The 115,343-nt window shown below is 47.0% G+C and carries 120 protein-coding genes (2 of these 120 cut by a window edge); 117 read left to right on the top strand and 3 right to left on the bottom strand.

Annotated elements, in window-relative coordinates:
- The 7 genes from recG to rnc form a co-directional block, all read left to right on the top strand.
- On the top strand, positions 1 to 1,452 hold the 3' portion of the coding sequence (gene recG, locus Q9R23_RS03275) for an ATP-dependent DNA helicase RecG (RefSeq protein ID WP_214854556.1). 579 nt of this gene lie to the left of the window's left edge; only the last 1,452 of its 2,031 coding nucleotides appear in the window; the start codon falls outside the window, past its left edge; its stop codon occupies positions 1,450 to 1,452.
- Between the two features lie 85 nt (positions 1,453 to 1,537).
- Entirely contained in the window at positions 1,538 to 2,107 is a 570-nt protein-coding gene (gene fapR / locus Q9R23_RS03280; RefSeq protein ID WP_311246398.1) for a transcription factor FapR, read from the top strand.
- Positions 2,104 to 3,099, top strand: coding sequence for a phosphate acyltransferase PlsX (gene plsX, locus Q9R23_RS03285; protein ID WP_035406922.1), 996 nt, complete (start codon positions 2,104 to 2,106; stop codon positions 3,097 to 3,099). The genes fapR and plsX overlap by 4 nt, the downstream gene beginning before the upstream one ends.
- A 16-nt stretch (positions 3,100 to 3,115) precedes the next feature.
- Positions 3,116 to 4,036 carry an ACP S-malonyltransferase gene (gene fabD / locus Q9R23_RS03290; protein WP_311246399.1) on the top strand — a complete coding sequence of 307 codons (921 nt, stop codon included), beginning with the start codon at positions 3,116 to 3,118 and terminating at the stop codon, positions 4,034 to 4,036.
- Positions 4,033 to 4,764 (top strand): 3-oxoacyl-[acyl-carrier-protein] reductase, encoded by a 732-nt coding sequence (gene fabG / locus Q9R23_RS03295; RefSeq protein ID WP_214854549.1) that lies wholly within the window; start codon positions 4,033 to 4,035, stop codon positions 4,762 to 4,764. Before fabD ends, fabG begins: the two co-directional genes overlap by 4 nt.
- Positions 4,765 to 4,834: 70 nt before the next feature.
- Positions 4,835 to 5,074, top strand: coding sequence for an acyl carrier protein (gene acpP, locus Q9R23_RS03300; protein WP_029342095.1), 240 nt, complete (start codon positions 4,835 to 4,837; stop codon positions 5,072 to 5,074).
- Between the two features lie 56 nt (positions 5,075 to 5,130).
- Positions 5,131 to 5,901, top strand: coding sequence for a ribonuclease III (rnc, locus tag Q9R23_RS03305; RefSeq protein ID WP_023468747.1), 771 nt, complete (start codon positions 5,131 to 5,133; stop codon positions 5,899 to 5,901).
- Positions 5,902 to 5,971: 70 nt separating this feature from the next.
- Here the strand turns inward: rnc and Q9R23_RS03310 are convergent, their stop codons facing one another.
- Positions 5,972 to 6,172, bottom strand: coding sequence for a DUF1128 family protein (locus Q9R23_RS03310; protein ID WP_023468746.1), 201 nt, complete (start codon positions 6,170 to 6,172; stop codon positions 5,972 to 5,974).
- Between the two features lie 126 nt (positions 6,173 to 6,298).
- Here Q9R23_RS03310 and smc point away from each other — a divergent pair, with 126 nt between their 5' ends.
- The 85 genes from smc (at position 6,299) to Q9R23_RS03735 (ending at position 92,060) form a co-directional block, all read left to right on the top strand.
- Positions 6,299 to 9,862 carry a chromosome segregation protein SMC gene (gene smc / locus Q9R23_RS03315; protein WP_311246400.1) on the top strand — a complete coding sequence of 1,188 codons (3,564 nt, stop codon included), beginning with the start codon at positions 6,299 to 6,301 and terminating at the stop codon, positions 9,860 to 9,862.
- Positions 9,859 to 10,863 carry a signal recognition particle-docking protein FtsY gene (ftsY, locus tag Q9R23_RS03320; protein ID WP_311246401.1) on the top strand — a complete coding sequence of 335 codons (1,005 nt, stop codon included), beginning with the start codon at positions 9,859 to 9,861 and terminating at the stop codon, positions 10,861 to 10,863. Before smc ends, ftsY begins: the two co-directional genes overlap by 4 nt.
- A gap of 99 nt (positions 10,864 to 10,962) precedes the next feature.
- Complete coding sequence (locus Q9R23_RS03325) at positions 10,963 to 11,283, top strand: putative DNA-binding protein (protein WP_023468743.1); 321 nt, start codon at positions 10,963 to 10,965, stop codon at positions 11,281 to 11,283.
- 12 nt (positions 11,284 to 11,295) lie between these two features.
- Positions 11,296 to 12,645 carry a signal recognition particle protein gene (gene ffh, locus Q9R23_RS03330; RefSeq protein WP_214854544.1) on the top strand — a complete coding sequence of 450 codons (1,350 nt, stop codon included), beginning with the start codon at positions 11,296 to 11,298 and terminating at the stop codon, positions 12,643 to 12,645.
- Between the two features lie 93 nt (positions 12,646 to 12,738).
- The gene (gene rpsP, locus Q9R23_RS03335; protein WP_023468741.1) at positions 12,739 to 13,014 is read left to right on the top strand and encodes a 30S ribosomal protein S16; all 276 of its coding nucleotides are present in this window, start codon (positions 12,739 to 12,741) and stop codon (positions 13,012 to 13,014) included.
- Between the two features lie 62 nt (positions 13,015 to 13,076).
- The gene (gene rimM, locus Q9R23_RS03340; RefSeq protein WP_290759276.1) at positions 13,077 to 13,586 is read left to right on the top strand and encodes a ribosome maturation factor RimM; all 510 of its coding nucleotides are present in this window, start codon (positions 13,077 to 13,079) and stop codon (positions 13,584 to 13,586) included.
- Entirely contained in the window at positions 13,583 to 14,311 is a 729-nt protein-coding gene (gene trmD, locus Q9R23_RS03345) for a tRNA (guanosine(37)-N1)-methyltransferase TrmD (protein ID WP_311246402.1), read from the top strand. The genes rimM and trmD overlap by 4 nt, the downstream gene beginning before the upstream one ends.
- A 112-nt stretch (positions 14,312 to 14,423) precedes the next feature.
- Positions 14,424 to 14,777: a 50S ribosomal protein L19 gene (gene rplS, locus Q9R23_RS03350; protein WP_023468738.1), complete on the top strand. Its 354-nt coding sequence runs from the start codon at positions 14,424 to 14,426 to the stop codon at positions 14,775 to 14,777.
- A 104-nt stretch (positions 14,778 to 14,881) separates the two neighbouring features.
- A complete protein-coding gene (gene lepB / locus Q9R23_RS03355) occupies positions 14,882 to 15,421 on the top strand; it encodes a signal peptidase I (protein WP_311246403.1) in 540 nt (179 codons plus the stop codon).
- Positions 15,422 to 15,567: 146 nt separating this feature from the next.
- Positions 15,568 to 16,431, top strand: coding sequence for a ribosome biogenesis GTPase YlqF (gene ylqF / locus Q9R23_RS03360; RefSeq protein WP_214854541.1), 864 nt, complete (start codon positions 15,568 to 15,570; stop codon positions 16,429 to 16,431).
- Between the two features lie 51 nt (positions 16,432 to 16,482).
- Positions 16,483 to 17,235, top strand: a complete 753-nt coding sequence (locus tag Q9R23_RS03365) for a ribonuclease HII (RefSeq protein WP_290759270.1) — start codon at positions 16,483 to 16,485, stop codon at positions 17,233 to 17,235.
- A gap of 12 nt (positions 17,236 to 17,247) precedes the next feature.
- Positions 17,248 to 18,114: a flagellar hook-length control protein FliK gene (locus Q9R23_RS03370; protein WP_311246404.1), complete on the top strand. Its 867-nt coding sequence runs from the start codon at positions 17,248 to 17,250 to the stop codon at positions 18,112 to 18,114.
- Positions 18,111 to 18,371: an EscU/YscU/HrcU family type III secretion system export apparatus switch protein gene (locus tag Q9R23_RS03375; RefSeq protein WP_311246405.1), complete on the top strand. Its 261-nt coding sequence runs from the start codon at positions 18,111 to 18,113 to the stop codon at positions 18,369 to 18,371. Before Q9R23_RS03370 ends, Q9R23_RS03375 begins: the two co-directional genes overlap by 4 nt.
- Positions 18,372 to 18,458: 87 nt before the next feature.
- Positions 18,459 to 19,619, top strand: a complete 1,161-nt coding sequence (gene sucC, locus Q9R23_RS03380; protein ID WP_023468732.1) for an ADP-forming succinate--CoA ligase subunit beta — start codon at positions 18,459 to 18,461, stop codon at positions 19,617 to 19,619.
- A gap of 13 nt (positions 19,620 to 19,632) precedes the next feature.
- Entirely contained in the window at positions 19,633 to 20,550 is a 918-nt protein-coding gene (gene sucD, locus Q9R23_RS03385; protein WP_035406957.1) for a succinate--CoA ligase subunit alpha, read from the top strand.
- Positions 20,551 to 20,632: 82 nt separating this feature from the next.
- Entirely contained in the window at positions 20,633 to 21,460 is an 828-nt protein-coding gene (gene dprA / locus Q9R23_RS03390; protein WP_311246406.1) for a DNA-processing protein DprA, read from the top strand.
- Positions 21,461 to 21,508: 48 nt separating this feature from the next.
- Positions 21,509 to 23,605, top strand: coding sequence for a type I DNA topoisomerase (gene topA, locus Q9R23_RS03395; protein ID WP_214854532.1), 2,097 nt, complete (start codon positions 21,509 to 21,511; stop codon positions 23,603 to 23,605).
- Positions 23,606 to 23,608: 3 nt separating this feature from the next.
- Positions 23,609 to 24,913 carry an FADH(2)-oxidizing methylenetetrahydrofolate--tRNA-(uracil(54)-C(5))-methyltransferase TrmFO gene (trmFO, locus tag Q9R23_RS03400; protein WP_023468729.1) on the top strand — a complete coding sequence of 435 codons (1,305 nt, stop codon included), beginning with the start codon at positions 23,609 to 23,611 and terminating at the stop codon, positions 24,911 to 24,913.
- 145 nt (positions 24,914 to 25,058) lie between these two features.
- Positions 25,059 to 25,964, top strand: coding sequence for a tyrosine recombinase XerC (locus Q9R23_RS03405; RefSeq protein ID WP_231496840.1), 906 nt, complete (start codon positions 25,059 to 25,061; stop codon positions 25,962 to 25,964).
- A gap of 14 nt (positions 25,965 to 25,978) precedes the next feature.
- Complete coding sequence (gene hslV / locus Q9R23_RS03410; RefSeq protein WP_023468727.1) at positions 25,979 to 26,530, top strand: ATP-dependent protease subunit HslV; 552 nt, start codon at positions 25,979 to 25,981, stop codon at positions 26,528 to 26,530.
- Positions 26,523 to 27,896 (top strand): ATP-dependent protease ATPase subunit HslU, encoded by a 1,374-nt coding sequence (gene hslU / locus Q9R23_RS03415; RefSeq protein ID WP_035406964.1) that lies wholly within the window; start codon positions 26,523 to 26,525, stop codon positions 27,894 to 27,896. The genes hslV and hslU overlap by 8 nt, the downstream gene beginning before the upstream one ends.
- A 16-nt stretch (positions 27,897 to 27,912) precedes the next feature.
- On the top strand, positions 27,913 to 28,692 hold the full coding sequence (gene codY, locus Q9R23_RS03420) for a GTP-sensing pleiotropic transcriptional regulator CodY (protein WP_023468725.1): 780 nt from the start codon (positions 27,913 to 27,915) through the stop codon (positions 28,690 to 28,692).
- Positions 28,693 to 28,943: 251 nt separating this feature from the next.
- Positions 28,944 to 29,306 carry a flagellar basal body rod protein FlgB gene (gene flgB / locus Q9R23_RS03425; protein ID WP_035406967.1) on the top strand — a complete coding sequence of 121 codons (363 nt, stop codon included), beginning with the start codon at positions 28,944 to 28,946 and terminating at the stop codon, positions 29,304 to 29,306.
- A 3-nt stretch (positions 29,307 to 29,309) separates the two neighbouring features.
- A complete protein-coding gene (gene flgC / locus Q9R23_RS03430) occupies positions 29,310 to 29,708 on the top strand; it encodes a flagellar basal body rod protein FlgC (RefSeq protein ID WP_035406970.1) in 399 nt (132 codons plus the stop codon).
- Positions 29,709 to 29,725: 17 nt separating this feature from the next.
- Positions 29,726 to 30,013, top strand: a complete 288-nt coding sequence (fliE, locus tag Q9R23_RS03435) for a flagellar hook-basal body complex protein FliE (RefSeq protein WP_035406973.1) — start codon at positions 29,726 to 29,728, stop codon at positions 30,011 to 30,013.
- Between the two features lie 28 nt (positions 30,014 to 30,041).
- Complete coding sequence (gene fliF, locus Q9R23_RS03440) at positions 30,042 to 31,610, top strand: flagellar basal-body MS-ring/collar protein FliF (protein ID WP_311246407.1); 1,569 nt, start codon at positions 30,042 to 30,044, stop codon at positions 31,608 to 31,610.
- 4 nt (positions 31,611 to 31,614) lie between these two features.
- Positions 31,615 to 32,622, top strand: coding sequence for a flagellar motor switch protein FliG (fliG, locus tag Q9R23_RS03445; RefSeq protein WP_035406978.1), 1,008 nt, complete (start codon positions 31,615 to 31,617; stop codon positions 32,620 to 32,622).
- Complete coding sequence (locus tag Q9R23_RS03450; RefSeq protein WP_311246408.1) at positions 32,606 to 33,331, top strand: FliH/SctL family protein; 726 nt, start codon at positions 32,606 to 32,608, stop codon at positions 33,329 to 33,331. Before fliG ends, Q9R23_RS03450 begins: the two co-directional genes overlap by 17 nt.
- A gap of 10 nt (positions 33,332 to 33,341) precedes the next feature.
- Positions 33,342 to 34,637 carry a flagellar protein export ATPase FliI gene (fliI, locus tag Q9R23_RS03455; protein ID WP_311246552.1) on the top strand — a complete coding sequence of 432 codons (1,296 nt, stop codon included), beginning with the start codon at positions 33,342 to 33,344 and terminating at the stop codon, positions 34,635 to 34,637.
- Between the two features lie 12 nt (positions 34,638 to 34,649).
- Positions 34,650 to 35,084, top strand: coding sequence for a flagellar export protein FliJ (locus tag Q9R23_RS03460; RefSeq protein ID WP_311246409.1), 435 nt, complete (start codon positions 34,650 to 34,652; stop codon positions 35,082 to 35,084).
- A complete protein-coding gene (locus Q9R23_RS03465) occupies positions 35,081 to 35,623 on the top strand; it encodes a magnesium transporter MgtE N-terminal domain-containing protein (protein WP_056062230.1) in 543 nt (180 codons plus the stop codon). Before Q9R23_RS03460 ends, Q9R23_RS03465 begins: the two co-directional genes overlap by 4 nt.
- Positions 35,624 to 35,636: 13 nt before the next feature.
- Positions 35,637 to 36,755: a flagellar hook-length control protein FliK gene (locus Q9R23_RS03470; protein WP_311246410.1), complete on the top strand. Its 1,119-nt coding sequence runs from the start codon at positions 35,637 to 35,639 to the stop codon at positions 36,753 to 36,755.
- Positions 36,748 to 37,218: a flagellar hook capping FlgD N-terminal domain-containing protein gene (locus Q9R23_RS03475; protein WP_214854517.1), complete on the top strand. Its 471-nt coding sequence runs from the start codon at positions 36,748 to 36,750 to the stop codon at positions 37,216 to 37,218. Before Q9R23_RS03470 ends, Q9R23_RS03475 begins: the two co-directional genes overlap by 8 nt.
- Positions 37,218 to 38,072: a flagellar basal body rod protein FlgG gene (gene flgG, locus Q9R23_RS03480; RefSeq protein WP_214854514.1), complete on the top strand. Its 855-nt coding sequence runs from the start codon at positions 37,218 to 37,220 to the stop codon at positions 38,070 to 38,072. The genes Q9R23_RS03475 and flgG overlap by 1 nt, the downstream gene beginning before the upstream one ends.
- Positions 38,069 to 38,302 (top strand): flagellar FlbD family protein, encoded by a 234-nt coding sequence (locus Q9R23_RS03485; protein ID WP_311246411.1) that lies wholly within the window; start codon positions 38,069 to 38,071, stop codon positions 38,300 to 38,302. The genes flgG and Q9R23_RS03485 overlap by 4 nt, the downstream gene beginning before the upstream one ends.
- Positions 38,280 to 38,726: a flagellar basal body-associated FliL family protein gene (locus Q9R23_RS03490; protein WP_311246412.1), complete on the top strand. Its 447-nt coding sequence runs from the start codon at positions 38,280 to 38,282 to the stop codon at positions 38,724 to 38,726. The genes Q9R23_RS03485 and Q9R23_RS03490 overlap by 23 nt, the downstream gene beginning before the upstream one ends.
- Before the next feature lie 9 nt (positions 38,727 to 38,735).
- Complete coding sequence (gene fliM / locus Q9R23_RS03495; RefSeq protein WP_311246413.1) at positions 38,736 to 39,719, top strand: flagellar motor switch protein FliM; 984 nt, start codon at positions 38,736 to 38,738, stop codon at positions 39,717 to 39,719.
- A 1-nt stretch (position 39,720) separates the two neighbouring features.
- Positions 39,721 to 40,842: a flagellar motor switch phosphatase FliY gene (gene fliY, locus Q9R23_RS03500; RefSeq protein ID WP_311246414.1), complete on the top strand. Its 1,122-nt coding sequence runs from the start codon at positions 39,721 to 39,723 to the stop codon at positions 40,840 to 40,842.
- 12 nt (positions 40,843 to 40,854) lie between these two features.
- On the top strand, positions 40,855 to 41,220 hold the full coding sequence (locus tag Q9R23_RS03505) for a response regulator (RefSeq protein WP_035407009.1): 366 nt from the start codon (positions 40,855 to 40,857) through the stop codon (positions 41,218 to 41,220).
- Positions 41,217 to 41,708 carry a flagellar biosynthetic protein FliO gene (locus Q9R23_RS03510; protein ID WP_214854506.1) on the top strand — a complete coding sequence of 164 codons (492 nt, stop codon included), beginning with the start codon at positions 41,217 to 41,219 and terminating at the stop codon, positions 41,706 to 41,708. The genes Q9R23_RS03505 and Q9R23_RS03510 overlap by 4 nt, the downstream gene beginning before the upstream one ends.
- A complete protein-coding gene (gene fliP, locus Q9R23_RS03515; protein ID WP_023468706.1) occupies positions 41,705 to 42,373 on the top strand; it encodes a flagellar type III secretion system pore protein FliP in 669 nt (222 codons plus the stop codon). Before Q9R23_RS03510 ends, fliP begins: the two co-directional genes overlap by 4 nt.
- An 11-nt stretch (positions 42,374 to 42,384) precedes the next feature.
- Positions 42,385 to 42,657 (top strand): flagellar biosynthesis protein FliQ, encoded by a 273-nt coding sequence (gene fliQ, locus Q9R23_RS03520; RefSeq protein ID WP_023468705.1) that lies wholly within the window; start codon positions 42,385 to 42,387, stop codon positions 42,655 to 42,657.
- Positions 42,654 to 43,421 carry a flagellar biosynthetic protein FliR gene (gene fliR, locus Q9R23_RS03525; protein ID WP_311246415.1) on the top strand — a complete coding sequence of 256 codons (768 nt, stop codon included), beginning with the start codon at positions 42,654 to 42,656 and terminating at the stop codon, positions 43,419 to 43,421. The genes fliQ and fliR overlap by 4 nt, the downstream gene beginning before the upstream one ends.
- A 4-nt stretch (positions 43,422 to 43,425) precedes the next feature.
- Positions 43,426 to 44,517, top strand: a complete 1,092-nt coding sequence (flhB, locus tag Q9R23_RS03530) for a flagellar biosynthesis protein FlhB (protein WP_035407021.1) — start codon at positions 43,426 to 43,428, stop codon at positions 44,515 to 44,517.
- Between the two features lie 14 nt (positions 44,518 to 44,531).
- A complete protein-coding gene (flhA, locus tag Q9R23_RS03535) occupies positions 44,532 to 46,556 on the top strand; it encodes a flagellar biosynthesis protein FlhA (protein ID WP_311246416.1) in 2,025 nt (674 codons plus the stop codon).
- A 3-nt stretch (positions 46,557 to 46,559) separates the two neighbouring features.
- Entirely contained in the window at positions 46,560 to 47,603 is a 1,044-nt protein-coding gene (locus tag Q9R23_RS03540) for a flagellar biosynthesis protein FlhF (protein WP_290759221.1), read from the top strand.
- Positions 47,600 to 48,454 (top strand): MinD/ParA family protein, encoded by an 855-nt coding sequence (locus Q9R23_RS03545; protein ID WP_311246417.1) that lies wholly within the window; start codon positions 47,600 to 47,602, stop codon positions 48,452 to 48,454. Before Q9R23_RS03540 ends, Q9R23_RS03545 begins: the two co-directional genes overlap by 4 nt.
- 21 nt (positions 48,455 to 48,475) lie before the next feature.
- Complete coding sequence (locus Q9R23_RS03550; RefSeq protein ID WP_290759215.1) at positions 48,476 to 50,479, top strand: chemotaxis protein CheA; 2,004 nt, start codon at positions 48,476 to 48,478, stop codon at positions 50,477 to 50,479.
- Positions 50,480 to 50,490: 11 nt separating this feature from the next.
- The gene (locus tag Q9R23_RS03555) at positions 50,491 to 50,919 is read left to right on the top strand and encodes a chemotaxis protein CheW (protein WP_035407036.1); all 429 of its coding nucleotides are present in this window, start codon (positions 50,491 to 50,493) and stop codon (positions 50,917 to 50,919) included.
- Entirely contained in the window at positions 50,912 to 51,520 is a 609-nt protein-coding gene (locus tag Q9R23_RS03560) for a chemotaxis protein CheC (protein WP_035407039.1), read from the top strand. Before Q9R23_RS03555 ends, Q9R23_RS03560 begins: the two co-directional genes overlap by 8 nt.
- Positions 51,513 to 51,995, top strand: coding sequence for a chemotaxis protein CheD (locus Q9R23_RS03565; protein WP_035407042.1), 483 nt, complete (start codon positions 51,513 to 51,515; stop codon positions 51,993 to 51,995). Before Q9R23_RS03560 ends, Q9R23_RS03565 begins: the two co-directional genes overlap by 8 nt.
- 13 nt (positions 51,996 to 52,008) lie before the next feature.
- Complete coding sequence (locus Q9R23_RS03570; protein ID WP_035407044.1) at positions 52,009 to 52,782, top strand: FliA/WhiG family RNA polymerase sigma factor; 774 nt, start codon at positions 52,009 to 52,011, stop codon at positions 52,780 to 52,782.
- Positions 52,783 to 52,793: 11 nt separating this feature from the next.
- Complete coding sequence (locus tag Q9R23_RS03575; RefSeq protein WP_214854492.1) at positions 52,794 to 53,222, top strand: hypothetical protein; 429 nt, start codon at positions 52,794 to 52,796, stop codon at positions 53,220 to 53,222.
- Between the two features lie 129 nt (positions 53,223 to 53,351).
- Positions 53,352 to 54,086, top strand: coding sequence for a 30S ribosomal protein S2 (gene rpsB / locus Q9R23_RS03580; RefSeq protein WP_012370721.1), 735 nt, complete (start codon positions 53,352 to 53,354; stop codon positions 54,084 to 54,086).
- 82 nt (positions 54,087 to 54,168) lie between these two features.
- Positions 54,169 to 55,050 carry a translation elongation factor Ts gene (gene tsf, locus Q9R23_RS03585; RefSeq protein WP_023468693.1) on the top strand — a complete coding sequence of 294 codons (882 nt, stop codon included), beginning with the start codon at positions 54,169 to 54,171 and terminating at the stop codon, positions 55,048 to 55,050.
- A 111-nt stretch (positions 55,051 to 55,161) separates the two neighbouring features.
- A complete protein-coding gene (gene pyrH / locus Q9R23_RS03590; RefSeq protein WP_029342047.1) occupies positions 55,162 to 55,881 on the top strand; it encodes a UMP kinase in 720 nt (239 codons plus the stop codon).
- A 1-nt stretch (position 55,882) separates the two neighbouring features.
- Positions 55,883 to 56,440, top strand: a complete 558-nt coding sequence (gene frr / locus Q9R23_RS03595; protein WP_023468691.1) for a ribosome recycling factor — start codon at positions 55,883 to 55,885, stop codon at positions 56,438 to 56,440.
- Positions 56,441 to 56,519: 79 nt separating this feature from the next.
- Entirely contained in the window at positions 56,520 to 57,260 is a 741-nt protein-coding gene (locus Q9R23_RS03600) for an undecaprenyl pyrophosphate synthase (protein WP_311246418.1), read from the top strand.
- Positions 57,261 to 57,279: 19 nt separating this feature from the next.
- Positions 57,280 to 58,080: a phosphatidate cytidylyltransferase gene (locus Q9R23_RS03605; RefSeq protein ID WP_311246419.1), complete on the top strand. Its 801-nt coding sequence runs from the start codon at positions 57,280 to 57,282 to the stop codon at positions 58,078 to 58,080.
- A gap of 14 nt (positions 58,081 to 58,094) precedes the next feature.
- Complete coding sequence (locus Q9R23_RS03610; RefSeq protein ID WP_308101741.1) at positions 58,095 to 59,249, top strand: 1-deoxy-D-xylulose-5-phosphate reductoisomerase; 1,155 nt, start codon at positions 58,095 to 58,097, stop codon at positions 59,247 to 59,249.
- Between the two features lie 14 nt (positions 59,250 to 59,263).
- Positions 59,264 to 60,505, top strand: a complete 1,242-nt coding sequence (gene rseP, locus Q9R23_RS03615) for an RIP metalloprotease RseP (protein ID WP_056062204.1) — start codon at positions 59,264 to 59,266, stop codon at positions 60,503 to 60,505.
- A gap of 34 nt (positions 60,506 to 60,539) precedes the next feature.
- Positions 60,540 to 62,240 carry a proline--tRNA ligase gene (locus tag Q9R23_RS03620; protein WP_035407061.1) on the top strand — a complete coding sequence of 567 codons (1,701 nt, stop codon included), beginning with the start codon at positions 60,540 to 60,542 and terminating at the stop codon, positions 62,238 to 62,240.
- A gap of 147 nt (positions 62,241 to 62,387) precedes the next feature.
- Positions 62,388 to 66,659 (top strand): PolC-type DNA polymerase III, encoded by a 4,272-nt coding sequence (locus Q9R23_RS03625; protein ID WP_311246553.1) that lies wholly within the window; start codon positions 62,388 to 62,390, stop codon positions 66,657 to 66,659.
- Positions 66,660 to 66,788: 129 nt separating this feature from the next.
- Positions 66,789 to 67,256 carry a ribosome maturation factor RimP gene (gene rimP / locus Q9R23_RS03630; protein WP_023468684.1) on the top strand — a complete coding sequence of 156 codons (468 nt, stop codon included), beginning with the start codon at positions 66,789 to 66,791 and terminating at the stop codon, positions 67,254 to 67,256.
- Between the two features lie 17 nt (positions 67,257 to 67,273).
- A complete protein-coding gene (gene nusA, locus Q9R23_RS03635; protein ID WP_023468683.1) occupies positions 67,274 to 68,383 on the top strand; it encodes a transcription termination factor NusA in 1,110 nt (369 codons plus the stop codon).
- Between the two features lie 3 nt (positions 68,384 to 68,386).
- Positions 68,387 to 68,656 carry an RNase P modulator RnpM gene (gene rnpM, locus Q9R23_RS03640; RefSeq protein ID WP_023468682.1) on the top strand — a complete coding sequence of 90 codons (270 nt, stop codon included), beginning with the start codon at positions 68,387 to 68,389 and terminating at the stop codon, positions 68,654 to 68,656.
- Positions 68,649 to 68,951, top strand: coding sequence for a YlxQ family RNA-binding protein (locus Q9R23_RS03645; RefSeq protein WP_023468681.1), 303 nt, complete (start codon positions 68,649 to 68,651; stop codon positions 68,949 to 68,951). The genes rnpM and Q9R23_RS03645 overlap by 8 nt, the downstream gene beginning before the upstream one ends.
- 15 nt (positions 68,952 to 68,966) lie before the next feature.
- Positions 68,967 to 71,138 (top strand): translation initiation factor IF-2, encoded by a 2,172-nt coding sequence (gene infB, locus Q9R23_RS03650; protein WP_290759187.1) that lies wholly within the window; start codon positions 68,967 to 68,969, stop codon positions 71,136 to 71,138.
- A gap of 39 nt (positions 71,139 to 71,177) precedes the next feature.
- Complete coding sequence (gene rbfA, locus Q9R23_RS03655; RefSeq protein WP_023468679.1) at positions 71,178 to 71,519, top strand: 30S ribosome-binding factor RbfA; 342 nt, start codon at positions 71,178 to 71,180, stop codon at positions 71,517 to 71,519.
- 50 nt (positions 71,520 to 71,569) lie between these two features.
- The gene (gene truB, locus Q9R23_RS03660; protein WP_214854482.1) at positions 71,570 to 72,478 is read left to right on the top strand and encodes a tRNA pseudouridine(55) synthase TruB; all 909 of its coding nucleotides are present in this window, start codon (positions 71,570 to 71,572) and stop codon (positions 72,476 to 72,478) included.
- A gap of 16 nt (positions 72,479 to 72,494) precedes the next feature.
- On the top strand, positions 72,495 to 73,424 hold the full coding sequence (locus tag Q9R23_RS03665; RefSeq protein ID WP_214854479.1) for a bifunctional riboflavin kinase/FAD synthetase: 930 nt from the start codon (positions 72,495 to 72,497) through the stop codon (positions 73,422 to 73,424).
- A gap of 123 nt (positions 73,425 to 73,547) precedes the next feature.
- Complete coding sequence (gene rpsO, locus Q9R23_RS03670) at positions 73,548 to 73,817, top strand: 30S ribosomal protein S15 (RefSeq protein WP_023468676.1); 270 nt, start codon at positions 73,548 to 73,550, stop codon at positions 73,815 to 73,817.
- A gap of 138 nt (positions 73,818 to 73,955) precedes the next feature.
- On the top strand, positions 73,956 to 76,175 hold the full coding sequence (pnp, locus tag Q9R23_RS03675) for a polyribonucleotide nucleotidyltransferase (protein WP_214854476.1): 2,220 nt from the start codon (positions 73,956 to 73,958) through the stop codon (positions 76,173 to 76,175).
- Positions 76,176 to 76,249: 74 nt separating this feature from the next.
- On the top strand, positions 76,250 to 77,482 hold the full coding sequence (locus tag Q9R23_RS03680) for a M16 family metallopeptidase (RefSeq protein ID WP_311246420.1): 1,233 nt from the start codon (positions 76,250 to 76,252) through the stop codon (positions 77,480 to 77,482).
- 59 nt (positions 77,483 to 77,541) lie between these two features.
- Complete coding sequence (locus Q9R23_RS03685; protein WP_311246421.1) at positions 77,542 to 79,005, top strand: UDP-N-acetylmuramoyl-L-alanyl-D-glutamate--2,6-diaminopimelate ligase; 1,464 nt, start codon at positions 77,542 to 77,544, stop codon at positions 79,003 to 79,005.
- Entirely contained in the window at positions 79,002 to 80,261 is a 1,260-nt protein-coding gene (locus tag Q9R23_RS03690) for a lipid II:glycine glycyltransferase FemX (RefSeq protein WP_311246422.1), read from the top strand. The genes Q9R23_RS03685 and Q9R23_RS03690 overlap by 4 nt, the downstream gene beginning before the upstream one ends.
- Entirely contained in the window at positions 80,261 to 80,923 is a 663-nt protein-coding gene (locus tag Q9R23_RS03695; RefSeq protein ID WP_311246423.1) for a M15 family metallopeptidase, read from the top strand. Before Q9R23_RS03690 ends, Q9R23_RS03695 begins: the two co-directional genes overlap by 1 nt.
- Positions 80,924 to 81,076: 153 nt before the next feature.
- Complete coding sequence (locus Q9R23_RS03700) at positions 81,077 to 82,741, top strand: ribonuclease J (RefSeq protein ID WP_023468670.1); 1,665 nt, start codon at positions 81,077 to 81,079, stop codon at positions 82,739 to 82,741.
- 68 nt (positions 82,742 to 82,809) lie between these two features.
- On the top strand, positions 82,810 to 84,957 hold the full coding sequence (locus Q9R23_RS03705) for a DNA translocase FtsK (RefSeq protein ID WP_311246424.1): 2,148 nt from the start codon (positions 82,810 to 82,812) through the stop codon (positions 84,955 to 84,957).
- Between the two features lie 322 nt (positions 84,958 to 85,279).
- Entirely contained in the window at positions 85,280 to 86,293 is a 1,014-nt protein-coding gene (locus tag Q9R23_RS03710; RefSeq protein WP_290759169.1) for a BMP family lipoprotein, read from the top strand.
- A 222-nt stretch (positions 86,294 to 86,515) separates the two neighbouring features.
- Positions 86,516 to 87,235 carry a GntR family transcriptional regulator gene (locus tag Q9R23_RS03715; RefSeq protein WP_311246425.1) on the top strand — a complete coding sequence of 240 codons (720 nt, stop codon included), beginning with the start codon at positions 86,516 to 86,518 and terminating at the stop codon, positions 87,233 to 87,235.
- 130 nt (positions 87,236 to 87,365) lie between these two features.
- Entirely contained in the window at positions 87,366 to 88,439 is a 1,074-nt protein-coding gene (locus tag Q9R23_RS03720) for a BMP family lipoprotein (protein ID WP_214854462.1), read from the top strand.
- Positions 88,440 to 88,504: 65 nt separating this feature from the next.
- On the top strand, positions 88,505 to 90,034 hold the full coding sequence (locus Q9R23_RS03725; RefSeq protein WP_035407107.1) for an ABC transporter ATP-binding protein: 1,530 nt from the start codon (positions 88,505 to 88,507) through the stop codon (positions 90,032 to 90,034).
- The gene (locus Q9R23_RS03730) at positions 90,031 to 91,101 is read left to right on the top strand and encodes an ABC transporter permease (protein ID WP_035407110.1); all 1,071 of its coding nucleotides are present in this window, start codon (positions 90,031 to 90,033) and stop codon (positions 91,099 to 91,101) included. Before Q9R23_RS03725 ends, Q9R23_RS03730 begins: the two co-directional genes overlap by 4 nt.
- Positions 91,101 to 92,060 carry an ABC transporter permease gene (locus tag Q9R23_RS03735; protein WP_035407114.1) on the top strand — a complete coding sequence of 320 codons (960 nt, stop codon included), beginning with the start codon at positions 91,101 to 91,103 and terminating at the stop codon, positions 92,058 to 92,060. Before Q9R23_RS03730 ends, Q9R23_RS03735 begins: the two co-directional genes overlap by 1 nt.
- Positions 92,061 to 92,193: 133 nt before the next feature.
- Here Q9R23_RS03735 and Q9R23_RS03740 read toward each other — a convergent pair whose 3' ends face one another.
- Positions 92,194 to 92,442 carry a ferredoxin gene (locus Q9R23_RS03740; protein WP_029342027.1) on the bottom strand — a complete coding sequence of 83 codons (249 nt, stop codon included), beginning with the start codon at positions 92,440 to 92,442 and terminating at the stop codon, positions 92,194 to 92,196.
- A 230-nt stretch (positions 92,443 to 92,672) separates the two neighbouring features.
- Here Q9R23_RS03740 and Q9R23_RS03745 point away from each other — a divergent pair, with 230 nt between their 5' ends.
- The 8 genes from Q9R23_RS03745 to Q9R23_RS03780 all read left to right on the top strand — a co-directional run bounded on the left by Q9R23_RS03745 (position 92,673) and on the right by Q9R23_RS03780 (position 100,575).
- A complete protein-coding gene (locus tag Q9R23_RS03745; protein ID WP_311246426.1) occupies positions 92,673 to 93,695 on the top strand; it encodes a YpbB family protein in 1,023 nt (340 codons plus the stop codon).
- Positions 93,695 to 95,125 (top strand): RecQ family ATP-dependent DNA helicase, encoded by a 1,431-nt coding sequence (locus Q9R23_RS03750; protein ID WP_290759161.1) that lies wholly within the window; start codon positions 93,695 to 93,697, stop codon positions 95,123 to 95,125. The genes Q9R23_RS03745 and Q9R23_RS03750 overlap by 1 nt, the downstream gene beginning before the upstream one ends.
- A gap of 43 nt (positions 95,126 to 95,168) precedes the next feature.
- Positions 95,169 to 95,363, top strand: a complete 195-nt coding sequence (locus Q9R23_RS03755; RefSeq protein WP_035407120.1) for a hypothetical protein — start codon at positions 95,169 to 95,171, stop codon at positions 95,361 to 95,363.
- Positions 95,364 to 95,434: 71 nt separating this feature from the next.
- Complete coding sequence (locus Q9R23_RS03760) at positions 95,435 to 96,319, top strand: MerR family transcriptional regulator (protein WP_035407123.1); 885 nt, start codon at positions 95,435 to 95,437, stop codon at positions 96,317 to 96,319.
- A 57-nt stretch (positions 96,320 to 96,376) separates the two neighbouring features.
- Positions 96,377 to 96,967: an adaptor protein MecA gene (locus Q9R23_RS03765; protein ID WP_214854455.1), complete on the top strand. Its 591-nt coding sequence runs from the start codon at positions 96,377 to 96,379 to the stop codon at positions 96,965 to 96,967.
- Positions 96,968 to 97,110: 143 nt separating this feature from the next.
- Positions 97,111 to 98,043 (top strand): D-alanine--D-alanine ligase, encoded by a 933-nt coding sequence (locus Q9R23_RS03770; RefSeq protein WP_311246427.1) that lies wholly within the window; start codon positions 97,111 to 97,113, stop codon positions 98,041 to 98,043.
- Between the two features lie 146 nt (positions 98,044 to 98,189).
- On the top strand, positions 98,190 to 99,455 hold the full coding sequence (locus Q9R23_RS03775; RefSeq protein ID WP_214854451.1) for a Glu/Leu/Phe/Val family dehydrogenase: 1,266 nt from the start codon (positions 98,190 to 98,192) through the stop codon (positions 99,453 to 99,455).
- 130 nt (positions 99,456 to 99,585) lie between these two features.
- Positions 99,586 to 100,575 (top strand): YpdA family putative bacillithiol disulfide reductase, encoded by a 990-nt coding sequence (locus Q9R23_RS03780; RefSeq protein ID WP_056062188.1) that lies wholly within the window; start codon positions 99,586 to 99,588, stop codon positions 100,573 to 100,575.
- A 51-nt stretch (positions 100,576 to 100,626) separates the two neighbouring features.
- Here the strand turns inward: Q9R23_RS03780 and Q9R23_RS03785 are convergent, their stop codons facing one another.
- On the bottom strand, positions 100,627 to 101,595 hold the full coding sequence (locus Q9R23_RS03785; RefSeq protein WP_311246428.1) for an asparaginase: 969 nt from the start codon (positions 101,593 to 101,595) through the stop codon (positions 100,627 to 100,629).
- Between the two features lie 167 nt (positions 101,596 to 101,762).
- On the opposite strand from Q9R23_RS03785, the gene prsW reads away from it, so the two are divergent.
- The 17 genes from prsW to aroB all read left to right on the top strand — a co-directional run.
- Positions 101,763 to 102,440 (top strand): glutamic-type intramembrane protease PrsW, encoded by a 678-nt coding sequence (gene prsW, locus Q9R23_RS03790; protein WP_035407140.1) that lies wholly within the window; start codon positions 101,763 to 101,765, stop codon positions 102,438 to 102,440.
- A 19-nt stretch (positions 102,441 to 102,459) separates the two neighbouring features.
- Positions 102,460 to 103,116 (top strand): flagellar brake protein, encoded by a 657-nt coding sequence (locus Q9R23_RS03795; RefSeq protein ID WP_035407143.1) that lies wholly within the window; start codon positions 102,460 to 102,462, stop codon positions 103,114 to 103,116.
- Between the two features lie 76 nt (positions 103,117 to 103,192).
- Positions 103,193 to 103,867 (top strand): (d)CMP kinase, encoded by a 675-nt coding sequence (cmk, locus tag Q9R23_RS03800; RefSeq protein WP_290759148.1) that lies wholly within the window; start codon positions 103,193 to 103,195, stop codon positions 103,865 to 103,867.
- Complete coding sequence (locus Q9R23_RS03805; RefSeq protein ID WP_311246429.1) at positions 103,864 to 104,463, top strand: lysophospholipid acyltransferase family protein; 600 nt, start codon at positions 103,864 to 103,866, stop codon at positions 104,461 to 104,463. Before cmk ends, Q9R23_RS03805 begins: the two co-directional genes overlap by 4 nt.
- Before the next feature lie 102 nt (positions 104,464 to 104,565).
- Entirely contained in the window at positions 104,566 to 105,699 is a 1,134-nt protein-coding gene (gene rpsA, locus Q9R23_RS03810) for a 30S ribosomal protein S1 (protein ID WP_056062180.1), read from the top strand.
- Positions 105,700 to 105,822: 123 nt separating this feature from the next.
- Entirely contained in the window at positions 105,823 to 107,133 is a 1,311-nt protein-coding gene (gene der / locus Q9R23_RS03815; RefSeq protein ID WP_029342014.1) for a ribosome biogenesis GTPase Der, read from the top strand.
- A 14-nt stretch (positions 107,134 to 107,147) separates the two neighbouring features.
- Positions 107,148 to 108,173 (top strand): NAD(P)H-dependent glycerol-3-phosphate dehydrogenase, encoded by a 1,026-nt coding sequence (locus Q9R23_RS03820; RefSeq protein WP_035407152.1) that lies wholly within the window; start codon positions 107,148 to 107,150, stop codon positions 108,171 to 108,173.
- Positions 108,174 to 108,191: 18 nt separating this feature from the next.
- Complete coding sequence (locus Q9R23_RS03825) at positions 108,192 to 108,389, top strand: DUF2768 domain-containing protein (protein WP_231496841.1); 198 nt, start codon at positions 108,192 to 108,194, stop codon at positions 108,387 to 108,389.
- Positions 108,386 to 109,120, top strand: coding sequence for a hypothetical protein (locus Q9R23_RS03830; protein WP_035407154.1), 735 nt, complete (start codon positions 108,386 to 108,388; stop codon positions 109,118 to 109,120). The genes Q9R23_RS03825 and Q9R23_RS03830 overlap by 4 nt, the downstream gene beginning before the upstream one ends.
- 85 nt (positions 109,121 to 109,205) lie before the next feature.
- A complete protein-coding gene (locus tag Q9R23_RS03835) occupies positions 109,206 to 109,478 on the top strand; it encodes an HU family DNA-binding protein (protein WP_012370671.1) in 273 nt (90 codons plus the stop codon).
- 140 nt (positions 109,479 to 109,618) lie between these two features.
- Positions 109,619 to 110,197 carry a heptaprenyl diphosphate synthase component 1 gene (locus tag Q9R23_RS03840; RefSeq protein ID WP_290784292.1) on the top strand — a complete coding sequence of 193 codons (579 nt, stop codon included), beginning with the start codon at positions 109,619 to 109,621 and terminating at the stop codon, positions 110,195 to 110,197.
- Between the two features lie 22 nt (positions 110,198 to 110,219).
- On the top strand, positions 110,220 to 110,927 hold the full coding sequence (locus Q9R23_RS03845; RefSeq protein ID WP_035407160.1) for a demethylmenaquinone methyltransferase: 708 nt from the start codon (positions 110,220 to 110,222) through the stop codon (positions 110,925 to 110,927).
- A gap of 1 nt (position 110,928) precedes the next feature.
- On the top strand, positions 110,929 to 111,891 hold the full coding sequence (locus Q9R23_RS03850) for a polyprenyl synthetase family protein (RefSeq protein WP_311246430.1): 963 nt from the start codon (positions 110,929 to 110,931) through the stop codon (positions 111,889 to 111,891).
- A 93-nt stretch (positions 111,892 to 111,984) separates the two neighbouring features.
- The gene (ndk, locus tag Q9R23_RS03855) at positions 111,985 to 112,401 is read left to right on the top strand and encodes a nucleoside-diphosphate kinase (RefSeq protein WP_214854435.1); all 417 of its coding nucleotides are present in this window, start codon (positions 111,985 to 111,987) and stop codon (positions 112,399 to 112,401) included.
- Between the two features lie 192 nt (positions 112,402 to 112,593).
- Positions 112,594 to 113,370 (top strand): CheR family methyltransferase, encoded by a 777-nt coding sequence (locus Q9R23_RS03860; RefSeq protein WP_035407169.1) that lies wholly within the window; start codon positions 112,594 to 112,596, stop codon positions 113,368 to 113,370.
- A gap of 19 nt (positions 113,371 to 113,389) precedes the next feature.
- Positions 113,390 to 114,544, top strand: a complete 1,155-nt coding sequence (gene aroC / locus Q9R23_RS03865; RefSeq protein ID WP_290759139.1) for a chorismate synthase — start codon at positions 113,390 to 113,392, stop codon at positions 114,542 to 114,544.
- Positions 114,541 to 115,343, top strand: the 5' portion of a protein-coding gene (aroB, locus tag Q9R23_RS03870; protein ID WP_311246431.1) for a 3-dehydroquinate synthase. The gene runs 259 nt beyond the window's last position; only the first 803 of its 1,062 coding nucleotides appear in the window; its start codon is at positions 114,541 to 114,543; its stop codon lies beyond the right edge, outside the window. Before aroC ends, aroB begins: the two co-directional genes overlap by 4 nt.

The raw sequence follows: 115,343 nt of genomic DNA on the forward strand, positions 1-115,343 counted from the left end.
CCAACGAATCGACAAGAGTTAACGGCTGCTCGTCGCAGTTATGTCTACGAGGAGTGCCTCTATTTCCAGCTGAAATTACAGGCGTTACGTCTTGGACGACGGAAAGGTCGAGGGATTGCTCTTCCCCTTCATGAAACGGATATTGCCAATTTCATCAAGAGCCTGCCGTTTCCGCTGACAGGTGCACAGCAACGTGTGACAAAAGAGATTCTAGACGACATCGGTCGCGGCGAACGAATGAATCGGTTGCTGCAAGGGGATGTCGGAAGCGGGAAGACCGTCATCGCTGCCATCGCCTTGTTCGCGACGGTTCGTGCCGGAAAACAAGGCGCCTTGATGGTGCCGACCGAAATTTTAGCGGAACAGCATGCAGCGTCGCTCGCCCCATTGCTTGAACCACTTGGGATCCGAGTCGGTCTACTGACGAGTTCCGTTAAAGGGAAAGCGCGTGCACACTTGCTCGAAGCCCTCGCAACAGGAGAGATCGACGTCTTGGTCGGAACACATGCGCTGATTCAAGACACTGTCCAGTTCAAGGCATTGCACCTCGTCATCACCGATGAACAACATCGCTTCGGTGTCGAACAACGGAAGCGTTTGCGCGCGAAAGCTGAACAGGCAGATGTATTATATATGACAGCGACACCGATTCCGCGTACGCTTGCGATATCGGTCTTTGGAGATATGGATGTTTCGATCATCGATGAGATGCCGGCGGGACGAAAGGAAATCGAGACCTACTGGGCGAAACCGCAACAGATGGAACGTGTTTTCGGGTTCGTCGAGAAAGAATTGTCGCAAGGTCGACAAGCCTACGTCATCACGCCATTGATCGAGGAATCCGAATCACTCGAAGTTCAAAATGCGATCGAATTACATGCGACATTGACCGAGCGGTTCAAGCCCTATCATGTCGGTTTGATGCATGGGCGCTTGACTTCTTCAGAAAAAGACGAGGTCATGCAGGCTTTTAAGGAGAATACTGTTCAAATCCTTGTTTCAACGACGGTCGTCGAGGTCGGCGTGAACGTTCCGAACGCGTCGATCATTGTCATTCATGATGCAGAACGCTTTGGTCTTGCGCAGTTACACCAATTAAGAGGGCGCGTCGGTCGAGGCGATGCCCAGTCTTACTGTATTCTAATCGCCGATCCCTCTTCCGATACGGGAAAAGAACGGATCAAGACAATGACGGAGACGAACGATGGCTTCAAGCTAGCGGAAAAGGATTTAAAACTGCGCGGAGCCGGAAATTTCTTCGGTACCGAACAAAGTGGATTACCGAGATTCGTCTTGACCGATCCGGCACTTGATATTCAAGTCATGGAAACGGCGCGGCAAGATGCAGTCCGATTACTGCGATCGGACGCCTTTTGGCAAGCGCCGGAATACGATGTCTTACGTGAATATATCGAACGGCAAGGGCTTCTTGAAGGAGAAAGAATCGAATAATACTTGAAAGTGAACAACAAGGGATATATACTACTGTTAGTACCAGGTAATAATAGTAGTCATCCTTCTTGTGGGAGGAACGTACATGCGGGTACCTAAAAAAGAGAGACAACAAGAATTATTACAGACGATCGAGCAAAATCCGTTCATCACGGATGAAGCGCTGGCGACACGATTCAATGTCAGTATCCAGACGATTCGTCTGGACCGGATGGAATTAAAGATTCCGGAATTACGGGAGCGAATTAAACATGTCGCGACTGAACGGCTGGATGATGTGCGTACGTTGACTGAAAATGAAGTCATTGGTGATATGATTGACCTGAAACTCGATACATCTGCCATCTCGATCCTTGAGGTTTTGCCGGAACATGCGTTTAGTCGAAATGCAATCGCCCGCGGACATATCTTGTTCGCACAGGCAAACTCGCTTGCGATTGCGCTCATCGATGATGAACTCGCGTTAACGACCCGTGCGAACGTTCAGTTCACACGCTCCGTCCACGTCGGAGAACGCGTCGTTGCGAAGGCATTCGTCAGTTCCCATCGCCAAGATGGACGTTCTGACATCACGGTAGAGAGTTATGTCGGTGAAGAATGTGTCTTTATCGGCGAATTCACAGTGTATCGAAGTAGTAAGGAGGAATCGAAATGATTTTAGCAGTTGACGCCATGGGGGGCGACCATGCACCCCGTGCCATCGTAGAAGGGGTCGTTGCCTATCTGGCAGAACGTCCAAACGACAACATCGATATCCGACTAGTCGGAGATGAGTTGAAGTTACGCTCATACACAATCGAGGATCCGCGCGTGACGATCGTCCACGCAGCATCCGTCATCACCGGAGAAGATGAACCGGTACGTGCCATTCGCCGCAAGAAAGATAGCTCACTCGTTGTGGCTGCAAACCTGGTGAAATCAGGAGAAGCAGATGCCTTGATTTCAGCAGGCAACACGGGAGCGCTCATGACTGCCGGATTGTTCGTCATCGGTCGGATCGAAGGAGTTGACCGTCCTGCACTGGCCCCGACTTTCCCGACACGTAATGGGAAGGGTGTCGTCATCTTAGATGTCGGCGCCAACCCGGATGCGAAGGCAGAGCATTTGCTCGATTATGCCATCATGGGGTCTGTCTACGCAGAACAAGTTCGCGGTATCACACGTCCTAAAGTCGGGCTCCTGAATATCGGATCAGAAGCCGGTAAAGGGAATGCATTGACGAAGGAAACGTATCCGCTACTTGAGACAGCACCGATTCATTTCGTTGGGAACGTCGAGGCGAGAGAAGCGATGAGCGGTGACGTCGATGTCATCGTCACGGAAGGTTTTGCTGGCAATACGTTACTTAAGAGTACTGAAGGGGCAGCCAGTATGATCATGGGTGTCATGAAAGAACAATTCATGAGCTCGTGGACATCAAAGCTCGCCGCTCTCGTACTGAAACCAAAGTTGAAAAAAATGAAGCAGTTGCTCGCCTATGAAGAATATGGCGGTGCCGGACTATTCGGTATTGCGGCTCCGGTCATCAAGGCGCATGGATCAAGTAATGCCTATGCATTCAGCAGAGCGCTCGTTCAAGCGGAAAAGATGGTCGAACAAGAAGTCGTTGCCAAAATCGTTCAGGCGAAAGCAACTGAAGCACGTTAAGAAGGAGTGAGACGAGATGGGGAAAACAGTTTGGATGTTTCCGGGACAAGGGTCACAGACGCCTGGAATGGGACAGACGCTCATCACGCAAGACGAGACACGCCAAGCACTCGCTGACCTCGGAACGCGAATTGGTCTGGATCTGACGACGCTGATGACGACAGGGACGAAGGATGAATTGAAAGCGACGGATATCGCTCAACCAGCCATCGTCGCACACAGTGCATTACTCGCACAGCAGTACGCAGCACAAGGACATACACCTGATTTCGTACTCGGACACAGTGTTGGAGAATATAGCGCGCTCGTCGCAGCTTCTGTCATCACACCGTCTGAAGCCGTCTATCTCGTCCGCGAACGCGGAAAACTCATGAATCAAGTCACGGGTGGAACGATGGCAGCAGTCATTGGCATGAATGATGTCGAGGCAGCCCATCACGCGGTTGAATCAATTGCGGCAACGGGAGAAATCGTTCAAATCGCCAACTACAACTGTCCTGGACAATTCGTCATCTCTGGACAAATCGCGGCGGTCGAATCTGCCACAGCGAAGTTAAAAGAGCTCGGAGCAAAACGAGTCTTACCACTTGATGTCTCGGGTGCGTTCCATTCGTCGCTCATGACACCTTTCGCACCACGATTCGAAGATATTCTCGTATCATCACCGTTTAAAGCCGCGAAGACGAAATTCATCTCGAACGTCAACAGTGCATTTCACGATCAACCAGACGAATTGATTCGTTTGCTCGTTCAGCAACTCTATTCGCCGGTCCGGTTCGAATCATGCGTCGAGCGTCTCATCGAAGAGGGTGCGGATACGTTCATCGAGTTCGGTCCGTCATCTCCACTTAGCGGTCTCGTGAAACGAATCAAAAAAGATGCGAAAATCATCAGCATCACGACACTTGAGCAATTGGAAGCGGAGGGAATTCGTTGAGTAAAGTAGCACTCGTCACTGGCGCGTCACGCGGTATCGGAGCGGCCATCGCAAAGCGATTGGCAAAAGATGGTTTCCGTGTCGTCGTCAACTATGCAGGAAGCACGGACAAGGCGGAAGCTGTCGTCCGTGAAATCAAGGAGGCAGGCGGTGAAGCACTCGCGATTCAAGCGAATGTCGCTGAAGCGGATGCTGTCAAACAGATGATCAAACAAACGATTGATGCGTTCGGTCAACTGGATTGTGTCGTCAATAATGCTGGCATCACGCGCGATGGTTTACTGATGCGTATGAAGGAAGCAGACTTTGATGCCGTCGTCGATACGAACCTGAAAGGGGCATTCCTCGTCACACAAGCCGCGACACGTTCATTGTTAAAGACAAGCGGTCGTATCATCAATATCGCATCAGTCGTCGGTATTTCTGGAAATCCAGGGCAAGCGAACTATGTCGCAGCGAAAGCGGGTCTGATCGGGCTGACGAAATCCGTCGCACGTGAACTCGCTAGTAAAGGCGTCACAGTCAATGCCATCTGTCCAGGCTTCATCGAGACGGACATGACGGATGAATTGACAGAAGAACAGCGGAACCTGTCACTCGGGCAAATTCCGTTGAAACGCTTCGGTCAAACCGACGATATCGCTTCACTCGTCAGTTTCATCGCTTCAGATGAAGCACGATACATCACAGGTCAAACTCTAGCCGTCGATGGCGGCATGACGATGTAACAGAACTAACGGAAGTACTTTGCCAAAACGGCAATCATCTTATATACTCAACTCATGGAGGGATTTTAAAATGACAAAAGAACAAATCTTAGTAGACGTACAAGAAGCAATCGCAGAAAAATTAGGTAAAGAACAAAGTGAAATCACACTTGATAAGTCGTTCAAAGACGACCTCGGAGCTGACTCTCTTGAAGTCATGGAACTCGTCATGGACTTAGAAGACAAGTTCGAAATCACGATCGAAGATGAGCAAGCAGAAAACTTGAAGACTGTCGGCGATGTCGTCAACTACATCGAAACACAAGTCTGATCATTGAAGCTGACCCACCGCAATTTGCGGTGGGCTTTAGCTGTTTAGGAGGAACTATGACGAATCAAAAAGGACGTCGTGTCCGAAAAGGACCCTATGTAAAACGACGCAAGGATGCTCGGACGCTCGCTCAGATCGAGCAAAAATTCGAAGCGTTACAAGAGCGTCTGAATATCACTTTTTCTAATGTTGAACTATTGAAACAAGCCTTCACGCACTCTTCGTTCGTCAATGAACAACGCGAGTCGGAAGGGGATAACGAACGCCTAGAATTTTTAGGGGACGCTGTCTTAGAGTTGACGGTGTCACGCTATCTATTCGAACACTACCCGGAACGTTCCGAGGGGGAATTAACGAAATTGCGAGCGGCAATCGTCTGTGAACCGTCACTCGTCCAATTTGCGAATCACTATCAGTTTTCCGATATGATTCTGTTAGGTAAGGGGGAAGAACTGACCGGTGGTCGGAATCGTCCAGCCTTACTTGCGGATGTCTTCGAATCCTTTATTGGCGCCTTGTATCTTGACCAAGGCATCGAAGCAGCCGAACGATTCCTCGCCGAAGCGGTTTTTCCGAAAGTGGCGACGGGCTTCTTCGAAGAACAGACGGATTTCAAGAGTCAATTACAGGAAGCGATTCAACGTGTCGGTTTAGGTGTCATCGAGTATGAAATCATCGAGGAGCGCGGTCCAGCGCATAGTCGGGAATTTATCTCGCGTGTTCAAGTCGCGGATGAGCTCGAAGGGATTGGAACGGGTCGTTCGAAAAAAGAGGCAGAACAACAGGCGGCAAAACAAGCCTTACTTGAATTAAAGAAACAGTTTTAAGCAACAAAAGGCCGACCATCTCTCAAACGCGTGAGAGATGATCGGCCTTTATCGTCTGAGGCTCGCTTGATTAGACGGTCTTGAGGGATTTCAGTTCGTCGACGATCGCGTCGACCTCTGCGAGTGATAACGAGTCTCGCATCATGACGAACTCATAAATCTCTTTTAAGTCCTCATTTTTTGAGCCATCGAACTGTTCTGCTTTAATGACCCCTTTGTTGATGATATTCAATTTATCTAAGATCGCTTCAATCATTTGTTCAATCGTCATCGTGTTATTCGCTCCTCTTCTTCTCGTTTCGCATGATACTACCTTAAAACCTATCATGTTGCTAGCGTTTCGGCTATGGTAAACTGAAAGAAATTCAAAAGAAATTTAAACATACGGGTGATCAAGATGTACTTAAAACGAATTGAAATCAATGGCTTCAAATCATTTGCCAGTCGAACTGAACTAGAATTCCTTCCGGGTGTCACGGCAGTCGTCGGACCAAACGGAAGTGGAAAATCAAATATATCGGATGCTGTCCGTTGGGTACTCGGAGAACAATCTGCGAAGTCACTACGTGGGGCGAAGATGGAAGATGTTATTTTTGCCGGCAGTCTGTCTGAACACCGGAAACAATTTGCCGAAGTGACGCTCGTCTTAGACAACGAGTCGGGAACGGTCGCGTTACCGTATCAGGAGATCAGTGTCACGCGGCGTGTCAGCCGCAATGGCGATAGCGATTATTTTTTAAATAAAAAACCATGTCGCCTGAAGGATGTCCTTGATTTGTTCATGGACACAGGCTTGTCGCGTGACGCCTTTGCGATCATCGGACAAGGGCGAGTTGAACAAGTCATTTCCGGAAAACCGGAAGAACGTCGTGCTGTCATCGAAGAAGCAGCAGGCGTCTTGAAGTATCGTCATCGCAAAAAGCAAGCCGAACGGAAATTAAATGATACGGAAGCGAATCTATCACGTGTCGATGATATTTTATATGAACTTGGTGGACGAATCGAGCCGTTACGTGAACAAGCGGCGCTCGCGAAAGAGTATCTCGTCGCTCGAGAACGGCATGATGTACTGGAACGTGGCATCTTGGCGCATGAAATCACGACGTATCAGACGGAGCTCGAAACACTGGCGCGTGATATCGCACAATGTGAAGAACGTCTTGCATCTCAAAAGACGACTCACGAAGAGACCGTCGTGTCCCGGGAGAAACAAGAAGCGACGCTTGAAGAAGAACGACAACAAGAAAACGCGTTGCAGGAGCAACTTCGACATGTCTCGACGCGACTTGTTGAGATCCAAGGTGCCCTTAACCTAGCAAAAGAACGTGAAAAACACGGTACCGAGACGAAAGAGCGACTCGAACAAGAGGTCGCGATCGTCGAAGAACGCGTCAAGGAACTGGAACTCGAACTAACCGCTTTACAGGAGCGTCAAGCAGAAGTCGATCAGGAAGCAAAACGGATTACGGCTGAGCGAGAACGAGCTGATCAAGCGCTGACACAAACCGATCGTGATTTTGATAAGGAAGCCGAAGCATTACGTTCGGAAGCCTTTGAAGTGGCGAGCCGATTAGCTGCGACGAATAATGCTTATAATCGGGCGAAGCAAGATCTCATGCAGGCAGAAGAACAACAACGTTCTTTTACGGCGGACAGCGGTACGAAACAATCGACCCGTCGTCAACTCGAGGAAGACGTCGCTCGACTAGAAGCGGACGTTGCTTCGATCCGGACAGAATTAGATCAAGCGATTGAGGAAGAGGCAACGGCATTCGCGGCGCGAGACGAACAACAACATGCGTTACGCCAAGTCGAACAGTCCGTTGCGGATTTAGAGCGACGTCGTCATAAGACGGAAGATCGGATTGAATTTCTTGAATCCGTCAAAGCCGACTATAGCGGTTATTTCGGTGCCGTTAAGACGATATTAAAACAACGAGATCAGTACCCAGGTATTCACGGAGCGGTCGCGGAGTTGATTTCGGTCCCGGCGCGATTTGAAGCGGCAATCGAGACGGCGCTTGGTGGGGCGATGCAAAACATCGTCGTTGATACCGATGCGACAGGACGTCTTCTAATCCAGGAACTGCGACGCTTAAATGCCGGTCGAGCGACGTTCATGCCGCTCGCCTCACTCCAAGCACGTGAAGTCAACCGTTCGGTGCGAGAACAAGTCGGGGGGATGTCTGGATTTGTCGGGATCGCAAGTGATCTTGTGACGACAGACGAGACGCTGACGAAATTAAAGATGAACTTACTCGGTACGACACTCGTCGTCGAATCACTTGAACAAGCGAACCAAATTGCCCGTTCGACAGGACATCGCTATCGTCTCGTCACGCTCGAAGGGGATGTCGTCAACGTCGGTGGAACGATGACCGGCGGAAGTCGGAAAAAAGGCACACCATTGTTCAGTCAATCGCGCGAGCTCGACGAGTTAAAAGAGGGACTGACGCGAGGGCAAGCGGTCATTCGGGAACAGATGCGCCGCTTGGAAGATCTAAGAGCGGCGATTCAGACGCTTGATGCTACTGCTCGGCCGCGGACAGAAACGATTCAAGAATTACAAGGACAACTCGAGCAATCGCGGGATACGTTGGCAGATGCGAAGCGTCACCTCGCCGTCATGACGTCCGAATTATCGGTTGAAGATCGGCAGATGGCACGTGTGCTCGAACAAGAACAGGAAGCACGCCGTATCATCGAAATGTCAGAAGTCGAGATCGCGAAATGGACAGAACGTCAAACAGAGCTCAGACAAGCACTTGATCGTCTCAAGGATGCTCAAGCCCGTGGTGCCGTCACGATGGACGAACTGAAGAAAGAACAAGCAGAAGCAGTTCTTGAAGAGCGGACGATTCAAATGAAACAAGCGCAACTCACGCAAGATATCGAGCGTCTGACGGAACAGGTCAGTCACGCGAAGCTTGAACGAGGTCATAAACGCCGTGACTTACGTCATGTCCTTGAAGGCTTTGATGAAGCGAAAATCGATGCCTTGCACGGCGAGCAGCGTGAACAGGAACAGGAACAACAACGGGTCGAGACCGAACTCGTCGCGATTGGGCAACGGATTCAAGTACAAGCAGAATCCCTACGTTTGATCCGGATCCGCGAAGCGAAGACGAAGGACGATCAACAAACGACGAAACAGGCACTCGAGCAGCTACGACTCTCGCAAGGGAAAACGAGCACGCGTCTTGAGACAAGACAAGAAATGCTGGAAGAGATGGGATTACTGCTCGAACTGATTGCACCACTTGATCTATCGTATGAAGAGGCAAAAGAGGAAATTCATCTGCTCAAGCGTCAACTCGAAGAAATCGGCATCGTCAATATCGGTGCAATCGAAGAATTCGCGGAAGTCGATGAACGGTTTACGTTCCTATCGGCGCAACGAGATGATCTCGTCGCAGCTAAAACGGATCTCTATAGTGTCATTGAAGAGATGGACCGTGAAGTCATTCGATTGTTCCGACAAACGTATGATGCCGTCCGTGAGCATTTCCGAGAAACGTTCCGGGAGTTGTTCGGGGGTGGAGAAGCCGACCTTGTACTCGTCGATCCGACTGATCTACTGACGAGCGGAATCGATATCGTCGCGAAACCGCCAGGTAAAAAGTTACAAAATTTGTCGCTCTTGTCAGGTGGAGAGCGTGCCTTGACAGCGATCGCTCTCTTGTTCGCGATTCTAAAGACCCGTCCTGTCCCATTCTGTGTCCTCGATGAAGTCGAGGCGGCACTTGATGAAGCGAACGTCGCGCGATTCGGCGAATTCGTCCATCAGCTAGCGCGCGAGACACAGTTCGTCATCATCACTCATCGGAAAGGGACGATGGAGGCGGCAGACGTCTTGTACGGCGTCACGATGCAGCAAAACGGGATATCTGAAGTGTTATCCGTTAAACTAGAAGAGGCACGACGTACATTAAGTGAAGAACCAAAGGAGATTAAACAATGAGTTTCTTTAAAAAACTGAAAGACCGCTTGACGACTTCGACGCAAGAAGTCACGACGAAATTCACACAAGGACTGACGAAGACACGCGATGGACTAGCAAGTGCCGTCAATGATCTCGTCTATCGTTTCCGCGAAGTCGATGAGGATTTCTTCGAAGAATTAGAGGAAGTATTGATTCAAGCCGACGTCGGCGTGACGACGACAATGGATTTGGTCGAAGAGTTAAAGACAGAAGTTAAACGACGTAACGTCAAGGATCCAAAAGAAGTACGTGATGTCCTCGTTGAAGTCGTTGCGAAGATGTTAGTTGAAGAGGAAGAGACAGCACTTGATCTCGATCACGAGCTGAATGTCATTCTCTTCGTCGGTGTCAACGGGGTCGGGAAGACGACGACGATCGGGAAACTTGCGAATCGCTTGAAACAAGAAGGCAAGAGCGTCATGTTAGCAGCGGGTGATACGTTCCGTGCGGGTGCAATCGATCAACTGCAAGTCTGGGGCGAACGCTCCGGTGTACCGGTCATCCGTCAAGGAGAAGGATCGGATCCGGCCGCTGTTGTTTACGACGCTGTCCAAGCAGCTAAAGCACGTAAGGTCGATGTCCTGATTTGCGATACGGCAGGACGCCTTCAAAACAAGGTCAACCTGATGAACGAACTTGAAAAGGTCAAGCGTGTCATCGAACGTGAAATTCCAGGCGCTCCTCATGAAGTATTGCTGGCGCTTGACGCGACGACAGGACAAAACGCGATGGTGCAGGCGAAAGCCTTCAAACAAGCGACGAACGTCAGCGGGATCGTCTTGACGAAGCTTGATGGAACAGCAAAAGGTGGAATCGTCCTTGCGATCAAGAACGAATTGAACCTCCCGGTCAAGTTCGTTGGTCTTGGTGAAAAAATCGATGATTTACAACCGTTTGATGCAGAACAATTCGTGTATGGATTGTTCGGTGATGTCTTTGAAGAAAAAGAAAACGTTGACATGGAAGAAAGCGCAGAATAAGCGACGTTTCATGTAAAGAAAAAAACTTGACAACACACTGTGAGGGCTGTACTATACTATCTGTAAAGGGATTTCACTTAACATTGCGGAGGTGCTCGGATGACACTTGATAAAACGAACCGGATGAACTATCTGATTGACTTTTATCAGGAGCTTTTGACGCCAAAACAACGGAATTACATGTCACTCTATTACTTAGATGACTTTTCCTTAGGTGAGATCGCCGATGAGTTTGAAGTCAGCCGACAAGCAGTCTACGACAACATAAAACGCACGGAAGCCATGCTCGAGCAGTATGAAGAACGACTATCGCTGTTCAAGAAACACGAACGGCGAAAGCAGTTACTCGATCAGCTGAAGCAATGCGACCTTCCGGGTGAAGCCCTAGTGATCATTGAGACATTGGAGCAATTAGAGTAGGAGGCATTCTTAATGGCATTCGAAGGATTATCGGAACGGCTTCAAGCCAGTCTCGCTAAAATGCGAGGTAAAGGTAAGATTTCTGAAGCAGACGTCAAAGAGATGATGCGCGAAGTTCGCTTAGCGCTACTCGAAGCCGACGTCAACTTCAAGGTCGTCAAACAATTCGTAAATGATGTAAAGGAACGTGCCGTCGGACAGGACGTCATGACATCTTTGACGCCAGGGCAACAAGTCGTCAAGATCGTCCATGATGAATTGACGAATCTGATGGGTGCGGAAGTGTCACCGTTGACGCTTGCGAACCGTCCTCCGACCGTCATCATGATGACAGGTCTGCAAGGGGCAGGTAAAACAACGACAACGGGTAAGCTTGCCAATCATTTACGTAAAAAACATAATCGTAGTCCTTTGCTTGTTGCGGCGGATATTTATCGTCCGGCAGCAATCAAACAATTAGAGACACTCGGGCAACAATTGGAGTTGCCGGTCTTCTCAATGGGAGATCAGGTCAGTCCGCAAGAAATCGTTACCGGTGCACTCGATTATGCAAAAGAGCATCATCACGATATCGTGTTGATCGATACGGCAGGTCGTCTGCACGTCGATGAGGAACTAATGCAGGAACTCGTTGATGTTAAAGAGATCGCCAAACCGCATGAAATCTTCCTTGTCGTCGATTCGATGACGGGTCAGGACGCCGTCAATGTCGCAGAAAGCTTCAACGAGAAGCTTGGCGTGACGGGGGTTGTTCTGACGAAGCTCGACGGAGATACGCGAGGTGGTGCAGCACTCTCCATCAAGGCAGTCACCGGAGCACCGATTAAGTTCGTCGGTCTTGGAGAGAAGCTCGATGCCATCGAACCATTCTATCCCGAGCGGATGGCGTCTCGGATTCTAGGCATGGGAGACATGCTGACACTGATTGAAAAAGCAGAGTCACAAATGGACGCTACGCGTGCCAAAGAGTTAGAAAGCAAAATGCGCGATGCATCGTTTACATTCGATGATTTCATCGAGCAGTTGCAGCAAGTGAAACAGATGGGTCCACTCGACGAACTGTTGGGAATGATCCCTGGGGCAGGTAAAGGGAAGATGAAGGGGTTGAAAAACGCCCAAATCGATGAGAAGCAACTCGTGTATGTCGAAGCGATTATCCAATCGATGACGAAACGAGAGCGGACTGAACCTGAAATCTTGAATGCGAGTCGTCGGAAGCGGATTGCCCGTGGTAGCGGACGCAGTATCCAAGAAGTCAACCGTCTCATTAAACAGTTCGAAGACATGCGGAAAATGATGAAACAATTTTCCGGACAGATGGGCAAAGGGAAAAAGAAAGGCTTTGGCCTTCCATTCTTTTAAAAGTCTTTTCTCTTTTGCTGTAACGTTGTATACTAATGAAGTTGTCAATTTGACTAAACGAAAAAATCATCTATTATTTGGAGGGACTTACGAATGGCAGTTAAAATTCGTCTTAAGCGCATGGGCGCAAAAAAATCACCTTTCTACCGTGTGGTAGTAGCAGACTCACGTGCACCACGTGATGGTCGTTTCATCGAGCAAATCGGATACTACAATCCAGTTGCTAAACCAGAAGCAGAAGTTAAAATCAACGAAGAGCTAGCTCTTAAATGGCTCTCTGAAGGTGCTAAACCTTCGGACACAGTTCGTAACCTCTTCTCACAAGCTGGTATCATGGAGAAATTCCACAACGCGAAACTCGCGAAGTAAGACGTTAGGAGGTGAGCAAAAGCTTACCTCCTTTTTTTAATTCAAGAAAGGAAGTGAAATGAATGGAATGGTTGGAAATTGCGAAAATCGCCAATACACATGGTCTAAAAGGTGAATTAAAGTTACTCGCGAGCACGGACTTCCCGGAAGAACGCTTTAAAGTCGGAAAGGAAGTCTTCATTGGCTCTGAAGGTACGTATACACCGGTGACGATCAGTGGTTACCGAAAACACAAACAATTCATCATGGTGACGTTCAAAGGGATGCACCATATCAATGACGTCGAGAAGTATAAAGGATTGAAACTCTATGTCCACGCAGAAGATTTACAAGACTTAGACGAGCATGAATTTTACTATCATGAGATCATCGGTTGTACGGTTTATGACGGTGAAACGAAAATCGGAGTCATATCCGACATTCTTGAAACAGGCGCAAACGACGTCTGGACGATCAAACGCGATGGGAAAAAGGATGTCCTGATCCCGTATATCGAGCAAGTCGTTGCTTCCGTCGATGTCGAGCAAAAACGTATCCAGATCACACCGCTTCCAGGATTGATTGAAGAATGAACATCCGAGTGTTGACGCTGTTTCCGGAAATGTTTTCAGCGCTCGATCATTCAATCGTCAAACGAGCGCAAGATGATGAACGTGTCAGTCTTGAAACAATCAATTTTCGAGACTTCTCGACGAATCGTCATGGTAAAGTCGATGATTATCCGTATGGTGGGGGAGCAGGCATGCTGTTGACCCCTCAACCCGTCTTCGACGCGATGGCGAGTCTGCCGGAAGGAAAACGACGAATCATCGTCATGACACCGACCGGTAAACGTTTTTCGCAACGGATGGCAGAAGAGTGGGCACAAGAAGAAGAACTGGTCTTCCTATGTGGTCATTACGAAGGATTTGATCAGCGGATTCATGATCATCTTGTAACGGATGAGGTCTCGCTTGGGGACTTCGTCTTGACGGGAGGGGAACTGGCTGCGATGACAATGATTGACGCTGTCGTCCGCCTCTTACCGGATGTCCTCGGTGCATCTGCGAGTCATGAAGATGATTCCTTTTCGACGGGACTTCTTGAATATCCACACTATACACGTCCTGCTGAATATGCAGGATACCAGGTACCAGACGTCTTGTTATCAGGCAATCATGCGCAGATTGCAAAATGGCGACGGGAACAGTCATTAAAACGGACATTTGAGCGTCGTCCGGATCTGTTGACTGATGCTCCATTAACCGAGGATGATCGTCTTTATTTAGAATCGATTTCAGGATTGTCAAACGATTGAATCTATGATAAGTTAAAACATGTGGCAAAAGCCACCCATTAACGATGTTCCGCTGTCGGATGCTGAAAGCAAATGAAGATAAGAACATTGGTGAAAAAAGGAGAAATCATTCATGAACACACAACAATTGTTCCGTGAACTTACACAAGAACAAATCAAGTCAGACGTCCCTGCGTTCCGTCCTGGGGATACAGTCCGTGTACACGTTAAAGTCGTCGAGGGTACGCGTGAGCGTATTCAGCTCTTCGAAGGCGTAGTCATCAAACGTCACGGTGGCGGCATCAGTGAAACATTCACAGTCCGTAAAATTTCTTACGGAGTTGGCGTTGAGCGTGCTTTCCCGCTCCACTCACCACGTGTTGCACAAATCGAAGTCGTTCGCTACGGTAAAGTCCGTCGTGCGAAACTTTACTACCTCCGTAACCTTCGTGGTAAAGCGGCGCGTATTAAAGAAATTCGTCGTTAATCATGTGAAAAAGTGGCTTGTCTCCGGACAAGCTTCTTTTTTTTGTTGTTTATGCGTATACTAGTCCATAGGAAGAAATTGCGTTAATCAAGGGAGTGGAATTCGTGAAGGAGTTATTCAGTTGGGTAAAAGCGCTCGTCGTAGCGCTTGTCATCGCGTTCATCATTCGAACGTTCCTGTTCGTACCCGTCATCGTCGATGGGGAATCGATGATGCCGACCTTACACAATGCGGATCGGATGATCGTCAATAAGATTCCGTATTATTTTAATGAACCAGAAAGAGGCGATATCGTCGTCTTTCATGCAACGGAAACACGCGACTATATCAAACGAGTGATCGCTGTTCCGGGAGATACGATGTATTATAAAGACGATACGTTGTACGTCAACGATAAGAAAGTAGCTGAACCGTATTTAAAAGAGTACAAAGCTCAGATGAATGGTGTTCCATTGACGGAGGACTTTACACTTGAGGAACGGACAGGAAAAACGACTGTTCCAAAAGGGAAGATATTCGTCATGGGAGATAATCGTCAAAATTCAAAAGATAGTCGTGATATCGGTTTTGTGGATGAGGATCAAATCGTCGGAACGACGAACTTCGTTTTCTATCCATTCAATGATGTACGCTCTGTCGATTAAAACGAAAGAAGATGAGACGCTTACCGTAAAAGTAAGTACCTCATCTTCTTTTCTTGCCTTAAGTTGCGTATACTAGAGAGTGGATGTTTTTTCAAGTATCGTATGATCAGCAAGAAGTCCAGGAATATATGAACGAGGTGAAGGATATGACGATTCAATGGTTCCCCGGTCACATGGCCAAAGCACGGCGGGAAGTCACAGAAAAATTAAAGTTGATCGATGTGGTGATCGAACTTGTCGATGCACGTCTTCCGATGTCGAGCCGTAACCCGATGGTCGAACAAATCACGGCAGGTAAGCCACGATTGATCGTCCTCAACAAAGCGGATATGGCGGACAAACGAGTGACAGAACAGTGGATGCACGCATTACGGGCAGATGGTGTCGATGTCGTCGCGGTCGACGCGAAGCACAATAAAGGATTGAATCAAATTCATGAAGGTGCTTTACGACTAATGAAAGAAAAACATGCACGAATGCGGGAGAAAGGGCGGAATCCGAGTGCGATTCGTGCCTTGATCATCGGCATTCCAAACGTTGGGAAGTCGACACTCATCAATCGACTCGCCGGTCGGAACATTGCGATCACGGGTGACCGCCCAGGTGTGACGAAACGCCAGCAATGGATCAAGATGAAGACAGGCGAGATGGAATTACTCGATACACCAGGTATCCTTTGGCCGAAGTTCGACGATCAAGTCGTCGGGTATCGGTTGGCAGCGACAGGAGCGATCAAGGATGATATCTTAAACATCGATGATATCGCGCTGTTTGCCCTTCGTGAGCTCAAGACGCGTTATCCGGAGCAGTTACGTGAGCGTTATCGTCTCGACGAAGTATCAGGAGAAGCGGTTGATGTACTCGAAGCCATCGGTAAAAAGCGCGGATTCGTTTCAGGTGGCTACGTCGATTTCGAACGGACGAGTGAAATGCTTCTGCATGAACTACGGACGGAAAAGCTAGGGCGTGTGACGCTCGAAACAGTGGAAGAATGGGAAACGCGTGCATAACGGACTTGGACATCCTTCGATGTCCAAGTTTTTTTCAAAGGAGCGAAACAGATGAAGATTACGGAATTAAAGGAACGTCTACACAACATCACGATCGAGGAGTTTTCACAATTGAAGCAGGAACTCGCATCGGACGCGCGAAAAGGGGTGCATACACTGTTTCGTCAGACAGAACGACGATTTGCTCTCGAAGAGCAACAACGGATCGATTTCAAGGAGCGGTTCACGTTCGAAGAACAGTATCATCAGCAAGGATATAGACGGATTGCCGGAGTGGATGAAGTGGGACGGGGACCGCTTGCTGGTCCAGTCGTCGCGGCAGCTGTCATCTTACCAGAAGGATTCTATCATCCAGGCCTAACGGATTCAAAACAAATGAGTAAAATACAACGACAAGCGGCATTTAAACACCTACAAGACGTTGCAGAGATTGCGGTCGGCATCATCGAACCAGCTGAAATTGACGAGATCAACATCTATCAAGCATCGAAACGGGCAATGCAAGTCGCGGTTCGTCAACTCAAACCTGATGCCTTGCTGGTTGATGCGATGACACTCGACGACGATACACCACAACTCTCTCTCATCAAAGGAGATGCGAGAAGTGTCTCCATCGCAGCAGCGAGCGTCGTCGCAAAAGAGACACGAGATGCGATGATGGAACAATACGCGATCGAGTATCCGGGATACGGATTTGAAACACACGCAGGTTACGGGACTGCGACGCATTTACAAGCGCTTGATACACTGGGCGTCACACCGATTCACCGAAAAACATTCCGTCCTGTCAAAGAACGTCTCTAGGAGGGATCGAGCATGCACATCGAACATCGTGCCTTACTACCATTTAAAATCATCGATCATGCGAACTTACCGTTACGGGAAGGCGCAAACATCGTCGGCAAAGTCTTAAAACTGTTGCCGGACGGATTAATGGAACTACAGGTCGGTCAACGCGTCTTGACGGCAGGGACGACGGCTGAACTAAAAGAAGGGAGCATGTATCGCTTTCAAGTCGTTTCAGCAGAAGGACAACCGGTCTTAAAAATCATCTCGACTGAGTCTGTCCCGCAAAAATCAGCATTACCCCAGTTACTCGATTCCTTTTTACAGCGCCAGACGGTACCGACTGCGGAAACACGGGAACTACTAAGGCAAATCGGTCAACCCGTGACGGAAGGAGAAGCGAAGCAGTTAAAACACGCTCTTACTGAACTCGTTCAATTGGCAAAGGGCGACGAGGCAGGTCGATCGCTTGATCGAAAGACGAGTGATCAAATTTTAGCGCAACAACTCGTTCAAGCAACAAATGAAGTAGGAAAAGGAGTATATTTATTTCAATTACCTCAATTCGGACCTTTCGAAGATGTTGATCTCATGATGGAAGCACCGTTCGAACGAACGTTTGATCCAAATCATGCCCGTATCGTCTTATACTTACAATTACCGACGCTTGGTGAGGTCGCAATTGATGTCTTGATCGTAGACCGGAACGTTTCGATTTCCGTCTTTCATCCAAATGCATACGTCAATACGTTCATGCAAGCCTACACGCCGCAAATTCAGACGCGTCTTGAGGAACAAGGTTACGCATTGACACGATTCGATTGGGTCGAACAGACGAAAGAACGTGTACCACATGATATCTCGACGCGTAATGGAAGGGTGGATCTTCATATATGAAAAAAGCGATTGCTCTATCATACGAAGAACAGATGCATGCGCCGAAAGTCGTCGCTAAGGGATCAGAACACATCGCGGAACGGATTTTAGAAGAGGCATTAAAGCACGATATTCCGATCCGGCAGGACGAGACGCTGATGACGTTACTGGATGCTGTTCAAGTATCAGAACAGATTCCAAAAGAACTATACGGTGTCATTGCCGAATTATTCGCCTTTTTATATCGTCTCGATCAAGATGAAATTCTGAAAAAATAAAGCTTTCGGTCGATAACGATAGACAGCGCTTCCAATTTTATCTACAATGAAAGAGCCGAAACTAAAGGGGTTAAGGGGGATTTTTTCATGAATGTACATGAGTATCAGGCAAAAGAATTACTTCGTTCGTACGGTGTACCCGTACCAAACGGAATCGCAGCCTTCACCGTCGAAGAGGCGGTCGATGCATCAGAACAATTGTCAGGCCCGATTAAAGTCGTCAAAGCTCAAATTCACGCGGGGGGACGCGGTAAAGCAGGTGGCGTCAAGCTTGCGAAATCGCAAGAAGAAGTGAAGGAATATGCGACGGAGTTACTCGGCAAAACGCTCGTCACGCACCAAACAGGTCCAGAAGGAAAAGTCGTTCAACGTCTTCTCGTTGAAGAGGGTTGTGCGATTGACAAAGAATACTATCTTGGAATCGTACTTGATCGTGTGACAGGTCGTGTCGTCATCATGGGTTCAAGTGAAGGTGGCATGGACATCGAAGAGGTGGCGGAAGCGACACCGGAAAAAATCATTAAAGAAGTCGTCGATCCTGCTGTTGGTCTTCAAGGGTTCCAAGCGCGTAAACTCGCGTTCGCAATGGGTGTTCCAGTGAAGCTCGTCAACAAGTTCGTCGGTATGGTCACGAAACTCTATAATTTCTTCGTTGACAAAGATTGTTCGATCGCAGAAATCAACCCACTCGTTACGACGAAGGATGGTGAAGTTCTCGCGCTGGACGCGAAGTTGAACTTCGACTCGAACGCATTGTATCGTCATGCGGACATCGTGGCGTTACGCGATGAAACAGAAGAAGATCCACGCGAAGTCGAAGCATCGAAGAGTGATTTGAACTACATCGCGCTCGATGGAAATATCGGCTGCCTTGTCAATGGTGCTGGTCTTGCCATGGCAACGATGGATATCATCAAACACTTCAGTGGTGATCCTGCGAACTTCCTTGATGTCGGTGGTGGTGCAACGAAGGAAAAGGTAACAGAAGCCTTCAAACTGATCTTGTCGGATGAGAACGTCAAAGGGATTTTCGTTAACATTTTCGGTGGAATCATGAAATGTGACGTCATCGCAGAAGGTATCGTTGCGGCGACAAAAGAAGTCGGTCTCGAATTGCCGCTCGTCGTTCGTCTTGAAGGGACGAACGTTGATGCAGGAAAACAAATTCTCAAAGATTCAGGTCTAGCGATTACAGCAGCTACATCAATGGCAGACGGCGCAGAAAAAATTGCTGCGCTCGTGAAGTAAGGGGGAGCTAAAGATGAGTATTTGGGTGAACGAATCGACGAAAGTCATTATTCAAGGTATTACAGGTAATCAAGGGATGTTCCATGGTGAACAGATGATCGACTACGGCACAAACCTCGTAGGTGGTGTCACACCAGGAAAAGGCGGTACGGAAGTACTTGGTGGTGTTCCTGTCTTCGATACGGTCGCACAAGCGGTCGACAAAACAGGTGCGAACGCATCGATTATCTACGTGCCACCAGCATTCGCAGCAGATGCGATCATGGAAGCAGCAGATGCGAACATCGCATTGATCATCTGTATCACGGAAGGTATTCCAGTTCTTGATATGGTTAAAGTAAAACGTTACCTTGAGGGCAAGCCAGTTCGTCTTATCGGACCAAACTGCCCAGGCGTCATCACTCCAGGTGTCGCAAAACTTGGTATCATGCCAGGATACATCCATACACCGGGACATGTCGGAATCGTTTCGCGTTCTGGAACGTTGACGTATGAAGCTGTTCATCAATTGACGACGGCAGGCATCGGTCAATCGACAGCTGTCGGTATCGGGGGCGACCCAGTCAATGGAACAGACTTCATCGATACACTAAAAGCGTTTAATGAAGATCCAGAAACAAAAGCCGTCATCATGTTAGGTGAAATCGGTGGAACAGCGGAAGAAGAAGCGGCTGAGTGGGTCAAAGCGAACATGACGAAGCCAGTCATCGGTTTCATTGGTGGTCAAACGGCTCCTGCCGGTAAACGGATGGGTCACGCAGGTGCGATCATTTCCGGCGGTAAGGGAACAGCTGCTGAAAAAATCAAGACACTCCGTGCAAACGGAATTGAAGTGGCAGAAACACCAGCTGTCATTGGTGAGACGTTAATCCGTGTCATCAAAGAAGCAGGGATTTATGACGAGTGCGTGACGAACAGCACAGTCAAATAAATCAAAAAAAGAGCTGTCCTGATCAAATCAGGACGGCTTTCTTCTATATAAATAAGAAGCTTAAAGAAGGAGCGTTGATCTCATGAATCGAGAACTGTATGTCCGCTTCGCCATGTGTCAGGTACCGTATCCGATTGTTCAATTGATTGAACAGTTCGGAATCGTTCCAAGTCATGAATTACCCGTTTCAAATCGGCTTCGAAAACGATATGAACAAGCACTGCAACTTGATCGGATCGAAGAGTCGATTCTAGTTAAAGGAGATCCACTGTTTCCAACCGTACTACTGACGATTCCTCAACCTATCTATGCCCTCTTTTACCGCGGTGATCCGTCCCGCCTAACTCTTCCACGCATCAGTATCATCGGTAGTCGAACTCCCTCACCGCAACACCTTTCCCGCATGCATTTTCTACAACCCTTCTTTCATCCAGATCTCGCCACCGTTTCCGGAGGCGCATATGGCATCGATGCCCTCGTCCATCGTCTATCCTTAAAACATCAACAGACAACAATTGCGGTTCTGGCCGGCGGACTTGATCGTCTATATCCTACTTCCCATGCTGCTCTTTTTGAACGTATCTTCTCGAATGGTCTTCTTCTCTCCGAATATCCACCTGGCACACCCATTCAAAAATTTCAATTTCTAGAACGAAATCGGATTATTGCCGGCTTGTCCTCGTCGTTGATCATCGTCGAGGCAGCAAAACGAAGTGGTACGATGAACACAGCAAGTCACGCCCTCGATCAAGGAAAAGATGTCTATTGTTTGCCGGGATGTCCGACTGAAACGTTCTTTGCCGGAACGAATCAATTGATTGCAGAAGGAGCGATTCCACTCCTTGATCCGGAAGAAGTTTCAAAAACTATTCGGCTGAACGTTGACAAATGGGAATCGAGACTACTATGATAAGTGAGATTAAAATACGGAGTACGCCTCTAATAGGGAGCGATTGCAATGGCAAAATATCTAGTAATCGTCGAGTCACCCGCTAAGGCAAAAACCATTAAACGTTATCTCGGATCCAACTATACCGTGAAAGCGTCGATGGGGCACGTCATTGACTTGCCGAAAAGCCAAATGGGAGTCGACGTCGAACATGACTATGAACCGAAATATATCACGATCCGTGGTAAAGGTCCGGTCTTAAAAGAACTCAAGACAGCTGCGAAAAAAGCACAAAAAATTTATCTCGCAGCCGACCCCGACCGTGAAGGGGAAGCGATCGCATGGCATTTAGCCAAAGCATTAGGCGTTGATGAATCAACAGAGTGCCGCGTCGTCTTCAATGAAATCACGAAAGATGCCATTAAGGATTCGTTCAAGCGACCACGCAAGCTCAATTATGATCTTGTGGATGCACAGCAAGCACGTCGTATCTTGGACCGCCTTGTTGGTTATAGCATGAGTCCATTGTTATGGAAGAAGATCAAAAAAGGTTTATCTGCAGGACGTGTACAATCGGTTGCCGTTAAGATGATTATCGACCGGGAACAAGAAATCAATGCGTTCATGCCAGAAGAGTACTGGACGATCAAACTCGAACTCGATGCAAACGGTGAAAAGCTCGAAGCAAACTTCTACGGAGTGGATGGTAAGAAACGTGAACTTCATTCGCAAGAAGAAGTCGATCAAATCTTGAATCAACTTTCAGAAGACTTCACAGTTGATTCCGTCACGAAAAAAGAGCGGAAACGGAATCCAGCGTTACCGTTTACGACTAGTTCTTTGCAACAGGAAGCAGCACGTAAACTAAATTTCCGAGCGAAGAAGACGATGATGATCGCACAACAGCTATACGAAGGAATCGAGATCGGAAAAGAAGGTACGGTCGGTTTGATCACGTATATGCGTACCGATTCAACACGGACGTCTGAATCGGCGAACCTCGAAGCACACGGGTTCATCGAGCAGGCGTATGGAAAAGAATACATCGCAAGTGAAAAACGCAAAGAAAAGAAATCAGCGAACTCACAGGATGCGCACGAAGCGGTTCGCCCGACTTCGACAATGCGTGAGCCACAACTCGTTAAATCGTATCTATCGCGTGACCAATTCCGTTTATATAAACTGATCTGGGAACGATTCGTCGCAAGTCAGATGGCGCCAGCAATTCTCGATACCGTCAAAATTGACCTTGTCTCGAACGATGTTATGTTCCGTGCGAACGGATCAACTGTTAAATTCCCAGGCTTCATGAAGGTTTACATCGAAGATACCGATGATGAGGCCGTCACAGACGTCAAGGAAGGACTACTTCCTCCACTTGATGAAGGGGAAGAGTTGAAACGATCAGCGATCGAACCGAAGCAACACTTTACTCAACCACCACCACGTTATACGGAAGCACGTCTTGTCCGGGCGATGGAAGAACTCGGAATTGGTCGTCCGTCGACGTATGCGCCGACACTTGATACGATCCAAAAACGGGGTTATGTGACACTCGAGGAGAAAAAGTTTTTACCAACGGAACTCGGTGAACTCGTCATCGATATGATCAGCGACTATTTCCAGGAGTTCATCACCGTCCAGTTCACGGCAGACATGGAAGCTTTACTCGATGCGATCGAAAAAGGCGACATGCAGTGGACGGAAGTCGTCGATCCAATCTATAAATCCTTTGCGAAACGTCTGACACGAGCAGAAGCAGAAATCGAGAAGATTGAAATCAAAGATGAACCGGCTGGAGAAGATTGTGAAGTCTGTGGTCATCCGATGGTCATCAAGATGGGACGTTATGGTAAGTTCATGGCGTGCTCGAACTTCCCAGAGTGTCGTAACACAAAACCGATCCAAGTCGAGATTGGTGTGAAGTGTCCGACATGTGGAACGGGCGACATCGTCGAACGTCGTAGTAAAAAAGGACGTTTGTTCTACGGTTGTTCGAACTATCCGGAGTGTGAGTTTGTCTCATGGGATAAACCGGTCGAAGAACCATGTCCGGTATGTAGCAGTATGATGGTACAAAAGAAAATCAAGAACGGTGTGAAAGTAGAATGTACATCTTGTGGACATCATGAAACACGCATCGATCAGGAGCAAGAGGAGGAATGACCGTTGAAACGTGTAACGGTAATCGGCGCGGGACTTGCAGGTTCTGAAGCAGCATGGCAACTTGCAAAACGCGGCGTACAAGTAGATTTATATGAAATGCGGCCAGTCAAACAGACACCCGCACACCATACAGACCAATTCGCAGAACTCGTCTGTTCGAACTCACTTCGAGCAAATCAGTTGACGAATGCAGTCGGTGTATTAAAGGAAGAGATGCGTCAGCTCGATTCCTTGATCATGAAAGCGGCAGACTTAGCGAGCGTTCCAGCAGGTGGAGCACTTGCTGTCGATCGGCATGACTTCGCAGGATATGTGACGGAAACGTTGAAAAACCATCCGAACGTTACTGTCCATCATGAAGAAATCGAAGCGATTCCAGATGGTCCGACGATCGTCGCGACAGGTCCGTTGACGAGTGCGGCCTTATCGGAATCACTTAAACAATTCACAGGTGAAGATTACCTATACTTCTTCGATGCAGCGGCACCGATTCTCGATGGAGACACGATTGATCGTGAGAAGGTTTATCTGAAATCACGATATGATAAAGGCGAAGCTGCCTACTTGAATTGTCCAATGACGGAAGAAGAATTCCAACTCTTCTATGATGAGCTGATCAATGCGGAAGTCGTTCCACTGAAGGAATTTGAAAAAGAGATTTACTTCGAGGGCTGTATGCCTTTTGAAGTTCTCGCTTCTCGCGGACCGAAAACACTCTTGTTCGGACCAATGAAGCCAGTCGGACTGGAAGATCCGAAGACAGGCAAACGACCATATGCTGTCGTTCAATTGCGTCAGGATAACTCAGCTGGAACATTGTTCAACCTTGTCGGCTTCCAGACACATTTGAAATGGGGCGAACAAAAGCGGATCATTCGTTTAATTCCTGGTCTTGAGAATGCAGAAATCGTCCGTTATGGTGTCATGCATCGTAATACGTTCGTCAACTCACCGAATTTGTTGAAACCAACGTATCAGACACGTACGCGTGACGATTTGTTCTTTGCTGGTCAAATGACAGGTGTCGAAGGATACGTCGAGTCAGCAGCGTCCGGTTTGACGGCAGGAATCAATGCGGCACGTCTCGTCAATGAGGCGGAACCGGTAACGTTCCCGCAGGAAACGATGATGGGTGCGATGTCGCACTATATCACGACGACGGAAGGGAAGAACTTCCAGCCAATGAATGCCAACTTCGGATTGGTACCAGCACTCGTCGGTCATCCGGTTCGGATGAAAAAACCTGAGAAGTATGCGCTCTACGCAGAGAGAGCACTTGAAGCGATCAAAGATTTCACGGATATGTGATTTTTGATGGGGAGAAAGGCGTGATTCAGCGCTCTTTCTCCCCATTTCTTAATTTGTCACAAAAGCGCGATAATTTCGTTAATTTTTCGGTTTTTGGTCTATTGTCAGACTACTTGGTCTGTGCTATGCTAAGGGCGATTCGAGAATGAAATGGTCAGAAGGGGGCGCATTCATGGGGATAGACACTGCTTTTGAGCGACTGCTAGAAGATTTCATGCGGTATGTTCATATTGAACGTCAATTATCTCCGAATACAGGTCGCTCTTATGATCAAACACTTCGACAATACGCCGCTTTTTGCCGCGATCATCAATTACGATCGATTGAATTGGCAAGTGCACGGCGTTATTTGTATGCTCTTTACGATCAGGAGCTGGCGCGGGCGACGATTGCACAAAAAGTTTCCTGCCTCAAACAATTTGGTCGTTTTTTGACACGTGACACCGATGAACCTAATCCATTTGATGGATTAAAAGCACCAAAACGACAACAAGGACTTCCGACATTCCTTGTCCCAACGGAATATGAACGTTTCCTCGATGCATTTCGATCGAGTGATACGCTTGGTAACCGGAATGTCGCGTTAGTGGAACTTTTATATGCGACGGGTATGCGAGTCAGCGAGGTCGTTCAACTGGATCTTCGTGATCTCGCAACTGATCATTCCTACGTCCACGTGTATGGAAAAGGTGGGAAAGAGCGCATTGCGCCAATTGGAACCTTTGCGAAAGATGCATTAGAACTGTACTTACCATCACGAGATCCAGTTGCAGGTCATGAGCAAGCATTGTTCTTGTCTCATTCAGGACGTCGATTGACGACGGATGCGATTCGGAAAATCATGAAAAAAGGGGAACAACTCGTTGGGAAACATGTGACACCCCATGCGCTTCGTCATAGTTTCGCGACGGATCTGCTAGAAAGAGGAGCCGATTTGCGAGCGGTCCAGGAGCTACTTGGACATGCATCTCTTTCGACGACCGGTCAGTATACACACGTAACAACGGAACGATTACGACATGTTTATCAACAAGCACATCCTCGTGCCTAAGGGAGGAAACATTGATGTTTCATGCAACGACGATTTTTGCGATTCAACATAACGGACAATCCGCGATGAGTGGAGACGGACAGGTGACTTTCGGAAACCAGGTCATCATGAAGAAAAGTGCGAAAAAAGTACGGCGCCTCTATGGTGGCAAAGTCATTGCCGGATTTGCTGGAAGTGTCGCGGACGCGTTCACACTCTTTGAAAAATTCGAAGCGAAGCTTGAAATGTATAACGGGAACTTACAACGGGCAGCTGTTGAACTGGCGAAGGAATGGCGAGGCGATAAGATGTTGCGTCAACTAGAAGCACTCTTACTCGTCATGGATGGAACACATCTGTTACTTGTATCCGGAAACGGAGAAGTCATCGAGCCGGATGACGGCATTCTTGCGATCGGTTCAGGTGGTAATTATGCGCTTGCTGCAGGTCGCGCGTTAGCTCGACACGCAAGTCATCTCACGGCAGAAGAAATCGCTCGTGCGGCGCTTGAGACGGCTGGAGAACTCTGTGTCTTTACGAACGATCAAATCATCTTAGAAACGATCGGAGGCAATGACCATGCATGAATTGACGCCAAGACAAATCGTCGAGAAGTTGAATGAACATGTCATCGGACAAGCTGATGCTAAACGTGCGGTGGCGATCGCTTTACGTAATCGATACCGTCGACAATTACTCGATGCATCGATGCGGGATGAAGTCACGCCAAAGAATATCCTGATGATCGGACCTACCGGTGTCGGAAAAACAGAGATTGCGAGACGTCTCGCGAAACTCGTCCGAGCGCCGTTCGTCAAAATCGAAGCGACGAAGTTCACGGAAGTAGGATATGTCGGTCGCGACGTAGAATCGATGGTACGAGATCTTGTGGAAGCGTCTCTACGTCTTGTCAAAGATGAGAAAAAAGAAGCGCTTAAAGATCGGGCGGAGGCAGTGGCGAACGAACGAATCGTTGATGCGTTGTCTGGCAAAAAAGCGTCATCTGGTCTCGGTGGTGGAACGAATCCGTTTGAGATGTTGTTCGGTGGGAACCAAAAGCAGCAAGAGCCAGATACATCGGAAGCAACAGCTGATCGTTCGCTACTCCGTCAGCAATTGCTGACAGGTCAACTCGAAGATCGAATGATCGAGGTCGATGTTGAAGAACGTCAAGTTGATTTATTCTCCGGACAACAAGGCATGGAGGGGCTCGCAAATCTTCAGGATATGCTTGGACAAGTCATGCCGAAGAAAACGAAGAAGCGCCAGCTCACGGTTAAAGAAGCACGTCCGATTTTGACTGCAGAAGAAGCGGAACGATTGCTTGACTTAAATGAAGTTCATGACGAAGCGGTCCGCCGTGCAGAACAAATGGGCATCATTTTCGTTGATGAGATTGATAAGATTGCGACAAAGGGACATGATTCAGCAGGTGTTTCACGAGAAGGTGTTCAACGAGATATTTTGCCGATCGTTGAGGGATCGACGATCGTCACGAAATATGGACCAGTCAAGACGGATCATATCTTGTTTATCGCTGCCGGTGCATTCCATATGGCGAAACCGTCTGATCTAATTCCTGAACTCCAAGGTCGTTTCCCGATCCGTGTCGAACTCGACAGTTTGACGGAAGATGACTTTGTTAAAATTTTAACTGAACCGAATCAAGCATTACTCAAACAATATAAAGCATTACTAGGGGCAGAGCACGTTCATGTCACCTTTACAGAAGAGGCCATTCGTGAAATTGCACGGATTGCTGCACAGGTAAACGATGAGACGGATAATATCGGAGCGCGGCGCTTGTATACGATCATGGAGCGCGTACTTGAAGAATTATCCTTCGAAGCAGCAGACATGCCTGAAACGGATGTAACGATCACGCCACAATACGTGACGGATCGTGTTGGAAAAGTAGCAGATGATCGAGACTTAAGTCAGTTCATCTTATAAAGTGGAGGAAGAAAAAATGAATTTATTGGCGAAAACGCGGAAGTTGAATACGATGTTACAACAAGAAGCAAGCACACATGTTGATTTCAAGGTCATGGCTGATCGGCTCAGCGAAGTCATGGAATCGAACACATTCATCGTAAGTCGACGCGGTAAGTTACTAGGTATCGCAATTAAGCAACAAATCGAAAATGACCGGGTCCGTGGTTTCTTGGAAGAACGCCAATTCCCGGAAGATTACACGAAAAAACTTTTTAACGTCACTGAAACGACAGCAAACATTGCCATCGACAGCGAACATACGGCATTCCCGGTCGACAACCGTGATACGTTCGAAACGTCGAAAACGACGATCGTACCAATCATCGGTGGTGGAGAACGCCTTGGTACGCTTGTCCTCGGCCGTATGGTGGAAGACTTCAACGAAGAAGACCTCGTGCTTGCAGAGTATGGGGCGACAGTCGTTGGGATGGAAATCCTTCGTGAGAAGGCTCATGAAGCGGAAGACAAGGCACGTAAGAAAGCAGTCGTTCAGATGGCGATCAATTCGTTATCTTATTCAGAACTCGAAGCAATCGAGCATATCTTCGAAGAACTCGAGGGTAATGAAGGACTACTTGTCGCTTCAAAAATTGCCGATCGTGTCGGTATTACGCGTTCTGTTATCGTCAATGCACTTCGTAAACTCGAAAGTGCAGGAGTCATCGAGTCACGTTCGCTTGGTATGAAGGGAACGTATATTAAAATCTTAAATGATAACTTCCTATATGAATTAGAGCGAATTAAATCAAACTAAAAATAGAAAATGGCTATTAATAAATAAGAGACCTAGTAAAGTACTAGGTCTCTTTTGTTTGACTAGGTATTATTTATCATTTTTATAAGAAAAGGGAATAAAAAACAGAAAATTAGCATCTCATTACCCTATTTTTCAAAAAACTTCTTTTCAAACATTGACCTATTTGTTTCAATTATTTCAGATGTGTTACTAATGACTTAATATTTGTCGCAAATTCGAATACTAGTTCCATGAGTGGAGGAAAGAACATGAATTGGTTAGGGTCTGACTACAGTTTGATGACGCAAGCCGTCAATCGAACGGTCATGGCACAAGAAGTTATTGCTAAAAATATCGCGAATGTCGATACACCGGGTTATAAGGCGAAGCGAGTGGCGTTTGGAGATGTTCTCGATTCAGAGATGAAGATGAGCCTAAAACGTCATGCAACAATCGGAACGACCGGTAGTATCGTCGATCGACCAAATACGATGCGTAATGATGGAAACGGTGTCGATATCGATCTTGAGATGTCTGAATTATCACGCAATCAAATTGAGTATGAGGCGCTCGTGGAGCAATTGAATCGTAAGTTCTCGGGTATCCAGTCTGTCATCCGGGGAGGAAAATAATCGATGAGTATGTTCAATGGCTTTCATACATCTGCGTCTGGGCTTACTGCCCAGCGTTTACGACTGGATACTGTCTCAGCAAACATCGCCAATGCTCAAACGACACGTGGTGAGCTTGTCAACGGTCAATGGCAACCCTATGCGAGGAAACTTGCTGTTTTAAAAGAAACTGCTAATGGGGTCACGGTCAGCGAATTGAAGAAAGATCCTGAACCGTTCAAATTAGAATATAATCCGACGCATCCAGATGCGGATGAACTTGGATACGTCAAGATGCCGAATGTCGATCTATTGAAAGAAATGGTCGACATGATGGGAGCGACACGTTCATACGAAGCGAACGTAACGGCCTTAAATGCAACAAAAGCGATGCTCGTCAAAGCGATGGAGATCGGTAAATAAATAGAGGAGATGACGGGATGGCAATTCAACCTATTCAAAACATGCAAATGGTCTTACCCACTCAGACAATCGCGAAGACGACACCAAGTGATTTCAGTGAGGTGCTCAGCGAGGCGATGAACGGACTGAATGCAACACAGCAAGCCTCATCTCAAGCGCGTGTCGACCTAGCGACAGGGAAGACGACGGATCTACATAACATCATGATTAAAACAGAAGAGGCATCGCTTTCTATGCAACTCGCCCTTGAAGTCCGAAACAAAGGCATCGAAGCATACCAAGAAATGATGCGTATGCAACTGTGACTGTTAAGGAAAGCGTGGGAGATGTTGAATGAACGAACGAATAAAAGCTCGATTCGGAGCTATGAATACGACATGGAAAGAGTGGTCACTTGCGAAAAAAGCGATGGTTCTTGGAAGCATCGTCGTCGTTTTAGCAGCGTTGATTGTCGCCATTATCTGGTTATCTAAACCAACGATGACGCCACTTTATTCGAAATTGTCACCTCAAGAGGCAGGGCAAGTAACAGAAAAGCTAAATGAGGATGGAATCGCGTCGGAAGTCGTCAGCTCAGCAAACGGTGTGACGATTCTCGTTCCGGAAGCAAACGTGGAAAACTTGAAAGTCGAATTAGCAACGGCAGGTATTCCGAAGTCCGGTCAGATTGATTATTCCTTCTTTAGTGAGAATGCTGGATTTGGTACGACAGATAAAGAAATGAATATTCTTGAACGCGATACGATGCAGACAGAACTTGAAAACTTGATTACACAAGTTAACGGGATCGAGTCTGCAAAAGTCATGATTACTCTTCCAGAAAAGAGCGTCTTTCTCTCCGATGAAAAAGAATCTTCAACGGTTTCTGTCGTCTTGACTTCTAGTGCGGGTAGTAATCTGAACAATCAAACAGTCCAAGGTCTTTACCATCTGATTGCAAAGAGTATCCCGAACTTAAAAGAAGAAAATATTACGATCATGGATCAGTACTTTACGTATTACGAGCCAGGTAACGCTACGCAAACAGCGGGCGGGACAGATCCGATGGCGCTGAAAAAAACGACGGAAAACGATTTACGTAAACAGATTCAACAAATGTTGTCTGTCGTTCTCGGTCCACAAAAAGCGCTCGTTTCGGTTACGGCAGATGTCGATGTCACGAAACGTCAGGAAGAACAAAAGCTTGTTGAACCAGTAGATCCCGATAAAATCGAAGGGATTGTCACATCGGCAGAAAAAGTAGCAGAGGCGTATACAGGGTCTGCGAATGCCGGAACAGCAGGTACGGGACAAAATGAGACGACGAACTTCCCAGCAGGTACTGGAACGACCGGTGATACGAGTGAGAAGACGCACGACATCATCAACTATGAAGTCAATCGCATCACGAAACAGATTACAGGTGCTCCTTATGAAATTCGGGATTTAGGAATTCAAATCATCGTCGAGCCGCCGAAAGGTCAAAATCAAATCGATCCGCAATTACAGACGGATTTACAAACGATGATGTATTCCATCATCCGGACGTCGTTAACGAAGACGGATGCGAAAACGACGCTGACGGATGCAGAACTTGCTAATAAAGTCGTTGTCATGTCTCGACCGTTCGCAAAAACAACGACGGCGACGAAAACGACGACGACGACACCGATGTGGGTATGGTTCGCGCTTGGTGGTGCAGCAATCCTTGTCATTGGAGCAGTCATTCTCCTCATGCGTCGACGGAGAGAAAATGAAATCGAAGAACTTGAGGAATGGACGCCGATCGAAACCGAAATTCCTGAACTCTCAACAGAAGATACAAGCGATGGTGCGGTCAAACGCAAACAGCTTGAGAAACTCGCCGCATCTAATCCGGATGAGTTCGCAAAATTATTACGTACTTGGTTAGCGGAGGATTGATGAGATGAAGAAGCTAGAAATGAACAGTCGTGAAAAGGCTGCGATTCTCATGATTTCGTTAGGTCCTGAAGTCGCTGCCAGTGTATATAAACATTTATCGGAAGAAGAGATGGAATGGTTAACCCTTCAAATCTCTAGCATGAAACGAATTGATCCAGAAGAGAAGTTAGTCGTTCTTGATGAGTTTCATGAACTAGCGATGGCGCAGAACTATATCACGCAAGGTGGAATCGGATTTGCTAAATCTGTCCTTGAAAAAGCACTTGGTGAAGAAAAAGCGATGGAACTCATCTATCGCCTGACGTCGACGTTACAAGTCCGTCCGTTTGAGTTTGCACGAAAGGCAGATCCGAAACAGCTTCTGAACTTCATTCAAAATGAACATCCACAAACGATCGCACTTGTTCTTGCTCATCTCGATCCAGCAAAATCCGGTCAGATTCTCTCAGAGCTCCCGGCAGAAGCACAGTCCGATGTAGCAAGACGGATTGCGACGATGGACCGGATGAATCCGGAAATCATCAGCGAGGTAGAACAAATTCTTGAACGGAATCTATCACAAGCAGGGATGCAAGATTTTGCTCAATCGGGAGGCATCGAGGCTGTCGTTCAAGTATTAAATGGCGTCGACCGCACAACGGAACGAACGATTCTCGATACGCTCGAGATTCAGGATCCAGAGCTTGCGGAAGAAATCAAAAAACGGATGTTCGTCTTCGAAGACATCGTCACACTCGATGCGCGGGCGATACAGCGAATCATTCGCGAAGTCTCAAACGAGGATTTACTATTGGCACTCAAAGTATCGTCAGACGATGTCAAGGACATGGTCTATCGCAACATGTCACAACGGATGGTCGAGTCGTTCAAAGAGGACATGGAATTCATGGGTCCTGTGCGTCTCCGAGACGTCGAAGAAGCTCAAAGTCGAATCGTCGGAATCATCCGCCGCTTAGAGGACATGGGTGAGATCGTCGTTGCTCGTGGTGGAGGAGATGATATTGTTGTCTAACGTCATCAAAAGACAAGCAGTAATTGAACGACAGGAACGAACGCTCGTGCAGGTTCGAACCAGTCAGGAAGAGCCTACGATCGTTCCAGACACATTCTACGAAGAGAAGATGGCAGAAGGACACGCTGAGTTAGAGCGCCTTCGACAGGCGATGCTCCTAGATTTCGAACAGCGTCAACAGCAGTTCGAGCAAGAACGCCTTCAAGCGTTAGAAGAAGCACGTCAACAAGGGTATCAAGCTGGATTTGAAACAGGACATGCGGAAGGACAAGCAACGTTTGAAGAGCAGATTGCCAAAACGAATTCGTTTGCTGATCGCCTAGAAGAGCAGAGTCAAGAACGATTGATACGACTAGAACATGAATTATGTGTCCTCGGACTCCAAGTGACACATCAATTTTTAGAACAGTTACATGATGAAGAGGAAGATGCGTTATACCAATTGTTACATCAATTGATCATTCAGTTCCGCGATCGTGAAAAAATCATTATCTATGCGTCACCGGCGGATTTTGAACGAGTCGTGTTACTTGAAGAACGACTACAAGGCGTTCTAGGTGCCAACGCAACGATTCAATTGCGATTTGATCCAGCGTTAAAGGCACGCGATTATCGGATTGATTCGGAGAATGGAGCAATCACTGGCGGTTTAACCAGTGGCTTTGAAGCATTGCAAACCAAAATCAATGAGGTTTTACATCATGTTTAATCTCAATGCGATGCAGGCCGCGGTTCGAGAAATTCGCTCAGAAGAACTTGTACAGCATTCCGGAAAGGTCGTACAAGTGATTGGATTGATGATCGAATCACGTGGACCGACAGCAGTGGCAATCGGTGAGCGGTGTTTAATCCAAATCCAACAACGTCAGACAATCGAAGCAGAAGTCGTCGGATTTAGAGAAGGGCATGTCCTACTCATGCCGTATGGTGAAACGACATCGATTGCTCCAGGCTCGATTGTTCTTGCGACAGGAAAACCACTCCACGTTCCAGTAGGGAATGAACTGATTGGTAAGGTGCTTGATGGTCTAGGAAGACCACTAGATGGTGAGTCATTAGAAAATTTACGCACGACATCGATCGTTCGTAAACCACCTAGTCCGTTGGAACGACCTCGTATCAGTGATGTTCTCTCGACGGGCATCCGTGCCATCGATGGGCTACTAACAGTCGGTCAAGGGCAACGCGTTGGTTTGTTTGCAGGATCAGGAGTTGGGAAGTCGACACTACTCGGTATGATCGCGAAACGATCGACAGCAGACATCAACGTCATTGCCTTGATTGGTGAACGCGGACGCGAAGTCAAGGAATTTGTAGAGGCAGAACTCGGTGAAGAAGGAATGAAACGCTCCATCTTGGTCGTAGCGACAAGTGATCAACCGCCACTTGTTCGTCTAAAGGGCGCCTATACGGCAACAGCCATCGCTGAACATTTTCGGGATCAAGGTAAGAATGTGGTCTTGATGATGGACTCTGTCACACGTTTTGCGATGGCACAACGAGAAATTGGTCTTGCGACAGGTGAACCGCCTGCGTCGAAAGGATATACACCAAGCGTTTTTGCTCTTCTTCCTCAGTTACTCGAACGTAGCGGAAAAACGCAAGATGGCTCGATTACGGCTTTTTATACTGTGCTCGTCGATGGAGACGATATGAATGAACCGATTGCTGACGCCGTACGAGGGATCTTAGACGGTCACTTCGTTCTGGATCGTAACCTTGCGAACAAAGGGCAGTTCCCAGCGATTCATGTCTTACGGTCCATCAGCCGTGTCATGAATCAAATCACGACTGCTGAACAAAAGACCGCTGCCGTCGCATTTCGACAGCTGTTATCGACGTATCTTGATTCGGAGGACTTAATCAATATCGGCGCCTACAAAACAGGGACGAACCCAGAAATTGATCGTGCCGTTGATAAATATCCGGAGCTGATCCGTTTTTTAAAACAACAAATCCATGAAGACAGTGACTTCGAGAAAGCTTGTCAGCAACTCATGGCAACGATTCAGTAAGGAGGACGGAAGATGAAGACGATTTATGAACGAATCATTCCTTTGGCTGAAGCAGAGAAAGATCGCGTCGCAAAAGAATTGAGCCTTCATAAAAAACAATATGAGCTTGAAGTCGAAAAACTATACCATCTGCTCGTCCGTTATGAATCCTTTCTGAAAGCGCAAGATGAGATTGGCATCGTCGAATTAACGTCTTCGCAATATCGAGAGCGGGCTCGAGATGTCGTGAAGCAAGAAATCGAACGGCAACAACTGTACGTGACACAATCGAAAAATCGTTACGAACGTACACAAGAAGCACTCGAACGAACGTTAATCGAAGAGAAGAAATTTAGTCGTCTCCAAGAGAATCATACAGTCGAAACGAAACGAATCGAAGCATTGACGGAACAAAATCAATTAGATGAACTGGCATTGTTACAGTTTGGAAGAGGACGGATGATATGAGTGAAAATAAAACATCAAAAGGGTGGATTTTACCTTTATTGGTCATTCCTTTGATTTTAATCTTGTTGACGGCTTATTTCGTATTGAATTATGCGAATGGACGTCCACTACTATCCTTACCGTTCGCAACCGAAAAAACGACTACGAATCAGGCGAATCCATCAGCAGAACTCGAACGTCGTCTGAAAGTAGCGAATCAAGAGATCAAAAAATTACGCAATCAAAGTAAGGAACAATCGGATACCTTAAAAGCGAAAGAGCAGGAAGTTGAACGTTTGATTGCTGAGAGGGATCAGTTAAAACAGACACCTGCGCAAACAACGGATCAAACAAAAACGACGAAGAAAAAAACAGCATCCGTGACAGATGTCTATGCTGAAATGGCACCAAAGGATGCTGCGCTGATTTTAAATGAACTCAGTCCGACCGAAGTCGTACCAATCATCGAGGACATCGATGCGGAACAACAGGCGGCGATCATTGCCAAGATGGATGCTAAGAAAGCAGCCGCCTTGACACAGTTACTCGCGACGAAGTAAGGAGGGAAGCCTGATGAACATGACGGAAGTAACACAACCATCCTTCCCGACCTTAAATACAGGATCAGGAAAAAAAGGAGAGATGACTACGGTTGGTGGTCAATTCGCCTCATTACTTGATTATCTGACAAAACTGCCGACGGCGTTACCGTCATCAGTCTCAGCGGATGCGATGACACTCGAGCCGGAAACGGAGACGCAACCCTTACCGGACTGGATACAAGAACTTGTAGACCAGCCGGATGAGATTCTCTCCTTACTGAAACAACCAGAAGTAGAGGCGTTAAAACAAGACCCAAAGAAAATGGAACAACTACTAGCGTTCGTCAAACAATTGCTTGAGGGAAATGTCGAGCAGGCGAAAGGTCAGTTCGATCAATTGCCACCATCACTTCAACAGTTCGTCTTGCAGACAATGACGAATGATACGATCAAAGTAAAAGATTATGACACGAACATGTTAAAGCAGTCGCCAGTTTCAACAATGGACGGAGTGGTTTCTGCGATGCCAGTGAAACAGACACTCCCGCAAACTGGTTCTGTTGTCGAAACGCTCAAGCCGGACACTGTAGCTGTAGCCGAGCAGGCAAAAGGAAAAACACCGCTTCCGTTAGCATTCGCTTCACTCATGCGAAAAGCGACCATGCCCGTTGATCCAGAAGGAAAAGCCGCACCGCCTCCGATGAGTATGCCGATTTACAGAGGCACTCCGTTGCAAACGATTCGTCCAGTGCCGCTACCTGTCTCAGAACAGATTCAACAACGGATTGAAGCCGCACTGCAGCAAGCACCATTCATAAAAGGTGCGGATGGGTCCACACGATTGTCGATTCGCCTGTACCCAGAGCAACTTGGTGAGGTTGTCGTTCGACTCGATCGTAAAGAAGGGACATTGACTGTCAAACTATTTGCGAGCACCGAGCAAGCAAAACAATCAATCGAGCAACAACTTGGGAAATTACAAACCGTCTTGCATCAACAGACGCCAGTCGTAAAGATCGAGACGGGGATGATTGCTTCGAGTGCGCGGGAGTTCCAACAATCTTTCACACGTGATCAGCAGGAGCATGAGTCACCGTATCAAGAGACACCCGTTCCAGTAGACGAAGAAGAGGAGGAAGACGATGACTGAGGCAATCAAAACGGATAGTAGTTCATACCAGCTTCCTGAAAAATCACAGGTACCGACGAATAAAGCGATGGATAAGGATATGTTCATGAAAATTCTGATTGCCCAGCTTTCGAATCAGGATCCAACAGCACCGATGGAAGACAAGGATTTCATCGCTCAAATGGCCCAGTTTTCGTCGCTGGAACAGATGCAAGCAATTGGGAAGACGATGGATACGATGGTCTTGAACCAACATGCAACAGCATTGCTGTCCTACAGCAATTTGATTGGTAAAAAAGTCAGTTATGAAGCGGAGTCGAAGACGACGGATGCTTCAGGAGCTGAGCAGACGACGACCGTCGAAGAGACAGCCAGTGTCGTTAGTGTAAAACGGGATGGGCTGGATATCATGGCCGAACTATCGAACGGAAAACAGATCAGTGTTTACGAGTTGACGCAGATTCAATCAAAGGAGGAAAAATAATGTTACGTTCAATGTATTCAGGAATCAGTGGGCTTAAGAACTTCCAGACGAAACTGGATGTCGTCGGGAATAACATCGCGAACGTCAACACGTTCGGTTATAAAAAAGGACGGGTGACGTTTAAAGACCTCGTCAGTCAATCGGTCGGCTCATCATCTGGTGCAGGCGGCAATGTCGGTGGGACGAACCCGAAACAGGTCGGTCTGGGAGCATCGATGTCAACAGTCGATAATGTGTATAACCAAGGTGCGCTTCAAAATACGGGTCGCGTTCTCGATGTCGGGATCTCTGGTGAAGGATTCTTCCAGGTCGTCACAGCGGAAGGGATTCGTTATACGCGTTCTGGTAACTTCTATACGGATCTTGATGGAAACTTAGTTACCGGCGACGGAAACTATTTAATTGGTAGTGACTCTCAAGCAATTGCAGATGGGGAGACACCACCGGTACCCCTTCCGGAAGCAGGTGGTGCAGGATTCCAAAAACTAAAAGTACCAACGGATGCACGTAACTTATCGATTGGTAAAGACGGTCTCGTCACTTACGTCGATACGACGGGAGCATTGCAAAACGTCGGTTATATCACGATCGCGAACTTTGCTAACCCAGGTGGTCTAGAAAAATCAGGTGTCAACGTATTCGCCGCATCACAGAACTCAGGTCCACCGGTACTCGGAACACCGAGCTTGAACGGAATGGGACAGTTGACGTCGGGAACGCTTGAGATGTCGAACGTCGACTTATCAGAAGAATTCACGGAGATGATCATTGCTCAACGTGGTTTCCAGGCGAATACACGAATCATCACGACATCGGACCAGGTTCTTGAGGAACTAGTCAATTTGAAACGATGATCACGTTAACGACATTACGTAACGCACCACTCGTACTGAACGCCGTGTTGATCGAATCCGTCCGTTCTACACCGGATACGACGATTCAACTCATCGGAGGACAGATTTATGTCGTGAAGGAATCAATGGAAGAGGTCAAAGCAATCGCAATCGCTTTTTATCAAGAAATCGGATTAGCGGGCTTGAACAGTGTAAGGAGGCTCGAAGATGGCCGAGGAAAAGAAGAGTAAACTGAAAATCCCCTTGATCATGATCATTGTTGCAGCATTGATGATCGGGGCAGGATACATGATCATGAATTATTTTTTAGCAAATGACATGACGGAAGCAAAAGTTGAACAACCGACAGGTGAAGAACTTGATGCACGAAGTCTGCAAACGGACGACTTGACAACGAACATCGCTGACGAACGTTTCTTAAATGTTCAGTTCACGATCGTCACCGATGATCAAGCAACACGTGACGATTTAGAATTACGAAAGTTTCAAATCAATAACATCATCTTGGGTGACCTTTCGGCTATGAAAAAGTCGGACTTAGACTCAAAAGCTGATATGGAGAAGCTTGAAGAGCGATTACGGATGCAATTCAAAAAGCTCATCCAAGAAGGCGATGTCCAGCGTGTCTACACGACGAAAAAAATCATCCAGTGAGGTGGCAGCATGAGCGAAGTATTATCCCAACATGAAATCGATGCCTTGCTATCAGCCATTTCAAGCGGAGATATGGAAGTCGAGGAAATCCGAAGTCAAGAGGAGCAGCGTCGAGTCAAGGTCTATGACTTTAAACGAGCACTCCGTTTCTCAAAAGATCAATTACGGAATTTGACGCGTATTCATGAACAGTTCGCCCGAGTCTTGACGACACATTTTTCTGCACAACTTCGGACATATGTTCAGTTCACGGTTAATACGGTCGAACAACTTCCGTATGATGAATTCATTCATTCCATTCCGAACATGACGTTGATCAATCTAGTCAATCTTCATCCACTTGATGGAAAAGTCTTATTTGAAGTCAATCCGAACATCGCCTATGCGATGCTCGATCGTTTACTTGGGGGACCAGGTGAAGGAATGAACAAGATCGAGAATTTGACGGAAATCGAGACACGTATACTAACACAACTGTTCAAGCGTGCTTTCGTTCAATACGGGGCGGCTTGGGAGTCGGTAACAGAAGTCGAAGCGGAATACGATGATTTGGAAATCAATCCGCAGTTCCTGCAACTGGTCTCTCCAAATGAGACAGTCATCCTCGTCTCGATTTACGTAACGGTCGGAGAAGTGAGCGGTACGTTGAATGTCTGTTTGCCGTTCGTGACCCTTGAATCCGTTCTTCCGAAATTATCAAGTCATTATTGGATGCAACAAGAAAAGCGAACGACAGCAGATAATCAAGAGTCTGAACACATGCAAACGCAGTTGATGAGTTCCATCGTCGATTTAAAAGCAGTGCTCGGCCAAACAGAGCTTTCGTTTGGTGAATTGTTACACCTCGAAGTAGGCGATTGTTTATCCCTGAAGACACGAGCCTCGGATGCCGTCGATGTATTCGTCGACGACCGGAAGATGTTTAAGGCGCGACCGGGATTAAACGGGAAACACCTCGCTTTGCAAGTCTTACAACGAATTGAGGAGGAATAACATGAGCGATATGCTTTCGCAAGATGAAATCGATGCGTTATTACGCGGAACGCCATCCACCGATGAACCGCAAGAGATAGACGTAAAGGAAATGCTAGATGACATGGAGATTGATGCATTAGGGGAGGTCGGAAATATCTCACTTGGTAATTCAGCAACGGCCTTATCGGCATTGTTGAATCAAAAAGTAGAGATTACGACACCGCACGTCCGAATGATCTCCATGGAAGAATTACGCAGTCGCTATCCGATCCCGCACGTCGCGCTACGTGTCGGTTATACGGAAGGGTTCAAAGGAGAAAACGTCCTGATCCTGACACAGCGAGATGCTTCCGTCATCGCGAACCTGATGATGGGAGGCGATGGCGTCATCGACGAGTCGCTGGAGATGGACCCGATTGCTCTATCTGCCGTACAGGAAGCGATGAACCAGATGATGGGAGCAGCTGCTACCTCGATGTCGACAGTATTCTCGATGCGAATCGATATTTCACCGCCAGCAGTTGAAATCTTCGACTTTTCTCAAGATAAGAGTATCGTCGATAGCTTTTCTCTTTGGGAGAACATGGTCATCATCGAGTTTGATCTTAAGATCGGCACGATGATCGATTCAAAAATCGTTCAATTAGCACCACTGGACTTCTCGAAACAATTGATTCAAAAACTCTTTAGCGCAAGTACGACTCAACAAGCAGAGCCTGCATCACAAGTAACGGAGCAAGCACAACAAGCACAACAAGCACCACCATCGGCGCCAGCAACGGCACAACAAACTACAGTTGCATCACCTGAACCGAAAGCAACGCCAGTCGGTGTCAGTCCGGTTCAATTCAGCCAATTAGGTGAGATGGAAGTAGAAGGTACGCCAGGAAATATTGGGATGTTATATGACGTTCCGTTGAACGTCACGGTTGAGTTAGGACGGACACGTCGCTCCGTTCGTGACATATTGGAATTGACACAAGGTTCCGTGATTGAGCTGGATAAACTGGCAGGGGAACCGGTTGACGTTCTCGTCAATAATACATTGATCGCAACGGGTGAAGTGGTCGTCATCGAAGAAAACTTCGGTGTACGCATTACAGAAATCGTAAATACAAAAGAACGTCTTCGGATGTTCTAAGGAGGAACTAATATGAGTGCAAAAGTATTAATCGTAGACGACGCCGCTTTCATGCGGATGATGATCAAGGAAATCTTATCGAAGAACGGCTATGATGTCGTCGGTGAAGCAGAAAACGGACGCGAAGCGGTCTCTAAGTACAAGGAATTGACACCGGACCTCGTCACGCTAGACATTACGATGCCTGAGATGGACGGAATCTCTGCGCTTAAAGAAATCAAAGCGTTTAACCCTGCCGCTAAAGTCATCATGTGTTCAGCAATGGGGCAACAGTCGATGGTCATCGATGCGATTCAAGCAGGTGCAAAAGATTTCATCGTTAAACCGTTCCAAGCGGATCGTGTACTTGAAGCGGTCTCGAAAACTGTCTCGTCATGAAAAAAGTGACTTTGCTGATTTGTCTCCTGTTTCTGCTTGCGCTTCCTGTGCAAGCGGAAACAGTCGAAGAAAAATTGAATCCAACTCAGAGTGATGCACCGACGACTCAGCAAGTCGATGAGAGTCCTTCCATGGCGTTGACTATCTTCAAAGGAGTCGTCGTTCTCGTCGTTTTGATCGGCGGATTCATCCTCGTGACACGATTCATTCATGAACGGACACGAGGTGTGAGACATTCTGGTCGATTGACTCACCTAGGTGGTGTACCACTAGGAAAGGATCGATCGGTCCAGTTAGTGAAGGTGCAGGACAAGATTTATGTCGTAGGTGTTGGAGAGAACGTACAGTTGTTAGATACACTTGATGATTTAGAGGGATATGAGCCGATGGATCTTGAAGAGTCTTCATCTAAAACGGGATCTTCACCGTTTCTTGAGACATTCAAACAACAACTCGAACAATTGCAAAAGAATCGAGGACGCTCATGAACACGATTGAAAATCTAATCTCACTTGATACTCCGTCAGGAACAGCGACATCGATTAAGCTACTTGTGTTACTGACGTTGTTATCCCTTGCGCCGTCACTGCTCATTTTAATGACCTGCTTTACGCGTGTTGTCGTTGTGTTGTCTTTTGTCCGTTCTGCTCTTGGAACACAACAGACGCCACCAAACCAGCTCCTCGTTGGACTCGCTTTGTTCATTACATTATTCGTTATGTCGCCTGTCTTATCTGAATTAAACACGACGGCCTTAAAACCATATATGGCAGATAAAATCAGTCAAGATGAAGCGTTTGATAAAGCGGGAGATACGATGAAACGGTTCATGTCGAAACACACGCGAACAAACGATTTAGAGTTGTTTTTAAAATACGGTAATTATGAAAAACCAGAAAAAATTGAAGATATTCCACTTGTCGCACTTGTTCCAGCTTATGCGATCAGTGAATTAAAAACGGCCTTTCAAATCGGGTTCATGATTTTCATACCTTTCCTTGTCATCGACATGGTCGTTTCGAGTGTTTTGATGTCGATGGGGATGATGATGTTACCGCCGGTCATGATTGCGTTACCGTTTAAGTTATTGTTATTTATTCTAGTTGACGGCTGGCACCTGATCGTTGAATCACTGCTCGTCAGTATGCGTTAGGGGGAGAAAAGATGACTCAAGAAATGATTATTCAGTTGGCAAGCTCTGCTGTCTGGACATTACTCAAGGTATCGGCTCCCTTATTACTTGTCTCGCTCGTCGTCGGTCTGCTCGTCAGTATCTTGCAGGCGACGACACAGATTCAGGAACAGACGCTATCGTTCGTTCCGAAGATCGTTGCCGTATTTTTAGCACTTGTCTTCTTTGGACCTTGGATCATGCAGGAGCTACAGACCTTTACGATTGATCTATTCAAACAAATCGCTGAGGTTTCCCGAAAATGACGTTACTTTCTTTCCTGAGTGTTTTTTTGCTCGTCTTTGGACGGATCGTTGGTTTTCTTGTCGCGGCGCCTTTGTTTTCATCAAAGCAATTACCAGCGCAACATAAATTAGCGCTTGCTGCGGGACTTGCTTACTTTGCGAGCTACGCCGTGAAGACAGATGTTCGTGTAGAAGACTTCGATTTTTTCTTTCGGATGGGAACGGAAGTCTTAGTGGGGCTAGCTCTTGGCTTACTTGCTAGTTTTTTATTGTATGCCCCACAAATCGCGGGCTCGATCATCGACTTGCAGATGGGTCTTGCAATGGCTTCTGCTTATGACCCGATGTTTGGCGGGCAGTCACCCATCGTCGGACGATTTTATTACATGCTGACGTTACTTGTCTTGCTCGCTTCTGATATGCATCTGATTTTACTTGACGGAATTTACACGAGTTTTCAAATCTTTCCGCCAGGCAGTCTGATTGCGGTATCAGGGGACGCTGGAATGAGCCTTGTCATCCGTGTCGTTGGTCTTGCCATGTTAACTGCGTTACAAATGGCGATGCCACTTGTCGTTTCCCTATTTTTAGTGGATCTCGCACTCGGATTCCTCGCGAAGACGGCACCTCAGTTCAACATTTTCGCGATTGGTTTTTCCGTCAAACTGCTGATGGGATATGTGATTCTATTTTTATTAGCAGGTGCAACGATCACAGGAATCGGTCGATTCGTTCCGTTGTTGCAGGATGTACTTGCAGATGCCATTCGATTACTAGGAGGTTGAGGACATGCATTCATATCGATTACGCCTTGATCTTCAGTATTTCGCTGGTGAAAAGACGGAAAAGGCGACACCTCGAAAGCGGGATGACTCCCGTAAGAAGGGACAAGTCGCAAAATCAGCAGATTTAACAAGCAGTTTCATGTTGTTCGCCATGTTTCTCGTCCTCTATTTTTTTGGTCCGTTTCTAGGACGGCGTTTCGTTCTCGTCCTGCAAGATGGTCTTAGTGCTAGTCAAGTCCTGCAAGCGGTTGAAGAAGGACGAGTTGAACAGATTCTCATCGAGATGCTGATGCAAATGGGGATTTTAGTCGCACCTTTCTTTTTAACAGCGGTCGTGATTGGTATTCTCGGAAACTTCGTCCAAATCGGTGTGCTTTTAAGCGGTGAGGCGATTCAGCCGAAACTGGACCGGATCAATCCGCTTCAAGGCGTCAAACGGATCGTGAGTGTCAAAGCACTTGTCGAGTTTTTGAAATCGGTCTTTAAACTGCTGGTGATCGGTGTAACAAGTGGAACAGTCTTATGGAACAACAAGGTCGAGATCTCGAGATTGACCTCGGAACCGATTGGCGATGCGTTAGCTATCATTGGTCATTTAACATTTTTACTCGGTTTATCGGTCAGTATCGCCTTGATTGCATTAGCCATTCTTGATTTTGCCTATCAGAAATTTGATTTCGAGAAGTCGATCCGAATGAGTAAGCAGGATTTAAAGGACGAGCATAAAAACACAGAGGGTGACCCTCAAATCAAAGGAAAGATTAAACAACAACAACGGGAGATGGCGATGCGGCGGATGATGCAAGAAATACCAAATGCCGACGTCGTCATCACGAACCCGACCCATTATGCGGTAGCGATCCAATACGATGACGGTAAACATATGGCACCGATCGTCGTTGCGAAAGGCGTAGATGCTGTCGCGTTCCGGATTCGGGAGAAGGCGACAGCAGCTGAGGTCCCGATTGTTGAAAACCGTCCGCTCGCGCGGGCGTTGTTCGCTCAATCAGAAATTGGTATGGCAGTGGATGAAACGTTCTATCAGGCGCTCGCTGAAACACTCGCCTTTGTCTATCAACTGAAACAAGCAAAATGAAAGGATGAAGCATCATGAGTATATCAACAAGAGATTTAACGGTCCTGCTAGGCGTCATCATGATCGTCTTCATGCTCGTCATTCCACTGCCCGCTATCATGCTCGACTTTTTGATCATCATCAATATTCTCATTGCCTTGATGGTATTGCTCGTTGCGATGAATGCCAAAGAGGCACTAGAGTTTTCTGTCTTTCCTACATTGTTATTGATCGTTACCTTGTTTCGTCTTGCGCTTAACGTCTCGACGACACGGGCAATCCTGTCAAACGGAAACGGTGGCGAAGTCATTGAAGCATTTGGTGATTTCGTCGTCGGCGGAAATGCCCTCGTCGGCTTCGTCGTCTTCTTGATTCTCGTCTTAATCCAGTTCCTCGTCATCACGAAGGGTTCGGAACGGGTCTCGGAAGTGTCGGCACGTTTTACGCTTGATGCGATGCCAGGGAAACAGATGGCAATCGATGCTGACTTGAATTCCGGTATGATCGATGAATTACAAGCTCGGACCCGCCGCCAAAAAATACAGTCTGAAGCAGACTTTTACGGTGCGATGGACGGTGCCTCGAAGTTCGTTAAAGGAGATGCGATCGCCGGAATCATCATCGTCATCATCAACTTAATCTTCGGTATGATCATCGGTGTCGTTCAGCAAGGTTTACCGATGGCGGATTCAGTCGAACTGTACACGTTACTGACAGTCGGAGACGGACTTGTCAGTCAGATTCCAGCCCTTTTAATTTCGGTGGCGACCGGGATCATCGTCACGCGCTCGACTTCAGACGGAAACCTCGGTGAGGATGTCATCGGTCAATTGGCACGGACACCTTTACTTGTCGGAATCGCAGCTGGGGCAATCTTCTTACTCGGATTGTTCACAGCAATTCCCGATTACGTCACGATGCCGATTGCAGCCCTGTTCGGCTTCTTCGCTTGGCGGATGAAGCAGACGACGAAGACGATGCAAGAAGAAGTTGCGGTCGAAGAAGCACCGAGTGAAAACTTACGATCAAGCGAATCAGTCATTTCCTTACTCAATGTCGATACGATTGAATTCGAATTCGGTTACGGATTGATTCCACTCGCTGATGAAGCCCAAGGCGGCGATTTACTCGATCGTGTCGTCATGATTCGTCGGCAGCTAGCGCTTGAACTCGGATTCGTTCTACCGACCGTTCGGATTCGCGATCATCTGCAGTTATCCCCGAACCAGTATCGAATCAAGATTCGCGGAAGTGAGATGGCAAGTGGTGAGCTTTTACTGGATCATTACTTAGCGATGAGCCCAGGTGTCGATGATCCAGAAATTCGAGGTATCGAAACGGTCGAACCAGCCTTTGGTATGCCAGCACTCTGGATTGATGAACAGACACGTAGTCGAGCAGAGATGTCAGGGTATACGGTCGTTGATCCACCATCTGTCGTCGCGACACATTTAACGGAGCTCTTAAAGAAACATGCCGCTGAATTACTCGGACGAGAAGAGACGAAACAATTAGTCGACCATTTGAAGGAATCGCATCCGATTCTAGTCGAAGAAGTCACACCACAGCTGTTATCGATCGGTGAACTTCAAAAAGTATTCGTTCAATTACTAAAAGAAAAAGTTTCGATTCGAAATCTACCATTGATTTTCGAAACGCTCGCAGATTATGCAGCTGTGACGAAAGACAGCGAATTGCTCGCGGAATATGTTCGTCAATCCTTATCGCGTCAAATTACGGAACAGGTCATGCAAGGAGATGTCTTGCACGTCGTGACGATCTCAAGTGAGATGGAACTGGATATCCAGTCGGCCATCCAAAAGACGGAGTTCGGTAATTATTTAGCGCTTGATCCCGAAAAGGCGACACGTTTCATCGAGACGTTGCAAGAGCGAGCAATGGAATTCGAACGATACGGGGCGCATCCGATCATCCTGACTTCTCCAAGTATCCGGATGTTCGTTCGTCAATTGACAGAACGCTATTTTCCAGATATTCCGATTTTGTCCTATAACGAATTAATGCCGACGATCGAAGTCAAGAGTATTGGGGTGATTTAAGAGATGATAGTCAAAAAAGTCACGGCGGATTCTGTTAGCGAGGCCATGGAACGGATCAAACGCGAACTCGGGAACGATGCCATTATATTAAATACTCGCCACATCAAAGTGGGCGGATTCTTTGGTTTATTTGCGAAGAAAAAAGTGGAATTGGTTGCATCGGTGGATGAACATGTCTCAAGCGAACCTGTCGGCTCGAAGCAAGCAACGAGTCGACTGGAGGTTGTGGAAACCATTCAACCAGTACCAGTGCGTCCGACGATTGTTACGGTCGGCGAGCGACCATTGCCAAAAGAATTGCGACATTATGCGCCGTTACTGGCTGAACCAGCGTTACAGCAGGTATCTGAACGATTACACGAGCGGTTATTGACTGCGTATTATCAAACACAACAAACGGAGTTAACGGATCTCTTGACGGAAGAAGTGAAAGCGTCATTACGCGTGACACCGTCGACTGCACGGTATGTCATGTTGGCAGGACCGACGGGTGTCGGAAAGACAACGACCATCGCTAAGCTTGCTGCTCACCATGCTCTCATTAAAAATCAACGAGTTGGACTCATCACGACCGATACATACCGGATCTCAGCGATTGAACAATTAAAAACATATGCAGACATATTAGGCATTCCGATTCATGTCGCTTATGATTTGGATGATTTCGAACGAGCCAAGCAGGCGTTAGCATCGTGTGACATCGTACTTGTCGATACAGCGGGGCGAAATTTCTTAGACGAAGCGTATGTGGAGCAGTTACGAAGTCGGCATGATTTTGCGGATACGGATGTATTTTTGGTTCTTAGTTTGACCTCGAAATACCGAGATTTATTACAAATCCACGACCGTTTTGGCAAGATTCCCTTATCTGGAATCGTCTTTTCGAAAGCAGATGAAACAAGTGAACTCTGGTCGATTTTCGGACTCGCGACCGAGACGAAGTTGCCGATCTATTGTGTGACGACGGGGCAAGAAGTGCCGGAAGACATCACGTTCGCTACGGCGGATGAGTTATCCCGAATGATTGTCGAGAGAGGGATGAGATGATGCGAGAAGATCAAGCACGTGTCTTACGATCTAAAGTGACCGTCAAGGAAACGAAGACGATTGCCATCGTGAGTGGAAAAGGTGGCGTCGGAAAAACGAATGTCGCGGTGAATCTTGGCGTGGCATTATCGTTGCAAGAAAAACGAGTACTCTTGATTGATCTTGATATCGGGATGGCGAACATCGGGATTCTATTCGGTAAATCATCGAAGTCATCCTTGATGGAATGCGTCAAACGACGAGAATCACTCCAGCACGCAATCGTGGAACAGTCTCCATCCCTTCATTTCATTCATGGCGGGAGTGGATTTGCGGAACTGACGAATCTGACGAAGGAAGACGTGATGTTCCTTCTACAGGAGTTCCAATTTTTCTATGAATATGACTATGTGTTACTCGATTTAGGAGCCGGTGCGAATCATCAGACATTTGATTTCATCAGTAGTGCAGACGAAGCATGGTTGATTGTCACGCCAGAGCCGACTTCGATCATGGACGGTTATGCGTTTGTCAAACTGGCACACCATCATGCGACGGATCTTCCGATTTCCGTCGTCGTCAATCGGGCTACGAATGGTGGAGAAGCACTTGAAACGTTTGATCGACTAGCGCTCGTCAGCCAACAATTTTTACAAAAGCCACTGCGCTTTACCGGTTTTTTGCCGGAAGATCCGACAGTCGTTAAAGCAGTCAAGGCACAGATGCCATTTTACTTGATGGATCGAACGAGTGACGTCAGTTGGCGACTCGATCATATCACGACGTCTCTAACAGGTGTACAAGTCAAAGAACGGAAGTTTTTAGATCGATTGTTACATCGTCTGAAAAAACGAAAAGATCATGTCCGTTAAGATTAAAGGAGGGTATCAGTCATGGACTTAAATGAATATGTGGGGTTGTTCCTCGATGAGTCGATGGAGCATTTACAAGCAATCAATACAAGCTTATTGGTTTTTGAGGAGCGGCGAGACGACGAGGCGGTCATCGATCAAATTTTCCGTTCTGCCCATACGTTAAAAGGGATGGCAGGAACGATGGGATACGACGCAATCGCTGATTTAACGCACGAGATGGAGAGTGCCCTTGATTTAGTCAGATCGAAAAAACAACCTGCTACTGCTGAACTGATCGATGTTCTCTTCGTAGCCGCCGAGCAATTAGAGACGATGGTAGAAGATATCAGTCGAGGTGGGAAAGGAAAGCTTGACGTCACTGAAACAGTGAGACGTTTACAGCAGTTCATTCGTCCCGAGCAAGAAGAAATCGTTCCAGTTACATCTATAGTTGCTTCACAAACCTTTGAATGCGACGTTTACTCGGAGGCAGTCGTCAAACAATCGATTGCATCCGGTTATCAAGCGTATATCGTCCACGTCGAACTCTCGGCGGACGTCATTTTAAAAGCGGCACGCGTTTATATGGTGTTTGATCGTTTACAACAACTCGGAGATGTCATCTTATCGAACCCGACATCTGATGAACTGGAGCAGGAGCATTTTGAGACGACGTTCTCAGTCTTGTTCGTGACGCAACAAGATCAGGTGACGATTCAAGAAGCGATTGCTTCTGTATCCGAAGTTGCGACAGTAACGATCGACACATTCGAGACAACACCTGAAGCGGAGGTGGCGACGTCCACACTGCCGCAGGAAGTTCCTGTGCCGACATCTGTCTCTGCATCAGTAGCTTCACCGGAATCATCCGACCAGACAGACATATCTGCGCCTGTCGCTTCGAAAACGATTCGTGTTAACCTCGAGCGAATCGATCGTTTGATGAACCTGTTCGAAGAGTTCATCATCGATCGCGGACGTTTGGAGCGTATTGCAGCAGAAGTCAGCTCACCTGAATTGACAGATACGGTCGAACGGATCAAACGAGGTACGAATGAATTGCAATCGCTCGTCCTAACGTTACGGATGATGCCGATCGAACAAGTGTTCAACCGATTCCCAAGAATGGTGCGTTCCGTTTCGAAAGATGTCGGAAAACATATCAAATTACACATTACGGGTGCCGAGACGGAACTTGACCGTACAGTTATCGATGAGATCGGTGATCCGCTCGTCCACTTGATCCGAAATGCCATTGATCATGGGATTGAGAACAAGGCAGAACGTATTTTAGCAAATAAGCCGGTCGAAGGAAATCTTTCGCTACGTGCTTATCACTCAGGAAACCGGGTCTTCATCGAGATTGAAGATGATGGAGCCGGTATCAATCACGAACGTGTCACACAGATCGCGATTGAAAAAGGATTGATTACGGAAGAAGAAGCAATGCAATTAACGATGGAAGAGGCTTCGATGCTGTTATTTGCACCTGGTTTCTCAACGGCAGAAGAAGTCACCGACTTGTCTGGTCGTGGTGTTGGTCTCGATGTCGTCAAATCGAAGATCGAGTCACTGGGCGGAGAAGTGTTCGTCGAGACACGTCGAGGAGAAGGAACGATTTTCCGAATCAGTTTACCACTGACGCTATCGATCATCTCAGCCATGCTCGTAGAACTCGGACAAGAGACGTATGCGATTCCATTGACTGCCATCATCGAAACAACCTCTTTACGTAAATCAGCCATTCTACAAGCACACCGGGAAAAAGTATTTGATTTCCGTGGGCAGTTGGTTCCGCTTATTTCGTTAAATGAGGTTTATGGGTTGCCGCAACATGAGGCAGAAGCCTATTCGGTCGTCGTCGTCCGGAGTGGTGAAAAATTAGCTGGTTTGATTGTATCTGAATTGATTGGTCAACAAGAGATCGTCATGAAACCACTTGGCAGTTATCTTGAAGGAATCCGTGCCATTTCTGGTGCGACGATTCTTGGAGACGGGCAAGTCGCGTTGATCATTGACAGCAATGCACTATTACGGAAGTGAGGGGAACGAAGATGGAACAAAAATGGGTTGTTTTTCAATTAGAAGATAATGCATACGGTATTGATGTACAGTCTGTTCGTTCAATCGAACGGCTCATCCCGATCACGCGGATTCCGAACGCTGCATCTTATGTCAAAGGAGTCATCAATTTACGCGGTGTCGTTACGCCCGTGATTGATTTGCGTGCTCGTCTTGGATTCGAGTTAGCGAAAGAGACAGAAGAGACACGCATCATCATCGCCACTTTAGAGCATGGAGATGCTGGATTCATCGTCGACCGGGCAAACGAAGTCGTCGAATCAACGGATGTTCGCATTGAACCGCTCAGTGAACAAAAGCAGGAGGATGCCTCATATTTGACTGCAGTCGCCAAAGGCGATCAGCAATTGTTCTCGTTGATTGAACCGAATCGCTTATTTGAGGACATCGTTCATGCTTAACCCAAACGAACGTGACATCTTAAGAGAAGTCGGCAACATTGGAGCCGGTCACGCGGCAACGGCACTTTCTACTTTACTCGGACAGCCGATTGAGATCGAAGTCCCTTCTGCTGAGCTGGAGGATTTCACGACGATCGTCGAGCGAAGTGGAGGAGCTGAGACGTATACTGCTGGTGCACTATTACGTTTTTCTGGAGACATTCAAGCCACGTTACTCTTTTTGATGCCACTACGCGATGCAGAAAAACTTGTGAGTCAATTGATGCAGACGGAATTCCACTTTTTTTCCGAGTCCCACGAAATGGGGGTTTCCGCATGGGAAGAAATTGGGAATATTTTAATAGGAGCGTATGCTCGGGCTATCTCCGATTGGCTTAACTTATCGTTACATGTCAGTGTTCCTGCATCGGCATTTGATATGGTAGGTGCGTTACTTGAAGTAGCCTTACTTGAATCAACGACTCCTGGAAATATGGCTGTCTATATTGACACGCACTTGTCTAGTGCAGGAAACGATTTGACCGGACATTTACTTTTGTTGCCTGAAGCGAACGCCTTTCAGACGGTCTTTGAACGATTGGGTGTGGACATGAATGGATGAAATCGTACGGATTGGCATTGCGGAGTACGCCATCAGTAAGCACCCCGTCATTTTACGAACGGCAGGTCTTGGATCGTGTGTAGGCGTTGTCATCTACGACCTGGAACAAGGGTTATCGAGTATGGCGCATGTCATGTTACCTGATTCAGCTATCAGTCGGAATCGGGAGCTTGAAGTCGGGAAGTTTGCCGATACGGCAATTCTAGAAGTAGCCCGCCAACTTCGAGCAAGTGGTGCCATCCGATTACGTGCGAAGATTGCTGGCGGGGCTCAGATGTTTCAATTTAAATATGAACATGAATCAATGCGGATCGGTGAGCGAAACATCGCTGCGGTCAAAGCAATGCTTCAACAAGTCAAAATTCCACTCGTTGCTGAAGATGTTGGCGGCACGAATGGACGAACGATCGAGTTCCACTCACAATCAGGGCGTCTCGTCATCCGGACGGTGAATGTCGGGACGCTGGAAATCTAGAGGAGGAATGGTCATGCGTGAGGAATTACAACAACTTTGGGATCGATGGCTGACCACACGCGATATTGCGGTGGCAGACCTGTTACTTCACAATTATGAACCACTTGTTCAATACCACGTTCAGCGTTTAAGTGCGACATTGCCTAAAAGTGTCGATCGAGACGAGTTGAAAAGTTTAGGGATGATGGGATTGTACGATGCGCTTCAAAAATTCGATCAAAATCATAATAATAAATTCGACACGTATGCCGCCTTTCGGATTCGAGGAGCTATTTTAGATGGGCTTCGTAAAATCGATTGGTTACCACGTTCCTTACGCGAAAAAGCAAAGCGGGTCGAGGCAGCTGTCGAGATCCTAGAACAATCCTTGCAACGGACGCCGACGATAGAAGAAGTCTCTTCTATCGTCAATATGACACCAGACGAGGTCAAGGGTGCGTTAGCAGAAAGTTATTTCGCGAATGTATTATCGATCGATGAAGCAGTCACGTTACAAGATGAGGGAAAAGCGATGACCGTCTCCTATCTTGATCCGGATACCGCTACACCAGAAGATATGTTGTTAATGCGTGAGTTGATTGCTAAACTGGCAGAGGAAGTCGAAGGGTTATCAGAAAAAGAACAACTTGTCGTTTCTTTGTTCTACTATGAGGAATTGACGCTTACTGAAATTGGTGAAGTTCTCGGACTCTCGACTTCCCGTATTTCGCAAATCCATTCCAAAGCGCTTCGTAAGTTGAAAAATGCGCTCGGAAGTGCCTATTTAGCAGATCGTGTCGCCATGTGAAAGGGAGAATTATGACTGTCGTTTATATCTTATTAGCTGCACTCGTCTGTTATGCCCTGCTAGTTTTATTTCGTCAGCAGGCGGCGCTCAAAGACCGGATCACACATTTAGAACGCGAAAAAAACGAGACGGAACAAGTGTTATTACATTTCATGGAGCACGTCAACGCCATGACGGATACATCTATATATGAGACAACCGAACCCGTTGATCAAGTACCGGATGCGTCTTTACAAATAGTGCAAGTTGCTACAAATGAGAAGCCAGAAACCGTCGAAGTCGAACGGTCCGTTTCAAAGGAACCATCGTTAACGGATGTCAAGCAGGCACTACGAGAAGGAGCAGATCTTGAGACGCTTGCACGATCTTTGAATCGGGGGACCGGCGAGGTGGCTTTGATTGCTAAACTTTCTCATCAAACGAAGGTTGCCCCTCGGTAATCTTTATGCTATATTAGTCTACGGTGTTAATTACGCACGCATGTATCGCCAGCTGCGGTGCCTTTAATAGGTTAGCTGGACAGACGATCATCGCGGAGGACATCCAAAACCCAAAAGGAGGAATTCATCATGGCAGTAATCTCGATGAAACAATTGTTAGAAGCTGGTGTACACTTCGGTCACCAAACACGCCGTTGGAACCCAAAAATGGCAAAATACATCTTCACAGAACGGAACGGAATCTACATCATCGACCTTCAAAAAACGGTCAAAAAAGTAGACGAAGCATATAACTTCATCCGTGAAGTAGCGTCTGAAGGCGGAAACGTTCTTTTCGTTGGTACGAAAAAACAAGCTCAAGACACTGTGAAAGAAGAAGCGATCCGTGCAGGTCAATACTTCATCAACGAACGTTGGTTAGGTGGAACTCTCACGAACTTCTCTACAATCAAAAAACGTATCAACCGTTTGAAACAACTCGAAAAAATGGAAGAGAACGGTACATTCGAAGTTCTTCCTAAAAAAGAAGTCATCATTCTTAAAAAAGAAATGACTCGTCTTGAGAAATTCCTCGGCGGTATCAAAGATATGCCAGGTGTTCCGGATGCACTCTTCATCGTTGACCCACGCAAAGAGCGTATCGCGATTGCAGAAGCACACAAACTCAACATCCCAATCGTTGCGATTGTTGATACTAACTGTGATCCAGACGAAATCGACTACGTCATCCCAGCGAACGACGATGCGATCCGTGCAGTCAAATTGCTCACTGGTAAAATGGCTGACGCAATCCTCGAAGTTAAACAAGGCGAAGATAACGTAGCACCTGAAACTACTGAAGAAGTAGTAGCAGACGCTGAGTAATTCGTGATGCCAGGTGATAAAGGGAATCGACCTTTTATCACCTTTTTTTTGAAACTAAGGATGTTATAAGGAGGAATATCGAATGGCTATTACAGCAGCAATGGTTAAAGAACTTCGTGAAAAAACAGGTGCAGGTATGCTCGACTGCAAAAAAGCACTCGTTGAAACTGACGGTGACATGAACGCAGCAGTAGATTTCTTGCGTGAAAAAGGGATCGCTAAAGCAGCAGCAAAAGGCGATCGTATTGCAGCTGAAGGGTTGACTGCAGTTGCAGTTGACGGCAACAAAGCGGCACTCGTCGAAATCAACTCAGAAACAGACTTCGTTGCGAAAAACGAACGTTTCCAAACACTCGTTCAAAACATCGCAGACGCTGTTCTCCGTAACGGCTCTGAGACAGCAGAAGCTGCTCTTGCTTCTGAATATGAAGCAGGTAAAACAATCGACACATACATCTCAGAAGAAGCTTCAACAATCGGAGAGAAAATCTCACTCCGTCGCGTAGCGCTCTTCACAAAAGCAGATGATGCAGTCTTCGGTTCTTACCTCCACATGGGGGGACGCATCGGTTCAGTCGTCGTCATCGAAGGTACGACAGACGAAACAGTTGCAAAAGACGTTGCAATGCACATTGCAGCAGCACGTCCACTTTACGTTGACCGTACTTCTGTCACAGAAGAAGAAAAAGCACGTGAAGAAAAAGTCCTCACTGAGCAAGCATTGAACGAAGGAAAACCAGCTAACATCGTTGAAAAAATGATCGTTGGTCGTATGAACAAGTTCTTCGAGGAAATCTGCCTTGTCGATCAAACGTTCGTCAAAGATCCAGACTTCAAAGTTGGTAAATATGTAGAATCTAAAGGCGGTAAAGTCGTGTCATTCGTACGCTTCGAAGTTGGAGAAGGTATGGAAAAACGCGAAGAGAACTTCGCTGAAGAAGTTATGAACCAACTTAAAAAATAAGAATCGGGATCATCCTGATGACAAGAGAAGGAACACGTATGCTTCAATCCACTTTCGTGTGGAAGTGGTTCGTGTTCCTTTTTTACGGAATTTAGCAAGGGGGACATAGTCATGCAACCGAAATATAACCGGATTGTGTTAAAATTGAGCGGAGAAGCGCTCGCAGGAGATCAAGGGTTTGGAATCAATCCTGTCATCGTCAAATCTATCTCGGAACAGATTCGCGAATTAGTTGAACTGAACGTTGAAGTAGCGGTCGTCGTCGGAGCTGGAAACATTTGGCGTGGCAAAACAGGTGCAGAACTTGGGATGGACCGGGCCAACGCCGATTATATGGGGATGTTAGCGACAGTCATGAACTCGCTTGCGCTTCAAGACAGCTTGGAAGATGTAGGTGTCGAGACACGCGTCCAAACATCTATCGAGATGCGCCAAGTAGCAGAACCGTACATCCGCCGCCGTGCGATGCGTCACCTTGAAAAAGGACGCGTCGTCATCTTTGCAGCAGGTACAGGGAACCCGTACTTCTCGACAGATACGACAGCTGCTCTTCGTGCAGCTGAAATCGAAGCAGAGGTCATCTTAATGGCGAAAAACAACGTCGATGGTGTGTACTCAGCTGACCCGAATGTTGATCCAGAAGCGAAGAAATTCGAGACGCTCTCTTACTTGGACGTCTTAAAAGATGGACTTCAAGTTATGGATTCTACAGCAACTTCACTTTGTATGGACAATGACATCCCGCTCATCGTCTTCTCGTTGATGGAAGAAGGTAACATCAAACGTGTCGTCATCGGTGACGAAATCGGGACAATCGTAAGGGGGAAATAATATGTCAAAAGAAATCTTAAAACAAGCCGAAGAACGGATGGAGAAAGCACATCTTTCACTTAAGAAAGAACTTGCGACGCTCCGCGCAGGTCGTGCAAACGTTGCGATTTTGGATCCCGTTCAAGTCGAATACTACGGTTCACCGACACCACTCAATCAAGTAGCGAACGTCAATACACCAGAAGCACGTCTGATCTTGATCACTCCTTGGGATAAATCAATGGTCAGCGAAATCGAAAAAGCGATTCAACGTGCTGATCTTGGTCTTGCGCCGTCGTCTGATGGTACGGTCATCCGTCTTGCGATTCCACCATTAACGGAAGAGCGCCGGAAGGAACTCGTCAAACTCGTCAAGAAGTATACGGAAGAAGGTAAAGTTGCCCTCCGTAATATTCGTCGTGATACGAACGAGCAGTTAAAGAAACAAGAAAAAGATGGTGCATTGACAGAAGATGATCTGCGTGGATACACAGAAGATGTTCAGACGTTGACAGACAAGTTCGTTAAACAACTTGATCAGACGGCAACGGAAAAAGAACAAGAAATCATGGAAGTATGACGCGACGGATCGTCATGGGGGGGACTCTTTGTCACACGAAGAGTCCCTTTCTTCATAATTGAGAGAGGAGGAAGTGCGGATGTTTCAATGGTTGAATCAGACGAAAGAAACCGAAATCTATGATCGGGTTCCAGAGCATGTCGCTATCATCATGGACGGAAACGGTAGATGGGCACAAAAACGCGGACTTCCGCGTATCATGGGACATCGCGAAGGTATGAAATCGATTCGTGAAGTCGTTCGGGTTGCAAATGAACTCGGCATTAAGAGTCTGACATTATATGCTTTCTCGACGGAGAATTGGACGCGTCCGGAAGAAGAAGTGAGTTTTCTCATGAAGCTGCCGGCGCAATTCTTAGAGTCGGATTTAAAAGAGTTAGACGCGCAAAATGTTAAAGTCGAGGTAGCAGGAGAAGTATCACGCCTCCCTCATTTTACACGTGAGGCAGTGGAACAAGCGAAACTGGATACGCAACATAATACAGGACTTCGTCTGATTTTCGCTCTGAATTATGGAGGACGCGATGAACTCGTTCAAGTCATGCAAAAACTGGGCGAACAGGTTCAGGCAGGAACACTGTCACCGGATGCGATTACAACGGAGACGATTGAACGCGAGTTGATGACAGGATCCGTAACCGACGTCGATTTCGTCATTCGAACGAGTGGGGAACAACGGTTATCGAACTTTTTACTTTGGCAAGCGGCATATGCGGAGTTTTATTTCACAGACGTCTTGTGGCCAGAATTTCGCCGAAATGCTTTCTTAGCAGCAATTGAAGATTACAATCAACGGACACGCCGATTCGGTGGCGTCTGATTAAATGAGGAACTAGCTTATGAAAACTCGAATCATCACAGGGATATGGGCTGGTGCTATCTTTTTGGCACTTCTGTATCTCGGCGGACTTCCCTTTTTAGCATTTATGGCAATCTTAACGCTTCTCGGATATACCGAGCTCGTTCGGATGCGACAATGGAGCGGCTCACGCGTTCCTCGGATTCTGTTTGGTATTGGGACGTTATTGCCTTTCGTTGGTATTTATGAAGAAGCAGTCGATCAGACGCTTCCGATCGGACTTTCGCCAATCGCTTGGGCAATGATCATTTTATTGATCGGTCTCTTCTGGAACGTATTTTCAAAAAATGTCTTTACGTTCGATGATGTTGCGTTTTTACTGCTGACGGCCGTGTATGTCGGTGTCGGTTTTGCATCATTCGCCTATATCCGCTTACTCGAACACGGATTAACGTTGTCACTGTTGATTATCCTCTTGATCTGGTTCACGGATTCAGGCGCTTACTTCGTCGGGAAACGATTCGGTAAGAATAAACTGTGGCCGTCGATCAGTCCCAATAAAACGATCGAAGGGGCAGTCGGTGGCATATTGCTTGCCATCTTACTCGGTGTCGTATTTGAAGGTATCGAACCGACAGTCGGTTTTGGGAAAGTCATTGTCCTTGCCATCATCGTTGCCGTCGTTGGGCAACTTGGTGACTTGGTCCAGTCTGCTTACAAACGCCATTATGGTGTGAAAGATTCTGGAACGTTACTACCGGGTCATGGTGGTATTCTAGATCGGTTCGACAGCATGATGATCGTCTTTACGGTCCTCGTCGTACTTGATATCTTTGCTTGAGGAGGCACTTCATTATGAAGAAAATCAGTATCATCGGTGGTACAGGATCGATTGGTACGCAGACGCTCGATGTCATTGCGGCTAATCCAGACCTTTTTGAATTGACGAGTTTTGCATTTGGTCGAAACACGACGGTCGCCATACCGTGGTTGAACCGTCTGCAACCGATGCTTGTCGGCGTCCAAGATGAGACGACACGTCAAGAACTCGAGCAACACTTGACTTATCAGCCAACGATCGTTGTCGGTGAAGAAAAATTGCTTGATGTCGTGACGCATCCCGAAGTCGATACGGTCATTACAGCGGTCGTAGGAGCTGTTGGCTTACGTCCAACGCTTGCTGCAATCGAGGCGGGTAAGACGATTGGTCTTGCGAATAAGGAGACACTCGTCACGGCAGGTCATCTTGTCATGAAGTTGGCACGTGAGAAAAACGTGACGATCTTACCAGTTGACAGTGAACATGCGGCGATTTTCCAATGCTTAAACGGGGAACGTCGTGAAGATGTGCGTCAAATCATCTTGACGGCTTCAGGTGGTAGCTTCCGCGACCAAACGCGGGATGAGTTAGCGAATGTTACGGTCGAACAAGCACTAGCGCATCCAAACTGGTCGATGGGAGCAAAAATCACGATTGATTCTGCGACAATGATGAACAAAGGGTTCGAAGTCATTGAAGCACATTGGTTATTTGATGTCGATTATGCAAATATCGATGTCGTCATTCACCGTGAATCCATCATCCACTCGATGGTCGAATTCAACGATGGTGCGGTCATGGCACAACTTGGTATGCCTGACATGCGAGAACCGATTCAGTACGCTCTTACATATCCGTCCCGCCTTGAAATTCAAGGGGGAGAACGGTTAAACTTAAAGGAAATCGGACGCCTACACTTTGCTGATGCTTCATTTGAGCGTTATCCGTTGTTACGACTTGCTTTTGAAGCAGGTCAAGCCGGCGGATCGATGCCATCAGTACTCAATGCTGCGAACGAACAAGCGGTGGATCGCTTCTTAAAAGGAGACATTCGCTTTTTAGAAATCGAAGCGAGCGTTGAGGCGGCGCTTCAAGCTCATGAACTTATCGAGGAGCCTTCCTTGGATCAAATCCTTGAGGCTGATCGATGGGCGCGTGAGTTCGTATCGTCTCTTACATTCGCTAACTAAGGATGGGATAAGTAATGACGACCTTTATTTCAATCGTGCTGATGTTCGGTGTACTCGTCGCCGTCCATGAATGGGGTCATCTCGTGATGGCGAAACGGGCAGGTATTCTCTGTCGGGAATTCGCGATTGGATTTGGACCGAAAATCTTTTCAGTGTTTAAGAATGAGACGTTGTATACGGTACGTCTGTTGCCAATCGGCGGTTACGTCAAGATGGCGGGTGAAGAACCGGAACTCGTTGAAATCAAATCAGGTCAAACCGTCGGATTACAGTTAAAGGACGGCGTCATCGAGACGATTTATTTCGATGCGGATCAGCCACAAGTCGACCAAGTCGTTACTGTCGAACGGATTGACTTATTGCGTCAACTCGAACTCGTTGGATTGCAAGACGAGACATCGGTTCGCTACCCCGTTTCACCGACAGCATTTCTCGTTGAAGGTCAGACACGGACACAAATTGCACCGTACGATCGTACATTCGGTTCGAAATCCGTATGGAAGCGCGTCCTTGCGATCGCTGCAGGACCGTTCATGAACTTTGTCCTCGCGTTCGTTATCCTGTTCGGTCTTGCCTTATATAATGGCTCTCCAACGGGGGACAGCGTCATCGGAACAGTTCAAAAGGGTTCTCCGGCCGATCAAGCTGGACTTGTTGAAGGTGACCGGATTGTCTCGGTCAACGGTCAGGATACAGCCAAATGGACTGATTTACGTGCTGGATTCCAAGATCGTGCCGGTAAAGCGACAGAAGTGAAATACGAACGTGATGGGAAAGAAACGACAACACAAATCACGCCAAAAGTACAACAGCAAGGAGAACAGAAGGTCGGCATCATCGGCGTCACGAATGAGACAGAAAAATCATTCGGGACAGCACTCCAAACCGGAGTTTCAGAAACATGGCGGATGTCGACGCTCATTGTCGGAGCTGTTGGAGATCTCGTGACGGGTGTCGTCGGCGTCGATCAGTTATCAGGACCAGTTGGGATCGTCAAAATGACCGATCAGGTCGCAGATAGTGGGTTCTCGATGCTATTGACATGGACAGCATTGTTGTCCGTCAACTTAGCAGTCTTCAACTTATTGCCACTTCCAGCACTTGACGGAGGACGATTGTTGTTCCTCTTCCTTGAAGCCTTACGCGGTAAACCAGTTGATCCTCAAAAAGAAGGATTGGTTCACTTCGTCGGTTTCGCGCTTTTGATGCTACTCATGCTCGTCGTCACTTGGAACGACATTCAAAAATTCTTTTAATTAATCACTCAGTCAAAGGAGTTCGTGACTCATTATGAAACAATCAAAACTATTCATGCCAACGTTGCGTGAAGTACCATCTGATGCAGAAGCCATCAGTCACCAACTCTTGCTTCGTGCAGGATTCATGCGTCAAAATGCCGCTGGGATCTATTCGTATCTACCCCTCGCAAAACGAGTACTCGCAAACATCGAGACGATCATCCGCGAGGAATTAGAAGCGGCGGGTGCGCAAGAATTACTGATGCCAGCGATTCAACCAGCTGAACTATGGGAAGAAACAGGACGCTGGGATATCTATGGACCTGAATTAATGCGCTTGACGGATCGTCATGATCGCCGGTTCGCGCTCGGAGCGACACACGAGGAACTGATCACTTCGATCGTTCGTGATGAATTGAACTCGTACAAAAAGTTACCGGTCAATCTCTTCCAGATTCAAATGAAGTACCGTGACGAACGTCGTCCACGTTTCGGTTTATTACGTGGTCGTGAGTTCATCATGAAGGACGCTTATTCGTTCCATTCTTCACAAGAGAGCTTAGACGAAGAGTATCAAAACATGTTTGATACGTATTCGCGGATTTTCACACGTGTCGGTCTTGAGTTCCGTCCAGTCGTCGCTGACTCAGGTGCGATAGGTGGTAGTGGAACACATGAGTTCCATGCGTTAGCAGCAATCGGTGAAGATACGATCGTCTATTCGGATCAGTCGGACTATGCGGCAAACTTAGAGATGGCAGAGTCGATCGACGCCTATCCGAAGCAAGACAAAGCACCAGAAGCACTTGAAGAAGTGCATACGGCAGATGCGAAGACGATCGAAGCGGTCAGCGCACATTTGAATTTACCAGCAAACGAATCAATCAAGACCGTCATCTTCAAGACGGAGCAAGGGCTTGTCATGGCACTCGTCCGGGGCGATCACGAAGTCAACGATATCAAGTTGAAAAACTATCTCGGTGCACTCGACATCACGATGGCGAGCGACGAAGAGATTGAAGCAGCGCTTCACTCAACGCCTGGAACACTTGGACCAATCGGGGCAGATATGAAGGTCGTCGCGGACTACGCGATTCGTGCCTTGACGAACGCTGTCTGTGGTGCAAATAAAGCGGAAACGCATTATATCCATGTCGACCCAAGCCGTGATTTCGAAGCAGAATATACAGACTTGCGCTTCGCAGAAGAAGGTGACGCGTCACCAGACGGTAACGGTCAAGTCAAGTTCGCTCGCGGGATTGAAGTCGGTCAAGTCTTCAAACTCGGAACACGTTACTCAGAAGGAATGGGAGCGACGTTCCTCGACGAGGGCGGTAAAGCACAACCTCTCATCATGGGTTGTTACGGCATTGGTGTCTCGCGGACATTGTCGGCAGTCGTCGAACAACATTATGATGAGCGTGGAATCATTTGGCCAAAAGCAATCGCGCCATACGATGTTCATTTAATCGTCGTCAACGGTAAAAATGCAGAACAACTCGAACTCGGAGAGACACTATACCGTGAGTTGACGGCTGCAGGATTCAGCGTCTTGCTTGACGACCGGAAAGAACGAGCAGGTGTCAAGTTCGCCGATGCTGATTTGATCGGTCTACCGGTTCGCTTGAACGTCGGGAAAAAAGCGACAGAAGGAATCGTCGAATTAAAAGCCCGTCGTGGTGGCGATGCAGAAGAAGTTGGACAGGAACAAGTCGTTGAGGCTGTTCGTTCACTCTATGAAGGTTTAGAATAAAGAATGGAGACGGTCACTTTTCATAAAGTGACTGTTTTCTTGTCTCACACCCATTCGCCCCTTGGGCAATCCGCAAGAGGAGGAGGAGTTGCTGTCACGGTGTGAAGCGATCAGACAGCACAATTGCGAGTGGATACACAACAACGCATGTCACTGTTGCTCAGTGACTTGGAATTACCGAACGGTATCATTGAAGAATACTTTCACGAAGCAGTTCTCGAGAAGCTTCGCGTCAATAAAGCAAAGGCAACCTGGACATTTGAAATTCGCTTGCCACATGTTTTACCCCAAAACGTCTATCAACTCTTTACGAGTCGTTTGACAAGTCGGTATCAGCAATTTGCCGAAGTCAAAATCATATTACACGCAGATAGCCGTCCAGATGAACGGATGTATCATGATTACTGGCCATATGTCGTGCAGGATCTCGCAGATGTCTCATCGGCAATGCGGACACAACTCGGGCGTGTCTTACCGGAGTTTAAAGAACAGAAACTATTCATTCCGGTCCGAAGTGAACCGGAAGCAGGTTTCTTAAAGAGTAGCTTATGTGGGGAATTACAATTACTCTATAGTGCTTACGGATTCCCAAAATTCAACTGTGAACCGATTGTTCAGATCAACGAATCGAAACAAGAAGCGTTGCGAAATCAGGTGAAACAGGAAGACATGGAAGAAGCAAAACGGATGCTCGAGTTGCAATTCAAACGGGAACAATCGCGAGATGACGATGATGGCCCTGTCGAAATCCGGATCGGGAAACCAATTCAAGATGAGATCGTTCCGATCAAGACGATTCAAGATGAGGAACGACGGATTGCGATCCGTGGTCTTGTTTTCTCAGCTGAGAGTCGTGAACTACGAAGTGGGAAGACAATTTTTACGTTCAAGATGACAGATTATACGGACTCGCTCGTCGTCAAAATGTTTGCGCGTGACGAAACAGACGTCAAAATCCTCTCAGCCATCAAAAAAGGCATGTGGATTCAAGCAGCAGGTCGTGTCGAGTTCGATACGTTCCTGCGCGATCTCTGTATGATGATTGCCCAACTGTCAGAAGTGAAGATGGAAGCCCCTGTTGACCCTTGGGCAGGCGAGAAACGTGTCGAGTTACATGCGCACTCGCAAATGAGCCAGATGGACGCCGTCATGAACGTGACAAAATACGTCGAGCGTGCCGCAAAATGGGGTCACCCTGCTGTCGCGATCACGGATCACGCCGGTGCACAAAGTTTTCCGGATGCCTACTATGCCGGAAAGAAAAACGATATCAAGGTACTGTACGGAATTGAAGCAAACGTCGTCAATGACGGGGTGCAAGTCGCCTACCATCCGGTGGAGCGCAATTTGGATGACGCGACATTCGTCGTCTTTGACGTCGAGACAACTGGTTTATCGGCGATGTACAACAAGATCATCGAACTTGCAGCTGTTAAAATCTACGATGGTGATATCATCGATAAATTCGAAGCATTCGCGGATCCGAAGCATCTATTGTCGGCGACGACGATTGACTTGACAGGGATTACCGATGATATGGTCCGGGGAAAACCAGACCCGGAACAAGTCGTCAAGGAATTCATGGACTGGGTCGGCGACTCGATTCTCGTTGCCCACAATGCCTCGTTTGATATTGGATTCTTGAATGCGACACTCCGGTCTGGTGGTCACGATGAATCAGTCTTACCGGTCATTGATACGCTTGAGTTAGCCCGTGTCCTGATGCCGACACTTAAAAACCACCGGTTGAACACACTCGCGAAACGATTTGACATCGAATTGACGCAGCATCACCGCGCCATTTATGATGCGGAAGCGACAGGATATTTGATGGTCAAGTTGCTTCAAATGGCAGATGAGATGTTCAACATGAAGACACATGCCTCACTCAACCGAGAGATGGGAAAAGATATCTCGCGGGCACGACCATACCACGCGACGGTCTATGCGAAGAACCGGACGGGCTTGAAGAATCTGTACCAATTGATTTCGATTGCTCACACAAAACACGTGCACCGTGTCGTCCGCACACCACGCTCACAACTCATCGCACATCGGGATGGGTTGATCATCGGGTCAGCTTGTGATAACGGCGAGGTATTTGATGCCGCCTTGAATAAGTCGGACGAAGATTTAGCAAAAGTGATGCAGTTCTATGATTTCATCGAGATTCAACCACCAGCGATGTATGGTCATTTGATCGAACGGGAAATCGTTCAGAATGAACTTGAACTGCGCGAACTGATTAAAAAGATCATCCGTGTCGCGGAAGAACATGACATCTTACCAGTCGCGACTGGTAACGTACATTACCTCGATCAACATGACGCCACGTATCGAGAAATTTTGATCCGGACGCAAGGTGGAGCGAACATGCTGAACATGCGAAAACAATTGCCACCGGCGCATTTCCGGACGACGAAGGAAATGATGGACGACTTTAAGTTCCTCGGACCAGATGTGTCGGAACGTCTCGTCATCACGAACAGTCAAGCCGTCGCGGAACAGTTCGAGAACATCGATATCATTCCAAAAGATCTTTATACACCGAAGATCGAAGGGGCAGACGAAGAAGTTCGGAATCTGTCGTACGATATGGCGCACCGGATTTATGGCGACACGTTACCAGAGATCGTCGAAGCCCGACTCGAAAAAGAGTTGAAGTCGATTATCGGTCACGGATTCGCTGTCATCTATTTGATTTCCCATAAACTCGTAAAAAAATCACTCGACGACGGCTATTTGGTCGGTTCACGGGGATCGGTCGGATCAAGTCTCGTTGCGACGATGACCGAGATCACGGAAGTCAATCCATTGCCACCGCATTATGTCTGTCCGAATTGTAAGGAATCGGAGTTCTTCGATGACGGTTCGGTCGGTTCAGGATTCGATTTACCGGATAAGTCCTGTTCGAAATGTGATGTCCCGTTGTTCAAAGACGGTCATGATATTCCGTTCGAGACGTTCCTTGGATTTAAAGGGGATAAAGTACCGGATATCGATTTGAACTTCAGTGGAGAATACCAGCCGCAGGCACACGCCTATACGAAAGTCTTGTTCGGTGACGATTACGTCTACCGTGCCGGAACGATCGGAACAATCGCCGAGAAGACGGCGTATGGCTATGTCAAAGGGTATCAGTCGGAGAATGAGTTGACATATCGGAATGCGGAAGTCGATCGTCTTGTCAGTGGTGTCACCGGTGTTAAACGGACGACTGGGCAACACCCAGGTGGGATCATCGTCGTACCGGACTATATGGACATTTACGATATCAGTCCGATACAGTATCCCGCAGACGATATGGGTTCTGAATGGAAGACGACACACTTTGACTTCCACTCGATTCACGATAACTTGCTCAAACTCGATATCCTCGGTCACGATGATCCGACGATGATTCGGATGCTACAGGATCTATCAGGACGTGATCCGAAGACGATTCCGGTCGATGACCCGGAAGTTATGAAAATCTTCAGTTCGACGGAATCGATCGGTGTGACGCCGGAGCAAATCGATTCAAAAACGGGAACGCTTGGTATTCCCGAGTTTGGAACAAAATTCGTCCGGCAAATGTTAGAAGAGACGAAACCGACGACGTTCTCAGAGCTCGTCCAGATTTCAGGACTCTCGCACGGAACGGATGTCTGGCTCGGAAACGCCAGCGAATTAATTTACAACGGAACGTGTGAACTAAAAGACGTCATCGGTTGTCGAGATGATATCATGGTCTACTTGATCTACGCTGGTCTTGAACCGTCACTCGCCTTTAAAATCATGGAGTCGGTCCGTAAAGGGAAAGGACTCTCGATTGACATGGAAGAGGCGATGATTGAGAACGATGTGCCGCTCTGGTATATCGATTCCTGCAAGAAAATCAAGTATATGTTCCCGAAAGCCCATGCTGCCGCCTACGTCTTGATGGCTGTCCGGATTGCTTATTATAAAGTCCATCATCCGATGTATTACTACGCTTCGTACTTTACGGTACGTGCGGGTGATTTTGACATCGGTGCGATGAATAAGGGCTCTGCTGCCGTTCGGAAAGTCTTGCAAGACATCAAGGACAAAGGATTCGAGGCGACGGCGAAGGATAAGGGATTGTACACGGTTCTTGAAATCGCACTTGAGATGATTGAACGCGGCTTTACGTTCCAAAAGGTCGATCTCTATCGCTCGAGTGCAACGGAATTCCTCATTGACGGGGATACGCTGTTACCACCGTTTAACGCCGTGACAGGTCTCGGGACGAATGCTGCGAAGCAAATCGTCGAAGCGCGTAAAGGTGGAGAATTCCTCTCGAAGGAAGACCTCCAAAAACGCGCCAAATTGTCGAAATCGATCATCGAGACGCTCGATAACCTAGGCTGTCTCGAAGGGTTACCAGACGAGAATCAGCTCTCCTTGTTCGACTTGTAAGCCCTTAGGAACACTTGCTTTGAGCGCTTTCCTATGCTATATTGAGTGAGGAAATGTTTTTTATACTACGACTTGGAAGGAGTAGGGGGACCTGCTCCTTTCTTGTTTGTTTTTTGAAGGAGGATGAAGATGACGAACGTAACGGAAAAGGTCGAAGCGCTCGCAAAACCAATCGTCGAACGAGAGGGGATGGAGCTAGTCGACGTTGAATTCGTCAAAGAAGGGGCGGATTGGTTCCTACGTGTCTCCATCGACAAAGAGGGTGGCGTGGATCTTGAAGACTGCGTCAAAATCAATGAACAGTTATCGGAAGCATTGAATGACAATGATCCGATCGACGAGCCGTATTACCTCGACGTCGCTAGTCCAGGAGCGGAACGTCCACTGAAGAAAGACGAGGACTTCGAAAAGGCGATTGGGAAACATGTGTACATCAAAACGCACGATCCAGTAAAGAATGCGGTTGAATTCGAAGGAACGTTGCTCGCGTACACACCTGAGATGCTTGAAATCGAAGTGCGTGTCAAAACAAGAAAATTGAAAATTGAGATACCGGTCGACAAGATTTCACTTGCGCGACTTGCGGTAATGTTCTGACGGAAAGGAAGAGAACGATGGGACCACAGTTACTCGAGGCGATCAATCAAATCGCGAAAGAGAAGGAAATTGACAAGAACATCATCATCGATGCGCTCGAACAGGCATTGATTTCAGCGTACCGACGCAACTTCGGAAAAGAGTCGGAGGCTGTAAAGGTCGAATTCGACCAGCAGACAGGAGACATCCGTGTCTTCGCGCTTAAGGAAGTCGTCGAACGATTGACACAACCAGAAGAGCAACTTTCGCTTGAAGAGGCGCACGAGATCGATCCGACATATGAACTCGGCGATTTCCATAAAGTCGAAGTGACGCCAGGCGACTTCGGTCGTGTTGCGGCACAAACAGCAAAACAAATCGTCACACAAAAAATGCGTGAAGCAGAACGCGAACGCATCTACAATCACTTCGCGGATCGTGAAGATGAGATCATGACAGGTATCGTCGAGCGTCAAGATGCACGCAACTTGTACGTCAACCTAGAAGGTATCGAAGCTGTCTTGACGACACACGAGCAAATGCCGAACGAGCGTTTCGGGATTCGTGATCGCATCAAGGTGTACGTCACGAAGGTTGATCCGATGGTCAAAGGATCAGGGGCATCGATTCTCGTATCACGGACACATCCAGGTCTCTTAAAACGTCTCTTCGAAATCGAAGTACCAGAGATTTCAAGTGGCGAAGTCGAAGTCAAGTCTGTGGCGCGTGAAGCGGGCGACCGTTCGAAAATCGCAGTCGCAGCGGACGACATCGATCCAGTCGGTGCATGTGTCGGACAAAAAGGGGCGCGTGTTCAACGCATCGTCAATGATTTGAACGGGGAAAAAATCGATATCGTCCGTTACTCGGATGATCCGAAAGAATATGTCGCGAACGCACTCAGCCCAGCTCAAGTCGTTGCGGTCTATGTCAACGAACCAGCGAAAGCGACAATCGTCGTCGTTCCAGATTTCCAACTGTCGCTTGCAATCGGGAAACGTGGTCAAAACGCGCGTCTCGCAGCGAAATTGACAGGATGGAAAATCGACATCAAGAGCGAGTCTGAAGCGGAAGCGATGGATCTCGAAGATGTCTTCGCGACGGAAGAGCCGGCAGTAGAAGCGGTCCAAGTCGAAGGCGAGGAATAATTCGTGCAAAAAAAGGTACCATTACGTAAGTGTGTCATCACACAAGAAATGAAACCGAAAAAAGAATTAATTCGTGTCGTCCGGACACCTGAACAAGAGGTCGTCATCGATTTAAATGGTAAGATGAATGGGCGAGGTGCCTATTTATCGAAAGATGCGGCAGTCATTGCGACGGCGAAGAAAAAACGGACGCTTGATCATCATTTAAAGGTCAAGACGACAGATGCCTTATACGATGAATTGCTTGAAATCGCGGGAGGTACAAATGAGTAAATGGGAATCCCTTCTCGGTCTCGCGAATCGAGCTAGAAAAGTGACGACGGGAGAAGAACTCGTACTGAAAGAAGTACGAGGAGGGCAAGCGAAGCTTGTTCTTTTAGCAGCAGATGCGGGGGCTGCCACGCGTAAGAAAGTCACAGATAAATGTACGAGTTATCAGGTTCCTTACCTAGAAGTCGCCGACCGTACGATTCTCGGTCAAGCATTAGGAAAGGATGCGCGTGTTGTCGTGTCAGTCAATGAAGCCGGATTTGCGAAAAAGCTAACTGAACTCCTCTCGAACGACTAATTGGAGGTGGATCCTTTGGGTAAACGTGTATACGAATTCGCCAAGGAACAAAATGTAACAAGTAAGCAGGTCATCACCCAGCTTGAAAAGCTGGAGAAACCAGTCAAGAATCATATGGCAGTATTAGATGAACAGACAGTACAGCAACTCGATCAAGTATTTAATCCCGAGAAATATCGGGCTCAAAAGACGGAGGCTCCAAAACAAGTGAAATCAGATAATAAACCGAACCGACCAGGAAGTACAAACAAACCAGCAGGTAACCAATCACGTAACAGCAAAGGCGGACGCCCAGAATTCGGCAACCGTAACAACCGTGGCGGCAAACGTCGTCCGAACCAAAAGAAAGCAGAACCGCGTAAACTTGAAGTAGCGGATCCGAACTCGAAGTCGAGTCAACGCAAAGCTGCTCGCCGTGCACAAGAAGAGGCGATGGCAAACGTCGTTCAATACTCTGACAACTTGACAGTCGGTGAACTCGCTGAAAAAATGGCGAAAAAACCGAATGAACTGATCATGAAATTGATGGGTCTCGGTGTCATGGCGAACATCAACCAAGATCTTGATGACGAGACAGTGGAACTTCTCGCGACAGAGTTCGGCTTTGAAGTCGAGAAGACAGTCCAAGTCGATGAGACGGACTTTGATCAGTACGAATTGAATCTCGACCAGTACGAGTTGTCTGAGCGTCCACCGGTCGTTACGATCATGGGACACGTTGACCACGGTAAAACGACATTGCTTGATTCGATTCGTAACACGAAGGTCACTGCAGGCGAAGCTGGCGGGATCACACAGCACATCGGTGCTTACCAAGTTGAGATCGACGGCAAGAAAATTACGTTCCTTGATACACCAGGTCACGCGGCGTTCACGACAATGCGTGCACGTGGAGCAGATGTCACGGATATCGCGATCATCGTCGTTGCAGCGGATGACGGTGTCATGCCACAGACGGAAGAAGCGATCAGCCACGCGAAAGCAGCTGGCGTTCCAATCATCGTTGCTGTCAACAAGATGGATAAAGAAGGCGCAAACCCAGACCGTGTCAAACAAGAATTGACAGAGTTTGAACTCGTTGCAGAGGACTGGGGCGGCGATACAATCTTCGTACCGGTTTCAGCTCTTAAAGGAGACGGCATCGACGAATTGCTCGAGATGATCCTTCTCGTCTCAGAAGTTCAAGAATATAAATCAACACCAGACATGAACGGTCGCGGAACAGTCATCGAGGCGAAACTCGATAAAGGACGCGGTCCAGTCGCTACACTTCTCGTTCAACACGGAACACTTCGCGTTGGTGACCCGATCGTCGTCGGTCACACGTTCGGTCGTATCCGGGCAATGGTCAACGATATCGGTCGTCGTGTCAAAGAAGTCGGACCATCGACGCCAATCGAAATTACAGGTTTGAACGATGTCCCGAAAGCGGGTGATCAATTCTTCGCGTTCGAAGATGAGAAAAAAGCACGCCAAATCGGTGAAGCACGTTACCAACGTGAAATCGAAGCACAACGTCGCGATTCAGCGAAAGTCAGCTTAGAAGATCTCTTCGACCGCATCAAAGAAGGCGAAGTCAAGGATCTCAACATCATCATCAAAGGTGATGTCCAAGGTTCAGTTGAAGCCTTAGCCGGTTCATTGAAGAAAATTGATGTCGAAGGTGTTAAAATTAACATCGTACACTCAGGTGTTGGTGCGATCACGGAAGGTGACGTCATCCTCGCCTCAGCAGCAAATGCGATCATCATCGGATTCAACGTTCGTCCGGATGGTAACGCAAAATCAATGGCAGATCAGGAGAAAGTCGAAATTCGTCTTCACCGGATCATCTATAACGCGATTGAAGAAATCGAGCAAGCGATGAAAGGTCTCCTTGATCCTGAATTCGTCGAGAAAATCATCGGTCAAGCTGAAGTCCGCGATGTCATCAAAGTATCGAAAGTCGGTACGATCGCAGGTGGATATGTCACGGAAGGTAAGTTGACGCGTGATGCAGGCGTCCGTGTCGTTCGTGACAGCATCGTCATCTACGAAGGAAAACTCGACACACTTCGCCGCTTCAAAGATGATGTCAAAGAAGTCGCTGCTGGATACGAATGTGGTATTAAGATCGAACGTTATGATGACGTAAAAGTCGATGATGTCATCGAAGCGTTCATCATGGAAGAAGTCAAACGGAAGTAACAGAACGGAATCCATTCTTCCGAACTGGAGGGAACAAACATGAGTTTACGCTCGAATCGTGTCGCCGAACAGGTGCGTAAGGAAATTACGCAACTGCTCATCAAAGATGTCAAGGATCCACGCGTCAAGCCGATTACCGTCACAGGTGTCGAAGTGACAGGAGACTTGCAACAAGCGACGATCTTCTATTCGGTCCTCGGTGACGAAAAAGCACGTGAGGATGCGCGCATCGGTCTTGAAAAATCAAAAGGCTTCATGCGCAAGGAAATCGGATCGCGGATTCGTCTACGAAAAACACCTGAATTATTGTTCGAGGTCGATTCTTCTGTCGAATACGGATCACGCATTGATGAGTTGCTTCGGAATTTGAACAAAGATTAACATCTAAGGCAACCACGTGTGTGGTTGCCTTTTTTCAAGGAGGAAATAACGTGGAACCCATCGGAGTATTACCGTTAGATAAACCAGCGGGTATGACGAGTCATGATTGTGTCTTTCGTCTACGTCGCTTGTTTCAGACGAAAAAAGTCGGACATACAGGTACGCTTGATCCGGAAGTAACGGGTGTCTTACCGATTTGTCTCGGTCGAGCGACGAAGCTTGCCCGCTTCATCACGGATGAAGGAAAGCGCTACGCGGCGGAAGTGACGATCGGCTTTGCAACGACGACGGAAGATGCGCACGGGGAAACAGTTCGCGAAACAGCGGTTGAACCGGGAACTATTACCGAGGAAGCAATTGAGGACATCTTGACTCAATTGACAGGAGAGATCGAGCAGACGCCACCGTATTATTCAGCTGTTAAAGTGAATGGGAAAAAATTATATGAATATGCCCGAAAAGGCATTGAAGTCGAACGACCGACACGAATCGTCCGCATCGATCGATTAGAGCGGACATCGGCCCTTGTGTTCGAAGATGGTCTTTGTCGCTTCCGCCTCGATATTGCATGTGGAAAAGGGACGTATATCCGGACATTAGCAGTAGAAATCGGAGAACGACTTGGTTACGCGGCACACATGAGTGAACTACGCCGGACAGGCTCTGGTGCGATTGCTGAGACGGATACAGTGACTCTTGAGACACTCGAATCGTATGAGACAGTCGAAGAACGGATGCAACACGTCCTACCGATCGAACACGTCATCCAAAAATGGCCACGCTTGACGGTCGATGCGTCAACAGCGCAACGTGTCTTGAACGGAGCAAAGCTAACAAGCATTCCAGTCGAATTCGAGCTGTTTACTGTCTATAATGAAGAAGACGTACCTTTAGCGCTATATCGACGTCTTCCAGAAGAACAGGTAGCACGCGTCGAGGTCATGCTACAAATCGATTAAGATCGGAGAGAGCATCATGGACATCATACATTTAACATATCCGGAACAACCTCAAAAAGACCCTGCTGTCATCGCACTCGGCTTTTTTGACGGTGTACATCTCGGACATCAGCAAGTCATCGCAGCAGCACGGAAAGAGGCGGAGGCTCGTCGCCTGCCCTTGGCTATCATGACCTTTGATCCCCATCCGAAACAAGTGCTTGGTAAAGGGGATGAACCAGTCCACTACATCACACCGCTTGAACGTAAATTAGAGAAACTCGAGCAGCTTGGTGTAGATCGTGTTTATGTGATTGAGTTTACGATTCCTTTCTCGGAATTATCACCGCAAGCGTTCGTCGACGAATATCTGATTGCGTCTGGAGCAGAACACGTCGTTGCTGGATTCGATTATTCCTACGGTCGTTTCGGAGCCGGCAAAATGGCGACGCTTGATTTTCATAGTCGTGGCACATTTACGCATACCGTCGTAGCAGAATTCCAAGAAGAAGCTGAAAAGATCAGCTCAACCCGGATTCGTCGTTTACTTGCTGCAGGAGAAGTCGAACCGGCTGCATGTTTGCTTGGAGAACCTTACCAAATCAAAGGCACGATCATTCACGGTGACGCACGCGGTCGACAAATTGGCTTCCCGACAGCGAACATGCGCCCAGATTTTGCCTACGTCATTCCAAAACTCGGGGTGTATGCGACATTCGTTCGCCTAGCAGACGGTCGTCGGTTCAAGGCGATGACGAACGTCGGCAGACGCCCGACGTTCTATGAGACGGGAGAGGTCAGCATCGAGACGCATCTTCTTGACTTTGATGAGGATCTTTATGGTCAAGAATTGACGCTTGAATGGATTGCTTACTTACGCGATGAAAAAGCCTTCAACGGTATCGATCAATTGAAAGAACAATTGGCACGGGACCGCGAAGAAGCAAAGGTACAATTAAGCGTTTGACAGTACGGACAGGGTTCGTTATGATAGGTCAGTACGATCACGTACAGCCGATTCACTTGGCATCTGGTCTCACCATCCGATGCTCGGGAATACGGTCATTCATAAGATGGAGGTGGAGTGACAATGGCACTCACAAAAGAACGTAAAAACGAAATCATCGAAGCATATGCTACGAAACAAGGCGATACTGGTTCGCCGGAAGTACAAGTTGCTGTTTTAACTGAACAGATCACAACTTTGAACGATCACTTACGTACACACAAAAAGGATCACCACTCACGTCGTGGTCTCTTGAAAATGGTCGGTCGTCGCCGTAACTTGCTCACATACCTTCGTAACAAGGATGTTGCACGTTACCGTTCGTTGATCGAGCGTCTTGGTCTCCGTCGCTAATCCCGACGAGAACGAGGTAGGGAAGCAGGAGCATCGTCTCCTGTTTCTTTTTTTTGCCGATTCATGGACTTTTTGCGCAAGAACCTACATAATTAGATTTGAATGAAAAAACGGATAGCAGTGAGAGGAGATTTGTGCATGTCACAAACAAAACAGACGTTTTCGACCGAACTCGGTGGACGTCCATTAACGATTGAAATCGGTCAATTAGCAAAACAAGCGAACGGAGCAGCATTGATTCGTTACGGCGATACAGCCGTTCTTGCTACGGTCGTTGCATCAAAACAACCGAAGGACTTAGATTTCTTCCCATTAACAGTGAACTATGAAGAAAAATTATATGCGGCAGGGAAAATCCCAGGTGGATTCCTCAAACGTGAAGGACGTCCTGGAGAGAGTGCGATCTTGACTTCGCGTCTGATCGACCGTCCAATCCGTCCATTATTCCCGGACGGTTTCCGTCACGACGTTCAAGTGGCGACGACGGTTCTTTCGTCAGATGCTGACAATTCACCAGAAGTCGCTGCGATGATCGGGGCTTCGATTGCGCTTTCGATCTCGGATATTCCATTCGACGGTCCAATCGCAGGCGTGACGATCGGTCGCGTTGACGGAGAATTCGTCGTGAACCCGACTTCAGCGCAAATGGAAGTCAGCGACATCGACCTTCAAGTTGCCGGAACAAAACATGCCGTCAACATGGTTGAAGCAGGTGCGAAGGAAGTATCGGAACAAGCAATGCTTGAAGCGATCTTGCTCGGACACGATGTCATCAAGGAAATGATCGCGTTCCAAGAAGAAATCGTCGCACAAGTCGGTAAAGAGAAGTTCGAATATACGGTATCAAGCTTCGATGAGACAATCGTCAATCGCCTGAAAGCAGAAGCATTGGCAGAAGTCACACAAGCAGTTCAAGTCGAAGAAAAACAAGCACGTGACGTTGCCATCAACGAAGTCATCGCAAAATACATCGAGTTGTATGCAGCTGACGAGTCCGTCACAGCAGAACAATTGGCAGAAGTATCAGGCGTTCTCAACAAGTTCGTCAAAGACGAAGTCCGTCGCCTCATCACGGAAGACAAAGTTCGTCCAGATGGTCGTGGTCTTGCTGAGATCCGTCCACTTGATTCAGAAGTCGGTCTCTTACCACGTGCGCACGGTTCAGGTTTGTTCACACGCGGTCAGACACAAGTCTTGTCTGTTGCGACACTCGGTGTTGCAGCTGACGCTCAAATCATTGATGGACTTGGTCTGAAGGAAGAGAAACGTTTCATGCACCATTATAACTTCCCACCATTCTCAGTTGGGGAAGCACGTCCGATGCGTGCACCAGGTCGTCGTGAAATTGGTCACGGGGCACTCGGAGAACGCGCACTTTTACCAGTTCTTCCGAATGAAGTTGATTTCCCGTACACGATTCGTCTCGTGTCGGAAGTCCTTGAGTCGAACGGTTCTTCATCACAGGCTTCCATCTGTGGTTCGATCCTTGCCATGATGGATGCGGGTGTTCCATTAAAAGCACCTGTCGCTGGTATCGCGATGGGCTTGATCATGGAAGGCGAAAATTACTCGATCTTGACAGATATCCAAGGGATGGAAGATCATCTCGGAGATATGGACTTTAAAGTCGCTGGAACTCACGAAGGTGTCACAGCTCTCCAAATGGATATGAAAATTGGCGGAATCACGCGTCAAATTCTTGAAGAAGCACTTGAACAAGCACGTCTTGGTCGTCTGCATATTCTTGAGCATATGCAATCTGTCATTGCTGAACCGCGTGTCGAATTGTCGCAATACGCGCCGAAAATCGTCACACTTAAAATCAATCCAGATAAAATCCGTGATGTCATCGGACCTGGTGGTAAAGTCATCAACGGTATCATTGATGAGACAGGCGTTAAGATCGACATCGATCAAGACGGAACAGTCTTTATCGCTTCGACGGATCAAGCTGGCATCGATCGTGCCCGTCAATTGATCGAAGATATCGTCCGTGAAGTCGTCGTCGGTGAAGAATTCGATGGAACGGTCCGTCGCGTTGAGAAATTCGGTGCATTCGTTGAATTGTTCAAAGGAAAAGACGCACTCGTCCACATCTCGGAACTCGCACTTGACCGTGTTGGTCAAACGGAAGATGTCGTTAAACTTGGAGATAAGCTAAAAGTCCGTGTCACAGAAATCGATGACAAAGGACGCGTTAACGCGTCGCACAAAGTCCTGCTCGTCGAAGGATTAAGCGAAGAAGACCGTGCCGCATACGAAGAAAAGAAAAAGACAGAGCGTGAGAACCGCCCGCCACGCCGGGATCAGGGTTCACGCCCACCACGTGACGGACAACGTCCACCACGTCGTAACTAATGAATCCAAGGTGGCTCGACGGTGCAGAGAATGCAACGAGAGCCACCTTGTTTCCTATATTTGGAGGAATTACTATGATCGAACGGATACAACTAGAAAACGGGGTTCGACTAATCGTTGAACGGATGCCAGAAGCACGCAGCGTCGCGACCGGAATCTTCATTCAAGCAGGAAGTCGGACGGAACAGATCGAGGAGCATGGGATCAGTCATCTCATCGAGCATATGATGTTTAAAGGAACAAAACGCCATACGGCAAAAGAGATTGCGGTTTACTTTGACCGCCTTGGTGGAAATATTAATGCGTTCACGAGTAAGGATCAAACGTGTTATTACGTCAAGACACTAGATGAACATGCAGGTGAAGCCTTTCACGTATTGGCGGATATGTTCCTCGAATCGACGTTTGACGCGGAGGAACTGGAAAAAGAGAAAAAGGTCGTCATTGAAGAGATCAAGATGTACGATGACACACCGGATGATCTCGTCCATGAGTTATTAGCTGTTGCGGCTTACGGAGAGGATGTCATGGCTCGACCGATTCTTGGAACGGAAGAGAGTGTGCTTCGGATTGATCGAACGATGATCGGACGATATCTCGAAGAAGCGTATGCTCCGGATCAAATCGTCATTTCCGTTGCCGGAAACGTCTCAGACGAGTTGATTGCGCAGATTCAAGAGCGGATGTCGATCCTCGAATCACGATCGAAGACACGCGAGACGACAGAGCCAAGGTTACAAAATGGTGTGATTCGTAAGGAAAAGGATACGGAACAGGCTCATATTTGTTATAATTTCCGTGCGATTCCTTCTGCTGACCCACGTTTGCCTGCCCTCGCCTTACTCAATAATGCATTCGGTGCGACGATGTCGAGTCGCTTGTTCCAATCCATCCGAGAGGAACGCGGTCTTGCCTATTCAGTCTTTTCCTATTACACGACGTTTGACGATCATGGAACGTTCACGATCTATGTCGGCACGTCTCCGGAATCAGTCGAAGAGGTCGAACAGGTTCTCGCTGCTGAGATTGATCGCTTGAAGCGAGACGGACTATCCGCTAAGGAACTCGAAGATGGCATTGAACAGCTAAAAGGTTCTCTAATTTTAGGAAACGAAGGCACATCGAGCCATATGAACCGAAATGCCCGAAATGAGTTGCATCTGCATCGTCACCCGTCACTCGAAGAAGTACTAGCGGATGTAGAACGAATTCGTCCATCGGACATCGAAGGGCTGATTGAGCACATCTTTTCGGAGGAACCGGCAAAGGCCTATATTCTTCCAGCAGACCAAGAAGAGGAAGCATGACAGCAGAACGGAATAGATGAAACATATGAAATGACGATGTCGAGAAAGAAGGAATACCGTTGAATTTAGCTGAACTGATTCAAGTCATACAGACGCAAAAAATCGAACGAATGGTAGAAGTGGACGTCACGTCCATCACGACCGATTCACGGGATGTTAAACCGGGATCATTGTTCGTCGCCATCAAAGGGTATACTGTTGATGGACACGACTATGCCAAACAGGCAGAAGCACAAGGAGCGGTCGCAATCGTTGCGGAACAACCGGTCAATGTGTCGATTCCTGTCATTCTCGTTCGTAGTACATCACGTGCCATTGCCGAATTGGCTGGCAAATTCTATGATTATCCTTCTGAAAAGATGCGGATGATTGGTATTACAGGAACGAACGGGAAAACGACGACGACGACGATTGTCCGTGATATATTAGCGCACCTTGGTCGGAAAACGGGTATCATCGGAACGGTCGAAGTCAAGATTGGTGACCGCGTCGTACCAAGTCGCAATACGACACCACAAAGCTCCGAATTACAAGCATTTCTGCATCAGATGCATAAAGAAGATGTCCAAGACGTCATCATGGAAGTCTCTTCGCATGGACTAGAGCTTGGTCGAGTAACGGGTGTCGATTACGACATTGCGGGATTCACGAATCTGACGCATGATCACCTCGATTTTCACAAAACGTTTGAGAACTATGCACGTGCCAAAGGATTGTTATTCGCACAGCTCGGACAACGGTTGTCGACAGAGAAAGTCGCGGTCTTGAATGCCGATGATCCGACGAGCGAACTGTACGAAATGATGACAGGTGCTCGTGTCATGACGTACGGTATCGACAACGCAGCTGACCTCCGAGCAACGGCGATTGAACAGTCACTTCAACAAACGACGTTCACGATGCTGTACAAAGAAGAACAAGTCGACGTCACGGCGAATTTCATTGGTCGCTTTAACGTCTACAATCTGTTGCTTGCGACAGGGATCCTCTTGTCTTGCGGATACGACCTAACGACGATTGCAGGAGCGATTTCAGCAATCCGTCCGGCAAAAGGTCGGATGCAACGCTTACCGATTGAAGGATATAACGTGTATGTCGACTACGCGCATACTCCTGACGGCATTGAACAGTGTCTGAAAGCACTCGTTGACGTACCGAAGGAAAAGATCGTCTTCCTGATCGGGACAGGTGGAAACCGCGACGTGACGAAACGACCGAAGATGGGCGAACTGGCTTCGACCTACGCAGGAACCGTCGTCATCACGACGGATGATCCACGATATGAAGCATATGAGTCAATTACATCCGGCATCGCCAAAGGGATGACCCACGATCAGTTCGTTGAAATCGGTGATCGGGAAGAGGCCGTGCGTTATGCAGCACGACTCGCACGACCAGATAATATCGTCATCTTAGCCGGCAAAGGTCATGAAAAATATCAAATCATTGGGGATGAGAAAATCCCTCTCGATGAGGAAGTCATCGTCAAAGAGATGATACGGCAAATGGAGGAACAGAAGTGACTTATCAACCAATCGTTGTAACCATAGATCAATTTGAAACATTCGTAAAAACACATCCAAAAGGCGACTTACTTCAGCTTCCAGCATGGGGAGAAGTCAAAAGCGCGACAGGATGGACACATGAACGGATCGCGGTCGGAACAACTTCTGGTGAGATTGCCGGAGTTGGTCTGCTCTTGTTTAAGAAAGTACCGAAGCTACCGTTCACGCTTTGTTATGCACCGCGCGGTTTCGTCGTCGATTATACGGATACGGACGCACTTCGTGCTCTTCGTGATGAAGCGATACGTGTCGCAAAACAACAGAAGGCGATTGCGATTAAATTCGATCCGAACGTCGAGCGGGAAGAATATCCAGGTCTGTTACAGGAGATGCAAGGACTTGGCTTCAAACATAATGGCTTCGGTGGCGGTTTTGACTACGCGCAACCACGCTTTACGATGGAGACGAGTCTTGTAGGGACAGAAAAAGAGATCTTCGACGGTTTTCATTCGAAGTTCCGCTACAACGTCCGTCTTGCTGAACGCAAAGGGATCGTATGCGAACAAGCGGATCGTGAAGGACTCAAGACATTTGCGAAGCTGATGGTCGAGACGGGCGAACGGGATGGTTTTTCAATCCGCGGCCTGGATTATTTCGAGAATCTGTATGATCATCTCCATCCAAAGGGTGATGCGGTCTTGTTTTTGACGAAACTTGATGTCGTACGTGCTCTTGAGAATACGGAAGCCTTATTACTTCAAGCCGATAAGGAACTCTCGAAGATTCACCGTCAGCTTGAGAAAGAGACGGCTGAGAAGAAGCTAAAAAGCTTAAACAATCGCTTGGAGCAGACGACAGCACAAATCGAAAAAGCAGAAAAGTCGAAAACGGAACTGATGACGATTGCTGCCAAACATCCAAACGGTGTCATCCTGTCTGGTGGTCTTTTGACGCTTGCTGGTCGTCGTTCCTATTACTTATATGGAGCCTCATCGAACGAGTACCGGGAATTCATGCCGAACCATTTGATGCAATGGACGATGATGAAATATGCGAAAGAACATGGTGCGCTCTCCTATGACTTCGGTGGAGTCAGTGGTTCGACAGACCCGGATGATCATTACGCGGGACTCTACGCCTTTAAATCTGGTTGGGGCAGCCGGATGATTGAAAAAATCGGTGAGTTCGATTATGTACTCAATCGTCCGCTCTATCTGTTGCTCGAGACGGGGTTACCGATTCTACAAAAAATTCGGAAGAAGCTTCGCCGCTGATGAAACGGGGAACAATCTTCGGTTGGATCGTATTTTTATTGACGATGTTTGCGATTGGATTGTTTCTTGCGGCATCCATGAATCGGATGCCGACGATTTTAATGGATCAACCGGAGCTCGGGATTGATAGTTGTCCACGAGACGTAGCAGGAGAAGATCGTTTGATCAATGCAAGTGAGCCAAACCTGAAGCGTCTCCACCCAGCTGTCGAGGCAGGGGCAAAGGATCTGATCCGTGTGGCGCATTCTTGCTACAATATCGATATCAAGATTACGCAAGGATACCGCTCGATTCAGCAACAGAATGCGCTTTATGAACAAGGACGTTCTAAGGCAGGTGAAGTCGTCACGAATGCACGTGGTGGTGAATCGATGCATAATTATGGACTCGCTGTCGATTTTGTTCAGCTCGTGAATGGAGAGATTTCGTATGACCTTGAGTATGACGGGAATCGGTCAGGGAAAAGTGATTGGCGCGAAGTCGCGGATATCGGAAAAGCGCTCGGTTTCGAATGGGGAGGCGATTGGAAACGATTCGTCGACTATCCTCATTTTGAGATGACGTTCGGGTATTCGCTCGACGAACTGAAGGCTGGTGAACGTCCAAGCCGTTCGGAAAAAGCGAAACGAACAGAAGAAGTCGAAGATTTGTTGAATACATGATTAACGTCATTCCTGGAGTAATGTGGCAGGAATGACGTTTTTTTTAGATTTCCTAGTCCGATTGTTGGCAGATTGTGAAAATTCGGCTAGAATAGTGATAGTGATAAGTGGACGGCTCACGAAAAGTGAATATGAATTATAGGAGGTCATGTCGTGTCAAAGAAGAAGACGGAAAAAGTAAGCGTCTTTGCTCTTGGTGGCGCCGGTGAGATCGGTAAGAACATGTACGTCGTCGAACTCGACGAGGACATCTTCGTCATCGATGCCGGGTTAATGTTCCCAGGAGATGAGATGCTTGGAATCGATAAAGTCATTCCAGACATCAGTTATTTAAAAGAAAACAAAGAGCGGATTCAAGGGATTTTCATTACCCATGGTCACGAGGATCATATCGGGGCACTCAGTTACGTCTTGCGTGACTTGAAGGTACCTGTTTACGGAACACGTTTGACGCTCGGTTTGATTGAACACAAATTAAAAGAAGCCGGTTTATTGAAAAAGGCAGATCTTCGTCCAATTGATGCCAAGACGAAATTAACCGTTGCTGGTCATTTTATTACGTTCTTCCGGGTCAACCACTCGATTCCGGATGCAGTTGGGGTTTGTATTCAAACGTCTCAAGGTGCCATCGTTCATACGGGGGATTTCAAGTTCGATTACACACCAGTCGATGGAAAACAGGCGGATTTCGGGAAAATTGCAGCGATTGGTCAACGGGGCGTACTGTGCTTGCTGTCTGACTCGACGAATGCAGAGCGACCAGGGATGTCTGGGTCAGAATCGATTGTCGGTTCTGAATTGAACGACGTCATCTATGAGGCACCGGGTCGTGTGATTGTAGCTTCATTCGCTTCGAACATTCATCGTCTACAACAAGTATTTGCAGCAGCAGAAGCGAACAATCGAAAAGTAGCGGTCGTCGGTCGTAGCATGGTCAACAACGTTGAAGTGGCACAGCGTTTGAATTACTTACGCTTCAAGCAGAAAACATTGATTGATCTATCTGACATCAATCGCCTCGATGATAACCAAGTCGTCATCTTGACGACAGGATCGCAAGGTGAGCCGATGGCAGCCTTGACACGAATGGCGCGTAACGCACATAAGCAAGTCAATATTCGCTTGAACGATACGGTCGTCGTTGCGGCTTCGCCGATTCCAGGTAACGAAAAGTCGGTTTCGAAAACGATCGATCTCTTATTCCGTGCTGGTGCGAATGTCATTTACAACCAACGGAAAGTACACGTGTCCGGTCACGGTCATGCGGAAGATCTGAAGCTGATGCTCAACTTGATCAAACCGAAATTCTTCCTACCGATTCACGGAGAATTCCGGATGCAAAAGGCACACAGTCGTCTCGCACAGACGGTTGGCGTCAATGCGAACAATATCTTCATCATCGAGAATGGGGATGTCGTTGAGTTCGAGAAGCGCAAAGCACGGATGTCGCGCAAAGTGAACGCTGGAAACGTCTTGATCGACGGAATCGGTGTGGGGGATGTCGGAAACATCGTTCTTCGTGATCGTCGCTTGTTATCGCAAGACGGTGTCGTCCTTTGTGTCATTACGATCAGCCGGAAAAACAAAACGATCGTCTCGGGACCGGAAATCATCTCACGCGGATTCGTCTACATGCGTGAATCAGAGGATATGATCAACGAAGCGAACCGAATCGTCGCGAAACAACTACAAGGTAAATTAAACGGAGAATTGGATTGGACGGAGATGAAGTCGTTGATTCGAGATAAACTGAGTGCTTATCTCTATGAACAGACGAAACGCCGCCCGATGATTCTTCCGATCATCATGGAGATTTAACAAACGAGCGGCTCAGATTGACCAATACCTGGTCCACTGAGCCGTTTTTTTATCAGGAGGGATGACGTATGGCGACGACGAAACGAAAACCTGTACGAAAAAAAACGCCGCCACGGAAACGACCGGCAGCGAAGAAACAACGTCAGCCGATTGCGTATCGTACATATGCGACCATCATCGCAATCGTCTCATTACTAGCTTTCGTTCTCGCTTTCGGGGAGTTCGGGAAAGTCGGACTGACGCTAGCCGATGGAGGAGAGCGGTTAATTGGTCAGTTCGGTTCCTTAATATATGGTGGAATCGGTGCTGTGCTACTTTTACTCCTCTCGAATGCGTCGCGTGCTCAGAAATGGGCATGGTCGATGTTACTGATGGGTTCAGTCGTCTGGATTGATCTATTGCTCGGAGCACCGCGTGGCATTCTCAATGGATGGCTCTATCAAAACGCAGCATATTACATTTCAAGTAGCGGTGCCTTCTTGATTGGTCTGTTCTTCATCGGAACGGCCGTTCATATCCTACGCCCATCGTTTTATGGTGAGCTGTGGCTTGGGCTCCGGGAACGTGCAGAAGAGTTTCGCAATCGTGAACGGACACCACGTCCTCGTGTCGAAAAAGAGTTGAAAGCGAAACCGGTTCGTGAGAAAAAACCGAAGACGTTGCGACCAGCAACTGTCGAGGAACCGATCGAAACGGAACAGGAAGCAGAGGATCCTTCGGTCAACATTCAAGACGTTCCAATTATCGGCTTCACGGATCACGTTGAACCGCAAGCAGCGGAGACACAAGGACCACTGACGATGACGGAGACACCGGACGGATATCAATTGCCGTCGCTTGATTTATTAGCAGAGCCGACGTCCAAAGACTTATCGGGTGAGAATAAGCGACTAAAGGATAATGCGACGAAATTGATTGCGACCTTAAAATCGTTCGGGATCGGAGCGAAAGTGTTGAAGATTCATCTCGGACCAAGTGTCACGAAGTATGAGATTGAACCGAAACAAGGTATCAAGCTTAGTCGAATCACAGGACTCGCCGATGATTTAGCGCTTGCGTTAGCGGCGAAAGATATTCGAATCGAAGCACCAATTCCTGGTAAAGCGGCTGTCGGAATCGAGGTGCCAAACCGTGAAGTCGCCATGGTATCACTTCGAGAAGTGTTAGGAGCGGAGAGCGTTCAATCCGACAATGATCGTTTGCTCGTCGCACTCGGACGAAGCATTTCTGGTGAGACGGTGACAGCAAAGCTGAATAAGATGCCACACGTCTTAGTTGCCGGTTCGACCGGTTCCGGTAAATCGGTCTGCATTAACGGGATGATCGTCTCAATTTTGATGCGAGCTCGACCGGATGAAGTCCGCCTGATGATGATTGACCCGAAAATGGTCGAATTAAACGTCTACAACGGTATTCCTCATCTTTTGGCACCGGTCGTCACCGATCCGAAAAAGGCGGCGCAGGCGTTAAAACAGGTCGTCTCGGAAATGGAACGTCGTTATGAGATTTTCAGTCAAAACGGAGCGCGCAACATCGAAGGCTACAATGCACTAATCGATAAGATGAACGCAGAGGAAAAAGTGCATCAACGATTACCGTATATTGTCGTCATCGTTGATGAGTTAGCCGACTTGATGATGGTCGCGTCAAATGAAGTTGAAGATGCAATCATGCGACTTGCACAAATGGCGCGAGCAGCTGGGATTCACATGGTTATCGCGACCCAGCGACCAAGTGTTGATATCATCACTGGTGTCATCAAAGCGAATATTCCGTCACGTATCGCCTTCAGTGTGTCGAGTGCGACGGATTCACGGACGATCCTTGATACGGGAGGCGCTGATAAATTGCTTGGACGAGGGGATATGTTGTTGCTCGGTAACGGCATGAACAAACCCGTCCGTGTACAAGGTGCGTTCTTATCAGACGAAGAAGTCGAGAAGGTTGTCAATCATGTCATCAGTCAACAAAAAGCGCAGTATGTTGAAGCGATGATTCCAAAAGATGTACCTGAAGGTGAAACAGAGGTCGATGACTCACTCTATGATGAGGTCGTCCAGTTCATTCTGACCCAAGAGACGGCATCGACGTCGATGATTCAACGAAAGTATCGTATCGGCTACAACCGAGCTGCCCGGTTGATTGATGCTCTAGAAGAAAATGGTCTGATTGGTCCTTCTGAAGGATCAAAACCACGCCGCGTCATGGGACGTTAATCAAGAATCACGGTATCCACCGTGATTCTTTTTTATTAAAATAATGGATATATATGGATGATTGTATAATATGCTCAAAAAAATGACACAGGAGTCGTATATGAGATGAGAAAATTAGAAATGAAAGGAAGGAAAAAAGACAAAAATAAAATAAAATAAAATCGCTTTCATGAAAATAGTTGTCAGACGTCTGTTGATTTTCAATATTTTTTTTGGCATACTCAGACATATGAGTGACCGACCTTCAACATGAGGTCTGGGAGCGACTTTTTCACAAATAGATAATGAAAGCGCTCTCATAAATGCGGAGGAGATGGATGATATGAAGAAAAAACAGGTAATCGTATCGATGATGTCAGTAGCAACAGTTGGACTTGCAGCCTGCGGTGGTTCAGGTGAGAAAGCTGACCAAAAAGATCAGTTCTCTGTCGCTATGGTAGCGGATAAAGGTGGAATCGATGATAAATCGTTCAACCAATCAGCTTGGGAAGGTCTGCAAGCGTACGGTAAAGATAACAAACTCAAGCAAAATGAAGGGTTCTCTTATTTACAGTCTAAATCACAACAAGATTATCAACCGAACTTGTCACGTCTTGCACGTGGTGGAGAAGATCTCGTTTTCGGTATCGGGAATACATTCAATGAAGATGTTAAAACCGTAGCAGATCAATTCAAGGATACACGATTTGCAATCGTTGATAATGTCGTTGAAGGGAAAAACGTCACATCGATCACATTTAAGGAAAATGAAGGGGCGTACCTTGCAGGGATCGTTGCTGCTATGGAGACGAAAAAAGATCACATCGGTTTCGTCGGTGGCATGAAAATGGACGTCATCGAGCGGTTCCGAGCTGGTTTCGAAGCTGGAGCGAAATCCGTCAATCCAAAAATCAAAATCGATGTTCAGTACGCAGAGGACTTCGCAGCACCTGAAAAAGGTCAAGCCATCGCAGCCGGCATGTACGGTAAAGGAGCGGATATCATCTTCCCAGCAGCAGGCGGTACAGGAAATGGTGTCTTCACAGAAGCGAAGAACCGTAAGAAAAATGGAGAAGATGTATCGGTCATCGGTGTCGACCGTGATCAAAAAGAAGAAGGTATGCCGGAAGACGTGACGTTAACATCGGTCATCAAACGTGTCGACCGCGCAGTTGAAGATACAGCTAACGCAGCGAAAGATGGAAAACTCGAAGGTGGTAAAACGGTTCGTTATGGTCTGAAAGAAGACGGCGTTGATATCGTCCCATCTGAAAAAATCTCGAAGAAGACGATGACTGCGCTTGAGAAAGCAAAAGCGGCTGTCGTTTCAGGGAAAATCGAAGTACCTGAGCAATAAGCGTTGAAAAGATAAAGGGCATTCTTAGGTAGAATGCCCTATTTTCTTCCATTATTGATTACGTTATGAAAAGGGTTACAAAAGCGCCAGAAGTCAGACTTCTAACCTGTTACAAAATGATTGCAGGATTGTGTTAAGCATCATATACTTATCTTGGCTGGAGTTCTCATACGTCAGAAGTCTGAGCACTGGTTACAACTAGATAGAGGATGGAGATGCGTCATGTCGATTAAACTAGATCATCGTTTGCTTTATTTACGTGTGATTGAAAAAATCAAGTCAGACATCGATGACGGCGTTTACAAGGAAGGCGAGAAGCTCCCTTCAGAGTTTGAACTTTCAAAGCAACTTGGCGTCAGTCGAGCTACTCTTCGAGAGGCATTACGAATTCTTGAAGATGAGAACATTGTCATCCGTAAACACGGTGTCGGTACGTTTATCAATGCAAGACCACCGTTTACTTCTGGTATCGAGGAGTTATACAGCGTGACAGAGATGATCGCGCGCGCAGGCATGATTCCGACCTCAGAAGTGCTATCATCCGAGATGGTCCAACCGACTGAGCGCGACCGAGAACGCTTTCAACTTGGTCCGGATGAATTGGTATATCGAATCGAACGAATCCGACTCGCAGGAGATGTTCCTGTCGTCTATTGTATCGATAAGATTCCAAGCCATTATATTAAAGATGAAGAGCAGTTCACCTCTTCGACATCATTGTTTGATGCTTTAGAAAAAGAACTCGGACGACGTGTCACACATGCTGTGACGCATATCGAGCCGCGTATTGATCCGAAAATCGCTGAACAATTACATACGGACCAACCTCTGCTCGCTTTGCGTCAGACGCATTATGATGAGCTCGACCGTTCCGTTCTTTTTTCAGCGAACTATTTCCGAGCAGATAAGTTCGATTTCCACGTCATCCGTAAACGTGTGTGAGCCATGGTTTTAGGATGAATACTGAAAGCGCTTCCCGTCAAAACCTACGTAACGCTCCTCATCGCCAGCCTCAGGTGCTAGACGTAGTCTTGAACTTTGTATGACCATATTCGAAAGGGGATTTTTCCAGATGAAAAAGAAGTCACTTCTCGCATTAGCAGCAACAGGTTTAGCAATGAGTTCCGTCCTTGCAGCATGTGGTGGCAACGACGATTCGAAAGATTCAGGTAACGGCAGCAAATCAGAAGGCTTTAAAGTAGGTATGGTTACAGATACAGGTGGCGTGGATGATAAATCATTCAACCAATCTGCTTGGGAAGGTATCCAAAAGTTCGGGAAAGACAATGACTTAAAAGAAGGTACTGGCTATAAATATCTCCAATCTGCAAAACAATCAGACTATCAACCGAACCTTCAGCAATTAGCACGTGCAAAATACGACTTAATTCTCGGGATTGGTTTCTTGATGGCTGAAGATATCGGTAAAGTAGCGGATCAGTTCAAAAAGAACAACTTCGCACTCGTTGACCAAGTCGTTGATAAACCAAACGTCGCTTCAATCGTCTTCAAAGAAAACGAAGGTTCGTTCCTCGTTGGTGTCGTTGCAGGTCTAACGACGAAAACGGATAAAGTTGGATTTGTCGGTGGTGTCAACTCGGACTTGATCAAAAAGTTCGAAAGCGGATTTAAAGCAGGTGTTAAAGCGGCTAACCCGAAAGCGGAAATCGAAATTCAATACGCAGAAGATTTCAACGCTGCAGAAAAAGGACAAGCAATCGCTTCAGGTATGTACGGTAAAAAAGTCGACGTCATCTATCACGCAGCTGGTGGAACTGGACAAGGGGTATTCACAGAAGCGAAAAACCGTAAAAAGAACGGTGAAGATGTTTGGGTTATCGGTGTAGACCGTGACCAAGTCGAAGAAGGTATGCCAGAGAACGTCACATTGACATCAATGGTCAAACGTGTGGATACAGCAGTAGAGCAAGTCGCGAAAGACACGAAGGACGGCAAATTCCCAGCAGGTAAAGTCGTTGAGTTCGGTCTAAAAGACGGCGGTGTCGATATCGCTCCTTCAAAAGACAACGTCTCAAAAGAAGCACTCGACAAAGTCGAAGAGTACAAAAAACAAATCATCGATGGTGACATTAAAGTTCCATCGACTGACGACGAGTATAAAGAGTACGAAGCGTCACTTAAATAATAATGAAAGCGGGGGTCGCTAGCATTGCGACTCCCCTTTTAAACTAAACATGGGAGTGGATTTTCTTGGAATACGTCATTGAGATGCTGAACATCAGAAAAGAGTTTGGCAATTTCGTCGCAAATGATAATATCACGCTCCAGCTTCGGAAAGGTGAGATTCACGCTTTACTTGGTGAAAACGGTGCCGGAAAATCGACGCTGATGAACGTCTTATTTGGTTTGTATCAGCCTGAGGCTGGAGAAATTCGTGTACGTGGTGAAAAAGTCAATATTACGAGTCCGAACGTCGCGAATGATCTTGGAATCGGCATGGTGCACCAACACTTCATGCTCGTTCAAAATTTCACTGTTACTGAAAACATCATTTTAGGTGCAGAGCCACGTACAGGGATTAAGATTGATCGTGCATCGGCGCGTGAAAAGGTACGCCAGATTTCTGAACAGTATGGTCTTGCTGTTGATCCTGATGCAAAAATCGAGGATATTTCAGTCGGAATGCAACAACGTGTTGAAATTTTGAAGACGTTGTACCGTGGGGCAGACATCTTGATCTTTGATGAACCATCTGCTGTTTTGACACCGCAAGAGATCAAAGAATTGATTCAAATCATGAATCGCTTGATTGCGGAAGGAAAGTCGATTATCCTCATTACGCATAAACTGAAAGAAATCATGGAAGTAGCTGATCGCTGTACGACGATTCGCCGTGGTAAATATATCGGCACGGTCGATATTGATGAGACGATGACACAGTCGCGTCTTGCTGAAATGATGGTAGGTCGTGAAGTCAACTTTAATGCGGAGTATTCCAAGGCAACTCCACAAGAACTCGTTCTCGATATCAAGAATCTAGTCGTCAAGGACGGTCGTGGCATCAAAGCAGTCGATGGATTGAATCTCGACATTCGTGCCGGAGAAATCGTTGGAATTGCAGGAATCGACGGAAACGGACAAACGGAATTGATTGAAGCCATTACAGGTCTTCGTAAAGCAGACAGTGGCGAAATCTTCCTCAACAACAAATCGATTAAAAACCTGAAGCCACGGAAAGTAACGGAATCAGGTGTCGGTCACATCCCGCAAGACCGACATAAACATGGACTTGTCCTTGATTATTCGATTGGACATAACATGGTCTTACAAACCTACTACAAACAACCGTACTCAAAAGCAGGCATCATGAACTATAAACAAGTCATGGAAAAAGCCAAAACGCTCATCGAGAAGTTCGACGTCCGAACTCCAAGTCCAGAGACGTTCGCTCGTGCCTTGTCTGGTGGTAACCAACAGAAGGCGATCATCGCGCGTGAAGTCGATCGGTCACCAGATTTGCTGATTGCGGCTCAGCCGACTCGTGGTCTTGATGTTGGGGCAATCGAGTTCATTCATGAACAATTGGTTCTTGAGCGCGAAAAAGGTCGTGCTGTCTTGTTGATTTCATTCGAACTCGAAGAAATTCTACAAGTCTCTGACCGGATTGCCGTGTTATATGAAGGAAAAACAGTGGCCTTCTTGGATCCGAAAGAAACGAACGAAATTGAGCTTGGCTTCCTGATGGCCGGCGGTAAGAAAGAGGAGGTAGGTCATTCATGAAGTTAGAGCGTTTTTACGGCATCCTCATTCCGATTCTTTCCATCGTGCTTGGGATGGTCGTCGGGGCAATCGTCATGCTCATTGGTGGGTATGATCCGATTGCTGGGTTTGATCAATTATTCTATGGTATTTTTGGCGAACCGTACAGCATCGGCGAAACATTGCGTGCGGCGGCTCCATTGATCTTCGCGGGTCTTGCTGTCGCGTTTGCTTTTCGGACAGGACTTTTTAACATCGGTGTCGAAGGTCAAGTGCTCGTCGGCTGGATGGTTGCAGTCTGGATTGGAATCAAGTTTGATTTGCCGACAGTTGTTCATTTACCACTCGCTTTGATTGGAGCAGGTTTAGCAGGTGCGCTTTGGGCATCGATTCCTGGTATCTTAAAAGCGAAATTCCACGTACATGAAGTCATCACGTCGATCATGATGAACTATATCGCGTTATACGTCACGAACGATATTTTACGTCACGTCATCGGCATTACGAATGAGCGGACGGAGACAATCAAGGAATCAGCATCACTTGCGTCACCGTTCTTACAAGAGATCACGGATTTCTCACGTCTTCATAACGGAATTTTCATCGCAATCATCGCTGCACTCGTCTTCTGGTTTATTCTTTGGAAAACAACACTCGGTTATGAACTTCGAGCTGTTGGATTCAATAAGAATGCTGCTGAATATGCAGGGATGGGCGTTAACCGCAATATCATCTTATCGTTCGTCATCTCAGGTGTGTTCGCTGGTCTTGCTGGGGCGATGGAAGGTCTTGGGACGTTCCAAAACATGACGCTGAATGCGTCCTTCACTGGTGTTGGATTCGACGGGATCGCGGTTGCCTTGTTAGGTGCGAATAATCCGATCGGCGTCGTGCTCGCTGCATTACTATTTGCAGGACTCAATATCGGTGGTCTGTCGATGCAACAGATTGGTATTCCACCGGAACTGATCAAAATTATCATTGCGTTCATCATCATCTTCGTGGCTTCTGGATACGCGATTCGTCTCGTCATCGAGAAGTTCGCAGTTAAGAAAGAATCTAAAAAAGCGAAAGGAGCCGGTCAGTAATGGGCTTTCTTGAAGTACTTTATATCATCGTGCCAATCGCACTTGCCTATTCGGCTCCGTTGATCATTGCAGCACTTGGCGGCATTTTCAGTGAGCGTTCTGGCGTCGTTAACATCGCGTTAGAAGGTTTAATGGTCATGGGTGCCTTCACGGGTGTCGTCACGGCATTGACGCTATCAAAAATGGGCTTGGGTGCTGCGAGTCCTTGGCTTGCGATGCTCATTGCGATTGTCGTCGGAGCAGTTTTCTCGCTCTTCCTTGCGATTCCGGCAATCCTTTTCCGGGCTGATCAAACGGTTCTTGGAGTTGCGATCAACTTGCTTGCAGTCGGTCTTGCCATCTTCCTCGTCCGGGCGCTTTACGGAAAAGGACAAACGGATTCGATTCCAAACCGAATCTCAAAAGAGAACGTGCCATTCTTGTCCGATATTCCTGTGCTGAAGATGTTCTTCGCGAACGTCTACTACACATCGTATATCGCGATCATCCTTGCCTTCGTCGCGTGGTACATCATTTTCAAGACGCCATTTGGTCTTCGTTTACGTTCTGTCGGGGAACATCCGATGGCAGCAGATACAATGGGAATCAACGTCACGAAGATGCGTTTCATCGGTGTCATGATCTCTGGTGGTTTCGGTGGTCTTGCTGGTGCTGTTTATGCGACATCGATCTCACTGAACTTCAGTGTCACGACGATCCTCGGTCAAGGGTTCCTCGCGATTGCGGCGATGATCTTCGGAAAATGGAATCCACTCGGGGCTATGGGTGCTGCACTATTCTTCGGATTCGCTCAAGCGATTTCAATCATCGGTCAGCAATTGCCGTTACTCGATCAAATTCCGCAAGTGTATCTATTGATTGCACCGTATCTCTTGACGATCCTAGCACTCGCTGGTGTCGTTGGTCGGGCGGATGCACCAAAAGCTGTTGGTGTACCATATATCAAAGGAAAACGCTAAATTTTTTACCACTTAGAAACCGGATGTTGCCAAATGGCGACATCCGGTTTTTTTAATGATTGATAGATATATCGCGTGAATAAAAGACCAACAAAAAAAGATGTTTCGCAAGGAAACATCTTTTTTTATTCACTTATTCGAATTTTAACGCATCGCCTTCGAACGATTCATCTGCTACTTTGATTGAATCCGTCGGGCATCCTTCAAATGCATCAATCATATCGTCGAATAATGCTTCTGGAATTTCGGCAGTACCATTGTTATCATCAAGAATGACATATGCCAAACCCTCATCATCATAATCATAGATATCTGGTGCCGCTGCTCCACAAGCACCACAAGCGATGCAAGTATCTTTGTCGACAATCGTAAATTTAGCCATTGAACGGTCTCCTCTCTATACGAAAACATTATTGAAACACGCTGTTCTCATCTATATGTCATTGTATCGGACTCATCGTTGCATTTCAATGACGAAGCGTAAGTGATAACAGAAAATGTATATATCATCACATGCCCGCAAACAGTATGTCTAAAACGTAACGAAAAGAAAATGGATGAGGTATCATCTTCAAATCGATAAACACTATATATTTGAAAGGAGCGTGGCAGATGGAAATTTCATTACTAGAGCGCATTTTTCTAGAATCGATTCAGCGTCTTCGAGACGAACGCTCGGACCGGAGTCTTTATCATGTTTTTCAAGGGAAGAAGTCAGCAACTTCTCTGCAAGATGCTCATTTTTATGATTTAGAGTCGACGTTCGGTACCGTATTAGTCAGTAAACAGCGATTCGAGTCGGTTTTAACGGAACTCGCTCAGAAAAAGTGGATCGAACGGCAAGAGACACTTCGACTGACGAGCGAAGGCGCTCGACTAGTAGGACAAACGGAGGGAGTAATCATTGATCAACTTGGTGGTGAACTTCGGGGATATGCCGAAATGATGTGGAAACGGCTCAGTCTTCTCGTTCAAACGGTAATTTGTCTAGAAGCGCAACAACCATTCATTCCCGTGCAACAAGAGACGATCGTTCGGGAGTGGGTCAAGAGTGTTCTTCCGACCATCTCGAATCGAGCAGATTGGTTAGCGCAGATGTATCAAGAATTGACGCTCCTCCTTGAGCGCTTACCGGAACGAGATGCGACATTGATCAGTCATCGATTATCAGGTGTGCAAACGGGGTGGTCATATCCTCAATTGGCACGAATGATGAAGGTAGATGTCGAGACGGTCCAGTTCGAATTTATCATAGCTTGGCGAAGATGCATCAATGACTTAAAAAGTACACCGCTCATTCAACAAATCGGAGCCGGTCTCCATACTCCGAAGATGACGCAATCTGCTCAAACGACTTGGGAATTATTGCAACAAGGACTCACTGTTGAAGATGTTGCGGTCAGAAGACGTCTAAAAAATAGCACGATGGAAGACCATCTTGTTGAAATTGCAATGTATGCACCCACTTTTCCGTTAGATCATTTCGTTGATACGGCTCAACAAGAAGAAATTCGACATATCGCACAACAACTCAAAACTTATGCGCTCAAGCGAATCAAAAGCGCGATGCAATCAGACGTATCCTATTTTCAAATTCGATTGGTCTTAGCTCGTAGTAAATGGGAGGGAAGTTAATGGAAGCGTTATTGCATCGACATTTCGGTTATGAAGCGTTTCGACCTGGACAACGCCAAATCATCGAGTCCATCCTGAATGGAACAGATACGTTAGCAATTTTACCGACAGGTGGAGGAAAGTCTGTTTGTTATCAGTTTCCTTCGTATGTAAAAGGAGAGGGACTGACATTGATTTTGTCTCCGCTGCTCTCTTTGATTGAGGATCAAGTCATGCAAATCAAACGTCGGGGAGAACGTTCTGTCGCAAAATTAACATCTGTTGAGACGCGAGAAGAAAAAGAGCAAATCTTATCCGTACTCGAACATCTACGGTATCTCTACTTATCACCGGAACAACTTGCGTTACCACAAATACGGGCTCGTCTGAAACAGGTCGACATCGCGCTATTCGTCGTCGATGAAGCCCACTGTATCTCGCAGTGGGGACACGAGTTTCGACCTGAGTATGCAAGACTTGGGCAAATTCGCCGGGAACTAGGTTTTCCGCAGTGCCTCGCCTTAACCGCAACAGCGACTCAAGCTGTCGAACGAGATATCCGAATACAATTGCAGATGCGAGAACCGCATGTCATCCGTCGTTCCGTCAATCGACCGGAAATCCAATACATCGTGGATCGCGTCGATCGAGAAGAAAAAGACGCAGCACTCGACCGTTGGATGACACGTATCGTTCGTCCATGTGTCATCTATACGACAACGCGTAAAGAAGCGGAACGGATTGCAGGAATCATTGAAGGGGCAACCTACTATCATGCCGGATTAACGATGGAAGACCGTCAGCTTGTTCAACAACAGTTTCTTCATGATGAAATGGACTGTCTCGTTTGTACGAGCGCATTTGGAATGGGTGTTGATAAAGGAAACGTTCGTACAGTTATCCATCATACGATGCCGGCGACACTTGAAGCTTATATGCAGGAAATCGGACGTGCCGGTCGGGACGGAAAAGAGGCGACGGCGATCTTGCTTTATGCTCCTCAGGATGAACAATTACAAACCTTTCTGATTGAGACACAATATGCGCCTGTCCTTTGGATTGATCAGTTACAACAAGGGGTGAGAAGAGGTGAGTCCTACACGAAAATCGAGACTCGTCTACACCTCAATCCGGAAGATCCAGCATATCGGTTACTGAAATCACAACTTGAGAATGGCTGGTCGAAGGAACGTATCATGCAATGGCAGGTGGAACGAAAACAGCTCAAAGGACGAGAAGTCAGCCAGATGATGGACTATATTCACCGGAATGAATGTCGCCGTAAGATGTTATTGCATCATTTTGATGAACCGGCAATCGTTCAGCCACGTTGTTGTGATATATGCGGTACGATCGAATGGCAGGATCCCGTGAAGAGTAAGGTGCTTCAACCGGTAAATTGGAAAAAGCGTTTAGAACAAGTCTTTTTTTCATCACTAGATTCGGTGTAAACTAGAAAATATCCTTATTTTTTTCAAGAAAAGGTGATGAACATTGAGTAAACAAGATCAACGGCGGTTACATCAGAACGAAGAGGAGCAACTCTTACCACCACGTTCCTCGCGAATCGAACACGTTCGAAATGAACGACTGAAGCAACCATTTCGAAAAAATCCGCTAGCAATCACGCTAACGGTACTCATGATCACGATCATCATCGCCTTCGTCTCCATCGGTTTCATGATGTAAAGGCACATTGTGAACGGAGATTTTTTTCCTTTCAGCGTATACTAGAAAGGAAGGGGAAGGAGGCACGATGCATGGATCGTGGGAAATACAATATCAAAGCAGTCGCTGCGTTGGTGGGACTCAACCCGACGACCATTCGTGCTTGGGAGCGGAGATATCAAGTGCTTGATCCGGATCGAAGTGAATCCGGGCATCGCATTTATAGTGATAGTGACGTTGCGAAATTGCGTTGGATCGTCGATAAACAAAAAGAAGGATTGTCGGTTTCAAAGGCAATTCAATTATATGAGATGCCTGTCAATCGAGCTGAAGTGCCCCATGATTACGGAGTCGAACTACGAGATCAGTTATTCCGTGCATTGACGAACTTCGAAGAACGACACGCGCATGACATCATGAATAAAGCGTTCTCGATGTTTAGTTTCGATAAAGTCATTCAAGATATCGTTGGTCCACTCTTACATGAAATCGGACTGAAATGGGAGTCAGGAGAGATTACAATTGCGCATGAACATTTTGCAACAGCTTTCTTAAGAGCCCGTCTTTCGACGTTATCACTACAGATGCCGATCAATCCGTTCTTGCCGCGAATCGTTTGTGTCTGTGCACCAGAAGAAGAACATGAGCTCGGACTACTCTTCTTCACACTCTACTTGCGGCAATCGGGTTTTGATGTGATTTTCCTCGGTTCTGGTATTCCGGTGCCGGACTTAGTAGCCGTGACACATCAATTGCAACCGAAAGCTGTCATCTTATCGTGCACGTTATCCGATCATTTACCATTGCTTGATGAAGCATTAGACTGTTTGATGGCTGATTTTCCGAATCTTGAAATTGGACTTGGAGGATACGCGGTCGATCAGCTTCCGGAACGATACGGACCACACTTACTTGGTGCGGACGATCAATCGTGGAAAAGTTGGTTAAGTCGACTCACTCCGGTATCTGGTGTATAGTATGGTTCATAGCGAACGGAGACACCTATGTTTCCGGTCTTGACTGGAGGAGTCTATATGAGGTTTGAACAAATGAAACAAGGACACCTTCGTGTCTTCATTACAAAGCAAGAGTTATCACTTCACGATGTCCGACCAGAAACGTTGGCCATCGGGAAGGGACAAGCTCTATTGCGCAATTTGTTAGAGGAAGCTGAATCGAATTTTGGTTTTCAGGCAGCAGGAACACTCGAATTTTTCGTCACATTCTTTCCGAATGACGGCATGCTCGTTGATGTGCGTCGTGAAGGTGATTTACCGGAAGAGATGAATGACGAATTTGATCAAGTCGAAATTCGCATGACGGTCGACATCGTCCATCATGTCTTGTATGCCTTGAATTCGCTCGAAGATGTCATTCAAGCGAGCCATGGGTTATTACGACATATGTCGTACACGGAGACAGGCGGTAGTCTTTATTTCTTCGAAGGCAACTATTATCTCTATTTCCAGGAACGAATGAATGACGCGCTCGAGCGTACGGTGACGACGATTTTGTCAGAATACGGGGAACCGAGCCCGAAAAGTCCGCTCGTCATGTCAGAGTACGGAAAAACGATTCAATCGAAACAAGCCATTGCCACGATTGCGGAACAATTCCACATTTAGAACATCAATCAGGTGCGACATTGCCTCGTCAGGTAATGTCGCACCTTTTTATCTTCTACCAGAAGTGGCACCATTTTGTATTTTTTCGTGGTCAGAAGGATGGTATGATAATCATTGAACGTAAGAAGAAGGAGTGAAGTAGGATGAAAGTGGCAGTGTTATATGGTGGGACTTCAGGTGAACGGGAGGTTTCATTAAACAGTGGAAAATCAATCATGGAAGCGTTAAACAGTAAAGGACATGAAATCACGGCTGTTGATTTCCATCCTGATCGAGCACATGAACTCTTCCAGCTGGATGTAGATGTGGCTGTCATCGCTCTTCATGGGAAAATTGGTGAAGATGGACGCGTGCAGGCGTTACTTGAACTTGCGAATATTCCATACACAGGTTCAGGTGTGTTAGCGTCAGCACTTGCGATGGATAAGGCACGTTCAAAAGTTCACTTTGATAAAGCGGGTATCACGATTGCACGTGATGTATTATTAGAACGTGAAGATGATGTCGAGGCGAAAATCGCAGAATGGAATGGTCAATTCCCTTGTGTCGTTAAACCAGCACAAGAAGGTTCATCGAATGGATTGACAATCGCACAAGACGAGACGATGTTACGTGAGGGGATTGCAAAAGCGTTCGAAGCCGATGATGCGGTTCTCGTCGAACAATTCATTAAAGGACGCGAAGTGACGGTTCCAGTCGTTGGTCATAAAGGTGCAGAAAAAGCATTACCGGTCATCGAGATCATTCCGAAGAATGCTTTTTATGATTACGAATCGAAATATGCAATCGGAGGTTCAGAGCATATCTGCCCTGCCGAACTAGATGAGACGACGACAGCAACACTTCAGGAGTGGGCCGTCAAAGCACATCAAGTACTGGGTTGTGCTGGGTATTCCCGGTCAGATTTCCTTGTTCCTGAGTCCGGAAATCCAGTTATTTTAGAGACGAATACATTGCCAGGTATGACGTCAACAAGTTTATTCCCGGACGGAGCACGAGCAGTTGGTATCGAATATCCGGAATTGGTCGAGTATTTCATGGAATTAGCGATTGAACGCCACGCCCAAATCAAGTAATCCAATCATTGATATCCTAGGAAAAGAAGTGAGAAAGCGCTTACAAATATGGGCGTAACCCCTTTCATTACGTTCGAGAAAAGAGTATACTTTATCCGAACAAGGAAACGGCATAGGGGATGCCACTTATGGGGAGGAACGTTGGAATGATCACTGACCAACAACATGCGAATCATCGCAAGAACGTACTGGAAGCAACACAGGAAATCGTCAAGGAAGCACTAGGGAAGTTAGGGTATCCAGACGAAATGTATGAATTACTTAAAGAACCACTCCGGATGTTGACAGTCCGGATTCCGGTGCGAATGGATGATGGTTCGACGAAAATCTTCACAGGATATCGTGCGCAACATAACGATGCTGTTGGACCGACAAAAGGGGGAATTCGTTTCCACCCAAACGTGACGGAAATCGAAGTCAAAGCATTATCCGTCTGGATGAGTCTGAAGGCAGGTATCGTTGATTTACCATATGGCGGCGGGAAAGGCGGGATCATTTGTGATCCACGTGAGATGAGCTTCCGCGAAATCGAACGTCTCAGCCGTGGATATGTCCGTGCCATCAGTCAAATCGTTGGACCGACAAAGGATATTCCAGCACCTGACGTCTTCACGAACTCACAAATCATGGCTTGGATGATGGATGAGTACAGCCGGATCGATGAATTTAACTCTCCTGGTTTCATCACAGGAAAACCGCTCGTTCTTGGTGGCTCACATGGTCGTGAAACAGCAACGGCGAAAGGTGTCGCAATCATGATCCGAGAAGCGGCAGCAAAAAAAGGCATTACACTTGAAGGAGCACGCGTCGTCGTTCAAGGGTTCGGGAACGCAGGTAGCTTCTTGTCGAAGTTCATGTATGACTTAGGTGCAAAAGTCATCGCCATCAGTGATGCTTACGGTGCACTTCATGATCCGAACGGACTCGACATCCCATATCTACTGGACCGTCGCGACTCATTCGGAACGGTTACGACATTGTTCAAAAATACGATCTCGAATAAAGAATTGCTTGAACTCGAATGTGATATTCTTGTTCCTGCGGCAATCGAGAATCAAATTACAGAAGACAATGCACATGATATCCGCGCAGCGATCGTCGTAGAAGCAGCAAACGGTCCAACGACGAACGAAGCGACGAAAATTCTTGCAGAACGTGACATTTTGATCGTTCCGGATGTTCTTGCTTCGAGTGGTGGCGTAACGGTTTCTTACTTCGAATGGGTACAGAATAATCAGGGGTATTACTGGACGGAAGAGGAAGTCCACGAGAAACTCGAAAAGGTCCTCGTGAACTCATTCAACCAAGTCTATCAGACAGCACAGACGCGAAATGTCGATATGCGTCTCGCCGCTTATATGGTAGGTGTGCGGAAAATGGCAGAAGCATCCCGTTTCCGTGGTTGGGTCTAATTAAACGTTAAAAATACGTACCACCCGTTCCTCTAGATGAGGAGCGGGTGTTTTCCTATTGCAATTTCTTTCGTCTCTTGATGAGATTTGCTAAGATATAAAAAAAGCAACCGGAAGAGGAGATATTCGAATGTTAGATTGTATCGTAATCGGTGCAGGACCATGTGGTTTATCGGCAGCGATCGAAATGCAAGATCGAGGACTAGACGTCGAAGTACTCGAAAAAGGAAATATCGTTGAAGCGATCTATCGTTATCCGACGCATCAAACGTTCTTTTCAAGTAGTGAAAAATTAGAAATCGGTGGCGTGCCGTTCATCAATAAGGAATTAAAACCACGTCGTCTCGATGCACTCGTCTATTATCGAGAAGTCGTCAAACGAAAGCAGTTGACGATTCGTCCATTTGAGACGGTCGAGCACATTGAACGTCAAGCGGATCGCTTCATCATCCATTCAGAACGCTCTGGAGTGAAGAAACAGCGAGAAGCACGATCTGTTGTGCTTGCGACAGGTTATTATGGGTTACCGAACCGAATGGACGTCCCAGGAGAAACGTTACCCCACGTATCGCACTATTTTACGGAAGGGCATCCATACTTTGATCAGGATGTCGTCGTCATCGGTGGGAAGAATTCAAGTGTTGATGCAGCAATCGAGCTTGAAAAAGCAGGAGCACGCGTAACCGTACTTTATCGTGGACCCGAGTATAGTCCGTCGATCAAACCATGGGTCTTGCCGAACTTCGAATCACTCGTTCGTTCGGAAAAGGTCAAGATGGTGTTTGACGCGATGATCGAGGAAATCACGGACCAAGAAGTCGTTTACCGAGTGGAGGGAGACAAGCGGACTGTCCGAGCAGATTTCGTATTTGCGATGACGGGTTATACACCAGACGTCGGCTTGTTCGCTGATGCTGGTATCGCGATCGATCGCAAGACAGGTGTTCCGAGTCATGATGAAGAGACGATGGAGTCGAATGTTCCTGGAATTTATATTGCCGGCGTCGTTGCAGCAGGATACGATGCCAATAAGATATTCATTGAAAACGGACGTTTTCATGGCGCGAACATCGCGAATCATCTCGTCGAACGATTACGTGGTCTATCAATTCACGTCTAAAAAAACCTCTTGATTCGGACTGATGAGTTCCGAGTCAAGAGGTTTTTTCATTTATTCGACCCGGAATGACTCTTCGAGTTCTGATTGGGTCGCATTGATTTCGAGTTCAATCATTAATTTAAGTCGTGCTTTTTGTGAGTTCAGTCCATTTGAGAAAATGACGCCGATCTCTTTTAACTGTTGACCGCCACCTGTATATCCATAAACATCTTGCACGATTCCATTGAAGCATCGACTAACGATGACGATCGGCATGACTGCGATCAATTCGGCAATGGCATCGACGATACTCGGTGGGACGTTTCCTTGACCGAGAACTTCAAGTACGAGTCCATCGTAACCGAGTTGTTTCACGGCTAGTAATAAATCTGGTTCCATTCCGGCATATACTTTCAAAACAGCAACACGTTTAGAGAGCGAGGTTACCATATGTATTTGCTTCAGAAGTGGCGTGTTGAATAGGTAAACGTGATCTTTCGTCACCATGCCAAGATTTCCGAAGTGAACCGATTTAAACGTATCGACGGATGACGTATGCGTTTTCGTAACGTTGAATGCTGAATGAATCTCACCATTAAAGACGACGAGAACACCTTTTTCACACGCTGCTTCACTGACGGCGACACGGAGTGCCGTGATCAAATTAAACTCACCATCTGATCCGACTTCGTTCGATGAACGCATGGCTCCAGTCAAAACAATCGGAACAGGTGCACCAATTGTCAAATGTAAGAAATAAGCGGTCTCTTCAAGTGTATCCGTCCCATGGGTGATGACGACTCCATCGTAGTGTTCCTTAGCAAGTTCACTGTCGATGAAGTGTGCCAAACGTAGCATGATGTCGGGCGTCATATGTGGAGAAGGTAAATTTGAAAAATGACGCGTTGTGATGTTTGCGATATCCGTCGCTCGAGGTAGTGAAGCATCCAGTGGATTGATGTCATTCGGTAAGACGTGACCGGAGTGATCTTGCGCCATCGCAATCGTTCCACCCGTATGAATTAATAATAATGATTTCATTCTAAATGGTCTGTGTCAAAAGACAAAAGACCTTCACCTACTTTCTATAGCATATTCAATTAGTTCTTCCATATTGTAACCTTTTTCCCTCCCGAAACAACGAGGACGTTTTCTTTTTTCCAAGAAACCTTTATTCTTATGGAGAGGAAGAAAGGGGGAGAGGAAGCGTGATTCAAATCGTTTTCTCCGGAGTTGCCCCAGGCATCGCACTCCTAACTTATTTTTATCTACGTCACGAACATGAATCAGAGCCCGTTGGATATATCCTTCGAAGCTTCATTTTTGGAATTTTACTCGTTTTTCCCTTGATGTTCATCGACTACATCGTTCAAACGGAGTTTGGTGGGCGTGAAGAGGTGCAATTGGTTCGAACAGCAGTCACAGAAGAGTTTGCAAAATGGTTCGTCGTCTTTTATACCGTGTATATCCATCAACGGTTTAATGATTATTATGATGGGATCATCTATGCCGTAGCGTGCTCGCTTGGATTTGCTACCCTTGAGAACATCTTATATCTGATGGTGAATGGAACGGTCGAACACATGCTATTCCGAGCTTTACTACCGGTATCCGGTCATGCTTTGTTTGCTGTCATCATGGGTTTCTTCATGGGAATGGCGAAATTCTCGCCTCACCCGTATCGGTGGTTGTCCTTATCGATAACGATTCCGGTATTTGCACATATCTTATTTAATTTGTTAATATTGGAAAATGGTGGTATATCTGTTTTGCCAATCGTCTTCATGATCATTTTATGGACGATCGGATTATTTCAAGTACGAGGTGCCAACCGTTTGAATCGTCGATTCAAACGAAAAAAACAACATTCAGATGGCATCGAATAGAAAGTAGGAGCGAAGTAGGATGATGGAAATCGGGGATTTAGTAATGCTTTCGAATAGTGAAGATCGACAAGGACGGTCAAAAGTAACAGCCGTAACGAATCGATTGATTTGGATCGAGGCGCCAAGTGAGGTCGCGACATTGAAAACGTTCATCTTGTCAGACCACGAAGAAGTTTCGTTTTACTTCTTTAAAGAAAAAGGTAAATTATTTGGATTTGATACGGTCGTCGTGGAACGACAAAATGATCCACTTCGTGGTCAGCGGTACGCCTTAAAGCGACCGAGTGATGATCAAATCGAGCGCATCCAACGACGTCAATTCGTTCGAGTACCACAAATGCTCGATGTCGCCGTTCATCCGCATAAAACGCAATTTGATCCGTTTACGACGGTGACGCTTGACTTATCGGCTGGTGGCATGATGATTTTGTCGGATCAGTTACCGATTCAAAAAGAGGAAGAGGTGGAAATGACATTCATTCTACCTACTGGTGACGGCATTTCGAGTACGTTAGATGTTATTGCTGAGCTCGTCCGTATCGATCGACGGGAAGAACGGTATGAACTCGCATTCCAATTTACAATGATTCCTGACAGAAGTCGTGAGCTAGTATTGCGTCACTGTTATCAAATGCAAATGAAAAGTTCAAGAAGGGGCATGAATCCATTCACCTGACCGCATTTTTTTGCTATGATAACGTTCGGAAGAATGAATCCCCATCAAATATGGGGAAGATGGAAGGATTGGATGGATGATGAAGAAGATTCAAATTGCATTAGATGGACCAGCAGGTGCTGGGAAAAGTACGATCGCAAAACAACTGGCGGCACGCCTTGACTATGTATATATCGATACAGGGGCGATGTATCGTGCCGTTACGCTCGCAGCACTCGAACAATCGCTTGATCTGAACAACGGAGAAGTGCTTGGCGAATTGATGAAATCGCTTGATATTCGTTTAACACCAGGCGAAAACGGGCAACGTGTCTTTATTGGTGATCGCGAAGTGACGGATGCGATCCGTTCCATCGAAATCACGAATAATGTATCGTTCGTCGCTCGTCAAAAAGAAGTTCGAGCAGCACTCGTCACGGCGCAACGAAAATTAGCAGATCAGGGTGGCATCGTCATGGACGGTCGTGACATCGGTACAGTCGTATTACCTGATGCTGAATTAAAAGTTTTCTTGACGGCAACTGTGGAAGAGCGTGCAGCTAGAAGGCACCGGGAGAACATCGCGCGTGGGATCGATAGCGATATCACAGTTCTTCAAGAAGAAATCGCGCTGCGGGACAAACGGGACAGTGAACGTGAAGTCTCTCCTCTACGCCAAGCAGACGACGCATTATATCTAGATACGACAGAGATGACGATTGATCAAGTCGTTGATCGCCTGATGGAACTAGCGGAAGGTGTTCTAAAATGAAACGTCAAGATACCGTTTATCGGATTGCGCGGTTTGTCGTCTGGGTCATAGCCAAAACAGTCTTCCGATTGAAGGTGACGGGGCAAGAGAATATTCCGAAAGACGGTTCCTTACTCATCTGTGCCAACCACAGTTCAAATTGGGATCCCGTCTTCCTCGTCAGTGCGATTCCACCGAAACGTTCGGTTCGTTATATGGCGAAGGAGGAGTTGTTTAAAATCCCTGCCTTAAAGCAGCTGATGATTGCGGCAGGAACCTATCCTGTCGGTCGTGGTCAAGGGGACCGTCAAGCCTTGAAACGGACAATCGAGCTGTTAAATACGGATGAGACTGTTGGCATTTTCCCAGAAGGAACGCGTTCTGCTCCAGGAGAATTCACATCAGCACAACCCGGTGTAGGGTTCTTCGCCTTACGATCGAATGCTCAGATTTTACCGATTGCCATCATTGGATCGTATCGCCCTTTCAAACGAATGCGCGTCGCGATCGGAAAACCGGTCGATATTTCGGATTTACGTGATCAACGTGGTGCTGCGAAAGCGATTTCTGATCGAATCATGGACGAAATCAAATCCGTCTACTTCAATCACGCTTAATACCTTGACAAATAGTCAGAATTGTAAGAAGTTAGAAGCAGGATAAACGCATTGACACGTGTCAGGCGTTTCTTGTACTCATCGTGAGGAGGTTGTTTTGGAATGGTCGAAGAAATGAAAGATATGCCTGATTTTGAAATTCATCGGGACCAGGTAGTTACCGGAATGGTCGTGAAAATTGAAGACAAGCAAGCACTCATTGATATCGGATATAAAACAGAAGCCATCTTACCGATCAGCGAAGTATCGAGTCTTCATCTCGATGATATTCGTGGTGTGTTGAACGTCGGAGATGAACTACAAGTGAAGGTCAAGAAAATCACGGATGAAGAGGTCGTCGTCTCAAAACGAGAAATTGATGCACTTAAAGCGTGGGAGCAAGTTGAAGAGAAGTATAAATCAGGTGAGATCTTTGAAGTTGTCGTGAAAGACATCGTTAAAGGTGGTCTCGTCGTTGATATCGGTGTCCGTGGATTCATCCCAGCGTCGCTTGTCGAGCGGCATTACGTCGAGGACTTCTCGGATTACATCGGTCGTTCGATTGACGTCAAGGTCGTTGAACTCGATCAAGAGAAGAACCGTGTCATTCTCTCGCACAAAGCCGTCGTTGAAGGTGAATTGAACGCGAAGAAAAAAGAGACACTCGAAAATCTAGAAGTGGGGCAAGTTCTAGAAGGAACAGTCCAACGATTGACAGATTTCGGTGCTTTCGTTGATATCGGTGGCGTCGATGGTCTCGTTCATATCTCGGAAATGGCACACCATCGTGTCGAACGTCCTTCGGACATCGTCACGGAAGGTCAGAAAGTCGAAGTCAAAGTACTTGGCGTCGACCGTGATACAGAAAAGGTTAAATTGTCGATCAAGGAAACACAACCGGGTCCATGGCAACAGATGGAAGGGAAAATCGAAGCTGGGGATATTGTCAAAGGACGCGTACGTCGTCTTGTCCAGTTCGGTGCCTTCATTGAGCTTGCACCGCAGGTAGAAGGGCTTTTGCATATTTCACAAATCGCGAACCGTCATATCGGATCGCCTTCAGAAGTACTTGAAGAAGGACAAGAAATTGAAGCGAAGGTACTCGAAGTGCGTCTTGATGAGCACAAGATCTCGCTCTCGACACGTGTTCTCGAAGAGGAAGAAGGGTCTTCTGAGGACTATTCGGATTACTCGAATCAATCAGAAGGATTTTCTGTCGCTGACTTGACAGAAGACGATTCAGAGACGAAAGAATAAAGGATGACACAAAGCGGACACAAGCGTGTCCGCTTTTTATATGCGGTTTGTTATGGTATATGAGAGTTTGATTTGATACAATAGAACGGCTATGAAGCGAGAGAAGAGAAAGAAGGTGTTGGGATGGCAATTCCAGTCGTGGCGATCGTAGGTCGCCCAAATATCGGAAAGTCGACGATTTTTAACCGGGTGATTGGAGATCGGGTTTCAATCGTAGAAGACAAGCCAGGCGTTACCCGCGACCGTATTTACGGAACTGGAGAATGGCTGAATCGTCATTTTCATTTGATTGATACAGGTGGAATCGAAGTTGGGGATGAGCCCCTACTTCAAATGATGCGTCATCAGGCGGAGCTCGCCATTGATGAAGCGGACGTCATCATTTTCATGGTGAACGGACGCGAAGGAATCACAGCAGCGGATGAGGAAGTCGCGAACATGTTGTTCCGTTCGAACAAACCAGTCGTCGTAGCTGTCAATAAAGTCGATAACTTTGAAATGCGTGATTTAATGTATGAATTCTACTCTCTTGGATTCGGGGACTTATTCCCGATTTCTGGTACACATGGTCTTGGACTTGGTGATTTACTCGACCGTGTCCTTGAATTAGCACCAGATAAAGAAGAGTTGGAATATGACGAAAGTACGATCAAGTTTGCTTTGATTGGTCGTCCGAACGTCGGGAAATCAAGTATGACGAACTCGATTCTTGGTGAAGAGCGTGTCATCGTCTCGAATATCGCTGGTACGACACGTGATGCGATCGATACACCGTTTACGCGGGATGAACAAGAATACGTCATCATCGATACGGCAGGGATGCGAAAACGCGGGAAAGTCTATGAATCGACAGAACGCTTTAGTGTCATGCGTGCTCAAAAAGCAATCGAACGAGCAGATGTCGTCTGTGTTGTTCTTGATGGTGAAGAAGGTATCATCGAACAAGATAAAAAAGTAGCAGGATATGCCCATGAAGCAGGTCGCGCGGTCATCATTGTCGTCAATAAATGGGATGCTGTTGAAAAAGATGATAAGACGATGAAAAAGATGCAAGAAGAGATTCGGGAAGAATTCCGTTTCCTTGACTATGCACCAATCGTCTTCGTCTCAGCTAAAACAAAACGTCGTTTACAAACGTTATTACCAGTTATTCAGCAAGCAGCGCACAGTCATGCGCAACGGATTCAGACAAGTGTCTTGAACGATGTCATCGTCGATGCCGTCGCTATGAACCCTGCGCCGACAGATAAAGGGGTTCGTCTACGGATTAACTATGCGACTCAAGTCGCGTCGCGTCCGCCAACGTTCGTCTTGTTCGTCAATGATCCAGAGTTGCTTCACTTCTCTTATAAACGATATCTCGAGAACCGGATTCGGGAGGCATTTGATTTCACAGGTACACCAATCCGGATTTTAGCTCGTCAAAAACAATAATGAGGTGAGTCAGTATGACCAAAATCGCTGTCATCGGAGCGGGAAGCTGGGGAACAGCGCTCTCGCTCGTCTTAGCCGATAATGATCAGGAAGTCATTCTTTACGGTCGTGAACAAACAAATGTCGACCGCATCAATGAGCATCATGAAAATGCGCAATTCTTGCCGGGCGTCGTGTTGCCACAATCCTTGAAGGCGACGACGGATCTCAAAGTGGCGGTCGAAGGCGCGACACATATTTTGATCGTGACACCGTCATCTGCGATTCGTGCGGTTTCTCGTCAATTAAATGAACTATTGACAGAACCAGTCGTCCTGATTCATGCATCAAAAGGAATCGAACCGAAGACACATCTTCGATTGTCTGAGTTGATCGAAGCAGAGGTCGACCCGGCGAAACGTAAAGCGGTTTGTGTCTTGACAGGTCCTTCACATGCTGAAGAGGTTGCGTTACGTAAACCGACGACGGTGACCGTTGCATCGGATGATTTAGAAGAGGCTGGTCGTGTGCAGGAATTGTTTACGAATGAAAACTTCCGTGTCTACCTCAATGCGGACATCATCGGGGCAGAACTCGGTGGAGCATTGAAGAATATCATTGCACTTGCTGCGGGTATGACAGATGGTCTCGGTTACGGGGACAATGCCAAGGCAGCCTTGATTACGCGTGGAATGGTCGAGATGGCTCGTCTTGGAACGATGCTTGGGGCAAACCCAATGACGTTCACCGGCTTGACAGGAATGGGTGACTTAATCGTCACTTGTACTTCTGTCCATAGCCGAAATTGGCGTGCGGGAAATGCCATCGGTCGAGGAGAAAAACTAGAGACAGTGCTTGAAAACATGGGAATGGTCGTAGAAGGTGTTCGTGCGACACAAGCTGCATATGATCTAGCAGAGTCGAAACAATGTGAACTCCCAATTACTTCTGCTTTATACCATGTTCTCTTTGACGGTCATACACCGGAAGAAGAAGTCAAAAAGTTGATGCAACGACCACAAAAAAATGAGATCGAGCATCTCTTCACGACGAAAGATTAACGGAGTGGGGTGGAAACCTTGAGTCCAGGATTATTAAAAATGTGGATTTCGTTCGCTGGCATCGGACTCTTTGCGATCAGTGTCTTGCTGGTCACGGTCAGTCGGACGAAGTTGAAAGGGATTTGGCAGATTCTCGTGTCAACCTTGGCATTCGTTTGTTTCATCGTTGCGTCGATCATCATGGTATTCATCGTCATGGCGGGACCGAGCGCATGAAAAAGTGGTTCGTACTACTCATGCTCATTCCGGTGACGTTATTATCAGGTTGTCTCTTTCCGGACAGCCAGAAACCGTCGAACCGCGTGCCGTATCCGCAACAATTGCGTACCGTTCAGGATGCCGTCGATGCATACCAGAAAGACACAGGTGTTTTGCCGATCAAAACGATGGAGGCAGATACGCCACTCATGGAACGTTATCAAATCGAACTGGGCCGTCTGATACCTCGTTATATGAGTGATCCACCAACGAACAGTTTTGAAGGCGGGGGAACATTCATCTATTTGTTGGTCGACGTTGAGACGAAGCCGACTGTCAAATTGATGGATTTGCTTGTCGCGGAAGAACTACAGAAGCTTCAAGTCCGAATTGATGCGTATCGCAAGAAGAATGATAAGTACCCATTTAAAGGCTCCATCGGAAAAAATCAGTTTACCCTCGACTATAAAAAGTTATTCATCAAAAAAGAACCGACTGTCCCAAGTCCGTACTCAGATGAAAAGCTATCGATCTATGTCGATGGTCAAGGTCGTCTTTTCATCAACTATTTGCCAGAGTTGAAGAAAGCTGTACAAACTGCGAAGAAAAAGCCGAAAGTCGGTCAGGATATTCGGTATTTGCTTTATGAAGATCAACCTTTTGTTCCTGCCTATTCTCAAAGCTACACGATAAACGAAAAAGGCGAACCTGTGTTTTCAGAGAAATCGAGCGAAGAATCTGAAAATTGAACGTTATTTACACGAAAATGTTGTAATAGCAACGTTTATAGGGTATGATTACCCTCGAAGAAGTGATTGGGAGGGGGTGAAAGTAATGAACAAAACTGAACTCATTCAAGCAGTCGTCGAAAAATCAGGTCTTACAAAAAAAGACGTGACGAAAGTTGTTGAATCAACATTCGAATCGATCACTGAGACACTTCAGTCTGGAGAGAAAGTCCAATTGATTGGATTTGGTAACTTCGAAGTCCGTGAGCGTGCAGCCCGTAAAGGTCGCAACCCACGTACGAAAGAAGATATCGAGATTCCAGCAAGCAAAGTACCTGCCTTCAAACCAGGTAAAGCATTGAAAGATGCTGTGAAGTAATCCGGCTACATAGTCGCCCGAGATTTTCTCGGGCGGCTTTTTTGTGGACATTCAGAAGCGTGAAAGCCCGCCGATTATGGTATATTAAAAAAGAAGAACGTCCATCAACGAGATGGCACTGGAGATCGGGGGGTAAAAGCATGGAACAACATGAGCTGCGCGTGGATGAAATCATCACTGCACTCACCACTAAACAAACGACACGATTGGCTCGACATGTGGATTTCCCTTCCATCGATCGTGAACAGATCCGTTGGTTGATTGATGTCGCTCAACATGACAAGCTAGATTCAGAAGCACTCGTCAAAGCGATTCATTTCGCACAAGTCGCCTTACGTCTGCATGAACGCGTCAATAAAACATTACGCGGTTCGAAGGAAAGACAGCTTCTTGTATTAGCTGGAGATCTTTTCTCGAGCTACTTCTTCGAACAATTAGCGGGTTTGCCGAAAGAGGTTCTTGTCTCACTCGGACGGACCATTCAACGTGTCAATGAAGCGAAGTGTGCCTTACACGAAATGAACTATGAATCAACGGAAGAACGGGTTCTCTTATGGTTAACAGCAGAGTTCGGATTAATGCAAGGACTCGCGACAATCACCAAACGAGAATGGCTGACACGACAAGGACGGCAGATCATTCAACAACAGGCAGAGCAGCTAGATCTGGTCGCACAGAAATTACTGTTATCGCATCTCGAACAGATGGCGGTAGCATGAGATCTTGGAAAGGGTGAGCAGTGTGCAGACAAAAGATAAAGAAAAAAAAGTGTATGAAGTGTTCCAATCGATATCAACGAACTATGATCAAATGAATTCAGTCATCAGCTTCCGACTGCATAAATTGTGGAGACGCGAAACGATGCGCCGGATGCAAGTCTTCCCAGGTGCTAAATGTCTTGATCTTTGTTGTGGAACGGCAGACTGGACGATTCAACTGGCAAAAGCAGCCGGTCCGACTGGTGTCATCAAGGGACTTGATTTTTCAGAGAATATGTTAAAAGTCGGCGTGGAGAAAGTAGAAGCGCTCGATATGAAAAACATCGAATTGATTCACGGAAATGCGATGGATTTACCGTTTGGTGACAACTCATTTGATTTCGTGACAATTGGTTTCGGTTTACGGAACGTTCCTGATTACCTTCAGGTCATTAAAGAGATGCATCGCGTCTTAAAACCAGGTGGAACGGTCGTCTGTCTGGAAACGAGTCAACCGACGGCACCGATTTTCCGAGAAGCATATTCGCTATACTTTGGAAAAATCATGCCACAAGTAGGTCGTTTGCTTGCTAAATCGTATGATCAATACAACTGGTTACAAGAATCAACGGAAGTGTTCCTCGACCGTGTCGAACTGAAACAACTCTTCGAACAGGCAGGCTTCATGCAAGTGGAAGTCAAAGCATTTGCGGGTGGGGCTGCTGCGATGCACCTTGGGAAGAAGTGGTGAGATGTCACTGCATTCCATCTACCGTGATGTCACGAAGGAAGTTAATTTAGTCGATCGTTTTCTGATCAGTCATATCGCTTCGGAGGAACCAACGATTGATGCAGCAGGAAAACAACTGCTGAAAGCTGGTGGAAAACGGATTCGACCAGCGTTCGTATTGTTAGCCTCTAAATTCGGTGAGGCAGATCGCGATGAACTGATCCGTGTAGCAGCAAGTCTTGAGCTCGTCCATATGGCATCGCTTGTACACGATGATGTCATTGATGACGCTGAACTACGACGAGGAAAACCGACCGTTATGCAATACTTCGATGAAGAAGTGGCGCTTTATTCAGGCAATTATTTGTTTGGGGAAGCGATTCGGTTGATTGGAGAAGTCGGAAAACCAGAGCTGGTCCAAGTCATGGTCCATACAATGCGTGAAATTTGCGAGGGTGAGATTGAACAGATCTATGATCAATATGATTGGGAACAGTCGATTAAACGTTATATCAAACGAATTGAACGAAAAACAGCCATTCTCATTGAAGCAAGTTGCCATCTAGGTGCAATCGTTGCGAATTGTTCAGCGGCCGATACGAAAGCGTTACGACTGTTTGGACGAGATATCGGACTCGCTTTTCAGATTGCTGATGATTTGCTTGACTTCACAGCGAATCAAACGCAACTTGGTAAGCCAGTGGCAGAGGATCTACGTCATGGACATAAGACGTTACCCGTCTTTTATGGAGCGGAAGATGCTGCCTTTTACGAAAGTCTTTCGAAAATCGAGACGATGCCTACCCATGAAGAAGTTGCACCATTGCTAGCATTTCTTCAAACTTCAGGTGCACTCGAACGAACACAACGAACGGTCGATCTTTACATTCGTCGTGCCATCAACCGGCTCGAACCCTTACCTAAATCTTCCGCTAAACGATCGCTCGAAGAAGTGGCGCGCTACGTTGGTAAACGAAAAGGATAAAGATTGTCAAAAATTTCTTGCTGTTCTTCTAAAAAGCCAGTAAACTGACTATGTAAGCGCTTTTCTAAAAGCATTTCATAGGGGGAACTAGAGATGGAACAGACATTTTTAATGGTCAAACCGGATGGCGTAAAACGTGGATTGATTGGGGAAATCATCGGACGGATCGAACGCAAAGGATTCATCATTCGTGAAATGAAAATGATGAACGTTACAGAAGAACTCGCAAAAGCACACTACGAGGAACATGCGGAGAAACCATTCTTTGGAGAGTTGGTCACTTTCCTGACGTCAGGTCCTGTCGTCGCTCTGCGTGTTGAAGGGGCAGACGTCGTTGCCGTTTCTCGTTTGATGATCGGAAAAACAAAACCACTTGAAGCAGCACCTGGAACGATCCGTGGTGATTTTGCGAACACGATGAGTGAGAACGTCATTCATGGTTCAGACAGTATCGAAAGTGCGGAGCGTGAGCTGGGTCTTTGGTTTCAAGGACAGCCAGTTAATGTCTAATACATGAATAGTAGGACAAGCGGGGAGGGATTCGAGTCAATCGAATCCCTTTTGTCGTATTCTTGTAAAACGGACTGACCGGATTGGTTAATTGCTTTTTGGAATGCCTATAGCTTTATGCTACTATAGAAAATAAGTTGAACCGGTCAAAGAGATGACCATTTGATATCGAGAGTGAGCGAGGTGTGCCATTTGGAAGATTACGAACTTTTCATTCAAAGATTCAAGATCAAATCAGGGATTGATCTCGGTCAGTATAAAGAAGCACAGATGAAACGACGGTTGACGGCGTTACGTGACAAAAAAGGGTACAGTACGTTTGCATCCTATATGCAGGCAATGGACAAAAGTACCTCGTTATACGAAGAATTTCTAGATCGGATGACGATTAATGTCAGTGAATTCTTCCGTAATCCGATACGTTGGCAACAATTGGAGCAAGACATCTTACCGGTCTTGGAATCACGTGCACATGGACGAATTCGAACGTGGAGTGCTGCCTGTTCGACGGGAGAGGAACCGTATTCCCTAGCGATGATCTTAAGTGAACGACTCGATTCGTCGGCTTTTACGATTCAAGCAACGGATTTGGATGAGCTTGTCCTTGAAAAAGCGAAGCTTGGTCGATACGGAGCTTCCGCATTGAATGAGGTCGTAGAAGCGCGGAAAAAGCAATATTTCATCGAGCAGGAGCAGACATTCGAAGTTGTTCCAGAAATCAAACGACTTGTTCGTTTCAGTAAACATAATTTGTTAGGCGACCGGTACGATACCGGTTTTGATTTAATCATCTGCCGTAATGTACTGATTTATTTTACGGAAGAAGCGAAAGCACATGTCTATCGTTCGTTCGTCGAGGCATTAAAACCAGGCGGTATTCTGTTCGTTGGAGGAACGGAACAAATTTTCCAACCAGAACGATTTGGATTAAAGATGAAACAAAGCTTCTTTTACGAAAAAATCGGTTGAACAGGAAGGGATGAAGCGAATGCGTTATATGACAGCAGGAGAATCACACGGAAAAGGATTGACCGTCATCATTGACGGGATGCCGGCAGGACTCACGATTGATTTCGAAGCCATTCAGCGTGAAATGACGCGTCGTCAAGGGGGATATGGACGAGGTCGACGGATGCAAATCGAACAAGATCAGATTGATGCACGTGGTGGGATTCGCCACGGATATACGACGGGATCACCGATCAGTTTGTTCATCGAGAATAAGGATCATACGCACTGGACACAAGTCATGCAGGCGGAACCGCTCGAAGAAGAGTTGGAGCGCCCACGGACATTAACGCGTCCACGTCCCGGACATGCGGATCTCGTTGGCGGATTGAAGTACGGTCATCGTGATTTACGCGATGTGCTGGAACGTTCTTCAGCACGTGAGACAGCAGCACGTGTTGCCGTCGGTGCCTTCGCTAAACAATTACTGAATGAACTCGGAATTGAAGTGTTCTCGCATGTACGATCAATCGGTGGGATTGATGCTCCTTGGAAAGATCCTGTGGAATATCAGGAAACGATTGATGCTTCACCTGTTCGCTGTGCCGACGAACTTGCAGGTCAACGAATGATGGAGGAAATTGATGCTGCCAAAAAAGAAGGCGATACACTCGGCGGTGAGATCGAAGTCGTCGTGACGGGCATGATGCCAGGCATTGGATCCTTCACTCAAAACGATTTGAAGCTCGACAGCCGAATCGCGCAAGCTGTCATCAGCGTCAATGCGATGAAATCCGTCGGTTTTGGTGACGGGTACGAACTCGGTCGTCGCAAGGGTAGTACCGTCCAAGATGAAATCATTCATGATGACGCTGGATATCATCGACGGACGAACCATCTAGGTGGAATCGAAGGCGGAATGTCGACAGGGATGCCGATCCGCGTCCAAGTAGCGATGAAGCCGATTCCGACTCTCTATCGTCCCCTGCAATCAGTCGATATTGAGACGAAGGAAGCCTTCACGGCACAAATCGAGCGAAGTGATGCCTGTGCCGTTCCTGCCGCATCTGTTGTCTTAGAAGCCGTCGTTGCGTTTGAGATTGCGGTCGCTATCCTTGAAATGTTCGGAACATCAACGATTGATCGTCTCCAGGCTGCCGTTGCCGCTTATACAGAGGAGGTTCGAACGTTTTGATCGAGCTTGATATCCGGTTAAAAACGTCATATCCAGTATTTGTCGGAAATGGGGCATTAGCACGTTTGTCGCATCTTTCGGCGCTGAACGAGGCAGATCGCATCTGGATCATTACGGATGAGACAGTTCGCGACTTGCACTTGCACACGTTGCAAGAGGCATTAGGGTCTATATCTCAATCAACAAACATTCATGTCAGCACTGTGCCAGCTGGGGAGCAGAGTAAATCGCTTGCGGTCTACGGTTCTTTATTGGAAGAGGGAATACGTCATGGAATGACACGACATAGTATCATCCTTGCGTTTGGTGGTGGCATGATAGGTGATTTAGCGGGATTCGTTGCAGCGACTTTTTTGCGCGGCATCCCGTTCATTCAAATTCCGACGACACTCTTAGCACATGATTCGAGTGTAGGTGGAAAGGTCGGTGTGAATTTATCACTTGGAAAAAACTTGGTCGGGGCATTTTATCAACCGAGCGGTGTCGTGTATGATTTAACGCTTCTTCAGACATTACCAGATCGGGAATGGCGGAGCGGCTTCTTTGAATTGGTCAAACATGGATTCCTCGCACGACCATCGTTTGCAGATACGTTACTCGATGTCTCGTTGGATACTATCAAAGAGCTTGATCTTGAAGACTGGCTCGCACGAGGGATTAACGTTAAACGGGATATCGTCGAACAAGATGAGACGGAGCAAGGGATGCGTGCCTTCTTGAATTATGGGCATACATTCGGGCATGCCGTTGAATATGCGAGCCCGGGTCTGTCGCATGGCGAGGCAGTAGGGATCGGACT

This window comes from Exiguobacterium sp. BRG2 (genome assembly GCF_031844245.1).
Classification (GTDB): Bacteria; Bacillota; Bacilli; order Exiguobacteriales; family Exiguobacteriaceae; genus Exiguobacterium_A.

Bases quoted from the DNA above. Each gene is read 5' to 3' on its own strand.
- fapR (WP_311246398.1), top strand. From the start codon at position 1,538: ATGCGGGTACCTAAAAAAGAGAGACAACAAGAATTATTACAGACGATC.
- plsX (WP_035406922.1), top strand. From the start codon at position 2,104: ATGATTTTAGCAGTTGACGCCATGGGGGGCGACCATGCACCCCGTGCC.
- fabD (WP_311246399.1), top strand. From the start codon at position 3,116: ATGGGGAAAACAGTTTGGATGTTTCCGGGACAAGGGTCACAGACGCCT.
- acpP (WP_029342095.1), top strand. From the start codon at position 4,835: ATGACAAAAGAACAAATCTTAGTAGACGTACAAGAAGCAATCGCAGAA.
- rnc (WP_023468747.1), top strand. From the start codon at position 5,131: ATGACGAATCAAAAAGGACGTCGTGTCCGAAAAGGACCCTATGTAAAA.
- Q9R23_RS03310 (WP_023468746.1), bottom strand. From the start codon at position 6,172: ATGACGATTGAACAAATGATTGAAGCGATCTTAGATAAATTGAATATC.
- smc (WP_311246400.1), top strand. From the start codon at position 6,299: ATGTACTTAAAACGAATTGAAATCAATGGCTTCAAATCATTTGCCAGT.
- ftsY (WP_311246401.1), top strand. From the start codon at position 9,859: ATGAGTTTCTTTAAAAAACTGAAAGACCGCTTGACGACTTCGACGCAA.
- Q9R23_RS03325 (WP_023468743.1), top strand. From the start codon at position 10,963: ATGACACTTGATAAAACGAACCGGATGAACTATCTGATTGACTTTTAT.
- ffh (WP_214854544.1), top strand. From the start codon at position 11,296: ATGGCATTCGAAGGATTATCGGAACGGCTTCAAGCCAGTCTCGCTAAA.
- rpsP (WP_023468741.1), top strand. From the start codon at position 12,739: ATGGCAGTTAAAATTCGTCTTAAGCGCATGGGCGCAAAAAAATCACCT.
- rimM (WP_290759276.1), top strand. From the start codon at position 13,077: ATGGAATGGTTGGAAATTGCGAAAATCGCCAATACACATGGTCTAAAA.
- trmD (WP_311246402.1), top strand. From the start codon at position 13,583: ATGAACATCCGAGTGTTGACGCTGTTTCCGGAAATGTTTTCAGCGCTC.
- rplS (WP_023468738.1), top strand. From the start codon at position 14,424: ATGAACACACAACAATTGTTCCGTGAACTTACACAAGAACAAATCAAG.
- ylqF (WP_214854541.1), top strand. From the start codon at position 15,568: ATGACGATTCAATGGTTCCCCGGTCACATGGCCAAAGCACGGCGGGAA.
- Q9R23_RS03365 (WP_290759270.1), top strand. From the start codon at position 16,483: ATGAAGATTACGGAATTAAAGGAACGTCTACACAACATCACGATCGAG.
- Q9R23_RS03370 (WP_311246404.1), top strand. From the start codon at position 17,248: ATGCACATCGAACATCGTGCCTTACTACCATTTAAAATCATCGATCAT.
- Q9R23_RS03375 (WP_311246405.1), top strand. From the start codon at position 18,111: ATGAAAAAAGCGATTGCTCTATCATACGAAGAACAGATGCATGCGCCG.
- sucC (WP_023468732.1), top strand. From the start codon at position 18,459: ATGAATGTACATGAGTATCAGGCAAAAGAATTACTTCGTTCGTACGGT.
- sucD (WP_035406957.1), top strand. From the start codon at position 19,633: ATGAGTATTTGGGTGAACGAATCGACGAAAGTCATTATTCAAGGTATT.
- dprA (WP_311246406.1), top strand. From the start codon at position 20,633: ATGAATCGAGAACTGTATGTCCGCTTCGCCATGTGTCAGGTACCGTAT.
- topA (WP_214854532.1), top strand. From the start codon at position 21,509: ATGGCAAAATATCTAGTAATCGTCGAGTCACCCGCTAAGGCAAAAACC.
- Q9R23_RS03405 (WP_231496840.1), top strand. From the start codon at position 25,059: ATGAAATGGTCAGAAGGGGGCGCATTCATGGGGATAGACACTGCTTTT.
- hslV (WP_023468727.1), top strand. From the start codon at position 25,979: ATGTTTCATGCAACGACGATTTTTGCGATTCAACATAACGGACAATCC.
- hslU (WP_035406964.1), top strand. From the start codon at position 26,523: ATGCATGAATTGACGCCAAGACAAATCGTCGAGAAGTTGAATGAACAT.
- codY (WP_023468725.1), top strand. From the start codon at position 27,913: ATGAATTTATTGGCGAAAACGCGGAAGTTGAATACGATGTTACAACAA.
- flgB (WP_035406967.1), top strand. From the start codon at position 28,944: ATGAATTGGTTAGGGTCTGACTACAGTTTGATGACGCAAGCCGTCAAT.
- flgC (WP_035406970.1), top strand. From the start codon at position 29,310: ATGAGTATGTTCAATGGCTTTCATACATCTGCGTCTGGGCTTACTGCC.
- fliE (WP_035406973.1), top strand. From the start codon at position 29,726: ATGGCAATTCAACCTATTCAAAACATGCAAATGGTCTTACCCACTCAG.
- fliF (WP_311246407.1), top strand. From the start codon at position 30,042: ATGAACGAACGAATAAAAGCTCGATTCGGAGCTATGAATACGACATGG.
- fliG (WP_035406978.1), top strand. From the start codon at position 31,615: ATGAAGAAGCTAGAAATGAACAGTCGTGAAAAGGCTGCGATTCTCATG.
- Q9R23_RS03450 (WP_311246408.1), top strand. From the start codon at position 32,606: ATGATATTGTTGTCTAACGTCATCAAAAGACAAGCAGTAATTGAACGA.
- fliI (WP_311246552.1), top strand. From the start codon at position 33,342: ATGCAGGCCGCGGTTCGAGAAATTCGCTCAGAAGAACTTGTACAGCAT.
- Q9R23_RS03460 (WP_311246409.1), top strand. From the start codon at position 34,650: ATGAAGACGATTTATGAACGAATCATTCCTTTGGCTGAAGCAGAGAAA.
- Q9R23_RS03465 (WP_056062230.1), top strand. From the start codon at position 35,081: ATGAGTGAAAATAAAACATCAAAAGGGTGGATTTTACCTTTATTGGTC.
- Q9R23_RS03470 (WP_311246410.1), top strand. From the start codon at position 35,637: ATGAACATGACGGAAGTAACACAACCATCCTTCCCGACCTTAAATACA.
- Q9R23_RS03475 (WP_214854517.1), top strand. From the start codon at position 36,748: ATGACTGAGGCAATCAAAACGGATAGTAGTTCATACCAGCTTCCTGAA.
- flgG (WP_214854514.1), top strand. From the start codon at position 37,218: ATGTTACGTTCAATGTATTCAGGAATCAGTGGGCTTAAGAACTTCCAG.
- Q9R23_RS03485 (WP_311246411.1), top strand. From the start codon at position 38,069: ATGATCACGTTAACGACATTACGTAACGCACCACTCGTACTGAACGCC.
- Q9R23_RS03490 (WP_311246412.1), top strand. From the start codon at position 38,280: ATGGCCGAGGAAAAGAAGAGTAAACTGAAAATCCCCTTGATCATGATC.
- fliM (WP_311246413.1), top strand. From the start codon at position 38,736: ATGAGCGAAGTATTATCCCAACATGAAATCGATGCCTTGCTATCAGCC.
- fliY (WP_311246414.1), top strand. From the start codon at position 39,721: ATGAGCGATATGCTTTCGCAAGATGAAATCGATGCGTTATTACGCGGA.
- Q9R23_RS03505 (WP_035407009.1), top strand. From the start codon at position 40,855: ATGAGTGCAAAAGTATTAATCGTAGACGACGCCGCTTTCATGCGGATG.
- Q9R23_RS03510 (WP_214854506.1), top strand. From the start codon at position 41,217: ATGAAAAAAGTGACTTTGCTGATTTGTCTCCTGTTTCTGCTTGCGCTT.
- fliP (WP_023468706.1), top strand. From the start codon at position 41,705: ATGAACACGATTGAAAATCTAATCTCACTTGATACTCCGTCAGGAACA.
- fliQ (WP_023468705.1), top strand. From the start codon at position 42,385: ATGACTCAAGAAATGATTATTCAGTTGGCAAGCTCTGCTGTCTGGACA.
- fliR (WP_311246415.1), top strand. From the start codon at position 42,654: ATGACGTTACTTTCTTTCCTGAGTGTTTTTTTGCTCGTCTTTGGACGG.
- flhB (WP_035407021.1), top strand. From the start codon at position 43,426: ATGCATTCATATCGATTACGCCTTGATCTTCAGTATTTCGCTGGTGAA.
- flhA (WP_311246416.1), top strand. From the start codon at position 44,532: ATGAGTATATCAACAAGAGATTTAACGGTCCTGCTAGGCGTCATCATG.
- Q9R23_RS03540 (WP_290759221.1), top strand. From the start codon at position 46,560: ATGATAGTCAAAAAAGTCACGGCGGATTCTGTTAGCGAGGCCATGGAA.
- Q9R23_RS03545 (WP_311246417.1), top strand. From the start codon at position 47,600: ATGATGCGAGAAGATCAAGCACGTGTCTTACGATCTAAAGTGACCGTC.
- Q9R23_RS03550 (WP_290759215.1), top strand. From the start codon at position 48,476: ATGGACTTAAATGAATATGTGGGGTTGTTCCTCGATGAGTCGATGGAG.
- Q9R23_RS03555 (WP_035407036.1), top strand. From the start codon at position 50,491: ATGGAACAAAAATGGGTTGTTTTTCAATTAGAAGATAATGCATACGGT.
- Q9R23_RS03560 (WP_035407039.1), top strand. From the start codon at position 50,912: ATGCTTAACCCAAACGAACGTGACATCTTAAGAGAAGTCGGCAACATT.
- Q9R23_RS03565 (WP_035407042.1), top strand. From the start codon at position 51,513: ATGGATGAAATCGTACGGATTGGCATTGCGGAGTACGCCATCAGTAAG.
- Q9R23_RS03570 (WP_035407044.1), top strand. From the start codon at position 52,009: ATGCGTGAGGAATTACAACAACTTTGGGATCGATGGCTGACCACACGC.
- Q9R23_RS03575 (WP_214854492.1), top strand. From the start codon at position 52,794: ATGACTGTCGTTTATATCTTATTAGCTGCACTCGTCTGTTATGCCCTG.
- rpsB (WP_012370721.1), top strand. From the start codon at position 53,352: ATGGCAGTAATCTCGATGAAACAATTGTTAGAAGCTGGTGTACACTTC.
- tsf (WP_023468693.1), top strand. From the start codon at position 54,169: ATGGCTATTACAGCAGCAATGGTTAAAGAACTTCGTGAAAAAACAGGT.
- pyrH (WP_029342047.1), top strand. From the start codon at position 55,162: ATGCAACCGAAATATAACCGGATTGTGTTAAAATTGAGCGGAGAAGCG.
- frr (WP_023468691.1), top strand. From the start codon at position 55,883: ATGTCAAAAGAAATCTTAAAACAAGCCGAAGAACGGATGGAGAAAGCA.
- Q9R23_RS03600 (WP_311246418.1), top strand. From the start codon at position 56,520: ATGTTTCAATGGTTGAATCAGACGAAAGAAACCGAAATCTATGATCGG.
- Q9R23_RS03605 (WP_311246419.1), top strand. From the start codon at position 57,280: ATGAAAACTCGAATCATCACAGGGATATGGGCTGGTGCTATCTTTTTG.
- Q9R23_RS03610 (WP_308101741.1), top strand. From the start codon at position 58,095: ATGAAGAAAATCAGTATCATCGGTGGTACAGGATCGATTGGTACGCAG.
- rseP (WP_056062204.1), top strand. From the start codon at position 59,264: ATGACGACCTTTATTTCAATCGTGCTGATGTTCGGTGTACTCGTCGCC.
- Q9R23_RS03620 (WP_035407061.1), top strand. From the start codon at position 60,540: ATGAAACAATCAAAACTATTCATGCCAACGTTGCGTGAAGTACCATCT.
- Q9R23_RS03625 (WP_311246553.1), top strand. From the start codon at position 62,388: ATGTCACTGTTGCTCAGTGACTTGGAATTACCGAACGGTATCATTGAA.
- rimP (WP_023468684.1), top strand. From the start codon at position 66,789: ATGACGAACGTAACGGAAAAGGTCGAAGCGCTCGCAAAACCAATCGTC.
- nusA (WP_023468683.1), top strand. From the start codon at position 67,274: ATGGGACCACAGTTACTCGAGGCGATCAATCAAATCGCGAAAGAGAAG.
- Q9R23_RS03645 (WP_023468681.1), top strand. From the start codon at position 68,649: ATGAGTAAATGGGAATCCCTTCTCGGTCTCGCGAATCGAGCTAGAAAA.
- rbfA (WP_023468679.1), top strand. From the start codon at position 71,178: ATGAGTTTACGCTCGAATCGTGTCGCCGAACAGGTGCGTAAGGAAATT.
- Q9R23_RS03665 (WP_214854479.1), top strand. From the start codon at position 72,495: ATGGACATCATACATTTAACATATCCGGAACAACCTCAAAAAGACCCT.
- rpsO (WP_023468676.1), top strand. From the start codon at position 73,548: ATGGCACTCACAAAAGAACGTAAAAACGAAATCATCGAAGCATATGCT.
- pnp (WP_214854476.1), top strand. From the start codon at position 73,956: ATGTCACAAACAAAACAGACGTTTTCGACCGAACTCGGTGGACGTCCA.
- Q9R23_RS03680 (WP_311246420.1), top strand. From the start codon at position 76,250: ATGATCGAACGGATACAACTAGAAAACGGGGTTCGACTAATCGTTGAA.
- Q9R23_RS03695 (WP_311246423.1), top strand. From the start codon at position 80,261: ATGAAACGGGGAACAATCTTCGGTTGGATCGTATTTTTATTGACGATG.
- Q9R23_RS03705 (WP_311246424.1), top strand. From the start codon at position 82,810: ATGGCGACGACGAAACGAAAACCTGTACGAAAAAAAACGCCGCCACGG.
- Q9R23_RS03710 (WP_290759169.1), top strand. From the start codon at position 85,280: ATGAAGAAAAAACAGGTAATCGTATCGATGATGTCAGTAGCAACAGTT.
- Q9R23_RS03715 (WP_311246425.1), top strand. From the start codon at position 86,516: ATGTCGATTAAACTAGATCATCGTTTGCTTTATTTACGTGTGATTGAA.
- Q9R23_RS03720 (WP_214854462.1), top strand. From the start codon at position 87,366: ATGAAAAAGAAGTCACTTCTCGCATTAGCAGCAACAGGTTTAGCAATG.
- Q9R23_RS03730 (WP_035407110.1), top strand. From the start codon at position 90,031: ATGAAGTTAGAGCGTTTTTACGGCATCCTCATTCCGATTCTTTCCATC.
- Q9R23_RS03735 (WP_035407114.1), top strand. From the start codon at position 91,101: ATGGGCTTTCTTGAAGTACTTTATATCATCGTGCCAATCGCACTTGCC.
- Q9R23_RS03740 (WP_029342027.1), bottom strand. From the start codon at position 92,442: ATGGCTAAATTTACGATTGTCGACAAAGATACTTGCATCGCTTGTGGT.
- Q9R23_RS03745 (WP_311246426.1), top strand. From the start codon at position 92,673: ATGGAAATTTCATTACTAGAGCGCATTTTTCTAGAATCGATTCAGCGT.
- Q9R23_RS03750 (WP_290759161.1), top strand. From the start codon at position 93,695: ATGGAAGCGTTATTGCATCGACATTTCGGTTATGAAGCGTTTCGACCT.
- Q9R23_RS03760 (WP_035407123.1), top strand. From the start codon at position 95,435: ATGGATCGTGGGAAATACAATATCAAAGCAGTCGCTGCGTTGGTGGGA.
- Q9R23_RS03765 (WP_214854455.1), top strand. From the start codon at position 96,377: ATGAGGTTTGAACAAATGAAACAAGGACACCTTCGTGTCTTCATTACA.
- Q9R23_RS03770 (WP_311246427.1), top strand. From the start codon at position 97,111: ATGAAAGTGGCAGTGTTATATGGTGGGACTTCAGGTGAACGGGAGGTT.
- Q9R23_RS03775 (WP_214854451.1), top strand. From the start codon at position 98,190: ATGATCACTGACCAACAACATGCGAATCATCGCAAGAACGTACTGGAA.
- Q9R23_RS03780 (WP_056062188.1), top strand. From the start codon at position 99,586: ATGTTAGATTGTATCGTAATCGGTGCAGGACCATGTGGTTTATCGGCA.
- Q9R23_RS03785 (WP_311246428.1), bottom strand. From the start codon at position 101,595: ATGAAATCATTATTATTAATTCATACGGGTGGAACGATTGCGATGGCG.
- Q9R23_RS03795 (WP_035407143.1), top strand. From the start codon at position 102,460: ATGATGGAAATCGGGGATTTAGTAATGCTTTCGAATAGTGAAGATCGA.
- cmk (WP_290759148.1), top strand. From the start codon at position 103,193: ATGATGAAGAAGATTCAAATTGCATTAGATGGACCAGCAGGTGCTGGG.
- Q9R23_RS03805 (WP_311246429.1), top strand. From the start codon at position 103,864: ATGAAACGTCAAGATACCGTTTATCGGATTGCGCGGTTTGTCGTCTGG.
- rpsA (WP_056062180.1), top strand. From the start codon at position 104,566: ATGGTCGAAGAAATGAAAGATATGCCTGATTTTGAAATTCATCGGGAC.
- der (WP_029342014.1), top strand. From the start codon at position 105,823: ATGGCAATTCCAGTCGTGGCGATCGTAGGTCGCCCAAATATCGGAAAG.
- Q9R23_RS03820 (WP_035407152.1), top strand. From the start codon at position 107,148: ATGACCAAAATCGCTGTCATCGGAGCGGGAAGCTGGGGAACAGCGCTC.
- Q9R23_RS03830 (WP_035407154.1), top strand. From the start codon at position 108,386: ATGAAAAAGTGGTTCGTACTACTCATGCTCATTCCGGTGACGTTATTA.
- Q9R23_RS03835 (WP_012370671.1), top strand. From the start codon at position 109,206: ATGAACAAAACTGAACTCATTCAAGCAGTCGTCGAAAAATCAGGTCTT.
- Q9R23_RS03840 (WP_290784292.1), top strand. From the start codon at position 109,619: ATGGAACAACATGAGCTGCGCGTGGATGAAATCATCACTGCACTCACC.
- Q9R23_RS03850 (WP_311246430.1), top strand. From the start codon at position 110,929: ATGTCACTGCATTCCATCTACCGTGATGTCACGAAGGAAGTTAATTTA.
- ndk (WP_214854435.1), top strand. From the start codon at position 111,985: ATGGAACAGACATTTTTAATGGTCAAACCGGATGGCGTAAAACGTGGA.
- aroC (WP_290759139.1), top strand. From the start codon at position 113,390: ATGCGTTATATGACAGCAGGAGAATCACACGGAAAAGGATTGACCGTC.